This window comes from Peribacillus sp. NPDC058075, assembly GCF_042885195.1.
In the GTDB taxonomy this organism is placed as follows: Bacteria; Bacillota; Bacilli; order Bacillales; family DSM-1321; genus Peribacillus.
Genome location: NZ_JBHVSL010000002.1, coordinates 459,778 through 575,120, shown reverse-complemented (window position 1 = coordinate 575,120; position 115,343 = coordinate 459,778). Strand labels below are relative to the sequence as shown.

The window sequence follows — 115,343 nt, the reverse complement described above, 5'->3', positions numbered from 1 at the left end:
AACAATGAAGAAACGGCACATATGGTCATGTGGCATCTATCTGATCGGGCCATACCGAGAAGTTTCCGGATGATGGAAGGGTTTGGTGTCCACACATTCCGTTTTGTAAATGAGCAGGGTGTGGCCCATTTCGTTAAATTCCATTGGAAGCCTGTACTGGGAGTTAAATCCCTTGTCTGGGATGAGGCACAGAAAATTGCAGGGAAGAATCCTGATTTTCATCGCCAAGATCTGTGGGAAGCGATAGATACAGGAAATTATCCTGAATTTGAATTTGGCGTGCAAATGATCAAAGAAGAAGATGAATTCAATTTCGATTTTGATATCCTCGATCCTACTAAACTATGGCCGGAAGAACAAATCCCGGTAAAAATAATCGGAAAAATGGTTTTGAACCAAAATACGGATAACTTTTTTGCAGAGACGGAACAGATAGCATTCCATCCGGGGCATGTTGTACCGGGAATTGACTTTTCAAATGATCCGCTGCTCCAGGGACGTTTATTCTCATACACCGATACCCAGCTATCCCGGTTGGGAGGACCGAACTTCCATGAGCTTCCGATTAATAGGTCGGTTGCCCCCGTCCATAATAATCAGCGTGATGGCATGCACCGAATGTCAATAAATCCAGGGCCGGTCAGCTACCACAAAAATTCCCTTGCAGGCAACTCTCCTGAACCTGCTTCAGAAGAGGAAGGCGGCTATGCACATTACCAGGAAAAAGTCGATGGCAGGAAGGTTCGGCAGCGCAGTGAAAGCTTCAAGGATCATTACAGCCAGGCTAAACTATTTTGGAATAGCATGACGGAAGTGGAGAAGGAGCATATTATTCAGGCTTTCCATTTTGAAGTGGGAAAAGTGAAAAATAAGGACGTTCAGCAGCAGATCGTCGAGATGTTCAGCAATGTGGATGTCGAACTGGCTAAAACGATCGCTATGGGAGTGGGCGTGAAGCCTCCAGTCAACAAAAGTGAGGTCAAAATGGATTTGGCTTCTCCGGCTTTAAGCCAGGAGCAAATGAAAGTGAACACGGCGGCAACAAGGAAAGTGGCGATCTTGGCTGCAGATGGTTTCAACGGGCTGGAGGTTAATCAAGTCTTGGAATCATTTAAATCAGAAGGGATAACGGCTGAAATCATCAGCATAAATCGTGGAGTGATTACAAGTTCTGAAGGACAGCAGGCCGAGGTGAATCAGACATTCCTGACAGCCGATTCGGTACTTTACGATGCTGTATATGTGGCAGGAGGCCAGGAGAGTGTCGATGCCCTAAAGGCATCCAAGGAACCCATATACTTTGTTGATGAAGCCTACAATCATTTCAAAGCGATTGGTGCGGGAAAAGAGGGAGCCGAGATCTTATCGAAGGCAGGCATCGTTTCCAATGATCCAGACTCAGGCATTGTAGCTGTTACGGATAAAAATAGTGGTTCTGCCTTTATCGAGGCAATTGCCAAGCACAGACACTGGAAACGCGCTTAATATCATATTTAAAAACCCCCAGACTTGAAGTCAGGGGGTTTTTAAGATATTTCGTAACAAGTCACTTTGCTTTTTCTTCGAAAAGTGATGCAATGCCAACGATCACCTTAGTGGCCAGTATCATATTATCAACGGAAATAAATTCATATTTGCCATGAAAGTTCTCCCCGCCCGTAAAGATGTTGGGTGTAGGCAGGCCCATATACGATAATTGGGAGCCGTCCGTACCACCGCGTATTGGTGAGATTTTTGGTTTTATATCGAGTTTCTCCATTGCTTCATGGGCAATATCCACGATTTCCTTCACGGGCTCAATTTTTTCCTTCATGTTGAAGTATTGGTCGTGTAATTCAAGCTCGATCCGGTTTTGCCCATACTTTTCTTTTAAATCCTCGATTACTTTTGTTATATATTCCTTGCGGTCATTAAACTTTTGGCGGTCGAAATCCCTGATGATGTAAGAAAGCTTGGTCTCTTCCACATCACCGTGAAATGAAAGCAGATGATAAAATCCTTCGTAACCCTCCGTATATTCCGGTGCTTCTGCCACTGGGAGCAAATGATGCAATTCCATTGCGATTTTGGCTGAGTTGACCATTTTTCCTTTAGCCGTACCAGGGTGAATATTCGTCCCTTTAATCAGGATTTTGGCCGATGCTGCATTGAAGCTCTCATATTCAAGTTCTCCAAGTGGGCCGCCGTCCACGGTGTAGGCAAATTGGGCACCAAAAGCATCTACATCAAACTTATGGGGTCCCCTTCCGATTTCCTCATCGGGAGTAAAAGCAACACGGATTTTTCCATGCTTGATTTCCGGATGCTGGATCAAATAATCCATGGCAGTCATGATTTCGGCAATTCCAGCCTTATTATCTGCTCCCAACAGGGTTGTCCCATCCGTTGTAATCAAGGTATGCCCTTTATAGTTCCTAAGCGAAGGAAAATCATCAGGTGAAAGAATGACATCCAAATTTTCATGTAAAGTAAGATCTTTCCCATCATAGTTGTCAACGATTTGCGGTTTTACATCTTTTCCAGTGAAATCCGTGGCTGTATCGACATGGGCCAAGAAACCGATTGTCGGGATATCCTTGTTTGAATTGGCTGGCAAGGTTGCCATGACATAGCCGTTCCCATCCATTGTTACATCCTTCATCCCAATGGATTGAAGTTCCTTGACCAATGCATTTGCCAAGGTCAACTGTCCGGGTGTAGAGGGGCATGAGGGATTTTCTTCATTCGATTGGGTATCCACTTTCACATAAGAAGTGAATCTTTCAATGATTTCATTTTTCACTATTCCTTCAACTCCTTTTTCCCTTATCTTACCATGATTGGCTGGAAGGGAAAAATTATCTTTTTCCAAATCTTTTAGGTTGGCGTCATCAGCAAAGAACGGCATATCTGCAAAAGACATGCCGTTCCTTGCGATCTCTTTTTAGAGTGGATTATTCAAGGCCCATACGGATACGCTTTTCCCATGAACGGGGAATGTCGCGAATCCATCTTCTTCAATGGTAATGTGGTCATCTCTATGGCAAGTTAAATCACTCCAGATTTCACCAGCCCGATGTTCACCGACGAACATCCTTTTTTCACTGTTGTGATCTCCATTAGAGATAATGACCGCACACCCGGAGCCTTCGAGCTCTTCGACTCCGTGCCGGACCCAGCCTATCGTATTTGGATCATCAAAGTAGTCGGTCTGTTCTCCGTAAGCTTTTTCATACCTAGCATATAATAGTCGATCCAGGATATCCTTTTTCCCAGGAACCGGAGAAGGTCCGCCGATTCCATAATAGTCCCCGTAAAAGACACATGGATAACCGCAAAGTCTAAGCAAGGTAAGTGCATATGCCGATGGCTTGAACCAGTCCTTTACCCAAGACTCCAGTGATTCATGAGGCTGGGAGTCATGGTTATCGACAAAAGTGACAGCCTCTGCTGGATTGGTTTGGACGAGGGTATCATCAAAGATGGTTGAGAGGTCAAAGTCTGTTCCTGCGTTTGAAGCCTCATGAAATTTATAATGCAGGGAAACATCGAACAAGTTGAGGTCATGATTGGTTTGCTCTAAGTAAGTTTGACAGGATTCAACATCTGCCTTCCAGAATTCTCCGACCATGAAAAAATGTTCCTTTGTATAAGGGATGAGTTCTTGGAGAAATTCATTGATGAATTCATAATCGATATGTTTAACGGCGTCCAAACGAAAACCATCACACTTTAACGTATCAACCATCCATTTTCCCCAGCTAATCATTTCCTGACGAACTTCCGGCAGGCTGTAATCGATGTTGGCAAACATTAAATAATCATAGTTTCCGAATTCATCGATGACATGCTTATTCCAGTGCTTATTTTCGCCTGTGATTCGATATACTCCCATTTTGTCGTTTTCGGCATCATAGTCTGTACCATTGAAATGAGTATGGTTCCACTTAAAGTCAGAGTATTTATTTTTACGTCCCGGAAAATCGAATTTTGTCCAGCCTTCCATTTCGAATGGTTCTGAGATATCTTCCATACGGTTGTCTGGATTGACTTCAATCACCTCGAATTTTTCGGTTCCGTCAGCTCCTGCCTTATGGTTCATGACTAAATCGATATAAACGCAAAGTCCATAGTTATGACAGGTGGCTATTGCTTGCAGCAATTCATCTTTGGTCCCGTATTTGGTACGAACGGTTCCTTTTTGGTCAAATTCCCCCAAATCGTAACCGTCATATATTCCATATCCATTATCCCCAACGGATTGCCCTTTGGTGACTGGCGGAAGCCAAACGCAGTCAATTCCTATGTCCTTCAACTTGGATGCCGCAAATTTCAATCTTTCCCAATGAGAACCATCTGCCTCTAGATGCCACTCAAAAAATTGCATCATCGTATGATTTCTTTTCATCCGTTCCCCCCCTGACACCGACCTGTTTTTAACGAAAGTGAAACTAATGAGATCGGATAAAGTAATAATGAAAATCTTTACCCACTAAAATCAAATGATAAACAAGTGAACAATCCTCAGGATAGAGGTTCATCTACCTCTCTATTTTACTATTTTATACCAAATAAGGGTATTTTATATTGATTAGCAGTTAAAAATAATTCAAATGTGTAGGAATAGCCCGGAAAAGGAGTAGGCTACATCAATAAAAAAGGCATCCCGATTAAATGGGGATACCTCAGATTGTAGATAAACTCGATGAAAATCAAGTTTGCCCACAGTTTTTTTATCGCTTTTACAATTTGACCGTTGATTTCCCCCTCCAGGTACTCGCTTTTTGCGAATTCTATATCCCCAGAACGAATCCGTTCGTATTCTCTAGCAGAAAGCCTGCACTTCTGTTTATAGGTAAGGTTATTCCGCTTACTCTTTTTTTCTAGATTGATAAAATCGGTATTATGATCATAAAGTCTGGCCCTGAACTTATCCCTATGATAGAATCCCTCTGTTTTTTGCCGCAGGATTTTATTGTCAAAGTTATCGAAATAGACACTTCGAATTAAATATTTCCCATCCAGCCCATGCGGATCAAGCCTCATGATGTTTTGCAGATTTTTTCTTAATAAATGACAATCCGCTTTGGTAATTGCATGTTTGAGTTCCCGCCTTCCCTTTAAACCATTCATAGTTGTTCCTCCTTTTCCTTGATTTTTGATTGCATTCAGCTTATTAACAGAATCTTAATAAAACCTTAACAATATTTTTATATTCAATTGACAAATAGAGAACAGGACCCAGTTTAAACCTTTTCTTAATTTTATTGGAATTTACTAGAAGAAAAATGAGTGAATTTACTCATTGAGAATAATTATCATTATCATTAGAATAAGTTATATGATAATGATAATTATTCTCAATTAATTCAATACATGGAGGTTCACTATGGTAACGAATACACTTACAAAAAATGATCAACTACTGGAACAACAAAATACAAGAGAATCAAATGCACGATCTTATCCTAGAAGATTACCCATGGCAATCGATCAAGCGGAGGGAATTTACCTAACAGACATGGATGGAAAACGATATATTGATTTTCTTGCCGGGGCTGGAACATTAGCGCTTGGACACAATCATCCTGCTGTGCTTGAAGCAATGGAACAAGTTCTTAAGGATAAACGTCCTTTACATACATTGGACTTTACGACACCGATCAAAGAGCAGTTCGTCGATGAAATTTTTGAATGCCTGCCTGAAGAATTCAGGAAAAATGCAAAAATTCAATTCTGTGGTCCTACTGGCGGAGACGCCATTGAGGCAGCACTTAAACTGGTAAAAACAGCGACAGGTAACAGAAGCATTTTATCCTTCCAAGGAGCTTACCACGGGGCAACGCATGCAACGATGTCAATCAGCGGCAATACAAAACCAAAGGAAAAAATACAAGGGCTAATGCCGGATGTACAATTCCTGCCGTATCCCTACCAATATCGCTGTCCCTTTGGAATAGGCGGAGAAGAAAGCCATAAAATCAGCAGCCAGTATATCGAAAATCTATTGAACGATCCCGAATCAGGATTATTAGCACCTGCAGGCATGATTTTGGAGGCCGTGCAAGGCGAGGGAGGTTCCATTCCAGCTCCAATACCATGGCTTAAGGAAATCAGGAGAATAACGAAAGAGCAGGGCATTCCGCTAATTATCGACGAAGTTCAATCAGGTATCGGCCGTACAGGGAAAATGTTTGCATTTGAACATGCAGGAATCGTTCCGGATGTTCTTGTACTATCCAAAGCAATAGGCGGAAGTCTTCCATTATCGGTGGTGATTTATAACAAAGAGCTGGACCTATGGTCACCAGGTGCACATATCGGTACGTTCCGCGGAAATCAAATGGCGATGGCTGCAGGATCGGCTACTTTAAAATACATGAAAGAGACGAACCTTGTGGAGCATGCCGCTAAAATGGGAGAAATCTTAAAGGATATTCTTAAAGATTTGCAAAAAGATATTAAGCAGATCGGTGATGTCAGGGGCCGGGGATTAATGGTCGGAGTGGAAATGATCAATCATGAAGAACCGCAAAATGCGAATGGAAGCCATCCTGCTAATTCGCAGCTTGCCAGTGCCATTCAACAGGAGTGCTTTCAAAGAGGGTTGATATTGGAAGTAGGCGGCAGACATGGAAGTGTAGTGAGGTTCTTGCCTCCATTGATCGTAACGGAATCCCAGCTTCGCGAAGCCACTGCAATTTTTGAACAAGCTGTTCGTGCAGCTGTTGCAAGAGGGTGAATGATCAATGATCGAAATGATGAATAAAACGGATTTTGCTTATTCTCCATTGTTCTTGAATAACGAAGAGGGCTTCAATAACTACAGCCAGTCATTAAAAATCATTGAAAAAAAGCTGACTGACTTTTTAAAAGGCAACGATTCACCATACTCTGGGAAAAAACCGTATGAAATCGAGGCAAGATTAAACGAACTGTCCCTTGCTTCTCTAAAAGGGAAGACAATGGAAGCGGTAGCGGATGAGCTGGCAGAGTTTGTTATTAACGACAGCATCAATGTACACAGCCCCGCTTGTATCGGACATTTGCATTGCCCGACATTAATACCTGCCGTGGCTGCCGAAATGATTATAGGTACGTTGAATCAATCCATGGATTCATGGGACCAAAGCTCGGCGGCCACCTTCGTTGAAGAGCGTTTAATAGATTGGCTGTGCAGCCAGGTGGGGTTACCTGAACAAGCGGATGGGATTTTCACAAGCGGCGGAACCCAATCTAATTATATGGGACTGCTATTGGCGAGGGATGCTTATTGTAAGCGTGTCTGGGGTGTGGATGTTCAGCAGCAAGGTTTGCCGGTCGAGGCGAAAAAATTGCGGATCTTATGCTCCGAGGCTGCCCACTTTACAGTCCGTAAATCAGCGGCACAGCTGGGGCTTGGTGAACAGGCTGTAGTCACGATTAAAACGGATTCAAATCACCGTCTGTCCATAGCTGAATTAAATCATCAAATGTCAATTTTAGAGGAACAGGGTTTATTGCCATTTGCGATTGTTGCCACTTGTGGAACAACGGATTTTGGTTCAATCGATCCATTACACGAGTTGTCGGAAGCTGCAAGGGAAAATGGGATATGGCTGCATGTGGACGCCGCATATGGAGGCGCGATGATTTTAAGTAAGGATTACAAAGAGTTAATCAGCGGAATTGAACGGGCCGACTCGATTACGGTTGATTTTCACAAATTATTCTATCAACCCATCAGTTGTGGTGCTTTTCTTGTCTCTGACAGCAACTCATTTCAATATATCCAGCATCACGCCGATTACTTGAATCCCCAGGAAGATGAAGCCGAGGGCATGGTTCATTTAGTCAATAAATCGGTTCAAACGACGAGAAGGTTCGACGCATTGAAACTCTGGATGTCATTGAAGGTCGTTGGACTGGATACCTTTGCTGAAATGATCGACTATACTTGTCATCTTGCACGTGAAGTGGCAGCGAAGATCGACAAGGAGGAAGGGTTCACAGTATTAAATAAAGAACCTGAATTGAATGCGGTTGTATTCCGTTATAGTCCCGAGGGAGAAAGTGATCAGTTAGTAAATCTATTAAATAAGCAGATTCAGCAAGAATTATTGAAAAGCGGGCGGGCATTTTTAGCAAAAACGCGTTTTGACGGACAGGTATATTTAAAAATGACTCTATTGAATCCAATGACAAGCCTTGAACACATAGAGGGAATTTTAGACGAAATCCGAGTATTAGGTGAAATGTTCAAGATAATGGAGGAATGAATATGAATGGTAAGCAAATAGCTGAAAGGGCGACAATGCAAAGCTTTCTGAATTGTTATTTCCGGGAAACCGGAAATTGCAGTTTAGAAGAAACGAAAAACTGGCCGAAATTAGAAGGATCCATTTCGGATTCATTAATTGTCAGTAAGCTCATGTCCCAAGATATTGCATTGCTTGTTCCGCTTACATATTGGTCGGAAACGGGGCGTCATATTTTCAACTTCCCGATTTACTATCAAACGGCATCCAAGCAAGTACATGAATTAGATTACGTGACAATGGTCTCGATCATTTCTAAAGAATTATTGAATGAACAGGGACGGACGGATAGTGAAGATGAATTGATGCTGCGTGTCATCCTAAGCAGCCAAAATATTCAACGGTATGTGGAAGCCAGAACGGAAGATGTTGATGCACTTCAAAGTCCTGATTTCACCTACATCGAAGCAGAGCAGTCACTTTTATTCGGACACCTGTTCCACCCGACGCCGAAAAGCAAGCAGGGCATTTCCGAAAAAGAAGAATGGATCTATTCACCCGAATTAAAAGGGGAGTTTCAGCTGCACTACTTCCTGGCAGAGCCTTCGATTGTCATCCAGGATTCCAGTGATGACCAATCGGCAAGTGAGATCATTAAACAGGAATTAGCCGGTGACTTGGAGATTTCCAGTGAATTCCGTCGAACGTATTGCCAAAAGGGAAGCAAATTTATCATCATCCCGGCACACCCGCTCCAGGCAAAAGTGCTTATCGAAAAAGAAGAGGTCAAGAGGCTGATCGAGCAAGGATCACTAGTTTATGCTGGACCGCTTGGGAAAAAATTCACGGCCACCTCTTCATTTAGAACGGTATATAGTGCCACATCAAGATATATGTACAAATTTTCGGTTCCGGTTAAAATCACGAATTCTTTACGTGCAAATCTGCAAAAAGAATTAGATCGTGGTGTGGAAATTGCTAAATTAATAGATTCTAAAGTGGGCGACGTTTTAAAAGAACGGCACCCCTCCTTCCGTATCATCAAGGACCCTGCTTACCTAACGATCAAAACAACCGAGCAAGAATCGGGATTCGATGTCGATATCCGGGAAAACCCTTTTTATGAAAACGATAAACAAGCAAGCCTGATTGCCGGATTATGTCAGGATAATGCCTATGGTGCACCATCAAGGCTTGGAGCAATCATCCGCAAATTATCAGCTGAAGAAAACCGCAGTACCGAAGAAGTTAGTAAGGATTGGTTCAAAACCTATCTGTCAATGACATTAAAACCGATGCTTTGGCTTTTTGAAGAGTATGGAATTGTTTTGGAAGCCCATCAACAAAATTCCATCATCCAACTTCAAGATGGTTATCCAGCCACTTTTTATTATCGTGATAATCAAGGGTATTACTATTGTGAATCCAAAGTGGATAGGCTGCTGAAGATCTTGCCTGAACTAAGTGAAAAAAGCTTCACGATTTGTTCTGATGAAGTCGCTGAAGAAAGACTGCAATACTATTTCTTCTTTAATCACTTATTAGGCTTAATCAATAATTTTGGTACGGAAGGATTAGTATCGGAGAATAAACTGTTACAGCTCGTTCAGGAACAGCTGGATACATGCAGCACGGAAAGCGAAGATGAAGGGGTGAATCGAGTTGTTTCAAAGTTGCTTCATGCCCGGGAATTATCGTGTAAGGCTAATTTACTGACACGATTCCATGATATGGATGAGCTTGTCGGTTCACTTGAGACACAATCCGTTTATACCACGATTGATAATCCGTTCGCGCAGGGGGTTATGGCCGTCCATGAAAAATAGTTATGAAGAAATGCTGAAGGACCGTAATCAACAGCTTTCGTTTGTCAAAGTTGAATTTGAGAGGGACTTGGATACATTGCATAAATGGATGCATGAAGATCATGTGATTCCCTACTGGAATTTGAATTTCACAAAAGAAAAGTTCGCCGTTCATTTAAAAAAGGCATTGGCTGACACACACCAAACACTCTATTTAGGCTGTCTGGACTCCATTCCCATGAGTTATTGGGAATCGTATTGGGTAAAAGGCGATATCATCGATGATTATTATGAATCCGAAGACGGAGATCAAGGCATTCATTTACTCATTGGTGACCCGGATTATCTAGGAAAAGGACTGGCTTTGCCGTTTTTACGTGCAATGGTGAAATTCCAACTGCTGACTTCAACAACAAATAAAGTGATGGCTGAACCGGATATTCGAAATGCAAAGATGATTCATTTATTTGAAAAGTGCGGGTTTACCCCAATTAAAGAGATTAAGCTCCCAGACAAAACAGCATGGCTAATGTCATGTACACGGGAGAATTTCGAGAGGAAGTGGAACTATGGAGAAGCAACAATCTATCTTTGACCTGATAGGGATAGGGATAGGTCCCTTTAATCTTGGACTTGCGGCCCTTTTGGAGAAAACCCCGGAGTTGAATGCCGTCTTTTTTGAGAAAAAGCGGGAATTTAATTGGCATGAAGGGATGCTGTTGGAAGGGACAACTTTGCAGGTACCTTTCTTTGCCGATCTGGTTAGCATGGCAGATGTGACAAGCCCATATAGTTACCTGAATTATTTACAGCAGCATGATCGGCTTTATCATTTCTACTTCCTTGAAAAATTCTTGATTCCACGAAAAGAATATAACGATTATTGCCGCTGGGCTGCCCGCCAACTTGATAGCTGCCGTTTTGGAAAAGCGGTGGAGGCGGTTGAATATATAGGGGATCAAGATGAACCCTGCTATCAAATCAGTGTAAGGGACGCACAATCACAAAAGATCGAAGTCTATTATAGCCGTCATGTAGTCATGGGAATTGGCAGCGCCCCGACTATTCCATCGGCCTTTCAGCCATATTTGGGGGAGAGCATCCTGCATTCGGCCGATTATTTACGGAATAAAGAAAATGTCTTAAAGAAAAATTCCGTAACGGTTGTCGGTTCTGGACAGAGTGCAGCCGAGGTCTTTCTGGATCTGCTTAATGAGCAGGAGGAAAATGGCTACCAGCTAAACTGGTATACAAGATCCAAGGGATTTTTCCCTATGGAATATTCAAAACTCGGGTTGGAATACTTCACGCCGGATTACCTTGATTTCTTTTATCGGCTGCCGCAGGAAAAGAAGGATGAAATCCTGCCGAAACAGGATTTATTGTATAAAGGCATCAGCGCTACGACAATTGCTGCAATTTTTGACAAGATGTATGAAAAATCGATTGGAAATGCCGAACTGTCCATTGAACTTCGGGCCATGACGGAAGTTGCGGCTGTTACCCCTGCTGAAAATGGCTGGGAATTGAAATGCCGACAGTGGGTAGAAGATAGCGAATTTGCTGTGGATACAGAGGCGATCGTTTTTGGGACGGGCTATAAATCAACCCTTCCGGCATTCCTTGAAACCATGGAGGACCATTTAGTCCGCGATGACTTGGGGCGCCTTGCAATAACGAAAGACTATCGGGTAGGAACGGCCATCTCTACACCGAATCACCTTTTTATTCAAAACGGCGAGATACATACACATGGTGTGGGTGCTCCGGATCTAGGCTTAGGAGCATTCCGAAATTCGGTTATTATCAATCAATTGGCCGGTAAAGAAGTTTATCCATCCGAGCCAAAGGGTGCATTTCAATCATTCCGTGTAAAAACACCCGTCATGGCTTACTAAGAGAAGGGAAGGGGAGAAGTATATGCAGTTCATAAATGAAGTGGAACAGGCAGTTTCAGAAAAAAATTGGTCGATTGTAAACCAAAACCTGCTGGCCAAGATGATTTCTGAGTATATGTATGAAGATATGATCCATCCAGCTGTTCTGAATGAAAATTCAGCAGGAAACTTATATGAGTTAAAGATAAATGAGGGGAAATCTTATCGATTTTTAGCGTCGCCCCGTCTATTTGATAGCTATGAAGTACAGGCCGAATCGATCCAGGTATGTGAAACGGAAGGCTTTACACAGGCCAAGGATGCCATTCAATTCATTTTGGACATCCAGCCGTTAATTGGGATGACGGCAGAAACAACAGGACATTTAATCAAAGAATTCCATCATACGCTGCTTGCGGATCTCCAATTGCTATCCAAACCTGAACAAGATGCGGATGATTTAGTCGAACTGGATTACGCATTACTTGAAGGAGAAATGAGCGGGCACCCTTGGATTGCTTATAACAAGGGAAGAATCGGTTTCGGTTATGATGATTATTTGCAGTTCGCTCCAGAAAACCAGGAGGAAGTTCAGTTATCCTGGATTGCCATCCATAAAACGAGGGGGGAATTCAACTCAGTCGAAACGTTATCCTATAAGCAATTGATGGAGACTGAACTGGATGGGGAAACCCAAAAATCTTTTGCAAAGTTATTGACGGAAAAAGGGCTGAACGCAGAAAACTATTACTACCTCCCAGTCCATGAATGGCAGTGGAAGAATGTAATCATCCAGAACTTTACCGATGACTTGGCTAAAGGGCTGATCGTAGCTTTGGGAAATGGTCCTGATAAGTATCTGCCGCAACAATCCATCCGGACATTCGTTAATGTATCGAATAAGGATAAACACCACGTCAAGCTGCCGATGAGCATTTTAAATACGCTAGTCTACCGGGGATTGCCAGCTGAACGGACAGTCATCGCCCCAAAAATCACAACGTATATAAAGGACATTTATGAAAATGATTCATTCTTGAAAGAAAAATGCAAAGTAGTGCTTCCTGGTGAAGTGGCCAGTTTAAATGTTGATCACCCGTATTATTCCAAGCTAGAGAACGTACCGTATCAATATTTAGAGATGCTGGGGGGGATTTGGAGAGAAAGCATATACAGGTATATGGAAGAAGGCGAAAAGCCCATTACGCTTGCATCCCTTTTACATGTGGACAGCAAAGGGAAACCATATGTGGAAAGCCTTATTGAAAAATCGGGATTGACTGCAGAAGCCTGGATAGCTCAATTATTCGACGTCATCCTATCACCATTATTACATTTTATCTATCAATATGGATTGGTCTTCTCGCCGCATGGTCAAAATACCATTTTAGTTTTGAAGGATTACAAGCCTCACCGCTTGGCCATCAAGGATTTTGTAGATGATGTGAACGTCAGTGATCAGCCGCTTCCTGAGTTAAGCAGCCTTCCTGATGATTTAAGGAAAGTACTGCGAAGCGAGACTCCCGAGGGGCTGGTTCAATTCATTTTCACGGGACTGTTCATCTGTCATTTCCGATACTTGTCAACACTTTTGATGAAGAGGTCCCTTTTGGATGAGAATGCTTTCTGGGAAGGTGTCGCACAAACGATCCTGACACATCAGAAAAAATTCCCTATGTTACAGGACCGTTTCGATACATTCAATTTCTTTGCGCCAAAATTAACAAAACTCTGCCTGAATAGAAATCGGATGCTTCAATATGGATATAGCGATGGTGAAGACCGTCCGCATGCATCTGAGTTTGGGCACGTGAATAATGCCCTTTATGAAAAGGTATCTGCAAAAACGCTATAAAGTTAAACTGGCTCAGACTTTGGGCCAGTTTTCTTATGGCTTTTACAGTTTGACCGTTGATTTCCGCTCCAGGCACTCGCTTTCCGCGGGCGGTCTGCCCTCGGCTGAGCCTGCGGGGTCTCCCCTAGACACACTTTTCTAAGCAGGAGTCTCGACACCCGCTCCAATCAACATTTATAAAGCGATAATAACTTTATCCATTTTGGTTTAAATTTATCAAAAATTATCTTTGGAATAGGGCTTGCCGTTCATTTAAATTGGTGATAAGCTATGTGTAAACGGTTACACAAAATTATTGAGGGTGATATATTGGCAACTATTCGGGATGTGGCTAAGGAAGCTGGGGTTTCTGTGGCAACGGTTTCCAGAGTTATGAATGGCAGTGGTTATGCACATGAGGACACAAAAAAGGTGGTCATGGCAGCTGTTGAGAAATTAAATTATAAACCGAATGAAGTGGCAAGATCCCTCTACAAACGTAAATCCAAATTGGTTGGTTTGATTTTGCCGGACATTACGAATCCTTTCTTCCCGGAAATGGCAAGAGGTGTGGAGGACTGTCTGCAGCAATTTGGTTATCGGTTAATTTTTGGAAATAGTGATGAAAAGAGAGATAAAGAAATAGAATATATCGACACATTCCTGCAAAATAATGTAGTGGGCATGATTGCTTCAACTAGTGAAGAAGCCAATCAAAATTTCGATAATCTGGATATTCCAGTTGTCCTTCTCGACCGTACAGCTGAGAAATTACCAGCTGTTTATTCCGATCAAAAGACAGGCGGTAAGCTGGCAGCGCGCGTATTAATGGATAGAGGCAGTACGAATATCGTCCTCATTAGGGGGCCAGTCGAAATAAAGCCTGTATATGAACGGTACATGGCAGCATACGAAGAATTGAAACAAGCAAAAGTGAACGTGCAAGTCATGGATTCATCCCTAACTCTTCAGGGCGGGCAAACTTGCGTGAAGCAGCTGTTCGAGCAATATCCGGAAACGGATGGAATCATCGCTTGTAATGATATTGTTGCAGCCGCCGCACTTCAAGAGATTTTAAAACGGGGAATACGGATACCGGAAGACATACAATTGATCGGCTATGATGATATCGCCTTCACAGCGTTATTGCACCCGCCGTTATCGACAATTCGGCAGCCAGCCTATGAGATGGGGGCACAAGCGGCGGAAATGCTAATTAAAAGGATCAATCAAGAAGAAGTGGAAGTAACACATGAAAAGCTCCCTGTTTCTTTTGTGGAGAGACAAACAACGAGAAGGAAGGCGGAGAAGACATGATTAGAATTGCAGTAGTGGGAAGTTCTTCAATGGACTTGGTGGTGACATCAGCCAAGCGGCCAATGGCTGGTGAAACGGTTTTAGGGGAGTCCTTTATCACGGTTCCCGGCGGAAAGGGAGCTAACCAGGCTGTTGCAGCGGCACGTCTTGGTGCAGAAGTGTCGATGGTTGGATGTGTAGGAGATGATGTGTATGGAGAGATCATCTTAGATAACCTGAAAAAAAATCATGTAAACACGAAGTATGTGGAACCGGTTACAGGTTCCGCTTCCGGGACAGCACACATTACCCTTTCGGAAGGTGATAATAGCATTATTGTTGTAAAAGGTGCGAATGATTTCATTACTCCTGAATATGTAAAAAAGGCGAAAAAGGTAATAGAGGAATCGGATATCGTGTTGGTTCAGCAGGAAATACCTGAGGAAACGGTGGAATATCTGGCTGAGTTGTGCAGCACGCTTCAAAAGAGATTACTTTTGAACCCAGCTCCCGCCCGCAAACTAAGCGAGGCTGTCATTCAACAGGCATCATACCTTACTCCGAATGAACATGAATTCGAAATACTATTCAATGGGAGAGATAGAACGGAAGTTTTGACTGAGTATCCCAATAAATTATTCATTACTGAAGGAAAAAATGGCGTCCGTTATTTTGACGGAAATGAAGAAAGGGCAGTTCCAAGCTTTGAAGTGGAAGCGGTGGATACGACAGGCGCAGGGGATACTTTCAATGCTGCCTTTGCCGTGGCTGTTGCAGAAGGAAAAAGTTTTGACGAATGTTTGTTATTCGCAAACCGGGCAGCATCCATTTCCGTGACGAAGTTAGGAGCCCAAGGCGGCATGCCGCAAAGGATAGAGGTCGAGAGGGGCTTTGAAGCATGAAACGTCAAGGAATCATCAATAGTTCAATAGCCAAGGTCCTGGTTGACCTTGGTCATACCGATTATATTGTCGTAGGTGATGCCGGGCTGCCGGTGCCGCCTGGAGTTTGCAAGATAGATTTAGCATTGACGCCTGGAACACCATCATTTCAAGATGTCGTCCGGGCGATTCACGAAGATATGGTTGTTGAAAAAGTTATCGCTGCCACAGAAGTGAAGGTTAAAAATCCGGAACAGCATCAATATATGGAGCAGCAATTCGGAGCAGCGATTGAATATGTTTCCCATGAGGATTTTAAAAGGCTGACAAGTAATGCGAAAGCAGTAATCCGGACCGGTGAGACGACGCCATATTCAAATTGCATATTGCAGTCTGGGGTATTCTTTTAAAGAAATGAGATGATGAGCATGCAAATCGAAATGCACAATATTTATAAAGCATTTGGTCAAAACAAGGTATTGGAAGGTGTTCATTTTTCTTTAGAGGCTGGGGAAGTACATGCGCTAATGGGGGAAAATGGTGCGGGGAAATCAACCTTGATGAACATTTTGACCGGGCTGCATAAGCAAGATCAAGGGACGATTGAGATTAACGGTAAAGAAACCTCATTCAAGGATTCAAAGGAAGCGGAAGAGGCAGGAATGGCCTTTATTCGTCAGGAATTGAATATTTGGCCAGAAATGACCGTGCTGGAGAATCTATTTATCGGCAGGGAAATGGTGAATGCCTTCGGTGTCCTCAAGACGAAACAAATGAAAGCGCGTGCAAACGAGATTTTTAAAACACTTAATATTTCCCTTCCTTTTGATAAGGAAGCCGGATTTTGTTCTGTCGGGGAACAGCAAATGATTGAAATTGCTAAGGCGCTCATGACGGATGCCGAAGTCATCATCATGGACGAGCCCACAGCAGCTTTAACTGATAGGGAAATAGAGAAGCTTTTTGAAGTGATGAAGGGACTTACCAAAAAGGGTGTATCGCTTGTTTATATTTCTCATCGGATGGAAGAGATATTCGCCATTTGTGACAGGATCACCGTAATGCGTGACGGAAAAACCGTCGATACGAAAAGAATTGCAGATACAAATTTCGATGAAGTCGTTCAAAAAATGGTAGGGCGGGAGCTGGAGGATCGTTTTCCTCATCGTGAAGCGAATCCTGGCGACATAGTCCTTGATGTAAAAGGTTTAACTAAAAAGGGGCTTTTTGAAGATATCCATTTCGCGGTTCGCCAAGGTGAGATTGTCGGTGTCGCCGGATTGATGGGAGCAGGAAGAACAGAAATAATGCGCGCCCTTTTTGGTGTCGACCAAATAGACAGCGGTGAAATCACCATTGAAGGCAAGAAGGTTTCCATACGAAAACCAACGGATGCAGTTCGACACGGCCTGGCTTTCATTACGGAAAACCGTAAAGAAGAGGGGTTGATCCTGGACTTTTCTGTAAGGGAAAATATCGGCTTGCCGAATCTCAAAAGTTTTGCTCCTAACGGAATCGTAAAAACGGAAGATGAGATGAACTTTGCCGAAATGATGATTAAGAGACTTCATGTAAAGACATCTTCTGCTGAAACGGTCATCGGCAATCTATCCGGAGGAAATCAACAGAAGGTGGTAATAGCTAAATGGATCGGCACTTCCCCTAAAGTTTTAATTATGGATGAACCGACCAGGGGCATAGATGTTGGCGCAAAACGTGAAATTTACGAGTTGATGAATGAATTGACGGAGCGGGGCATCGCCATCATCATGGTTTCGTCAGAGCTTCCGGAAATCATTGGTATGAGTGATAGAATCCTTGTCGTTCACGAAGGTGGGATTGCTGGGGAATTGTTAAAGCAGGAAGCGACGCAAGAAAAAATTATGGCATTGGCGACAGGAGGGAACTAGGATGAAACTTGAGGCTACAGGGAAAAGCGGGATTTGGCAGAAATTCGGTCCGTTACTCGCCCTGGTACTTTTATTTATCGTAATAACCGTTTTAAATCCATCATTCATGGAACCGAATAATATTTTGAATTTATTGCGTCAAACCTCCATCAATGCACTTATTGCATTTGGAATGACCTTTATCATATTGACAGGCGGCATCGACTTGTCCGTCGGTTCCATTTTAGCTCTATCCAGCGCACTTATGGCTGGTATGATGGTCTCGGGATTAGATCCGATTTTAGCAATATTAATAGGCATTCTACTAGGCGCAATAATGGGTGTAATCAATGGGATACTCGTTTCAAAGGGAAAAATGGCCCCTTTCATCGTGACACTGGCCACCATGACGATTTTCCGGGGATTAACGCTTGTGTATACGGATGGAAAGCCGATTACCGGAATTGGCGATTCCGTTATGTTCCAGATGCTTGGGAGAGGTTACTTCCTTGGAGTGCCAGTACCGGCCGTTGTAATGGTTATCGCTTTCTTCATCCTATGGTTCCTGCTTCATAAAACATCCTTTGGCCGTAAAACTTATGCCATTGGAGGAAATGAAAGGGCTTCCCGCATTTCGGGGATTAAAGTTGACCGGGTCAAGGTGGCCATCTATGGTCTGGCCGGTACGATGGCGGCCATTGCCGGTGCCATTTTGACATCCCGTCTGAATTCGGCACAGCCGACGGCAGGCCAATCCTATGAAATGGATGCCATCGCTGCAGTGGTGCTGGGGGGAACGAGCCTTTCAGGCGGTAAAGGACGCTTGTTCGGTACGCTGGTCGGTGTCCTGATCATCGGTACCTTGAATAACGGCATGAATTTACTTGGTGTATCTTCTTTTTACCAACAAGTGGTAAAAGGTGCAGTTATATTAATCGCGGTCTTACTTGACCGTAAAAAATCATAAGAAGAGGTGTAATCAATGAAAAAAATAGTATCGATCATCATGGTTCTTTCATTAATGGTCTTGGCTGCCTGTTCAATGGATTCTGGTCTAACAGATGATAAAAAAGAAAAGAAAGACTCCTCCATGAAAGACGTGAAAGTCGGAGTCAGCATCTCTACTTTAAACAATCCATTCTTCGTTTCCTTAAAAGATGGTATTGAAAAAGAAGCAAAAGAAAAAGGCATGAAAGTCACAGTTGTTGACGCCCAAGATGATACGGCAAAACAAATCAGCGGAATTGAAGATCTAATCCTTCAAAAGGTGGATGTCCTTCTTGTGAATCCTACTGACTCTGCGGCAATATCTTCAGCCATTCAATCAGCTAATGAAGCGGGCATTCCCGTTATCACGATTGACCGCTCTTCAGACGAAGGCGACATTGAAACGTTCATCGCTTCCGACAATGTGGCTGGCGGTGAAATGGCTGCAGAATATCTAGTTAAGGAGCTTGGCGAAAAAGCGAAAGTAGTGGAACTTGAAGGGGTATCTGGTGCATCTGCAACTCGTGAACGCGGGAAAGGTTTCCACAATATTGCGGACAAGCAGTTAGATGTCCTGACAAGCCAAACGGCGGAATTCGACCGGACAAAAGGGCTTAACGTCATGGAAAATATCCTGCAAGGCAATAAAGATATCCAAGCGGTATTCGCCCATAATGATGAAATGGCACTAGGAGCCATTGAAGCAATCAAGGCAGCAGGAAAAGACATCATCGTGGTTGGTTTTGACGGAAATGATGATGCATTGAAAGCAGTTGAAAACGGTGAACTAAAAGCTACGATTGCCCAACAACCGTCACTTATCGGTGAAGAAGCGGTTAATGCGGCTGAAAAGATCTTAAAAGGCGACAAAGTGGATGACACAATATCCGTTCCATTGAAATTGGTCACCAAAAAATGATTGTCATACAAACAATGAGGAGTGCCGGAACTTTTCCGGCACTCCTTTTTTTAATTCCATTGATGTTATCTGATTGTGGACAATCCAGCTTGAATTGATATGAATGAGAGAGTATAAGAAAGTGAGAGCATTCTTTTACAAAAGTAAGGCGGCCCTTGTCGGACCGCCTCCTAAATCAACTGATTGCTAGAGTATACCTTGAGTCAGCATCGCATCCGCCACTTTAAGGAATCCGGCAATATTGGCCCCTACAACTAAGTTGCCAGGCTCACCATATGCTTCTGCAGCCTCTACACTGTTTTTATAGATGTTCTTCATGATTTCATGCAGCTTGGCATCGACTTCTTCGAAAGTCCAAGGCATTCTGGCACTGTTTTGGGCCATTTCGAGTGCAGACACGGCTACGCCGCCTGCATTGGCCGCTTTTGCTGGTCCAAAAAGGATTCCGTTATTAAGGAAAACATCAATGGCCTCAAGGGTTGAAGGCATATTAGCACCCTCGCCGACTGCCTTCACATTATTTTTGACCAGTAATTTTGCTGCTTCTTCATCGATTTCATTTTGTGTGGCACAAGGCAATGCGATGTCACATGGTACAGACCAAATGCCGTAGCTTCCTTCATGGTATACAGCTTCCGGGTGCGCATCGACATACTCGCTCAAGCGTTTTCGTTCCACTTCTTTTAGGCGTCGTACTGTATCCAGGTTCAGACCATTTTCATCATATATGTAGCCATTGGAGTCGCTGCATGCAACCACTTTTGCGCCTAGCTGTGTAGCTTTTTCAATGGCATAAATGGATACATTGCCAGATCCGGAGATAACGACGGTGCTGCCATGGAATTGTAACCCTTTGTCTTTTAGCATTTCTTCAACAAAGTAAACCGTTCCATATCCAGTCGCTTCTTTACGGGCCAAGCTTCCGCCATAACTTATGCCTTTACCAGTTAGAACACCGGCATGGTAGCTGCCCTGCATCTTTTTATACTGGCCGAATAGATAACCGATCTCCCTTGCACCGACTCCGATGTCACCAGCTGGTACGTCTGTATCAGGGCCGATATAGCGGGATAGTTCCGACATGAAGCTTTGGCAAAAACGCATGATTTCTGCGTCCGATTTTCCTTTTGGATCGAAGTCCGACCCGCCTTTTCCCCCACCGATCGGCTGGCCAGTAAGAGAGTTTTTAAAGATTTGCTCGAAACCAAGAAACTTTATAATGCTGGTATTGACAGTGGGATGGAATCGGAGACCGCCTTTGAATGGTCCGATTGCACTGTTGAATTGCACACGAAACCCACGGTTTACTTGAACATTGCCCAGGTCATCAACCCAAGAAACACGGAAGGTGATCATTCTTTCAGGTTCAACCAGCCTCTCCAATATCCCGCTTTTCATATATTCAGGATGTTTTGCAAAAACGGGGATCAGTGAAAGGAATATCTCCTTTACAGCTTGATGGAACTCATTTTCGTGAGGATTACGCTCCTTTACCTGTGCGTATACTTGACTTACGAACTCTTTGGCGACTTGTAATTCCTCATGCTCGACTTCTTGTGAAGTGGTCATTCTTCTCTCTCCCTTAAGGCAATATAGTCGTTTTAAAGTATTAATTGAATAAGATATCGGTTTTTAGATGATACTTTCATGATATAATTTAAAAATAAAACAAACAATCTGAATATTAGATAAGTAGCATGCTGTTTTGATATGGAAGAGGGAGCTTAGAGTGGAATTAAGGCAAATCGAATATTTCATTGAAGTGGCAAAGCGTGAACATATGACGGAAGCAGCAGTGAACTTGCATGTTGCCCAGTCAGCTGTCAGTCGTCAAATCTACAATCTAGAAGAAGAATTGGGCGTACCACTATTTATCAGGGATGGCCGAAAGATTAGATTGACGCCTATCGGACATACCTTTTTAGCGAATATGGAGCAAGCTATGGATATAATCGATCGTGCCAAGCGTGAGATGGCTGAAAGCCTGCACCCAGAAAAAGGGACAATCCGGATTGGCTTTCCCAGCAGTTTAGCTTCTTATGTATTGCCAAGGGTCATTTCCGACTTCAGGGAAGGTTATCCGCAGGCAAAATTCACATTGAAACAAGGTTCATATCGATACCTGATAGATTCGGTAATAAAAGGTAACATTAACATGGCCTTGATCGGTCCTCTGCCGATGAATGAAAAGAAAATCAAAGGTGAAACGCTATTTATTGAGAAGTTAGTTGCCCTTTTACCGGAAAGTCATCCTTTGGCCTTGAAGAAATCACTATTCTTGAATGAGCTTCAAGGAAACCCGTTCATCCTATCTCCAAAGGGTTATGTATTAAGGGATCTCGTTATGAAAGCTTGCAAACTGCATGGCTTTGAACCGGAAGTGGCATTTGAAGGAAAAGATACTGATGCCATAAAAGGCCTGGTGGCAGCAGGTCTGGGTATAACCTTGATACCTGAGATTTGTTTGATCGATAGCTTGCCGCGTCTTACGGTTAAATTGCCGCTGGAGGAACCTTCTGTTACCAGGGCTGTAGGTGTCATCGTTCCAACTGATAGGGAACTTATGCCAACGGAGAAATTGTTTTACCAATATTTGAAGGACACTTTTGTAAAATTGGAAGGTTTTCAAAAATAGGATGGGTATCTATTAGAAAAGTCATAAATCCAGCTAATGAAGGAATCCCTAACCGGGTTCTTTTTTTGTCGCAAATGTACCGAAATATCCTCAAATAGACATCTTACAATGGGGTAAATTATTTTTAAATAATAAATTATGGGTTTTTATTGAATGGTAATGTGTTAAATCTTTATCTTTGAAAGCGCTTTTATTTTATTAGAATAAAAATATCATTTACATTATCAGAAAATTCATGTTATTATACGGGAAGACATTAGCAGACATTTAGGTAGCGGTACGATATACTTAATAGGCATTTTTTAATGAAGACCTTTATTTTTTTTGATTTTTCTAAATTGAATATTCTGATAATTAATAAGGAGTGGAGATAAAGTGAGCAGGAAAGAATACATCAGCGATCGAATGTACAAGGCATCAACAGGGATAGCCAACGCTGTCTTGGTTACATTAGGGATCGGGTTATTGTTTGAATCCATAGGGGGCTATTTAGGCTGGGAGGTCTTCATGGCAATAGGCGGGGCCGCAAAGGTCTTGCTAGCGCCAGCTTTAGGAGCAGGTATCGCATATCAGCTTGGAGGAAATTCATTAATTATCTTTAGCGCCATGGCTTCAAGTGCCGTTGGAGGTGCTGCCATTCACAGAACTGCTGAGGGTGCCTTCACGATTGTTACGGGTCAGCCGCTAAGTGCTGTCTTGGCAGCAGTGATTGCAACATATATAGGTAAGCGCCTAGTCGGCAAAACGAAGTTGGACATCATGGCCATCCCAATGGGAGCAGTTCTTGTCGGTGGAGTTTCGGGATATGGCCTGGCTCTTGTCACCACTCCGCTCCTAACATGGATAAGCAGTCAAACCACGGCTGCGGTCCAGGGTTCTCCCTTAATCGGTTCCATGGTCATAGCCTTGGTATGGAGCATTTTATTGATGACACCGGCGTCTTCCGCTGCACTGGCGATCGCCCTGCAATTAGATCCCGTTTCCAGTGCTGCAGCTCTAATTGGATGTACCGTTCAGTTTGTCGGGTTCACTGTCATGTCTTATAAAGATAATGATATGGGCGGATTCCTGGCACAGATGGTCGTTACGCCAAAAGTCCAATTTCCTAACCTGATCAAAAAGCCTTTATATGTCATTCCTCCTTTTGTGGCGGCAATCATCTGTGCACCTATCGCAACCTTGGCATTCGATTTTCAAGTGCCGTATGAGCTTGGAGGAATGGGGTTAAGTTCAATGATTGCACCGATTGCCATCATAACGGGTCAGGGGTTGTACACGTTCTTGGTTTATGTGGCAGTGGGCATGGTATTGCCAGCTGTGATCACACTTGCCTTACATCGGGTATTGAAGATGATGGGTAAAGTTAAGCCAGGCGATCTTCATTTAGAAGTTTCATAATCAAAGTTTTCTTGGAAACCAGCCTGGTTAAGGAACCGGGCTGGTTTTTATTTATAAAGGGATTAGGGTAAAATGGGGAGGAAAGCATTTGCATAGATAGGATGATATAGATGGGAAAAGAAATAGATATAAAAGTGAAAGCTAAGTTCGTGAGTAAAATCAGCAAGGGTTTTCCCTTGATTGTTAAAGAGTCGATAGCCAACCTTAATGACCTTCAGGAAGAGGGGGCCTTGGTGCGTTTGGTGGATGAAAACAACCGCTTTCTGGCAAAAGGTTATTATGGTAAACAGAATAAGGGCTATGGCTGGGTATTGACCCGAAGAGAAAATGAAAAAATCGATCAATCCTTCTTTAACGGCAAAATCCAGGCAGCATATGAATTCCGGAAGTCTTTTTTTGAAGATGGTGAGACTACAGCTTTCCGCTTGTTTAATGGGGAAGGTGATGGAATTGGCGGTTTAATCATTGATCATTATGATGGTCACTATGTCATTAGCTGGTATAGCAAAGGGATATATTCCTTTAAAGACTACATCATTAAGGCATTGCAGGAAACGGTCGAGGTCAAATCGATTTATCAAAAGAAACGCTTTGATACAAAGGGGCAGTACGTGGATGAAGACGATTTTGTCATGGGCGAACAGCCGGCATTTCCGCTTCTTGTAAAGGAGAATGGAGTCCATTTCGCTGTCTATCTGAATGATGGGGCAATGGTCGGTGTCTTCCTTGATCAACGCGATGTCAGAAGGAAAATCCGGGATGAATACGCCAAAGGGAAAACCGTGTTGAATATGTTCTCCTATACTGGGGCATTCTCCGTATTTGCCGCTTTAGGCGGTGCTGTTAAAACAACTAGTGTCGACCTGGCGAATCGCAGTTTACCAAAGACGATCGAGCAGTTCAGTGTGAATGAAATAGATCCTGAAGCCCACAATATCGTGGTGATGGATGTTTTTAAATATTTTAAATATGCAGTGAAGAAAGCTCTGAAGTTTGAAATGGTCATCCTCGATCCGCCCAGCTTTGCCAAATCGAAGAAGTTTACTTTCAGTGCCGGAAAAGACTACACAAATCTATTGAAAGATACCATTTCCATTACGGAAGACAATGGGGTCATTATCGCCTCAACTAATTGCAGTACGTTTGACATGAAAAAATTCAAGAGCTTCATTGATGTTGCTTTCAAGGAAATGGATGGTAAATATGAGATCATGGAAGAATTCTCATTACCGGCTGATTTTAAAACAATAAGGGAATATAAGGAAGGGAACTATTTAAAAGTAGTCTTCATTAAGAAAATTAAAGGTTAAAAAAGGGCGTCCACAGTTCCATTAGAGCTGAGGATGCCTTTTTTAATGAAAAATTGTTTCATGTGAAACGAACGGATATTCGGAATTCAAAGGTTTGGCCGTTCACTTTTCAAACCTTTCGATAAATGAAAAGAAGGTTTCATGCGAATGCTGTTAGCGATGCAAAACTGGGCTGCATAGTAGGTAAGCATGATCAGTGGACCAGAATAGGCAACATCATCGATGAATTTGTTCCAAGATAAAATGGAGTCTGAAATCACGAACAGGACCCCGCCGATGATTGCAGCCGTATTTCCGGTCATGAATGCCGCCCAGCCCATGAGGGAGATGACCGTTACATAACAGATTACAGGGATGATGAGGGTATGTTCCCCTTTTTCCATTAAAGAATGTATAATTTCACGGCCAATCCAAGTGGAGTAAATGTAAATCGGAACAATCGTCGCAAATCGAAGCCATGAAAAGCTCCAAAGTCTAAAGAATGCTGAAATATAGAAAAGGTGGCCGATCAAAAAGGCGGAAAGCCCGATGACGAACCAGATTAACAAACCATCTCCAAGCATGCAAAAGAATAAACCAAGAAGTATCAAGGTTTGGTAATGATTCCGTCTTCCCACAGTTGTGCAGGCATAGAGCAAAATCAATAACATGGGGATGACCTTGAACATGATTTTGATCATTAAAGGCTCTTCCGGTATAAAAAAAATATATAATAGCCCCGTAATAGTGATTGCGGCAGGTAAGCATTTCATTAACATTCATTTCCCTCCTTTACCTTTAATTCTATGCAAGGATATGGAAACCCTGTCAATTAAAGAGCTGTTTACAAGAAAGTCGTTAAAATGAAAAAAACTGACTCCCGATTAACCAGGAGTCAGTTCAGTTATAGAATCATACAGCTTCTTTAACGAATGCTTGCTTTAACCAGTTCTTTCCCTCAACAAGCCGTGTGACAAGCATGGCACAAACCGTGTTTCCCGTTGAGTTGAGCAGTGTAGCGGGAGCATCGATGATCGTGGATATAACGGCAATGATCGGCAGGACTTCAACAGGGAAGCCGAATACACTAAGAATCAACATTTCCCCAATCATGCCGCCCCCAGGAATGGCACCCATAACAGCTCCTACCAAAAAGGCAACAGCAAGTATACTTAATATGCTAGAAATGCTTGTCATATCTTTTCCAAATAAGCTGAATAGGAAAACGATTTTCAATACACCGCCGAATACCGAACCATCTTTATGGGTGTTGGCTCCGAGTGGGATGACAGTCTCCGCTATATCCTTAGGCACGCCCATTTTCTTGACTGATTCAAGATTGACTGGAATGGATGCGGCACTAGAACAAGTCGCGATGGCTGTAATGGATGGTGTCAGGGCATTTTTCCAAAATAGTTTAACTCCATCTTTCCCGCCTGCAATAAAGGCATACAAAGTGAAGAAGCCGAAATAATAAATCAAGGCCAAGACTAGATAAAGAATGAAAGTGCGAGCATAGCCTTCTAAAATCTGCGGTCCAAGCTGCCCGATAATCGCCGCAAAATAAGCACCAAGTCCAATTGGAGCATAGTACATGACGATTTTGACAACCTTCATCATGACAGCTGTACCCGCTGTCAAAAACTCAGTAATCGGTCTTGCTTTCTCACCGACGAGTGCAGTGGAAAGTCCGATTAGTACTGAGAAAACGATAAGCTGAAGCATATTGCTTCTGGAGAACAGTTCTGGGAAATCGGAAACGGTTACCGTGTTGACCAGTTGACTGAAGAAAGATACTTCTTCGATGGTCTCTTCAGGGGAACTGTTTTCCATCAGTTCTTTAATGGCTGTCGTATCTGTGCCTTCCAACGGATTGACAATGGTTGTCCCAATAAACCCAATGACGGCGGCCAAAGCGGCTGTTGTCAGGAATACGAGAACGATACTTCCCATGATTTTTCCGAGACGCTTCATTCCGCTCATATTGGCAATCGCTGAAGCAATGCTGAAAAATACCAATGGCACGATGATCGTGAACATCAGATTTAAGAATAAGTCCCCTAGAGGCTGTATGATCGAGGTTTTATCCCCGAAAACGACACCCGCTATCCCGCCGACAATAATGGCGGTGAGCAGTATTAAAGAGGATCGATAGTTTTTGATAAAACTCTTCATTAAAATTCCGTCCTTTCAGGATGAAGATATCAATAAAAATATACTTCATTATCAACTCTAAAATCAGGTTTGACAATATATTTTTAAAGGAAGGAATGTTAAAAGAAGAAATGCAATAAATAATAATGGGGAATGGATGGTGAAATATCAAGAAGGAGGGATAGAATGGCATTTATTGAGGTGGAAGAAGGCGTTCGGTTGTTTTATGAAGAAAAGGGCCAGGGGAAACCGATTATTTTTATCCATGGTGTGTGGATGAGCAGCCGGTTCTTTAAAAGGCAGCTTCCGTACTTTTCAGAAAAATATAGAACGATCTTACTTGATTTAAGAAGCCATGGCCAGTCAAATCATGTACATTACGGAAATACGGTCTCCGTTTATGCAAAAGATCTTCATGCGTTCATAGGTGAACTGGGATTAAGAGATGTCATACTTGTAGGCTGGTCGATGGGGGCATTTGTAGTCTGGGAGTATCTTAAGCAGTTCGGTGAGGAAAATATTCATTCAACTGTGATTGTGGATGAATTGGCATCTGATTTCAAGTGGCCAGATTTTAATATCGGCGCATTTGATATGGACACGTTGATTGCCTTCATGACTGAAATTCAAACGAATCGTTCCCCATTTTTGCAAAGCTTCCTTGCTTCCATGTTCAACAATGAATTATCTGCAGAGGATGCAAGCTGGATGCTTGGGGAAGTGACCAAAATGCCGGAATCCATCGCCAGCAGCATTCTGTTTGACCAATCGATTGTGGACTATCGTGAATTTTTGCCAGAAATCAAGATTCCGACACTTCTCTGTTTTGGAAGGCATGAAAAGGTCATTCCTGTAGCTGCAGGGGAGCATTTGCATAAAAACATTCCGAATTCCAAACTAGTAATCTTTGAAGATAGCTGTCATTGTCCATTTATGGAAGAAAGCGATTTGTTTAATGAAACAGTGGATTGCTTCATTCAAAAAGGAGTATAGTCGTACAGGATAGGAAAAAAGGGGATGCAGTGACCGTGTCTGCACTCCTTTTCATTATGGATATAATTGAATTTTCTTTCAACTGAACGGTTTCTGCAGGAAATAAAGGGAATACTGGTACTAAGGAAGATAGTAGGGAAGGTTAATGAAATTGATAAATTAAATAGGTAATATTTTTATATCCTTTTCACAGGAATTGGGCTATTATGAGGTGGATTTAAATTGGTGTGATCGTTATCTGTTATTGAGAGAAACTCATGCAGGAAGTGATGGAGAGGATAAAATGGATGATCGTTTACCATACAATGAAATTATAGATGTATGTTTACTTGCGGGAAAAATCATGCTTCAGAACGGAGCAGAAACATCAAGGGTGGAAGATACGATGGTTAGGATCGCTGCAGCGTTTGGGTGCGGTGAATCACACAGTTTTTCGACCCCTACTGGAATTATTTTTTCGCTGGATGGTATGCACCCAGCTTCAAAATTGATCCGAGTTTCCCAACGATCTACAGATTTACATAAGGTGACGCTGGTTAACAGTATATCCCGAAGCATTTCCAGCAAGGAAATGACACCGGAGGAAGCATATTTACGGTTAAAGCAAATCGAAAAGGCCGGGATGGGGTATCCCATGTGGGTACAGGTCTTTGCTGCATTCATCGCGAGCGGCTGCTTTTTAATCATGTTCCAAGGACAGTGGAATGATTTCATCTGGTCCTGTATAGCTGGAGGAATGGGATTCTCATGCCTGCTTTATTTGCACTGGTTACTGGAAGTTCGTTTTTTTGCTGAATTCATCGCCTCTTTAGTCGTAGGATTAGTAGCTATGTTTTTTGTCCAGATTGGAGTGGGGAGTCATTTGGACACGATAATCATCGGAGCGGTGATGCCGCTTGTGCCAGGACTGTTAATTACGAATGCAGCCAGGGATTTAATTGCAGGGCATTTGGTTTCGGGTCTATCCAAGGGTGCTGACGCAGGTTTGACTGCTTTAGCCATTGGGGCAGGAATATCGGCTGCGTTTGTTTTCTTATGATTTTAGGGGAGGAAGAATGATGATTGCACAGCTTATTACAAGTTTCATTGCCTCAGCAGCCTTTGGAGTCATCTTCAATGTACCAAAAAATTCATTGTTTCATTGTGGTTTCGTAGGGATGTTAGGGTGGATAATATATTTTGTTCTGGTTGAAAATGAGATAAACACCATCATTGCAACATTAACGGCTGCATTTATCGTTGCGGTCATCAGCCAGTATTTTGCTAAAAGGTATAAAACGCCGATTACGATTTTCAATGTATCGGGAATCATCCCCCTTGTGCCTGGAGGTTTGTCTTATGATGCGATGAAGCATTTTGTCGGAAATGATTTTTATGTCGCCGTTCAGCTGGCAGCCAAGGTCTTCATGCTGGCTGGTGCCATTGCGATGGGGCTGATCTTTGCAGAAGTCATGAACCAGGTAGTAACGAAGTACAATAGAAGGAAGTTAAGATTGAGAAGCTAGCGGGAATCTTCCTGATGAATATGTTCTAAATAAAGAGAAAGGAGAGCAGGTCGAACACCCTGATCTCCTTTCTCTTTTTGATATTTTAAAATAATAATAAATCTAGCTTATATAGGATCTTTCATGCCGGTGTTAGCCGTGACCAAGATTTCGTCGTATTTTTTGGCATCAGCTTTCTTGCTTGACAGAAGTGTTCCGGCGATGGCTGCTATAAAACCAATCGGGATGGAGATGATGCCTGGATTGGCAAGCGGGAATAATGGCTCCCCTACGAATATTGCCGCTCCCTCTACAGGTGACCAGACATTGGGACTTAGGAACACAAGCAATAAAGAACTGACCAGTCCAACTATCATGCCCGTGACAGCCCCGGCTGTGTTGAATCGTTTCCAGAATACCGTGAAGACAATGATTGGCAGATTGGCACTGGCAGCGACGGCAAAGGCAAGTGAAACAAGGAAAGCGACATTCATGTTTTGGGCAAATAAGGCAAGGATGATGGAAAGGACGGATACTCCGATGGATGCCCAACGAGCAGCAACGACTTGTTCCTTGTCAGTGGCTTGGCCTTTCCGGATAATGTGGCCATAGAAGTCATGGGCAAAAGCAGATGCTGCCGACAGGACGAGACCTGCTACAACCGCTAAAATGGTTGCGAAAGCAACAGCAGAGACGAAGGCGAACAGGAAGTCACCCCCAATGGCTTCGGCAAGCAGCGGAGCAGCCATATTACCGGCTGCATTCGCGGCAATGATTTTGTCGTATCCAACAAAAGCTGCAGCTCCAAAGCCAAGGAAAATGGTCATTATATAAAAGATGCCAATGATCCACGTGGCATATACTACGGACTTACGGGCTGTGATGGCGTCTTTCACCGTAAAGAAACGGATGAGAATGTGAGGCAGTCCAGCTGTACCGAGTACAAGCGCTAAATTAAGGGATAAAGTATCCAAAGGATCCTTGAATTTGTTACCTGGGTTGAGGAAATCCCCGCCCAAAGGGGTGGCTGTTTTCATTTGCTTGAACATCTCGATCACGCTAAAGTCGAATTTCGACAACACGATGATGGAGATGATGAATGTACCAGCCATCAATAATACCGCTTTAACGATTTGGACCCAACTGGTGGCCGTCATACCGCCAAATACGACATATACGGTCATTAAAATACCTACAATGATGACGGAGTAAAGATAATCAATTCCAAGTAAGAGTTTTATAAGGGCACCTGCACCGACTAATTGGGCGATCATATAAAAGGTTGAAATGGAAATGGTGTTAAGGGCAGCAACCCCGCGTACTTTCTTTTCATTGAAACGGGCAGCGATCATGTCAGCCAATGTATACTTGCCAAGGTTACGGAGCGGTTCGGCCACGATATAAAGAACGACCAGATACGCAACGAGAAAACCTATGCTATAGAAGAAACCATCAAATCCAGAGAGTGCGACCATGCCGGCTATCCCCAAAAATGAGGCGGCGGACATATAATCTCCCGCAATGGCCCAGCCATTCTGCCAGCCAGTAAGGCTGCTGTCAGCCGTATAAAAGTCCGCGGTCGTTTTGGTGCGCCTTGAAGCAAAATAGGTAATGACCAATGTTAGCCCTACAATGATTAGAAATAATATAAAAGCAAGTATATTCATTGTGAATTCACCTTTTATCCTTTCGCTTCTTTAACGATTTTTTCTACTAATTGGTCAAATGTTGCAGCTTTTTTGGAATAGAGGATGCATAATGTCCAGGTCATGACAAATTGAGCGAAGGCAAAAATCCAGGCCCAGCTGATTGTTCCGAAAGCAATTGAGTTAAGAACTTTAGAATAGGAAGTTAGTATGGGCAGGGTGAAATAAAATACCATGAAAAAGATGGATAGCGGGACGATAAAATTGCGTTTTTTCCTTAAGAGCTCTTGAAAAGATTGTGATTGGACGATCTTGGTGTAGTCCGTGGAAGCGCTTGCCTCGGTTTCCTTAGCGATTGAATCGTTTGATGCCAAGTTGGTTCCCCCTTCATCATCAATGATTTGGTGTTGATTACCAATTTCCGGTAACAGTATCAGTATATAATTTTCAGAATATATTGTAAATTTAAATGCTGAAAATAAGGCATTTTTCGTTCGACATAGTTTTTATGGTTACGTACAAGCAAAAGCTGCTTGCTGATTGAAATCGGACACGTAGCCATTAAGGAAAAGTTAAGCTTCTTTCACGATACTGGTTTCAACGAAGGAAATCTGAAAGGAGTAAAGTGATGAAAAAGTTGATGATGATAGGTACGGTTTTAGTGCTGGCGATTGGGGGATGCGCTTGGTTTTTCATGAAGGACAATGCTGACAGACATCTTGAAGTGCCTTAACCGTCTCACCGCCTAACTCATACGCTTTTTGAAAATCAAAAAGCGGTGGACCAGAACGTTCTCATCGGCGGCGTTTCCTATCGCGTGATCGGTGTGCTGAAATCGGTAGGCACCTCAATGGGATTGAGCGGGGATGATGTAATCATTGCACCGATCACCACTGCCGAACGGGCTGCAGGCAGCACAAAAATCGGAACCGTATATTTAAAAGCGAAGAATGAGAATATCATAGATAGGGCGATGTACCAGGTACAAGGTACGATGACCACATCATTCCCGGAACAGGGTGATAACTATTCGGTGACCAATCAAGAAGATCTGATGGATACGTTCACTCTCATGCTTGGCGGCATTGCCAGTATTTCGTTATTGGTAGGCGGAATTGGAATCATGAATATCATGTTGGTTTCCGTCTCGGAGAGGACAAAGGAAATCGGAATTAGAAATGCAATTGGGGCAAATCGGAAATCGATTCTTCTACAGTTTTTAATAGAAGCGATGGTCTTGAGCTGCTTAGGGGGATTGTTGGGAGTAGGAATTGGATTGGGAATCGCAAAATTGATTTCATTCAAGCACTGCGTCACGAATGAACATACAAATTGAGAGAAAGCAGGCGATTAAAAGCCAGCTTTCTTTTGCATATGAAAAAGGATAAAATCAACATATATATCACAATTGAAGCGGCTGGGAGGTACCCTGAATGAAGGTTTTGGTGGTAGAAGATAATGTTTCATTATTAGAATCGATCCGACAGATTCTGACGGATGAATATGAAGTCAATACAGCGGATAATGGGGAAGATGGGCTATTTCTGGCTCAGCAAAGTATATACGATATCATCATTTTGGATGTAATGCTTCCAGGAATCGATGGATTTGAAATCGTACGGAAAATCAGGGAAGCAAAAATCGATACAAGTGTCTTGTTTTTGACGGCAAAAGATGCGCTTGAGGATCGTGTCAGAGGATTGGAAATGGGTGGCGATGATTATTTAGTCAAGCCTTTCCAGGCACCGGAACTTAAGGCCAGGATTCGTGCCCTGCTTCGAAGGAGCGGCATTATATCGCTTGCGCAGCATGTGAAATACCGTGGTATTGAACTGTTGGAAAAGGAAAAGGATATTTTGGTAGATGGAAAGGTCATTAAAATGACCTTGAAACAGTTTGAATTACTGGAGTACCTAATTCAAAATAATGGGAAAATATTGACCCGTGAGCAAATTTTCGACCGCATTTGGGGGTTTGATTCAGATACGACGATTGCCATTGTCGAAGTGTTCATCCACCATCTTAGAAAAAAGCTGGAACCTTTCAATTATCATAAAGATATTCAAACCGTACGCGGAATTGGTTATATGCTAAAACAACCATAAGGGGATCATTATGTTCCAAAAAACACGGCTTCAACTAACATTATTGAATTCTATCGTCTTTATTGTCTTAATAGCCATTTTAAGCAGAACAATTTATTTCTATACGGAAAATCAGATCTATAAGGATGTCAATGATTCACTTAAAAAGGATTACAGGGATTTCAATAATGGAGGCATGCCAGGCGGACGTCCACAAGGTGAGTTTCTCTTAGGGCCGGGGCCAAGTGTCATCGTTTGGGGACCGGATGATACGATCATTGAGCCAAGACTGAGTGTAGATAATTTTTTTAAGGTTAATGAATCGGAATTTTACCCTGAAAGATTTGATGAGATTGAAGAGATATCGGTGAATGGATATACGTATCGGGCCCTTTCCACCCAGGTCGATACGGGGTATGGAGAGATGGCCGTACAATTCATCAGGAATGTGGATACAGAAAAGGATATGCTCGATCGCCTGCTGCTCATATTGTTTGTTGGTGGAGGAATTGGAAGTCTAGTGGCGGTGGGCGCAGGCTATCTTCTGGCAGGACGGGCTTTGATACCGGTCAAAAAATCCTGGGATCAGCAGCAGCAGTTTGTCTCGGATGCTTCGCATGAAATTCGAACGCCGCTTGCTGTCATTCAATCGAGGGCTGATTTGCTGTTTCAATCACCTAACGCGACAATCGAGGAAAAAGCCGTTGATATATCCATCATTTCGAAAGAAGTCCGGAGATTGAATAAGCTTGTTAACGGACTTTTGACCTTGACCAGAACGGACTCGAATCAAATAGAGGTTAAGAAATCGAACTTTTTCCTTGATGACTTACTTATGGATATCGTGGAACAGTATACGGATATCGCCTCTTTTCAAGAGAAATCAATCATTAGCCATGCTCCCGAGCAGGTGGTGTTTCATGGTGATAAAGAGAGAATTCATCAGCTATTGGTGATCTTGGTGGATAATGCCATGAAATTTACCGAGGAAGGCGGGGAGATTTCCCTATCCTGCATCAAGAATGCCTCATCCATCATTCTTACTGTAGAGGATAATGGAAAAGGCATTCCACAGGAAGAACTCCCCTTGATTTTTAACCGTTTTTATCAAGTCGAGCAATCCCGTTCAGAAAATGAAGGCTCTGGTTTAGGTTTATCCATAGCCAAATGGATTGTAAACACACATCAAGGGAGCATCAAGGTTACAAGTGAACAGAATGAACGCACCCGTTTTGAAATCACTTTTCCGAGGAATCAAAGGAAAAATTAATCCACCTTTAGATGCCACCCAATACGAAAAGACCCTTACTTTCTTCCTTGTTGCTTAAGGGGAAATTAAGGGTCTTTTTAGATTATCATCTAATAAATCATTTATTTTCGGAGGGGAATCATTGATGAAAAGACTTGGTAGGTTACACTTTTTTGTTGGAATATTGGCTTCGGTCCTTTTAATGGCCCAAGCAGTCATCGGGATCATGATGTATATGGATGGCAGCGGCGCTGAAACCATGAACCGACAAGCGGTGATGGGTATGCCTGCCGACAGCAACACAACAAAAACGGAGGATACGGAAGAAATGGCTAATAGCAGTACGGCGACCGATGATTCATCTACGGAAACGGCATCTAATGATACGCAGGGCACTCCACAAGGCGGGCCAAATGGTTCCGGGACTTCAGGGGAAATGCCAAGCGGTGGCGGTTTCCAAGACAGAGACTCTTTTGCAGGGAAATTCATCGACTTTTATCAAGGGGCAGGCAGTTTGGCCGCAACCATCATCATCTTTGTAATTGGAGGCGTTGGATTAGCGACAACGGTGATATCCAGAAAAACAGCTGCCTAAATAGTCGATACTATTTGAGGATAGAGAAGGTTCCTTTAGGAAGGGGGAGCCTTCTTTTTCAATTCACGAAACCCACTATTGTCACTAATTGTTATTTTAAAAAGGGAAATAATAATTGCACTTAAAAAAATATTAGTTTAATATAGACTTCTGGAGAGGTACGTACATGTATTTTGGATGAAAGAGAAAACGTTTGCATAAGTTTTTTGAGGGTATCCTACTATTAATGCACGAACATTAAATTCACCCTTAGTGGAGGCAGAATAAATGAAATTTCTGATTGCAATTTTAGGACTGCTTATTGTTTTTGGACTAGCTATCTTAGCCAGCAGTGACCGGAAGAAAGTTAAAATTAAACCGATCATCCTCATGGTGGTCATTCAGCTTGTTTTAACTTATTTATTATTGAACACGAAGTTTGGTTTAGTGATCATCAATTCGATTGCCGATGGTTTCGGAAAACTTTTAGAATGGGCAAATGAAGGAATCACCTTTGTATTTGGCGGGATTGTAAACGAAGGAGCATCTCCCTTCTTTTTAAATGTCCTTCTTCCTATCGTATTCATCTCAGCTTTAATCGGGATTTTACAGCACTTCAAAATCCTTCCGTTCATCATGAAGTGGATTGGATTCCTTCTAAGTAAGGTGAATGGAATGGGTAAATTGGAATCTTACAATGCGGTTGCATCGGCCATAGTGGGCCAATCCGAGGTTTTCATAACCTTGAAAAAACAACTCGGTGCCATTCCGCCATCTCGCATGTATACGCTTTGTGCATCAGCCATGTCAACTGTATCGATGTCGATTGTCGGTGCATATATGACGATGATTGAACCAAAGTACGTTGTGACGGCCATTGTTATTAACATGTTTGGTGGATTTATCATCGCATCCATTATCAATCCTTATACCGTAACGGATGAAGAGGATATTCTACCTGTTGAAGAAGGGGCAGAGAAGCAGTCTTTCTTCGAAATGCTTGGGGAGTATATCATGGATGGATTTAAGGTTGCTATCACTGTAGCAGCGATGTTAATTGGTTTCGTTGCCTTAATCGCAGGGATCAACAGCGTATTTGACATGATCTTCGGCATTAGCTTCCAAGACATCATGGGGTATATCTTTGCACCGTTTGCCTTTATCATGGGTATACCGATTTCAGAAACCGTGACTGCTGGCGGAATCATGGCGACGAAGCTGGTAACCAATGAATTCGTTGCCATGCTGAGCTTAGGCGACGCATCAGCAGCCTTGAGCGAAAGAACGATAGGGATCGTTTCTGTATTCTTGGTTTCATTCGCTAATTTCTCATCAATTGGAATCATTGCCGGTGCAGTTAAAGGACTTCATGAAAAACAGGGAAATGTTGTAGCCCGTTTCGGCTTGAAGCTGCTTTACGGTGCGACTCTTGTCAGCATCCTATCGGCGATCATTGTAAGTGTGATACTTTAAATAACAGATCGAACATAAAAGGGCACTTGGGTTTACTCCTAAGTGCCTCTTTTATATATGTAAAGCAGATAGAAACAATTTTGAATTTGAAGGTGTTTGGCTTGCTGGTATATAATACATAAAATGACAGGCGTGAAAGGGGGGTTTTAAGATGACGATGGATGGAAAAGAAACAGCTATCTTCGCAGGAGGCTGCTTTTGGTGCATGGTTGCTCCCTTTGATGAAATGGATGGTATTATTTCAGTGACATCAGGTTATACAGGCGGCAAAATTGCCGCACCTAGTTATAAACAAGTGATTGCCGGTTCGACCGATCATGTTGAAGCGGTTCAAGTGGTATTCGATCCATCAATCATTTCCTATAAAACTTTATTGGAGATATTTTGGCGCCAAATTGATCCTACGGATGACGATGGACAGTTCTCGGATAGGGGAAAGCAATACAAGGCAGCCATTTTCTATCTTAATGAACGTCAGAAACAGGAGGCAGAACAATCGAAGGAAGATTTAATGATGAGCGGGCGGTTTATGAAACCTATTGTTACGGGTATTCTACCCTCGGGGGAATTTTACGCCGCTGAGGAATATCATCAAGAGTTCTATCGGAAAAATCAATTTCGCTATGCATTGTATCGTAAAGGCTCAGGGCGGGATGCCTTCAGTAAAGAAAATTGGCCTAAGGATAATGCACACCTTAGAAAGACCTTAACGGAGAGTCAGTTTCATGTCACCCAGGAAAATGGCACGGAGCCGCCTTTCGATAATGCCTATTGGGATCATTTTGAAGAAGGCATCTATGTGGATGTCGTTTCTGGGGAGCCCCTATTCAGTTCGCGGGAGAAGTATGATAGCGACTGTGGGTGGCCTAGCTTTAAGAAGCCCATCATGTCGGCAAGTGTCAATGAAAAAATCGATCTCAGCCACCGAATGACCCGGACCGAGGTACGCAGCAGGGAAGCCGATTCCCACCTTGGACATGTTTTTCCTGATGGCCCAAGTCCTAAAGGCACGAGATATTGCATAAACTCTGCTGCCCTTCGATTCATTCCTAGAAATGAAATGGAGAAAGAGGGATATGGAGACTTATTATTACTTTTTAAAATGAAATAACTAGGGAGATAGGGGAACACAAATGGATAAAATAGATGAACATTTATATCGATATATCCTTGGTAACTCATCCAAGATTACGGAAAACTGGCTGGCTTTAAGGGAAAAGCAGTCTGGATCCATCTATTCAATAGATTCTAATGAGGAAATCGAAAAGCTGCTTAGGGAACAGAATACATTGACGATCAAGACAGTGACCAGTGCTTTACTTGAAGATAAAACTGCTTTTAATGAAACGATGGAGCAGTGGGCCACACTTGTTGCGAAGAGCAGGGTTGAATCGGACACCCCTATTTACGAAGTGTTGGAAGCGCTTAATAAGGTTCGCGAAACATATTGGGCCTTCATCACTGATTATATGCTGATGGATACAAAGATAACGAAGGATACAATCATCCGGTGGAGCCGGCTTATTAATCGTGCCTTCGATCAATTGAACCGTGAGTTCACTGAGCAGTATTACCTTTTGACAAAAGAACGACTCCTTGCTCAACAGGAGCTGATTAATGAACTGGGCGCACCTGTCATTCCCATTGTTGATGCCATTGCGGTATTGCCGTTAATAGGGGAAATCGATACCTATCGGGCAAGGGAAATTTTGAATGGGACTCCAAGCAAATGCATTAGCAAAAATATCACACACTTATTCATCGATTTATCGGGGGTATCCCTTTTAGATACGATGGTTGCCCAACAGATCTATCAATTGATAAGTACCCTGAACCTGTTAGGCATTCAATCGACCATTTCCGGGATTCGTCCTGAAGTGGCCCAGACATCGATTCAGTTAGGTCTTGATTTTAGTCAGGTTTCGACACATAGTACTCTTAAACAGGCCCTTTCCAAGCAAGGGATCAAACTTTACGAGAAAAAATGATATAAGGGTGCAGCAAACGAAAAGAACCAGATCCCAATAGGAATCTGGTTCTTTTCCGTGATTCTATAACTTGAATGAACTTTTCAACCCAACGATTTGGTTGAAGACCAAGTGATTGGCAGCAGTGAGTTTTGAATCAACATTATAATAGCCATGCCTGAAGAATTGGAATTTATCCTGAGGCTTAACATCTTTCATGTTAGGCTCGACAAATCCTTGTAAAATTTCTATAGAATCAGGGTTTACCCGGTCCAGGAATGATTTTTCTTCCTCTTCATCATTTTCCTTGTCCAAGATTAAAGGCTGATAGTTGCGGAATTCCGCTGAAACGGCTTGTGAAGCTTCGACCCAGTGCAATGTACCTTTCACTTTACGGCCAGTGAAGCCAGATCCGCTTTTCGTTTCAATATCGTATGTGCAGCGAAGTTCAATGACGTTACCGGCATCGTCTTTTATCACTTCTTCACATTTAATGAAATAAGCATGTTTCAAACGAACTTCATTGCCCGGGAAAAGTCGGAAATACTTTTTCGGCGGGTTTTCCATGAAATCGTCCTGTTCGATATAAATTTCACGTGAAAACGGGATTTGGCGTGTGCCCATTTCCGGAACTTCCGGATTGACCTCGGCATCCAGCCATTCTATCTCGCCTTCCGGATAGTTGGTGATGACCACTTTAAGCGGGTTCAGGATGGCCATAGTCCGTGGAGCCTTCAGCTTTAAGTCTTCCCGTACGAAATGATCAAGCATCTGAGAGTCCACGACACCGCTTGTTTTGGCGACACCTATCTCTTGGCAGAATGCACGAATCGCTTCGGGTGTATACCCGCGTCTCCGCAAGCCTGAAACAGTAGGCATCCGCGGGTCGTCCCAGCCGTCCACGAAGCCCTCATCGACAAGCTGCTTCAGTTTTCGCTTGCTCATTACTGTATTGGTCAGGTTAAGACGGCCAAATTCATATTGTTTTGGTTTGCTTTCCATTTCACAATTCTCAACGATCCAGTCATAAAGAGGGCGTTGATCTTCGAACTCAAGCGTACAAATGGAGTGTGTGACTCCCTCGATGGCATCTTCAATTGGGTGGGCAAAGGCATACATTGGGTAGATGCACCATTTGTTGCCGGTATTATGGTGTTCAGTATGGGAGATACGGTATATGACGGGATCACGCAAATTAATGTTAGGTGAGCCCATATCGATTTTTGCACGCAATACTTTTGCGCCGTTTTCGAATTCGCCGCTGCGCATCTTTTCAAATAGTTCAAGATTTTCCTCGACGGTTCTATTGCGGTAGGGGCTGTCTTTCCCCGGCTCTGTCAGCGTTCCGCGATATTCACGGATTTGGTCGGCATTAAGATCGTCCACATATGCCAGTCCCTTATTGATGAGCAGCACAGCCCTTTTATACATTTCATCAAAATAGTCGGAAGCGAAGAAAAGGTTATCCCAGTCGTAACCGAGCCATTTTACATCTTCCTTGATGGAGTTGACAAACTCAATATCCTCTTTCAATGGATTCGTATCATCGAAACGAAGGTTAGTTTTCCCATTGAAATCATCAGCCACCCCAAAATTCAAAATGATTGATTTGGCATGCCCGATATGTAAATATCCGTTCGGCTCAGGAGGGAAGCGGGTGATGACATGATCATGTTTTCCGGACTCTAGGTCATCTTTTATAATATTTTTAATAAAATTCGAAGAGTTATTTTCCAACTGAATTCGACCTCTTTCATTTATATACTTCTTTTAATTTTACCTGTATATATACCATAAATACAGATATTTTTCCATGTTCGAGCCGGAATCAGGGTTTATCTGAAACAATTCATCAAGTATTTAGTTTGTACAATCATAGCCGAAATATCCCTGAAACTGTAATCATGTAATAGGGAACTGCCTAACTGGATAGTAAAAAAACCAATAAATCCTTTTCCATTCAAAAAAGCAATACAGGAATTCACGCCTGTATTGCTTATAATCTCGCTAACAGACAGATTTAAGAATTAAAATCAAAAGACTGTCGTTTGCAAAAATTCTTTTGTACGCTCTTCCTTTGGATTGGTGAAGAATTCTTTTGGCGGTCCGCTTTCGACAACCCTCCCATTATGCATGAAGACAATCCAATCCCCGACTTCACGGGCAAAGCTCATTTCATGTGTAACGACTACCATTGTCATCCCTTCCAAGGCAAGTTCCTTCATCGTGGCAAGAACCTCCCCGACAAGTTCGGGATCCAGAGCTGAGGTGGGCTCATCAAAGAGCAGGATATCAGGCTTCATGGCTAGGGCGCGGGCTATGGCAACACGCTGTTTCTGGCCGCCTGAGAGCTTGCTTGGATAGACATCCGCTTTATCCGATAAGCCGACTTTTGCAAGCAATGCTTTTGCTTCTTCAATTGCTTGGGTCTTAGGGACCTTTTTGACGTGTGTCGGTGCTTCGATGACATTTTCCAGTACGGTCATATGAGGAAAGAGGTAGAAATGCTGAAATACCATTCCGACCTTCTCGCGGATTTTATTAATATCATGGGTACCCGGATTGATTTCCGTTCCTTCAATGAGGATTTGGCCGCTGTCTTTCTTCTCTAAATAGTTCAAACAGCGGAGCAGGGTGCTTTTTCCGGAACCGCTTGGTCCGATCAGGCAGACAACATCGCTATCAAGTACCTTCATATCAATATCTTTAAGTACATGCAGGTTTCCATACGATTTATTTAAATTCCTTATCCGAATCATTTCTTTTTGTTCCATTTCAATTCCCCCTATCGATCACTAATGGACAGTTTCTTTTCGAATAAATTGACGATGATGGTCAGGAAAGCCACTAGAATCAAGTAGTAGACCGCTACAATCAATAAATAAGTCATTTCATCGAAATTATTCGAGCCTAACGTAGTCGCCACATTAAACAGCTCATTCATGGATATGAAAGCTGCCAGTGAAGAATCCTTGAGCCCGATGATGAATTGGTTGCCAAGCGGCGGCAATGCGCGGCGGAAGGCTTGAGGCAAGATGATTCTCCTTAAGGTGAGCGAATTGCTCATGCCAAGGGAGCGTCCGGCCTCCATTTGACCTTTGTCGATGGATTGAATCGTACCACGTAGAATCTCTGAGATATAAGCTCCATTATGGAAGGCCAGGGCAAGTGACGCCGCCCAGAAGTCCGGCAGTAAGAAGAGATTGCTGATACCGAAATAGAGTATGAATATCTGTACGATTAAAGGTGTTCCACGTACCAGGAATACATATGTATCTGAAATCCATGCAAGAATTTTTATATTGGATATTTTTAAAAGTGCAAAAAGCAACCCGATGACGATACCAACCAATATGGAGACTACCGTCAGTTCCAATGTGAGGAGCATGGCTCGGATGAACACGTCCGAGGAGCTAAATAATGTATCAAAAAAATGTGAAAAACTTGGCAATGTAATGACTCCCTTTCTATCAATCTTTATTCAGGCTTAGTTGTGATGTCCTCACCAAAGTATTTTTTGCTGATTTCCGCAAGAGTTCCATCTTCCCGGAGGTTTTCAAGTGCTTCGTTGATGCGTGCAAGCAGCTGAGGGTTGTCGTTAGGCAGTACGATGGCCTGCTCGCTTCGTTCGATCAATTGCCTTCCTTCGATGTCGAAACCTTCCTTGGTCGCTTCCTTGCCGGTTACGAAGTCGGTGATGACGGCATCATGACGTCCTCCGCTCAATGCTTTCAGGGCGGTGATATCACTGTCATAGGTTTTTACATTGGTTGTATACTTTTCTGCTGTGGTTGCGTACGTGGAGCCTTTAGAAGCCGCAACTTCCTTCCCCTTTAAATCTTCAACCGTTTTAATATCACTATCCGAGCGGACAAAAATTTGAGGACCTGAGTAGTAATAAGGGGTCGAGAAGGCAACATGTTTACTTCGTTGTTCATTGATTGTATGACTCGCGACCGCGGCATCTGCCCGACCGGTTTTAACACCTTCCACGATACCTTTGAACTTTATCCGTTTAGGTACTGGCTCCAGGTCGAGTTCCTTTGCAATTGCATTGCCGACTTCAATATCGAACCCGGTTACGGTCATGTCATCATTAACATAACTGAATGGCTTGAATTCGCCTGAGGCAGCGAAAACAAACTGGTCCTCATTGATCAGCTTACTCCCGTCCTCCAGCTGGTCCTTTTCAGCACAGCCGGACAGAAGGCCAAGAACAGCCAGAATGGATACAATGAATGTAACGGATGATTTCATGATAATTTCATTTCCCCCTTTGAAAAAAACTAATAGAATGGTCTATACCCTTATGAGGCAGTGAATAACCTTATTAACTAGGGAAAATAAAACTGAAATAAAAAAGGTAGTCCAGATCATACCGACATTTCATTCAAGAATCCCCCTTCACTATGCATTTCATAAAGGTTCTCGTCCTTTGCCTTCATTTCCTTTAAATTCCCCAGTTATTTATTGGAAGAATGATAGTGCCTAGTAATAGTGGATGAGAACTACTGGTATCTTTTCATCCTCATACTAGGTCATTTCCATATAAAAAAGTCGACCGTGATCTGGCCGACTTTTCCGCGAGTAAAACCTATGAAATATGAATAGAGGATAGCTTTATTCAAAGGAAACTCCATTTGATTTTGCAAGTGTTACTAAATTAGAAATAGTGACTCTTGAAATAAAAAACCCTCATTTCATATCATCACTTTCACTTTATTTACTCAAAAATGAAACCCATTGTTCCAAAGTAGGAATGTATAACAAGTTCCTTTTATATAAGATTAAATGATTACCATTCAATCTTCATTAATGAAAGATATGTGGGCTGAATTAAAAGCTGATGCTTCATTTAAATCCCATGTATCAAGTTCAAAAGAAGGAAGAATTAAAGATCAATTCATTTGTCATGCTGTAAATCCATTAACCATTTACAAGTCACCTTGGAACTTAGAACCTTGGCGTCCTGATGTATCGCTATCACCAACTTATTACAATAGATGCAATGCTGCAACGTAATGGTGTTTACAACAAGTATAAATTTTAAGTAAGAGGAGGAATTCATATGTTTGATAGTACCAATCAAGCAATATATGAGCCAGATTATATTTCTCTACTGTTACTGCTTTTAGGAATTGTTTATGTGATCTACCTCGTATTAACTATCGCTAAAATCAAATTAGATACACTAGCTATAAGTACCCTTGCTATTTCCTTTCTAACTTATTTACTAGTTGGCTTTTATATGGCAGGCTTTGGCTTTTATATTGATGAGGAAACCCCGAACAACCTAGTATTTCAGAAATACGGATTCCCGGATTTAATTTTATTGGCGTTCCCTTATATCTTTTTATCTCTAGCGGCAAGTCTAGGTGAAAAAAAACGAAATAAATAATAAAAAAAAGCATTTGCCGTAGCCAGGAAACAAATGAGTAGGTGATTTAAGCGTTTTCTAGATTTCTAGTCTATTTACAGTTATTCCAGTACTATATTCTTTAGGGGGTAAACTATGAATTAAGGGATAGATCTTAGATGAGTTCGACTTATAAAAACCATGGGATGAGTTTGATTTACATAAACGTTTACCCTATTTGACTTCTAAATAAGTAATCCAGAAAAGTCCAGGTTGTGGAAACAAGTGAACAAAAAAGGAAAAGTAACTGCAAAAACGCCTCTTCCTTTTTTCTCTTTATTTTTTTGATATTTTACGTAATAAATACAAAGCGTATATGATGGCTGGTATAGATACAACCATTAAAATCATGTTTATTAAACCAAATATAAAGTAAGAAGACGATACATCCATTTTAACTTCACCTACCCTATTAAAGTTTTTAATCTCTATATGTGTATTTTTGATAAACACGAGCAACTTTACTTTTTACCAATTAAAACCTCAACTTGTATCAAAAGTAACATATGCAATGTCTTTTTGGGTTTCGATATGAAAACAATTAATTCCACTTTTGGGACTATCCTGATTATTAAATATGGTATATATATCGGAGAGAAAAAAGCTGAAAGGAAGTCGCCTTCTGCCATACTAATAGGTCCTTTTGGTGAGCCTATTTGATGCAATTTTTGTTTTTTTCTTCGATCTCAACGCTTAAATTATCGCAATTAAAAATAAATCCCGATGCTCATTTTATTGTAGTAATTAACCTTAATTTTTTGAGAAAAACAAACTGATTTTTTTAAAAAACACCTACTGATGGGTGCTTTTTTTCATCCTTCATTTTATTAAACCTTAAGCCTAAGGTTGATTTATATCCAATTTTCGGAAACTTGGTAGTGGTATTGAAAACTCGGTGGCTTTTGCATAACTGGGCAAGGGGGCGGAGTCTCAGGTTCAGCGACTAATACAATAGCAAATGTTATTTATGGTTTGAACTTATGGCTTGGAACGATGACAAAAACAAAGGCGAAAGTAGAAAATGAAAAGTATTTCTTGCTTAAATTACTCGGACTTATGGTTTTGTTAGTTCCTATACTATTTAAATCTTTGAATATAATAGTGAGTATAAATGTTACTATAATTGTAATTACTATTTTACTAGGCATAGCTTTACTTGTAATGGGAGATTATTTGCAAAAAAAAGAATAAGCAGCTAATTTTAGCTGCTTATCCCAATTTGTCACATATAAAACTTAGTCTTATCTTTTGAATTTTCTTGCAATTTTAATAAGAAGAAATCCTATTAAAGTTATTATAACTATTGCTATTAAAGCTCCTATTGGACTAAAGGTTTTCATATTTTTTTACTCCTTAGAATGCATATAAGTTGAAGGACCCGCTCGTTGTTTTAACTTCTACATAAGCATCAGTGTATGTGTATACTACAGCAATTGCACTATATTTTACAGTCTTATCCATTGCCCATGATGTTTTTTTTGTGGTTGTGCTACTTTGTGCGGAACCACTATAAACTATGCCTACGTAAGTTCCGCTTTTTCCTAGTACGCCATAAGCAACATTTGTTACAGCAGTTTTAATTCCTTTAACTTTTGAACTTCCGGCAGGAATCGTAGCTTTAAGGTTTCCTCGATAACTATGATTTAATACATTTATATTTGTATAAACTTTTCCAGTGAATTTAACAGTTACACCATATTTTGATTTTGATTTACTAAAAGATTGGCTATTTGTATTACCAAATTTCAGTGAAATTGGTTGAATTAAGTTAGTTGGTTGGGCGGCAATGTCCGCTGTTTCGTTTGTACTTGAAGCATAAGCTCTTATAAACTCTGTATCTTCCAATGAAAAGGGCTCATTTATATTATATTTTGAATTAATTTCTTCAAACCTATCAATGATTTGTTCGTCTGATAAATTTTTATTAATTTTAAATGTAATTTCCTTAATTTCAATCGGGTCTAATGATGGTGGTTGTCTTTCAACTGGCTTTGCCCCTGTTACAGGTGAGTTACCTTCAGCTGCAAATACATGAGATGGAAGTAAAGCGGCTCCTAAAACTAGAATCAAGGATAAAAATAGTAAAGATTTCATTTTTTGTATCAATGTTATTTCTCCCTCCATTTAGTTTGTGTATTCTATGTTAAATGAAAAGAGAGACGTGCATTTCTCAAAATTGAAATCAAATGTTTTAACACTGAAACAACCAAAAGATTACGTGATTTTGAATCTCTTACGAATACAGCCATTTAGTTTTTAATTTTAAGGTAACCATTTTATTTTTCCCCACTCCATCATTGTTTTGTTTTAACGTCAAATACGAATCAGTTTAAATTGGAAAGAATAATATCGACTGTGCTTCCGGAATATGTATAGCTCAGAATAGAGATGTTGTATTAATGCTGCCAGCAAGTGGTTGGATAGTTTTTTATTATGTCTAAAATCATCCCAAACGTAACATAAGAAATGATTTTTAGAGTTTCAATATATAAATAATTTATTTCATTATTGGAACTTTATTAATTTCTATTAAGTATAAACACCAATTTTTTTACAGGATAAAGATGTTATAGATAGGATATTAAGGTAAAAATTCTTGTAAGCAAAAATTATTAAATGTGTTGTACTTATTTCTACTGTGTAATCTGTGTATGTTGGAATAATAGTGGAATTTTTCGGATCGTCTTGGCTACCAACAAAATCCCGAATTGATTGACTGACTTTAATTTTGGCCATGAATTGAAGTATAATATAGCAAAATAGAAGAAGGGCAGTTGGGAAAATGGTGAGCAACTTTGTGCAAGAGCAGTTACAGGAATTTCGCGAAAGAAATCAAGATAGAGGCCGTTTGATTATAAAATGTCCGGACCAGCCGGGAATTGTTTCAACCGTTACGGCTTTTCTTAAGGAATATGATGCAAATATTGTTGAATTGAGTCAGTATTCGATGAATCCTGAGGGCGGAACCTTTTTCACTAGGATCGAATTCGATTGTCCGGGATTGAAGGATAAGGCAGAGGATATGCAACGGGCATTCCAGGAGGTTTCGACAGCATTCTCGATGCAATGGACATTTAACCATGTCAGTGATCTGAAGAGGACGGCCATTTTCGTTTCGAAGGAACCTCATTGCCTTCTGGAATTGCTATGGGAGTGGCAAAGCGGGGATTTATTGGCTGATATTGCGCTGGTCATCAGCAATCATGAGGATACGAGGGAAATTGTCGAATCGATGGGCATCCCGTTTTATTACATTCCTGCCAATAAGGATATACGTAAGGAAGTGGAGACTAAACAGCTTGGACTTCTGGAAGAATTCAAAGTGGACCTTATTGTATTGGCGAGGTATATGCAGATATTGACGCCGGACTTCGTAGCGGCCCATCCGAACAGGATCATCAATATCCATCATTCATTTTTACCTGCCTTCATTGGAGCCCGGCCTTATGAACGAGCTTATGACAGAGGTGTTAAGCTGATAGGGGCAACTTCCCATTATGTGACGAATGATTTGGATGAAGGTCCAATCATCGAGCAGGATATTGAACGTGTGGACCATCGTGATTCTGCCGGGGATATGAAGAAAATCGGTCGTTCAGCTGAACGCAGGGTGCTGGCACGTGCCGTTAAATGGCATTTGGAGGACCGCGTGATTGTTCATGAAAATAAAACGGTAGTCTTTTAAAGCGGCAAAACCCCCCTATGGGCTAACAAGGGGGGTTTTTAGGATGGAATGTAGTGAGTGCTAGTATGTGTATTCCACCCTTACTGAGGCAGTGATGTTCAATTCACCAGGCAAAATCGGGGTAGTCGCCATTTTTGAAAAGGTACTTGTTTGATAAAGCATTGGGGTTGCCGTTTCGGATATCTCTTCAACCTTATTAGGGGCTGGGTTCAATGAGATTCCCAGTGTTCGAGCCATGGAGAGTGCTTTTTCATATGCATTTTTTAAAGCGAGAGAAAGTGCTTGGTTATAGTATGCTTCTGGATTGGATAAAGAGAAGCGGATGCTGGTGATTGAATTGGCGCCGCTTCTGACGGCCGTGTCGATTATGCTGCCTATTTTTTCGATGTCGGTCGTTTGGGCTTGTATGATGTGCTGGACTTTGTAGTTCTTGAATAATTCTTTTCCGTCAATATAATCATATTGCGGATCGATTCTGTAATCACTCGTTTTCAATTGCTCTTCGGGGATGCCTGCGGATTTAAGTGATGCGATGACATTTGCGATTGCTTGGGAATTGGCTTGCTGGGCCTTTTGCGGGTCCTTATCCTCTGTTATGACTCCTAAGGTGATTGTGGCTTGATCCGGAGCGGCAGATAGCGTCTCTGAGCCGGAAACCTTCAATGTATGTTCATCGTTGCGGTAATAATCCCTTTCGGGGGCATTGTATTCTTGATTCATCTTGACACCAGCCTTTTTAAAGAGATAATCTCACCCCTATTGTACGAATTATGAACGTGAAACATGATTGAAATATCCCCTTTGTCGTTAATTCATCGAGCAATTACAAAAAAACACTCGGCCTGGACCGAGTGCACATTACTTATGAATGACTTGAACCCTGCCCACCTGGCCATCCGTCAATCTTACTTTAATACCATGAGGGTGGGTGCTGGAGTTGGTTAAAATATCCTTTACAGTGCCGCTTGTCAGTTTTCCGGTGCGTTGATCTGCTTTAAGTACAATGTCCACAGAGGCACCTGGGGTGATATCTTTCCGGTTTTTACCGTTCATGTTCAATTCAATCCTTTTCAGAGTTATTTGCAGCCTTTCAACCATGCAGTAACTTCAGTATAAGGAAAACTGCGGGCCCAGTCGACTATTAGATAAAATCACAAATTGGCAGTTAGCGAATTTTTTTCAATGGTTCGACAGCAGGGCCATTTAACACTTCACCTGCGATGGAGTAGCGGGAGCCATGGCATGGGCAATCCCAAGTACGGTCGCCGCTATTCCAGGCAACTTCACACCCCATGTGTGTACATGTGGAATCAACGATATGAAGCTGGCCATCATGATCACGGTAACACCCAGCTTTGTCTCCATTCACCTTCACGATTGCTCCTTCATCAATTCCTATGTCTTCCGGCGTTTTATGATTGACAGCCAATTTGCCTTTGATCAGATGCTTGGCCACATCAGCATTATCTTGAATAATATTCTTCACGCCTTTTAAACGGGCAGGATCATACAATTCCGCATACCGGTTATCTCTTTGTAAAATCCGGTCAGTTAAGATCTTGGCGGCAATCGATCCGTTCGTCATTCCCCATTTCGCATAGCCGGTAGCTATCAGGACGTTCTGCTGATTGGATGTCACTGGACCGACGAAGGGGATATTATCCGGTGTCATAATATCCTGTGCCGACCAGCGGTAGGGAATATCTTTCACATCGAAATACTGGGCACTGAATTCCTTCAGTGCTTCATAATGCTCGATCGTCGAGATTCCCTGGCCTGTTTTATGGCCATCTCCGCCAACAAGTATAAGTTTTTCCCCATTGTCCAATTCGGTATAGCGAAGGGAGCGGCTAGGGCTGTCGGCACTGTAATACATCCCGCCTGGATACTCCTGTTCAGTCTTGATGCCAAGCACATAGGACCTACTTACATGAACACGGGCAAAGTATAAGCCCTTTTCATCATTAAAGGGAAAGTGGGAGGCAACGATGACCTGATTGCTTTTGATTGTATGTCCAGTATCGGTCTGAACGGTCGGTGGATCGCCGTCTTCGATCTTCATGGCCGTTGTCCGTTCATAAATGGTGCCACCGCTCTCGAGAATGGTCGAAATGAGGGCAGTTAAGTATTTTAACGGATGAAACTGTGCTTGATCTTTCATTATTACAGCAGCTTTACAAGGAATGGAGAAAGGGATATTCTCCGCATAATCCCCGCGAATGCCGAGTTTTTGATAGGCTTTCAATTCATTTTGAATTTTGCTTTTATATTCCTCAGTATTTGCGTACACATAGGCATCCTGTTCAGTCAAATTACAATCAATGGAATGTTCTTCTACCAAGTCTTTGATCAGCTTCATTCCATCAGCGTTGGCTTCATAATAAAGTTTGGCCTTCTCGACACCATGGTCAGTGATCAACTGGTCATAAATCAAGCCATGCTGAGCCGTGATTTTTGCCGTAGTGTGTCCTGTCGTTCCAGTAAGGATTTCGCCTGCTTCAATCAGTGTGACTTTAACCCCTTGTTTAGCTAGTAGATAAGCAGATGTGATTCCGGTAATTCCGCCGCCCACTATTAAGACATCGGTGGTTATGTCTGTATCTAGTTTAGAAAAAGAAGGGAAAGTTAACTCACTGCGCCAATACGGTTCCGGAAATCGGGGAAGGTCTGTATTTTTTTCAGTCATTTGAATACCTCCATACAGTTCATTAGTTGAATTGTCCATTTATTACCATACCCAAATCCGCTATTTATACGCTTATTTTTGTAAGAAGAAAGATTAAAAAAATACATTATTTGGTTTGTTTACAATTATGTATACATGTAAACAAAAATAGATGTATTGTAAACAAATATGTATACATGTTTACAAACGCGTACACATGGCTATATATAAGGTGTGTACATACTTGTTCCTAATGTAAACAAAAATGAATACAATTCGACAAATGAAAATAAAGCTACAGCTAATGAAGCATTGACTAAAATAGAAATCTCTTCTATCTAGAGTGCTCCACCTAATTTTTTCTATGAAAAGGGGATGTTTTTAGATGAGTTCTAGAATCGTAGCAGTAGACGTAGGAAATGATGCAATTAAAACTATATTCGGAAAGCTAGAGCCTAAAACTATATATGCCAAATGTCATTGCAAAAGACATGAAGATCGGCCAGTCATAGGAATCGAAGAACTGGATGTAAAAAAAACTTGGAAGGGATACATATTAGAGTCCATTCACCGGCCTTGCAAGACAATAATGCCATTTATCGTGTCGGAAATTTAGCGACAAAAAGTGATAACCCAACAGAACTAGATTTGGGGAGCAGTAAATCAGAGGAGGACCAAACATTAGTATTTGCGTATATATAAGCATTTTGTACATTCAATAGAATGTTCTTCTATCAATCCTTTGATAGCTCCGTTCCTTCAGTGTTGGCTCATATAGTATAGTCTGGCCTATTCCTCACTGTAATCAGTAATAAATTGGTCGTAAATCAAGCCGTGCTGCACCGTGATTTTTGCGGTTGTGTGCCCTGTTGTTCTATTAAGGGTCTCATCCGACTCAATGAATGTGGCTTTCACAACTTGCTTGGCTAGTAGATAAGCAGATGTGATTCCGGTAATTCCGCCGCCCACTATTAAGACATCAGTGGTTATGTCTGTATCTAGTTTGGAAAAAGAAGTTAACTCACTGCGCCAATTCGGTTCCGGAAATCGGGGAGGGCTGAATTTTTTCAGTCATTTGAATACCTCCATACAGTTCACTGATTGAATTGGAATTTATTACCATGCGCAAATTCGCTTTTTATACGCTTGTTTTTATAAGAAGAAAGAGTAAAAAAATATATCATTTGGATTGTTTGCAAAAATGCATACATGTAAACAAAAATAGATGTATTGTGCACAAATATGTATACAAGATTACAAACATGTATACATGGCTACATATATGGTGTATACATATTTGTTCCTATTGTAAACAATTTGAAAACAATTCGACAAATATAGCTACAACTTATGAAGGATTGACTATCGAGGCAACTTTTTCTATTCTTAAGGGGAAAGCTTCACTTAAAATTTTTTTCTATAAAAAAGGGGATGTTTTTAGATGAGTTCTAGAATCGCAGCAGTAGACGTAGGAAATGATGCTATCAAGGCTATTTTTGGAAAGCTAGAGTCTGAACTATATATACCAAATGTCATTGCAAAAGACATAGAGGACCGTCCGGTCATTGGGATTGAGGAACTTGATGAAAAAAACCCATTGGAAGGGATTCATATCAGGGTCCATTCACCAGCACTTCAAGATAATAATGCGATTTATCGCGTTGGGAACTTGGCGACAAAAAGTGATAATCCTACCGAATTGGATTTAGGAAGCAGTAAATCGGAAGAAGATCAAACATTAGTCATGCTTTTTGCGGCTCTTGCATTAGACGCTGCCAAGTTGGGGGACAACGATACATTCAAAAAAGTGAATAACGTTGTGGAAGCCAATTATACGCTTGGAACAGGCTTGCCTCTTCGTGAGGTTAAAGAAGGAAAAGACGTCGGGTACCGCTCGAAATTACTCGGATCCGTCCACCAGGTGGAATTTTTAATTACCCCTAAATACCAAGGCATGAAGGTTAATATCAAATTCGATGAAGTGAAAGTCTATCCAGAGGGATTTGCTGCATACATAAATTTGGTCATGGATAAAGATTTGAATATCATTAACCGTGAATTGATCGATAGAAGGATCCTCATCCAGGATATCGGTGGATTATCGACGGATATCGCGGTCATTAAAAATCGTAAAGTTGACGATGACAAGGCACAAGGATTCAATTTGGGAGTAGCTGAAGCCCTTGAATCGATTCGTGAAGAAATCAGGAAGAAGCATGGTGTCGAGCTGGATAGCAGGCGCGACGTCGTCGAAATCATCACGAAGAAAAATGATCGCAACCATATTATGGTTCGCGGAAGCCGGACAAGCGTCCATGATATCGTCGACCGCATTTTAGGTGAACTGGCCAAAAAGCAATATCGTCACCTGCGCAACGTATGGCAAAAAAATTCCCAAACGGAAATCTGCTATTTTGTAGGCGGGGGATCGATTGTCCTGAAAGATTACTTGAAAACATTGAATCAAAATTTCGATGGCTACAATATAGACTTTTTCGAAGATGAACGGGAAAGCGTTTGGATGATGGCAAACGCCTATTATAAATTGATTTCGGACTTTAATCGCCGCCGGAATGCAAAGGAACAGAATCAGTCTCAGCAAAAGAAGAAAGAACAAAGAACGGGCTCCATTAAATAGGTGAGAGAATGAAAAAAACAGCTTCTTCTGAAATTAAAAGAGGACAAGCCATCACTTTTCGTATCCCTTCGGATGTATCAGACTATACGTTAAGACAGCTGCAGAAATTGAAGGAAACGGAAAGAAGGAATTTTTCCAGTAAAATTGCCGAGTATGTTCTCGATGGAGTCGGGCAATCTTCCCATCAGGATCGGGAAATGATTGTCCTGCCCATGCCGAACAAACTAAGCAAATCTCAGCGTGATTGGCTCAAGCATTCCCACTCAGAAGCTATGCTTGGAACGATTATGTACCACCTTTTATCCGATCCTTTACGCGCTACTGCCTTGCTTGCCTCTTTGAACAATAATGTCCTGAATGAGGAATTGTATGTGCAGGCCGAGCCTGAAGAAAAGGAAGTTGAGGAGATTCAGGAAGATCTGCCTAAGAAAGATTTGGATGACTTCGATTGGAATGATTTGGGTGAATCGGAACAACAAGTTGAAGAACCCGAACCTGTGGAGGAAAATCTTGACGATCTTCTGGGTGATTTTCTTGATCAAATGAATCAATGAACTATAGGAGGATATTTGACGCAAGTTGGATATCCTCCTTTTTTGGCGGAAGAAATAAAAAAACACATACCCCTTTCAATTAGGCATAAAAAGAGTATATCAAGCTTCAGCCTTTTCCCGGCCAACATCGGGGAAAGGCTTTTTCTTTTGAATGACGAGTCCCCCTTGTAATCGCCGGACACATTCCTTCTTGGAATAAAGCACGCTCCAAACGGCCATCACTTTTCCATAGTGCCCCAAACACAATCCAGTTTATCCCTTTTATAATTGAAGTTTTTTGTATGGGAAAATTGTCGAATGAACTATACGTTTAAGCGACTGTTCCAAGATTAGCACATCTTATGTGGGTATTGAGAAATGCACATCTCATACCCCTTGTAACATTAGATATGCCCCCCTCTTTTTTTGTCAACTAGTGTGTCCTGGTTTCTGCTCTGGAATATGCATAACAACTGTAAAAAAATGAATAAAAGATATGGGAGTATTCAGATGAAACGATTATATGAAATAACAGGAATATCAGTCCTATGACTATGCCATCACTGACCGAAGTTGGGCCTGAAATCCATGTACAGGACAAAACGGTTTATAACCGCCTGGATGACTGGATTTCCATCTCGGCCTTCCTTGACTGGAACAAACCTAATGTGATGAAAAAGCAGGAGGAAGGATGGCTGTACAAGATGCTAGTGGGTTTCAAAGTTAAAACGCCCCATTCTAAAATAGGGACATGCCTTACCTATATTAAGTGTTACATTTGCTTTCTGGGGTGAATGCAATAGGGAGAGCATTACTCTGTAAGTCAAATTGAATCAAATTGGGTAAAAGAGGAAGTGGAAAAGTGAAGATTCTTTATTTGCATCAATATTTCAATATCGATAAAGGCAGTACCCGATCTTATGAAATAGCTAAATTTTTAGTCTCTAAAAATAATAAAGTCACCATCATCACCGGTAATTCCGTAGATTCACGTGAGGGAATAAAGATCATCTCAACCAAAACTAAATATAAACAAGAATATAGTTACCTGAAAAGATTATTATCGTTTGTTCATTATATGTATAAAAGTTTTTTCATTGGGGTGAAGGAGAAAGGGGTAGACATTGTTTATGCTTCCTCGACCCCTTTGACAATTGGATTGATAGGTATGCTTCTTGCTAAGGTGAAGCGCAGCGAATTTGTGTTTGAGGTAAGGGATTTATGGCCAGATATACCTATTGAGTTGGGAATCATCAGACATGGATGGTTAAAGAGAATTTTATTGAAGCTAGAAAGCATGATTTATTCTTCAGCTGATAAAATCATCGTGCTTTCGCCTGGAATGAAAGAAGATTTATTGAGAAAAGGAGTTAAACGGGAAAAAATTGCTACGGTTACTAACTTTGCGGATATAGACTATTTTTCCCGGATTTGTTCCGGAGATAAAGAAGAAGCATTGGATAAATTAGGTTTAAAAGCGAAGTTTATCTGTTTATATGCAGGCACATTAGGATTTATCAATAATATCGATTAAATTTTACAGCTTGCTGAAAAGACGGATGACCCCGATATTGTCTATCTAATTGTAGGAGATGGAAAGGAAAAAGAACGCTTAATTCAAGTGAAAGAGAGCAAAAAATTAAACAACGTCATTTTCTTGGATCAGGTATCTAAAAAAGAAGCGTACTTATTAATGGCCGTATCTCATATAGGTCTGTGTTTTGTACGTGATAATGAAATATTGGATAGGAATAGTCAAAATAAACTTTTTGATTTTTGGGCAGCCGGAAAACCAACATTAATAAACTATAAAGGCTGGCAGCATGAGGTCATGACAAAATATGATGCAGGTCACGGTTTTGAATATAGTGAACGATCAAAGATGATAGAGTATGTAAAATCAATGAAAAGTGACAAACGAATGTATCTGAAAATACAAAAAAATATAGAGCGTTTAACCCTGAATTATGAGAAAACCAAATTGATTTCAAAACTGGAGAGAACACTGACGGAATTGGTTGATAATGATCATTGAATATTCATGAACAATGGGTCATTCAGAATTTGATATATTTGTCTGCATCTCACTTAACGTCTATTGAAAGATCTAATTTTGGAAAAGGATGGAGTTCCATGGAGACTATCGTAAATACAAAGCCAGTGATAACAGGTTGGGTAAAACGGGAATACCTTAAGAACATTGAGCGGATTTTGGATTCTGGAAGGTTAATCTTAGGTGAGTATACTCGGAAATTTGAAGAAAGCGTCAGACAATACAATGATTCTAAGTATGCTGTCGCCCTTTCCAGTGCAACGGCCGCCATTGAAATTATTTTAAAGTATCTAGATGTCGAAGGCAAAGAAGTGATCATGCCAAGCAATACGTTCATTTCTCCAGTATATGCGGTGAAAAATGCGAAAGGAAGGGTCGTTCTTTGTGACATTAATTTAGAGGATTTCAATTTGGATTTAAATAGCCTGAAGAACGCCGTGACTCCTAAAACGAAAGTTGTCCTAATTACGTATATTGCTGGAAGGATCCCTGATAACATCTTTGAGATTAAAGAGTTTTGTGATGAGAATGATCTTTATCTAATCGAAGATGCTTCACATGCTTTTGGTGCCAGTATAAATGGATATAAAGCAGGCACAATTGGATTTGCTGGGGTTTTTTCCATGTACCCCACTAAAATTATTACAAGTGCCACAGGCGGTGTCATTACATCGGATGATATAGATTTAATCAAATACTGTGAATTGTTAAGGCACCATGGGAATGAAAATGGTGCAGTCAATCAAGTATTATCCGGTGACATGCTTCTTAGTGAATTTAATGCATTGCTTGGTTATCTGCAAGTTCAGGAAGCTTATGGGATGATCCAGGTCAGGCAGGAAATCTTCAGTTTCTATAAAGAAAATTTGAAAGAGGTTTTTCATGAGCACGGTCTTCACTTCCAAGCTTCATCTGACCACAATATATCTTCATTTTATAAAATTATCGTCATGTGTAAAAGCAAAGAGCAATGCGAAACATTTAAAAAGCATTTAAACGATTGTCATATAAGCACCGGGCATTGTTATGGGGTCCCATTACATTTACAGCCCACATTGCTAGAGGAATATCCCCTTGCATCTCTCCCGAATGCCGATAGATTTCGGGAATCTCATTTCACGTTGCCATGTCACTTGGATCTGCCAGATGAGGATCTGAAATACATAGTGGCGAAATGTAAACAGGCAGTGGAACATGGCGATTAAAAATAGGATTGGAGTGGTGGGGTCAGGTCCAATAAGCTGTGCCATGATTGATGCCATTAATGAAAGTTCAAATGGAGAGGTGATGGGAATTTGGGGGAGAAGATCTCATATTGCCAAGGAGCTTGCAAAAGAAAAAGGAGTTTCTAAAGTTTATGGATCCCTGAATGAAGTGTTTGAAGATGTTGAGCTGGATACTGTTTATATAGCCACTCCTAATGCCTCTCATTATGATCAAGCGATGGCAGCCATTGAGCATGGAAAGAACGTTATTGTGGAGAAAACGGCATTCATGACAGCAGATCAGGCCAATCGGGTTTTCGATGCGGCAGAAAAACAAAATGTTTTTGTGTTTGAGGCAGTAAGATCCATCTATGAACCCAACTTTCAAATTTTAAAGAATGCTATGAAAAAGGTAGGGAAAATCCATGGGGCAACCCTAAAGTACCAAAACTATTCCATGCAGTATTCGGCCTTATTAAAAGGGGAGAAAGCTCCAATTTTCGATGAAAATCATGGTGGAGGGGCCTTAAGAACGATTGGAATTTATCCTATTTATGCGGCCATTCAATTATTTGGTGTTCCCGTTAAAAGTTATTATTTTAAACAACTGATCGTAAAAAATATTGATTTAGGCGGTACGTGCATTTTTGAATATGAAGGTTTTAAAATAACGATGTTGATTTCAAAAATTAACTTAACGAATGATTCGATATCGGAAATTTACGGAGAGAACGGAACATTAAGTTTTCACTCGTTATACGATATCCGCACAATAAGTTACCGCAGTATCATTAACGACATTGAAGAAACGATAAGTGAACCTATCAGTGATAATAGTTTGCTTTATGAAATCACTGAATTTTCAAAATGCATTTTAATGAAAGATGTAACGGTCTACATGGAACAAAAGAACATGACGCTTAAAGCGATATCTATCATTGAACAAGCTTTAAATGGAGGAACATGATGAAAAAAATATTGCTAGTAACAGCACACCCGGATGATGCGGAAATTAGTATGGGCGGTACCATTCGTAAGCTATTGAACCAAGGACATTACATTATCAACATCATATTTTCCATCCCTTCGAATATCGAGGTCAGGAAACAAGAGGCAATAGAGTCATCAAAGAATTTCGGATATGAGGTACAGTTTTCTAAGTACTGTGAGGGTAATAACGTTGAGGATATCCCTCTTCATAAATTAATAAACGAGCTGGACGATATCATTGAAAAGATGGATCCAGACGAAGTCTACACACATTGGATGAATGACAGTCATCAAGATCATCAAAAGTTATCAAAGGTGGTAAGAAGCTGTTTCAGGAAAAAACAGTTCACCATATATGAATTCGAACAAATCAATCAAAATAATAACATCGCTGCCAATCAATTTCACCCAAATATTTATAGTGATATTACAGAGTTCATGGAAGATAAAAAACGTATGATTACCGTGTTCCAATCACAGCTAACCGGTTATATGGGGCATTATTTAGTGAATGCGGAGCATATCGGCAGTTGGAGGGGTTCCCAAGTGAATTGCAAATACGCGGAGACATTCCTATTAATTTTTTCAAAAGAGGTTTTGTAGGTGGAAAAAAAGAAGATAGTCACAGTTCACCAGCCCAATTTCCTGCCATGGATTGGTTTGATTCATAAGGTTTTCAAATCGGACGTTTTTATATATTTGGCCGATGTGAAATACTCTTCAAGTAATTTTCAAAATAAAACATATATTCTAGGTGCTGATGGAAAAGAGTCAAGGCTAACTGTACCGCTTCAAAAAAAGCCTGAAATGTTACATGAAAAATTAATCAGTTATCATTCCCCCAATCAAAAATGGAAAAGGAATCATTTGAAGCAAATATCGGAAGTTTATAAAAAAACTCGGCACTTTCAAGATTTTTTCCCGCTGTTGGAAGAAGCATATCAAAAAGAACACGCTTTGTTAGTCGATTTGAATATTCATTTATTTGAATTGATTTTAAAGTATTTAAACTATGAAGGGGAAACACACCTTTCCAATGATTTTAACACTTCCTTTGGAAAAACAAAGAGATTAGTCAGCTTGGTTAAGCAAACCGGAGGTACATGCTATTTAAGCGGGAGAAGCGGAAAGGATTACTTGGAAGAAGAATTGTTTCATAAAGAAGGTATTGAAGTCGTTTATCAAAAGTTCATACATCCCGTTTATTATGTGAAAAATGAAAAAGAATGTGTAAAAAATTTATCGATTCTAGACTGGATCATGCACTATCCGGCGGATCAAATAAAAGAAACGTTAACGAAAGATAAATTAGTCAAATCAGAACAATGTAAATGAGTATATAAAATAGAGATGTGGCGTGGTCGAAAATATGAAAATAAAAAATGAATTTATAAATAAAATCCTTTTATTATTAACAGGGAATTCACTTGCACAGCTTATTCTATTCGCCAGTTCTCCCATACTGACAAGAATATATACTCCAGAAGATTTTGGTGTATTTTCAACCTATACGTCACTTTTGGCCATTCTCATGTCATTCTCATCTCTTTGTTTAGAAAAGGCGATTCCTTTAGAAAAAAAACATAGTAATACGGTTCACTTGATGTACATTAGCATGTTTACGATTGCCGTCGTTTGTATCCTGAATATAGGTTTAGGCTTCCTTAATCTATCATTATTTCGATTATACGGTATAGAAGCTTCGATTATGAATGACCTTTTCCTTTCAATTGGCCTGTTTTTTGCTGGAATCTATCAAGTGATGAGTTACTGGATGTTAAAAGAAGATAAGTTTAAAGGGCTAACTCATTCTAAACTGCTTCAATCGACTAGCAATGTAATAAGTCAGTTCTCACTTATTTCCATTAATCATGTGACTCCAGGAATAGGTTTAATAGCGGGAGATATGATTGGACGGGGAATAACCCTTGTGTACATTTGGCGATATTTCTTAAAGCGAATGCATTGGCCGAAAGTGAACGATAGGAGAATAGGTTATTTGCTTAAAAAATATGAGAAATTCGCCAAGTACTCCACATGGTCAACTCTCTTAAGTTCCTTATCTATACAAATCATTTTTTTGTTATTGATGCGTCTATACGGACCAGACGTGACAGGGCATTTTTCCATGGCTACAAAAACGATCGGTTTACCCATTAGTTTGTTGGGAGCGAGTATTTCGACAGTATTCTATGCCGAAGTGGCAAAAAGCATTTCAAATGAACCGGGAAGGGTTTTACATTTGTATAAGAGCATTATTACTAAAACGGCCATGTTAGGTGTGCCGATAATAGTAATTTTGGCATGGATAGCACCCGGTCTCTTCAGCTTTTTTTTTGGAGAAGAGTGGCGTGTTTCCGGCGAATATGTGACATTGATGTCATTTATGTTTTTAAGTCAAGTGATTGTCATGCCAGTTTCCCAAATATTGTTCTTAATCAAAAAACAAAGGACTCAGCTCTTATGGGATGTTTCAAGGCTGTTACTGTCATCTATTGGAGTACTGGCCATTTTCATTTCAGGGGGTTCAGCTGAAACAGCCATCTTATACTTTAGCATTTGTATGGGGGCCAGTTACTACTTTTTTGCTCTCCTTGGCTATAGGGCGATACATTCCATAGATCGAGAGGATAATCTGAAAAAATGAAGCAGATTCAACTGGGCCTGGTAGGAGTGTACGTCTGGTTACTGGATATATCCTACGTTTACTTTATTTCCCCTGAATTTGCTTATATGGGGTATATATATCGGCAACATCCAAGTGCTGTCATGATAGTCATTTCCATGTTTTTTATTATATTGCCAGCCATATTCATAAAAAAGGAACTGGATAAGCCGTCGGAACTCGTTTTCTGGATTTTGTATTTTATTGTCTATATACCGGTAGTATGGGTTCCGAACTATTTATTTACGCTGCAGCCTGATTTTATATATACGAATGTTCTTTTGTTTTTTTGTTTACTTACCATTGGAAATGTAAATAGATTGCCAGCCATGAAGATTTCACCTCCTAATGTTAATCCCGGTCTATTAAAAATCATTTTTGTTATAACATTATTGATTTTTTTTCTTTACATCTTCAAAGTTTCGGGGGGAATTAGTTTAAAGCCTCCTATAAATTCTGAGGATATCTATGATAAGCGAATGACTTTTCGAACAAAACTAACCCCTCTTGCAGGCTATATTATACAGTGGCTTGCAAAAGTGTGTAATCCATTAATCGTGACTATTGGCTTATGCAAAAAAAAATATACCTATGTGGTTATTGGACTAGGGCTGCAATACCTTTTGTACACCGTCAATGGCTTGAAATCCACTCTTTTATCGACTGGATTATTAATCATTGTATTTATTGCTTTTCGGAAGAAGGGAAGGGATTTTTCCATCCTTTTTTGTATCAGTCTTTGCTCGTTGTTAGGCATCAGCATTTTTCTGGATTTTATCCTTGATCAGGCTTATTTTTCTAATTTGTTTGCCAGAAGGATGATCATCACACCGGGCTTGCTGACAAGCTATTATGTAGACTTCTTTTCAACTCATCCAAAAGCCTTGCTGTCGTATAGCATTTTAGAAAAATTCATAGATCCTGTTTATGACAAGAGTCCGCCATACATTATCGGTACAGAGTACTTTGGCCGACCTGAAATGGCAGCCAATGCCAATATGTTCGCTGATGCTTTTGCTAATTTCGGTTATATTGGATTCTTGGTTTATACAGTGATCTTGGCAGCGATATTATGGTTTTATGATAGCCTGACGCAAAATGAAAAGTGGAAAGGTGTCGGCATAATCCTGTTTGTTGTTCCTGCATGGTGTTTAGCGGATACTGCGCTTACCACAACGTTTGTGACAGGCGGGATGTTTTTTACTTTCGTTATCATGTATTTATTGTTAGGGTCAGATTTACAAAAGGGAGATAACAGATGAAGTTATTTTATAATATTAGTTCTGTGCACCCATGGAATGATACGAGGATTTATTTTCGGCAAGCCTTTTCTTTTGGAGAAACGGGAATGTACAAGGTGAGGCATATAGCGATTGAAAGTAACCTAATTCCTGATCATATACCGGCCAATATAGAAGTTGAACTGTTGCCTAAGAGATCCAGGAAGGGACGTATGTTAAATTGGACTGCTCTCTTCCTCAAGATTAAGAAGGATAAACCTGATGTGATTCAGTTTCATGATCCGGAGCTGCTGATTTTAATGAGTATCATTAGGAGGATTCCCGGTTATCATCCAGTCATTGTTTATGACATGCATGAAAATGTACCAAAGGTCCTTATGAGAAAAAAAATCCCCGGAATTGCATTGAGAATGTATCGTCATTTGGAGAAACGATTGCTAAGTGCATGCAGCGGGGTCGTGTTTGCAGAAATGACGTATAAAGAGGATTATCAGTTCTTAACTTGTCCAACAACAGATGTTTACAATTACCCGAAAATTACTGAAATGAAAGAAAACAGAAGAAAAGAAGATGTTTTCACCTTTATCTACCTAGGAAGCATCTCTGATATACGTGGCGGGGAAACCATGCTGCTTCTTGCAAAAAGATTAGTAGAATTAAAGAAAGTGTTTCATATGAAGATCATTGGAACGGGCAGTGAAGGATACATCGAAAAATTGAAAACATTCATCCTGGACAATGGCTTGGAAGATTATATCAGACTAGAGGGTGTAATGGCCTTTGATAAAGCATTCGAATCCATCCAGAAGGCACATGCAGGCATGGCATTTTTAGTTCCTGATCCTAATTTCATGGGTGGTAAAACAACAAAGTGTTTTGAATATATGGCCGCTGGCATTCCATTTATGGTTTCTGATTTTCTTATTCAAGATGTACTGGATAAATGGAGCTGTGGAGTGTCGGCCGATGTAGCGAACATGGATGATATGGTTCAAAAAGCGGTTTATTTACTGGAATCCCCAGCCAGGGCCGCGAACATGGGGGAACGGGGAAAAGCTGCATATAGACAAGAATATAATTGGGAGAATGAAGAGGAAAAACTACTATCTCTGTTTGATGAATTAAATTCATGCTCCTAGGAGGTTTGCTATGGGATTATTTAAATGGATAAATAAATTGGCGTTTATCAGTAACTGGGGGAGACTGGGCGGAATCCACGGAATAATCGTCATGTTTGTTTACCGGATAGGCAATATCATTTACTATAAAGTGAACGTTCCAATCTTAAAACAAGTATTATGGATTTTGTACCGCATGATTGATTTGTTAATTATAAGACTCTTCATGAACTGTGAATTTCCTGCGCAAGCTCAAATAGGAAAAAAATTGCATCTCCCGCATGGAGCTAAAGGCATTATCATCAATCCGTTTACAAAAATAGGGGATCACGTTACAATATTGCACCAAGTAACGTTCGGGCAAAGTAAAGAAAGCAGAAAAGCTCCTGAGGTTTGCGATTATGCATATATTGGAGTGGGCGCTAAAATATTGGGCGGCATCCGAATTGGCAATAATTCGAAAGTGGGAGCCAATGCAGTTGTTTTGACATCCGTTCCCGATCATTGCACGGCAGTTGGAGTGCCAAGTGTGATTAAAGGTAAGCAGAAAGAAAACGTTATAAAATAATTGAGCGTTAACAAATAAAGGAGTGTTCAATTAGCTTAATTGAACACTCCTTTTTATTATCCCCATGGTGCCCTTCATGAGATGATCAAGCCAGGAAAATCAGTTGATAAAGAAATAGAGCAGCAAACATGTACACGAACGGATGCACTTCACGGAATTTGCCTCTTGCCATTTTTAAAATGGGGTAGGCGATGAATCCGAGTGCGATCCCGTTGGCGATGCTTGATGTCAACGGCATGGCGACAATGACCAAAAAGGCTGGGAATGATTCATCAAAGTGTGTCCAGTCAATTTCATTAATGCTCTTAATCATCATACTTCCCACGATGATCAAGCTAGGTGCCGTGATGGCCGCTACATTTGAGACAGCTCCTATCAGCGGGCTGAAGAAGGCGGTTATTAAGAAAAGGATGGCCACCACCAACGCGGTTAAACCTGTCTTGCCGCCCGCTCCAACACCAGCTGATGATTCAACCGAGGCAGCGGTCGGGCTTGTACCGAACATGGCGCCAACAGTAGTGCCGACTGAATCTGCAAAGAAGGCACTGCCGGATTTTTCAAGCTTATTATCCTTCAGCAATCCAGCTTGACGGACAATGCCCAATAAAGCACCGGTCGTATCGAATAGCATGACAAGCAAGATGGAGAAGACGACGCCATAAAGCCCGTAGTTAATAACATCGGCGATAGATGTGATGGGATTGGCGACTATGATCCCTTCAGGTAATGAAGGGGTGGAAACCAGACCGTTAATTTCCAATTGGCCTGTAAAGAAAGCGATTATGGCAGTCACGATCATTCCGATGAATATCGCTCCCTGCACATTGCGAACGATCAGTACGGTCGTTATGACCAAACCAACCAATGTAAGCGCCACACTGGGGTCCCTGAAGCTTCCGAGGGTAACCAGGTTGGATTCATGCTGTGTGACGACACCTGACAAACGCAGTCCGATGAAGGTGATGAAAAGCCCGATTCCGGCACTGATAGCGTGTTTCAAGTTATTTGGTATGGCCTCGATCAATTTTGAGCGGAAAGAGGTTAGGGATAAAAGGATAAAGATGATGCCCGTAACAAAGACTGCAGAGAAAGCAACTGTGTATGAGATATCATGGGTTCCCAATACCGAGTATGCAAAATAAGCATTCAATCCCATTGCCGGTGCTATGACAATTGGGTAATTGGCTAAAAGGGCCATGCATAGGGTACCGACTATTATTGCGATTATGGTTGCTGTAAATGCCTGGTCGAATGGAACACCGGCATCAGAAAGGATCATGGGGTTTACAACGATGATATAAGCCAGTGTTAAAAAGGTTGTAAGCCCCGCAAGTACTTCCGTCTTAATATTTGAATTCCGTTCTTTTAATTTAAACATGCGGTCACTCCTTTTTTCTATACAAAAAATCCTTGCAAAAATCTACAAGGAGGAGATGCTTACCCTTTTTCAAGTAAGTAGCTCGAAGATAATAAATCTTATAAATTATATTAGAAAAATAACTAAAGTACAATAGCATGAAAAATTTTAAGGTACAGGTTTTCTCTAAAATAGATAATGATATACTAACAAATAGCTTAAACTAAGGATAATGACATAAAGTGAACGAAGCTGATACCATTAAAGTGGATTTATCAGTCAATTAAATGAAGAAATTCAGAAAGTAGGCCCATACATGACAGAATTCATCGACCTTGGCGTCAGCCCGGCGATTAATAACATATTAAAGCAAATAGGAATATCCGCCCCTACCCCGATTCAGGAGAAATCGATACCAGATATCCTTGCTGGAAGGGATGTCATCGCGAAGGCGCAGACGGGAACGGGGAAGACTTTGGCATTTTTGCTGCCAATCCTGGAAAAAGTCGATCCCGCCGCATCCCACATACAATCACTGATCGTCACGCCAACCAGGGAATTGGCTTTGCAAATCACTGCTGAATTGAAAAAATTCGCTGATGAAATCGAAGGACTTCAAGTGCTTGCAGTTTATGGCGGACAGGATGTCGAGCAGCAAATGAAGAAGCTGACAAGAAACATCTCCGTGGTGGTCGCCACGCCAGGCAGGTTATTAGATCATTTACGAAGAGGCACCATCGATCTCTCACAAACTGGAACACTTGTACTTGATGAAGCTGATCAAATGCTTCATATTGGCTTTTTACCAGAAGTGGAAGAGATCATGGGACAGCTTCCAGAGGAGCGCCAGACGCTGCTCTTTTCAGCGACGATGCCGGAACAGGTGCATCAATTGGCAAAACGCTACATGACCAAACCATTAACTGCCGCTGTGAAGGCTGAGCAAGTAACGGTCGAGAAAATCAGGCAGCTTGTCATCGAGACGACCGATCGTGCCAAACAGTCTTCATTAATCAACATGATCAGAGAAGAACAGCCATACCTTGCGATTATATTTTGCCGTACAAAACGGCGTGTTTCGGTTTTGAATGATGCCCTGAAGGCTTCTGGATTCAATTCTGAAGAGCTTCATGGTGACCTTTCACAGGCCAAGCGGGAACGTGTGATGAAAAACTTCAGAGACGCAAAGCTTCAATATTTAGTGGCAACGGACGTTGCTGCACGGGGGCTTGATGTAGAAGGCGTGACACATGTGTTTAATTATGATGTTCCCGAGGATGCAGAAAGTTACATTCACCGAATTGGCCGGACGGGCCGTGCTGGTGAGAATGGCTTGGCTGTAACCTTCATAGCAACGAAGGATCTTCAGCTTTTAAGCGATATAGAAAAAGGGATCTCCATGAAAATCGAAAGAAGGACGATTGAGGGAGTGAAAATGTTCCAACCTGATGAGTTGAGGCAAAAAAGGAAGCGTCATGAAGACTCTTCTGATGAAGGTACCCGCCGACCGCGTTCGGGAGGGGGAAGGAAACATCGTGAACGGATAGATACGAGAGGACCGAATCGGGGGAGTCACCGTTCTGTAAACCAAGCGGACAATCGTGAAATCGAGAGGGAGAAACCACGGGGAGGCCGGATGGAAAACAGCCGCGGACCCAAACGTGACGATTCACGGGAAAGCCGTTTGGGAAACGGTCGTGGACCTATTCGTGATGATTCACGGGGAGGGCGTTCGGAAAACGGCCGCGGACCAAGGCGAGAGAATCCGCGGGGTGGCCGCTCGGAAGAAAGCCGTGGGCCAAAGCGTGACAATCCGCGAGGAGATCAAAGAGACAGCCGTAGATCTCCTAGTACACAAGGGGCAAGTAGTCGTAGAGGTGGATCTGGAAGCTTTTCTAATAGAGGGAGAAATCGGTAAAAGGGGGAGACGGGAGTGGAGAAGCCTTGGTTGGCAGAATATCCAGTTTCGCTGGAGCTGGCAGGGAAATTGCTCATGCTGCAGTTTCCGGAAATTGAGTTGAAAGAGATCAAGCAACTTGGGGAGGGGTTCGATAACACGGTGATACAAATCAATGGGCAATTTGTATTCCGTTTCCCCCGCCGCCCTATTGCAGTTACGTTGATTCAGGTGGAAAATCGGCTTTTGCCATCCATTGCAGGCACTTTTCCGCTAGCTATCCCTGAACCGATCTTTTTTGGGAAACCAAGTACCCTGTATCCTTATCCTTTTACCGGTTATAAAATGGTAAAAGGACATTTGCCCGTAGAAGAACCAGAGGCAAATAAGGTCGAATCGGCAAAAAGGTTTGCCCGTTTTTTGAAGGTTCTTCACAGTTTCCCTGCGGAAAGGGCTATGCGTTTAGGTGTGCAGCCTGATGGGATGATGAGGCTTGATGTATCCTATCGAAAGAAATCACTTATGGAAAATGTCTCAAATCTATTAAAGCTAGGATACTTTGAACAGGCACGGGCGGTTAAGGATTTTGTTGAAGCCTTAGGCAAATTGGATGTTCAGCATCCGATTTCACTCGTTCACGGAGACATTCATATCCGGAATGTTTTGCTTGATGACGAAGGCGTTCTCTCAGGTATCATTGATTGGGGAGATGTTCATATCGGGAATCCAGCCATTGATTTCTCCTTTTTATACAGTTATTTCCCAAAAGAAGCGCGCAGAGCTTTTTTCGAAATCTATGGTGAAATCGAAAAGGAAACAGAGAGCTTAGCCCGGTTCAGAGCCATATATATGCTTGTTACATTACTCGTTTATGGCATAGACCGCCACGATGAAGAGCTGATTGCCATTACGAGTACCGGTTTGAAATTTGCTATAGAAGAATAATTGTCATGCTCTTTTGATGTTTAGGAGGTACATATGAACGCAAGTTATTATCAAACAATCACCTTACTGGCGAACATGTTGGATCAAGCTAATATTCCCTACCAATATACAGGTCGATCTGCTCTTTTCGTACAAGGAGTGGATATCGATGAATATAAGAAAATCAGCCTGGATGTACAATGGGATGTCTTCAATGAGGCTTTGGATCTTTTTTCCGAATACTCCCCAACAAAGCCTGAAAGAAGTCCTGAGACTGCATTCTTTCTAATGGATGTCGAGGGGGTTTCTGTCACTGTTCGCTGCCGGTTTAACACGACCATTAAAACGGACCCTTATCGTTTGTCCATAAAGATGGGGAATACGGAAGTTTGGTGCAGGTCGTTATACAGTTATTTATACGAAGAAGAAATGAGAAAGTACAGTGCCGGGATTCATGCTTACTTATCAGCCGAGCAGAAGGGTTTCACAGCGGAAAATGAACAGGCGTGGAACCAGAATAATTATTTAGCGCTTGTCAATCGTTATGGAGATCCCGTGGAATTGGCATCAAAAATCAAGCAAAACCCAAAATGGAGACTGCACCCTTTTTATAAGTATATGGGGGATTTATCCGGTAAAAAAATCACTCATTTGATGGGATCGAACGGTGTCAAAGCAGTTGCCCTTGCCATATTGGGAGCTGAAGTGAAAGTTGTTGATTTTTCCCAGGAAAATGCTATGTTTGCAAATGAGCTGGCAAGCGGTGCCAATGCGTCCATCGAGTATATCGTTTCTGATGTCCTTTCACTGTCATCCGAGCATGTATCAGGGAATCAGGATTTGGTTTTAATGGAGCTCGGTGTGCTTCACTACTTAATAGATCTGCAACCGTTATTTGAAAAAATTAAAATGATGCTGAAACCTGGAGGCCGATTCGTCCTGCATGAATTTCACCCGATTTCAACAAAGCTCATTACTTCAAATGGCAAAAAACATAAAATCTCAGGCAACTATTTCGCTCCGGCAATCGAAAACAATGAGGTCGCATTTTCGAAGCATATGCCTGATGAGGAAAAAGGGAGCCTTTCAAGAGTTGTACAGCGTAAATGGACAATTGGGGAACTTATAACGTCAATAGGTCAATCAGGGCTGGTTATTAAAGTACTCGAGGAAGAACCGAATCATAAAATCCATGATATTGGGCTTCCGAAAACATATACCTTGGTGGCGGAACGAGTTTAAGCTGCATGATGAGGAAATGAAAGCTGACTGAAGGAGCCTTTTTAGTCAGCTTTTTATTTATTCCATAATAAAGAGGATGCCGCGTTCCGCGACATCCCCGAAAAAATTAATTTTGTGCTGACCATTCCTCTACATCCCATACTTTGGTTACCCAATCTTCATAGAAATCAGGTTCATGGCATACAAGGACAATCGTTCCTTTATACTCTTTCAATGCACGTTTCAGTTCTTCTTTTGCAACGACATCCAAATGGTTTGTCGGTTCATCGAATAACAGCCAATTGCTTTCGGTAAGCATGAGTTTGCATAGACGGACTTTTGCTTGTTCTCCACCGCTTAAATGGCTCATCGGACGTGTAATGTGCTCGTTTTTCAAACCGACACGGGCAAGAATCGCACGTACCTGCGGTTGGTCCAGATGCGGAAATGCATTCCATACTTCATCGATCGGCGTCGTATCTCCTGCTTTCACTTCTTGTTCAAAATAAGAAGAAAAAAGGAAATCTCCAAGCGATCTTTTACCGCCTAGAGGATCGATTTTACCCAAAATCGTTTTTAATAGAGTGGATTTACCAACTCCGTTACAGCCGACCACGGCAATTTTTTCTCCCCGCTCGATGGTCATGGACAACTTCGGAAGCAATGGGCGGTCATATCCGATTTCCAGATCTTCACCTTCAAATACATAACGGCTGCTCGCACGTGACTCTTTAAAGTCAAAGGTAGGTTTCATTGCAGTTTCCGGACGATCGATGCGTTCCATGCGGTTCAATTGCTTTTGACGGCTCTTTGCCCGGCCGGTCGTTGAATAGCGGGCTTTATTCTTTGCAATGAAATCTTCCTGCTTTTTAATGAATTCGCGCTGTTTTTCATAGGCGTTAATATGTTGGTTTTTATTCAATTCAGCCAGCTCAAGGAATTTTTCATAAGTTGCCGTGTAACGGGTCAATTTAGAAAATTCAAGATGGAAGATGACGTCGACGACGCCGTTCATGAACTCGGTATCATGCGAAATCAATAAGAATGCATTAGGATATTCCTTTAAGTAGCTGCTCAGCCAGCGGATATGCTCCACATCCAAGTAGTTCGTCGGTTCATCAAGAAGCAGTACTTCAGGCTGTTCCAAAAGTAGCTTGGCCAGTAAAACCTTTGTCCGTTGTCCGCCGCTTAGGGCAGAGACATCACGGTCCAAACCGATTGCATCCAACCCTAAACCGCGGGCCGCTTCTTCAATTTTAATATCCAGATTGTAAAAACCGCCGGCTTCCAGCTTGTCCTGGATTTCACCCATTTGTTCCAAGAGTTCTTCAAGTTCCTCCGGAGTGGCCGTACCCATTTTCTCCGTAACTACATTCAGTTCTTTTTCCTGCTCGAATAAAGGCAAGTAGGCATCCCGTAAGACGTCGCGAATCGATTTACCTTTAGAAAGTATCGTATGTTGATCAAGATAGCCATATTCGACACCAGGTGTCCATTCGACCCGGCCATCATCATGGATGAGTTGTCCTGTAATGATATTCATCATCGTTGATTTCCCGACACCATTTGCCCCGACCAGACCAACATGTTCACCGGCCATCAGGCGGAAGGAAACATCCTTGAATAAGGTACGGTCGCCAAAGCTGTGTGCTAATTTATCTATAGAAAGTAAGCTCATTTTATATTGAACCTCCCAATTAATTTGAAAAAATCCCTACGTTTCATCATACTAAAATCTGCACGGGAATGCTATCTAAACTATTAATTTACATATATGTGGGTACTGAGAAGAGCAGCCCATCGATTACAGTGTTATGGAACTCCCGCCTTCTCCGCGAGTGGTCGATACTCTCTACTGCGAATCATAAAAAGGACTCAATTAAATGTCAAAAAAGACACAAGTTGTTTCAAATTTGAAACTCCTTGTGTCTTTAATTTTTATAAAATGAGGATATCCCATGCTTAATTTATGAAGATTTATTCGGGAAATCGGAGCAACCTTCAAAAATCAGGAAAAGCTCATTCGAAATTCCAATATAATGGCCTTTTTTTTAAAACACAAAATAATTAAATTGAACAAGCTAGTATGTGAGTTTAGTGGTTCTAGCGGTTCTTCATGTGTCTACATTCGTTGTATTTCTTAAAGAGTAGTGTCTTTAAATTGGCCTCGTTAGAGAACTATTATTTAGGAGAATATAGATTATTGCAATTAACGGAATGTTAAAAAATTTCGTTGATTATAAAATAATAATTTAAGGAGAAAAATATGACTATTTCAAGGAAATCAAATTTTTTAATGTTTGTATTGATTATCGCATCAATTTTTAGTATTGGTACAAGTGTCTTTGCTGCTAACAATACGGGTGATGATAAAAGTTTTCGTTTTACTGTTCCTGCTTCTAGCAATCCAGGTAAGGGCACTACTTACGATAATGGTTACTCACAGACGCAATCTAGATCAACCGCAGAAAAGAATGCTCCATGGTATTTGAATTTGGCCTATTCTTCGGAAGGTGCAGGAACAATTTCGATAATGTGGCTTGATAAGGGCAGTACTTCCCACTCACATCCAAGCAAATATTACCAAGGAAAGAAATATTCAATAAAAGTTAAAAGTGCTGTCAGTGGTTCAGTACGTATTGGCGCTGAAAATAATAATCTTACTTCAAAATCACACACCGTATCAGGATATTGGGATCCAGCAGTACGTTAATAGGAAGATAGCATATCCATATTCATGTATGTGTATGTTAGAGGCCGCCCCCTTTTTACTATCATGAAAGATTTGTAAGAAGGGGGCTTATATGATATTTAAAATGCATAACAAGGAGAAAAAATGAAAAGTCAATTTAGTAGAGTGTTAAGAAATAAATTAAGCCGTATTGTAATTTTAGCTATCATCCTGATTCCTTGTATGGAGATCATTCAGTTATTATCGGCTGTTATTTATGAAGATTCCTATCTGGCGGAGGCCTTTTTTCTTTCAGGGTCGACGATTGGACATGTAACACAAATTATTTTACTGTGGTTTCTCCCACTTTACTTACTGGTGATTTGCTCAGATGATCCTATACAAGATAAGAAGACAGGCGTTAGAGACATTTGGATTTCTAAATTAGGAAAAAAGAAATACTTCTTTGTTAAGCTTAAAACTGCTTTTATTATGTCTTTTTCTGTGATCTTTTTAGCCTTAACAATAAATTTTTTAATCAATTCTCTTTTTTTTGATATGGCTGGATTTAGTTCAGCGAACAATTATGACGGAGTGGCAGGGGAAGCTTTTTTAAAGAAGCAAGTGGTAAGTCCTTATCTTAGTATCTTTTTATTTTCCTTAACAACCTCTTTTTTTGCGGGTTTGATAGGGGCTGCTGGTACTTGCTTTAGTATGCTGACTTACGATAAAAAAATAACGTATCCAGTAACGTTTGCATTTTGGTATATCCTTATTTCAAATAAGGAGTCGGTAATGTATCTATTTCAACCGTTTGCCGAGTACGGGTTAGAGACTTTAGTACCCATTTTTATTACGTCAACTCTTGCTTTTCTTATTCTGTATATATTGACGTACCTCCATGAGGTGAAGATAAATGAAATATAAACGGTTGCTTTCAACTCTCTCTTTATTCCTTTTTATGGTGGTGCTTTGGTATAAACAAACAAGTGACTTTGTTCATCTTCAACCACTTTATAACAGGTTTCTCTCAATGAACTCTAATATATATTCGCCGAATTCAATCGAAGCACATGTGCTATTTTTCACTTATCCTTTTTTGATGTTCGTAAAAAGCACTGCAACTCCAAGTCATGCAGCAGCAACAGTTAGATATTTAATGCGTGGTGCAAAATATCGGAAGGATGTTCTAAATGCTTTCTATGCAGTTCTTATTTTCGTTACAATCCATCTTTTCATTTTAAGTTGCTATAACTTTTTCTATTTGGGGAGTGTTTTTTTAAAAGATGTAAGTTTTGTTCAGATCCTATTATGTGAGTTTCTTGGTCTTGTTTTTTATTATTTCTCGCTAGCTCTTCTTTATATAGCGATTAAAACGATCCTAAATTCAGATATATTATCTTACTCTTTTGTGTTTTTTATTGTGACATTGACTTTCTTTTTCAATAAGTTAGGCATGCAAGAGTTGTATACACCGATCCGAGATTTAGCAAATATCGTTTTATTATTAGTAGCTTCTGGTGATATGTACAGTATAGTAACGATTTATTTGCGCCAAATAACGATTGTCGTAGTCCTGCTTGTTTTTGGGTGGAACATGTTTCAAAGGAAGGATTACCTGAAAAATGACTCAATTTAGAAATGAAGCGATCATCTTGTTTATTGTTGCACTCATCCAATATGTATATTTCATGAATGATAGTTTAGCTCATTCTTCCTTTCCTTTTTTGGATGGCGTACCGACACCAGTTAGTTATCCTCACTTAGTTACCTATTTAACGGGCTGGTATATATCGATAGGGGCAAGTAGCTTCATTTTACTAGGGCACATCTCGGATTCATTATTTGATTACGGAAAATATATCATTTTAAGGGGGAAAAGTAGGACTTCATGGCTAATGTCTAAAGCCATCCATATGTGGAGGGTTGTACTGGTTTTAGTTTTTTCTCAATTAATCGCTACAACTTTTTTTCAAACAATGTTGGATTCGGATCCTGTACTTGAATTGACACACCTGTTTGAAGGTATATTGTTTTATGTGTTAACAATCATGGCTATTTTATCCATGCAAATGATATTGGAACTGTATATGAAATCTCAATTGGCGTTTATATTAACCAATTGTTATGTGCTTCTATCAATAACGATTGTTGAAGGTTTCACTCAAAAAAAAGTGCTGTTTCATGTGTTTTTCCCGAACCTTTCAATGAGTTTTCGCAATGGCATTATTGCTAATCCTAACTTGCAGGAAACGATAGGCCAATTAAATGAGCCGGGGCTTTTTTTAGTTGTTATTATTTTGTTTCTGCTTTGTCTTTCCGTAATAAGAATAAAAAAAATAGAATTAATGTGAGGAATTATAATGATTGAAGTCCATGACTTATCAAAGAAGTTAAAAAAAAATAATGTTTTACAAAACATCACTTACACCTTCGAAAAAGGGAGAATCTATGGTTTGATTGGAAAAAACGGATCTGGTAAGACCATGTTGCTTCGGGCGATAGCTGGACTTATTATTCCAACTGAAGGCAGTGTAACCATTAATGAAAAAGTATTGCATAAAGATATTTCGTTTCCGCCAAGTATCGGCATTATTATTGAAAATCTCGAATTGCTTCCCCAATGATGCTGAGACTAATTTGAAAATTTTGGCTGCGATTAAGAAAGCAGCGTCGCTCGAAGATATACAACACGCCATAAAGAGACTTGAGCTGGATCGCTTCGGTACATTGAAAGTAAGAAAATATTCTCTAGGTATGAAGCAGCGACTGAATATAGCACAAGCCATTTTTGAAAAACCTGAAATTATTTTATTGGATGAACCAACTAATGCAATTGATGAAAAAGGTGTGGAACGAGTACTTGATATATTGCAAGAAGAACGGGAGAGAGGAGCAACCATCATTATTGCCACTCATAATAAAGATGATGTTTTCCCGATTTGTGATGAAGTTATAGAAATTAGTAATGGACGGTTAAAATGATGAGAAAATCTCAAATGATTTTTTTGGTTATCACATTTGTATGTTTACTCACAATCATATCCATACCGGAATTCATAAAATCTCTTACGCCAAATGAACACCTTGAAACAAAAAAAATCAAGGGCGGAGGTATCGAATACAGACTCACACAAGGCAACTTCCATGTAGGAAACGATATTCCAGAGGGGTATTATGACGTGACAAGCGATGGTGATAATTATTTTAATGGTACTCAACTTTCGGATGGTGATCATTTTTTAGGTTTGAAACTTTATGATGAAAATAAAGCCCAAGTTAGTGGAAAAGGAACAATTAAGTTAAAAAAATCAGCTTTTTCACCAGTTAGTAAAGATGGTGATGTCTATAAAATACATCATTCTGGTTTCTATACAATTGGTAAACAAATAAAATCTGGAAAGTATACCATTACTTATGAAGCTAGGAATAATGAATCATTAAAGGAAGATCCATGGTTCCAAATCATATCTGATGATTTGCAAAAAATTATAGGAGGTGATTCCTTTGGAGATGCCAATCAGTTTGAAATTGACCTGAAGGAGAATACATGGTTGGAACTTAACCAAAGTGGATTTTCGACTAATAAAAATGTTTCTTTCTTCTTAACACCTGTAAAATAGGCGTAAATTGACACGTAATAACGATATATCTTCATCTTTTGTTCTGCTCCACACCGTACGTGCAGCTTTCACCTCATATAGCTTTCAAATCACTAATTTTACGAAGATTATGTACGTTCTTTATCTAAAATGGACATAGACAGGGCATTTAAAAGATTTGGTTATTGTCTCGTTTTGGGTTGCGGAAATTAATTCGAATGTTTTGCCCTCCACTCCCTAAATCCACATTTTCGGGAGTGGAGGGCAAAAATTTATTATTTATCTAAATTAAACCCTTTTAATAAGTCGGCAAATGGATTATTAATCGGTTCGGCTTCTTTTTCCTGCTCTTTTAAATACTTCTGAACGGAACGTTTATCCACTTTTCCACCAGACTCTTTTTTTCGTCTTGCTTCAAAAGCAGATAGTTTCTCGCGGTATCCGCATTTACATGTGAAGATTTGACCATCGCCTTCACCACGTAGTTCCATTTTCTTTTTACATTGAGGGCAGCGTGCGTTGGTTACGCGTGCCACGTTCTTTTTATGACCGCATTCACGATCTTGGCAGACGAGCATTTTGCCTTTTTTGCTATTCACTTCAAGCATAGGCTTCCCACAGTCTGGACAAGATTTCGTAGAGATATTGTCATGTTTATATTTTTTGTCACTCGTTTTGATTGCACTGACAATCTCTTTTGTGTAATCTTTCATTTCATTGATGAACACGTCTTTTTTCAGTTTCCCTTTTGCGATTAGCTCGAGCTTTTGTTCCCACTCAGCTGTTGTCGCAGGAGATTTTAATTTTTCTGGGACTAAATCTAAAAGCTGACGCCCCTTAGATGTGATATAGATTTCTTTACCGCCACGTTTTTCAAATAAGAACGAATTAAATAATTTATCGATGATATCAGCACGAGTAGCTACTGTACCAAGTCCTCCAGTCGATCTTAACGTGTCTACAAGCTTCTTATCGTTTGTTTTCATAAATTTCGCAGGGTTTTCCATTGCTGATAGTAAAGTCGCCTCAGTAAAGCGTGCTGGGGGCTTTGTTTGACCTGACGTTTGAGTGATTAATTTTGTCTTTAATACATCGTCTTTTTCAATACGAGGTAATAACTGCTCTTTTACATCATCTGTTGATTCTTCATCATCAAAATGGTTCGCATAAACTTCTTTCCAGCCAGAATGAATCACTGTTTTTCCTTTAGCGATAAACTTTTGATCCCCGATTTTCGTTTGCACTGTTAATTGCTCATATTCAAATGCAGGGAATAAAACAGCTAAGAAACGTTTCACAACAAGGTCGTAGATTTTGCGTTCTTTGTCAGTGAAGGATGAAATATTTACATAACCTTCAGTTGGAATGATGGCATGGTGATCACTCACTTTACTATCATCTACAAACCCTTTTGAAACTTTAATAGGCTTATTTAACACTTTGTTTGCAAGTGAACGATATTCACCTACAGCACAAGCTTTTAAACGCTCTGGAAGCGTACTAACGATATCAGAAGATAAATAACGGGAATCTGTACGGGGATAAGTTAAGACTTTGTGTTGCTCGTACAATTTTTGCATAATGTTCAATGTTTCTTTGGCAGAATAGCCAAAAAGTTTATTCCCATCACGTTGCAACTCTGTTAAATCATATAGACCAGGTGCGAATGTTTTCTTTGCCTTACGGTCAATGGAAACAACAGTCGCATCTTTACTTCCAAGTGATTTCACGATTGCGTCGGTCTTTTCTTTATTAAAGCTACGACTATTTCCGCTTGCATCTTGCCACGTTAAATTAAGTCCATCTGTTTGGGCTTCAATTCCATAATAGGTTTGAGGTTTGAAATTCGCAATTTCCTCTTCACGTGCTGCAACCATTGCAACTGTTGGTGTTTGAACACGTCCACAGTTTAATTGTGCATTAAATTTTGTTGTTAAAGCACGAGTTGCATTTAAACCGATATACCAGTCTGCTTCCGAACGTGCTACTGCAGAAATATACAAGTCTTCATAAGCTTTACCAGGCTTTAAGTTATTGAATCCATCTTTAATAGCTTTATCTGTTACAGAAGAAATCCAGAGTCGTTTGATAGGCTTATGAACTTTTGCTTTATCAATAATCCAACGTGCAACTAATTCTCCTTCTCTCCCGGCATCAGTAGCCACAATTACTTCATTTACATCACTGCGATTTAATTGTGTTTTAACAGTATTAAATTGCTTTCCTGTTTGTTTCATGACAACTAACTTCATGTGTTCAGGAAGCATAGGAAGGTCTTCCAGTTTCCATGTTTTATATTTAATATCGTATGCCTCTGGATCTGCTAGTGTAACTAAATGTCCTAATGCCCACGTAACGATATATTTATCGCCTTCTAAAAATCCATTGCCTTTTATATTACACTTCAATACATTTGCGATATCACGTGCAACTGAAGGCTTCTCAGCAATTACCACACTTTTTGACATTTGTTCAAACTCCCTTACTAACTATTTACCGTCTAATATAACATAATTTCAAGGAGGAAATTGCCCCATACACTCCTGTTTAGTGGGAATAATAGACATTGCTTGTTTGAGAAGTCCAACTGCTTTTTTTAGCGTGTATTTTCTCTGGGAATTTCATTTACTTTTTTAGGAGAAATTGTAGTTTCTATATTGAATAAATCTTAAAGTAGGAGATATTCCATATTCGTCCCTGTCAGGAACGAAATGCCCTGATTGCGGCAAGGTGATGCTTGAAGTGAATAGTAAAAAGGGTAAAATGCTTGTCTGCCAAGATCGTGAATGCGGCCACAAAAAAAGTGTTTCACGTGTAACAAATGCCAGATGCCCACAATGTCATAAAAAGATAGAAATGCGCGGTCAAGGAGAAGCAGAGACATTCACCTGTAAATGCGGTTTTTACGAAAAAATTTCTTCTTACAATAAACGAAGAGGGCAAAATAAGAATCAAAAAGTATCCAAAAATGAAGTATCCAATTATATGAAAAAGCATAATAAAGAAGAGCCGATCAATACTGATTGGCGGATGCCTTGGCCAAACTGAAATTCGATAAATAAAAGAAAAGAGCCCTTCACCTTTAGCTCCATGGTGAAAGGGCTCTTTTTTATGGGTTATATGCATGGAACAGGTCTGGGCAAAGTTCCTTGGGCAGGCCCATCTTTCCGACAACAAGGTGAAGTGGCAAAATGGGTATAAAAGAAAAAGGCAGAAAGGGATGGAGCGCTCGCTCCATCCCTTTCCATATATCGCTGCATCTGTTAAATTTCATTCAGTACGGTGCCATGTAATTCATATTCAAGTGTTTTGTCAGTGTGTGTGTTTATCCGTATCTACTCGTATGAGCGTACTGAATGGCTTCTGATCACCTGGACTGAAAATTGCTTCATCATTCTCTGGATTCCATAGGCTGTAAATACTCATGATCGTATCCTCCTCCTTTGGATGAGAAGACTAGTAATTCCCATGCTTGATTATCATCCAACTCTTCAATTGACTCTAACGCTGATCACCGGGACTAAACACCGCTGCGTCATTCTCTTTGTTCCATTGGCTTCTGATTGTACTCATCGTGCACTATCATCTCCTTTGGTGAGAATGTCTTACAGTATTTATATACCCGGATAGGACAGGTTAAAACATATATTTTAAAAAAAATATGATTATGTTTCTGAAATAGCAAGTTGTAACATGCCGAGTTTGCGTCTGCTTTCAAATATCCATAGTGCACCATGGTGGACTGACTTTTTTTTATAAAGCAACCTTCTGTTGTAAGCTTCGTGCCCATGCAACGACATTTTCTGTAAGGGGCCTTGGTTGAAAAGTTGGAAAAAAATCCGTACTTGTGAATATTAAAGAACCTTATCTACTATGTTGACAAATCATTATTGTAAAGTGATATAATTTTAAATTGTATGCATGACAAAAGGTAGGAGATAGAATCAAATGAATCAAAAATTAATAAATACTGAGAGTAAGTTCAGACCCGAAATCGAAGGGTTACGCGTTGTTGCCGCACTGCTGGTGGCGGTTTATCATATATGGCTTAATCGTGTTTCTGGCGGGGTTGATGTATTCTTTGTAATTTCAGGTTTTCTTATTACTACTTCAATTGTTTCAACAATCAATCGAACAGGGGAATTTCGTTTTCTTCCATATGTCACAAAATTAATGAAAAGATTACTTCCTTCTGTATTTTTTATTCTTGCCATTGTTCTCGTTTTAAGTTGGTTTTTATTACCTAAATCAATTTTGGATAAAACTATACATGAAGTATTTGCCTCCATGTTTTTCTATCAAAACTGGCAACTGGCTTTTTCGAGCACGGATTATTTAGATTCCAGTCAAATGAAAACACCTGTTGAGCACTTTTGGGCTTTGTCTATACAAGGACAATTTTATATAATTTGGTTTTTATTATTCACTTTGATTTTATTTTTAATAAAAAAATATAAATTAACTAAAGTTAAAACATTAATTAATGCGATTTTAGGAATATTATTTATTTCCTCTTTTATATATTCCATATATTTAACCTCTGTCAATCAGCCATGGGCATATTTCATAACGATGACACGTGTGTGGGAATTTGCTTTAGGCAGTTTGCTCTGTATCAATTTATCATTGATTAAGGTAAATAAATATATAGCAACAGTGATAGGGTGGCTTGGATTAATCGGTTTAATTTTAACGGGAATAGTTTTCAATGTATCTGAAATGTTTCCGGGGTATATTGCCTTATGGCCAATGACCTGCGCATTATTCATTGTTTTGTCTGGTACACGCGATACAAAATATGGTGTAAAACGCTTTTTAGGTTCACCCGTAATGGTGAAGCTAGGTGGAATCGCTTTTGGAATCTACTTGTGGCATTGGGTATTATTGGAGTTCTATCGTTATAATGTCCAGGAAACTCCAGGATTCATCGTCGGAACGCTTATTATCCTTTCATCAATTGCCCTTTCATTTTTAATGACTCGATATATAGAAGAGCCAATTCGAAGCTCAAAGGATAATAAATTCTCATTCAAGAGAATCGGGATAATGGGCAGTGTGAATGTACTCTTGATTGCATCTCTTTTAATTGGGGTATATATCGATCAAAATAAGCTGGAAAATAATATAAACGATAAAAATTATCCAGGAGCGTTAGCTGTGAAAAACCCTGACGATATACCTGATCAAGAACCAATTCCATCATATTCTGAAGTCTTTGATGATTTACCAAAAGCGCATTTGGACGGCAGTAACCAAGGGTTAAAGGAAAGTGACTTGAAAATTGGGGAATATGGCGAAACTGAAAATTACGATGCTACAATTGCCCTGATCGGCAGTTCCCATTCAGAGCATTGGTTAGGTGCCATTTTAGAAGCAACAAAAGATGACAATTATCGTGTATTGAATATGACTCGTTCAGGTACACGTTTTTCAACAGGTTATGCGGATGATGATTTGAAAGGTATCTGGGTCAATAATGTTCTCGATTATCTAAAGGATTCAGATGTAGATCTTGTTATTTCTCACGCCACAGCTTCTGATTCACCTAATAATAAAATACAACAACAAATGGTTGGTCAGCTGCAGTATGTTAAAGATGAATATGGTATTGAAGTGTTAGCGGTTCGTGATGATCCAAGATATAGTTTTAATGTACTGGAATCATTAGAAACACATGGAATAGAAGAAACAACAAAAAAAATGAATTCAGTAGATAATCAGAAAGACGAAAGCTTTTGGAGACAATTTGAAAAAGAGAATAAATCATTGCATAAAATTGACTTAACAGAGTACTTTAAAGTGAACGGTAAATTTCAGCCCATTATTGGTAATGTTATAATTTACCGGGACAATAGACATTTAACGAATACTTATTCTGAAAGTTTCGGACCTATTTTTGATGAAAAAATCAACGAGATAGGCTTAGATGGAAAGTAAGTATAGCTAACGGGAATTTTGTTTGGAACTGCTGGTTATCTTTAAAATAAAAAATCCGGGTTCTGTGTTTTACAGGGCTCGGATTTTTTTATATGAACTTGTGATTAACTTTGTCTAATCGCACCATAAATCACAGAAAAAACCCTGTTACTATGCGGAAGAACCGCATTGTAACAGGGTTTTTAATTAGCGTCCCAGATAGGAATCGAACCTACGACCTACAGCTTAGGAGGTACTGCTTATTACAGTTTCCTTAACAAGTAGGCTTGGACTGTTTATAAATCGTATTATAACGGCAATTTCCATGCTTTTACGGTATACCATCCGTAAATATTAAATAAAAGTGTCTGACGTTTCCGAAACAATGTTTCCGACTTTTATTATATAATGGTTAATCATTTCTAATCAAGGAATTATTTAAAAGTTCATGGACAGGGCAGAAGGATATTTGCTTAGGTGTGAAGAGAAATATGTTAATATTGTCTATGAAAGTGTTGTTGGTAAAATTTGTTGATTTGAATTTACATAAAGGTTGTTTCCTATAAATATAATAAATGGGTTTGAAATTGTACGAATGAATTTTCATAAAGGAGAAAGTATTATGGAACCAATGTTACCACCCAGAACCAGAACACCAAACCTGCTAAAAAAGGAATTAAAAAAATTCACTAACAAAACAAAATATATGAAAATAATGGATACTCTTTTCTTTGTCGCTTTAATCCCTATAAGTACAGTAATAGTCATTTTTTTGATTCAAGGGTTTAATTGGTTCTATATTAAAACCGAAGGCATAATTCCAACTACTATAGTAATCTCACTTTTCATAATCATCATATTTATTGTTGGATTTATATTTATGCTTAAACATAAAACAAAACTAAAAGAAGTTAAAAAAGAATTTGATGCAACCACAATACTATGGTCTTGCCTGACTGGTTTATTAACTACGTATATTGGTTTCAGTGTATCTTTATATACCTCTGAGTTGGTAAAAAAAGAAGAAGATAAGGAAAAAGTTGCTGCCCTTCTGGATTTATATGTAGCCAAATATGAACAAGAGAAACGTGAGGTTAACAACGCTAATGCTATGTCTAGGTCGATAAGATTGTAAATGAGATAGAAGAAAAGGGAACTTCTAATAATCAAGAAGAACAACCGAGTGAAACAGACAAGAATAGCCCTGACAACAAAAAGATAATTAAAATAAAAGAACCTTTCTTATCTTTTATTTCACAAAATATTGATCTATATTCAAAGCTTTCTCCTAGTTTACAAAAATGCATCCAAAATTGGGAATTGATAAATGATGAATATAATATTGATTTAATAAATGATGGGTATCCGAGGAAAAGTGAAAATCCAGATATTAAATCATTGGATCAAAAGCGTGCTGAATATCTTATTACTTTGGAAGAAGTAAGTAATGAAATTAGTAAACGATCTAATATTTTAGAGTTAGAACAACAATACTTAAGGGGCGAAATATCAGAAGAGGTACACGATAATACCATAGAACTTAATCTTGCATTTTATACTAAAGCTAATAGTGATCTTGATAGCATCAAAACTGTTAAAGCTTTCGATCAATATAAGGAAAATTATGATAAAAATGCATCTGAAATTGAGGAAGAGATTATCAAAAAAATAGAAAACGGAGAAGGGATTTTTTATACATATTAGAAGTAATAAAAAGAGGTGCTACTGCAATTAACACCTTTTTCTATTCTGAAATAACAACTATAAACTTTCCATTCATCGGGATTATAACGATAGGGCGGTAGCTTAGGAGAATATATTGAATGGAGAATCACAATGACAGAAAGAAAGATGTGCGAATTTTGTGCTGTTTGGGATAATCTTAGCGATCTAACCCCACTGTTCGAACAGGGGAAAAATAATGTTTCTTATTACTGTGACAGGTGTATGCCGAACGTTAAAATCAATCTGTTGAAGCTACCGTACAGTTCACTATTTAGGTGGGGAAAGAAAGGCAGCCATAACGTAAAATAACTTCTGGGAGATTACTAAAATGTGGTTAAAAGTGAGTTTAGGGATATTTGCAATACTGGGGTATTTTCTTATGGGGTATGCTGTTTTTGGAAATAAAAATAAGATCGATGATATGTATACAGGTACTTCTTCAAGCCTGATTGAAGTGATACTTGACCTTACGTATGAATTTTCCCCAACGGTAGTAAGGAGAATTTTGCTATTTCTTTTAGGATTAGTTACCGCATTTATTTTTACAATGGGAGTCATTCTGTCATAAAAAAATCCCCCAATTCAATTAAGGAAAGGGGGACGAGAGATTTAATTATTATGTACTGCTGCTATAGAATTATCCATTAAAGATTAAGATCAAGAACATTGCTTGCTTACTTCGTAACCTTCGCCATATTTCAAAGACTATTTATTACTATGATAGCTATTGTAAGTGAATTATTATTTATTAGTTAGTTAGTGCGTTCTTTGCACCAGCGAAGCTGTAATGTTTTTATCTTAGTACTGTTATTAGTTTAATTAAGGTTAGTCATCTTTAAGGTTCTTCTCTTTATAGTTCGTCAATAGCACTCATAAAACAGGTGATTTATAATCACAAATTTAGGGATTAACAAAAGTAGTTGATATGATTGGGTTTCTGAAAGTCACAAATTAAGGGATTAACCCTAAATGAACCTGTACGATTTTTGACGCCTGCACTGAATTGAGTTAATCCCTGAAATGAGTACTTGTTAATCACTCCATATAGGGATTATTAAAAATGGGATTATTAAAGTTCGTGAAGTACTGGTATTACTGACTTTCCATCCTTTTAAAGCCACAAGGATTAACAACCGAAATGAGGGCTTACTGTCTATGAATAAATTTAAAGATCCAGCTATCACCATACTAATTTTAACAGTAGTTAGTTATGGCTTGGTTTATGTTTATCAAAGGGGTTACAAAAGCTATTACAAGTTGCCAGAAACCTTTATCGAAATAGACACAAATACAATGACCTCATATCTATTTAGTGCTTTTGTACTTTTTATACTATTAGCAGCAACTTGGGAATGGACGAAAGTAGCTTATTTCCTATTGGTTAGGTTAAGACCGATTGAAAGATTTGTTCAGTCAGAATATATTAACGCTTTTAGAAGAGTCAGTACGCCTTTTGCTGTATTTATTACCGTTATAATACTTATGATCGCAGCTTCATCTGTATTAGGTCAATATACTGCATCAAATACCGAAGAGTATATGGTTATAAAAGAGAAAGAACATCTATTTGTCGTAATCACCTCATATAAAGATTCGCTAATCATTGCACCTTTAGATTTGGAAAAGGAATCGATAACACCAACGTTTAAAGCTATTGAGACGAAAGAATTAAAGGATGCAGAAACGATCCATTTCGAAAATGGCTTGAAGGTGAAAGATATGAGAAATAGTAAGGATTTAACTGAATAAAACTATCCTTGTAGAAATTATAAATTTTCTTACTGTTATAAAGGTGACACTATTTGTACTTATTAACTAGAGATATCCATTGGGGATGCTAGTTAGTAACCTGAGGGATTATTATATTAATTTGACTGTGCATGTCCCAAAACTGTTTTCAATTGCAAGTACTTTCATATACGGGCGAACGAAGTCCAAAAAAAACTTTGGAGGTACGACAATGAAAACTAATTTTGAATGCTTTATCAATAATGAGGAACGACTTATTCTGGATGTGGTCTATGCCAAGACGGATGAAAAACGCTTAATAGCTTTGTCACGTTTAATGGAGTCAAAAAACTGGTATGAAGACTGTGATGTGGAACTTTCAGAGGCAGAGGAAGAACTGTTACGAAAAATTGAGTTACTGGATGAAGACTGACTTGTTTACACAGTACATCCGTAACGCCCTCACATGCCTATTCTAAGGTGTTTAAATTTAAAAAAAGTAGTTAATAGGGCGAAATGCTAACGCCCTCCTATCGGCTTTATAGACACGTTATTTTGTGTGAATCCCTGTGAACCCTTTTGATTTTTCAGCCATTATTTCAAGGTACATTGTCACCAATAAGCAGCAATCGTTCATGACAGAACGGTATATGAAATTGTAGAAACAGCGGTTAGGCAATATTTGAAGGAATTGAAAAAGCAATAAATTTTCATCTATGACCTGTTTATGAGGGGGGTCTAACAGACAAGTATATTAGGAAAGTCATTTATGGTTTTCTACGGACGGTAGACATTGGTATTCTTCCTTTGATTAAAGTGTTGGGCTTAGTGCTTGACGCTTTTTTTATGCCGTCAAGTGCAATTTATTTGTATCCAACTATAAGAGAGGTGAAACAGCATGCAAGATTATCACTTGGACTATCGTTATTTGAAGCAAGTGAGATTACTACGTTCTTTGACATTGAAGGACATGGAGAAATACATGGGCGTGGATTATTCAGTTCTTAGCCGAATTGAAAACGGACAGCTGCCATTCACAGAAATTAATTCAAATCGGTTTCTATTAGCTTGTCAGAAACTACTTTTGAATGATTCAGAGGTTACCGCAATACGAAAGACTATTGAATTACGTGAAGAATATCAAACACAAAGGGGAAATGGAAAATGATTATCAAAACAGACCGCAAGGAAATCGACAAAAGTATCAAAGAATTGAAATTGTTCAACGAAGCACCAAAAGCCCTCCAAGCTTACAAGGAAGAGGTTGCTAATATCGAAGCAGAGGAAGCGTTCATTCGTGAAGAGTTAGCGAAGTTGGAAAAGGAACTTGCTGATAACCTTGCTTCACAGGAAGTTGCCGGTGTAGGTCAAAAAGTGTACTTGAAAATGCAGGAAATTGATGTGGCTAAGAAAATCGAATTAACGAAAGGTGTCCTTGCTGAAACAACTGCCAGTAAACTAACTTCCAAGATTAAACATGCACCTTTAATTCGTACTGCAATTGGAGAAGATCGTGGGGCAAATAGTGAGTTCTTCGATATTAACGCCATGGTTGAGACATATAAATACGACCTTTTAAAAGCACTCTCTGATATGGGTCAGGAAGTTACCAAGCAATACAATGAGATTAGGGACGATGTATGGGACGTTATCCAAGACGATGCAGTGGTAGAGGCGATGGGCCATGGCACACAAATCAGATACGCATTCGATAGAAATGTGTTTTACCCGTCATTGTCTAGCGAAGATATTGTACTTCACCGTTCTCATATACAACAAGCTGGACAAGGAACTGAACCTACGATGACTCAAAAAGTCAAAGAAGCTAAGGGGATTGATGACAAATGACATTACTTGATAATGCAGTGAAGTGGAATCCAAACGTATTAGAAGAGTTGAAGAATGGCAATAAGGAAGTACTTCAAGAGTTACCTCCTGTATTGGCTTTGCAGTACGGTGTAGCAATGCAGAATGAACTTCTAGGGTCTGACTATGTAGACACCGCATCTCCTATTGATAACAAGGCGGTCGAACAAGCACTGATTGAACGCCTGAAGACAAGCGAAGTTAAGGAAGAATTGGTTAAACGTATTGAAGCTGAGAACGCTGAATTTGAGAACAAAGTAGAAGCGGCCAAGTTAATTACGGATTTAATCAATAACTAAAGATACCAACAAACCGACCCTGCCAGTTAATCTGGTGGGTTCTTCTATTTTAAGGGGAAAGGAAGTGGCACAAATGGAACGAGGTCATAAAAACACTGTTATCGCATGTTCTAAGCTTGCCGAAAAGAACTGTACTAATTTCTTCAACGGCAAATGTTTAGGTGAACAAAGGTGTCCTGTAGTTAACGGTTCAATTAGTAAAGGATTGCGGTGTCCATACTTCGAAGCAGCCGTTTTGCCAAGTGACGAACAGCTACAAGAAGAGTATCAAGTACAGATCTTAAAACAGAGTACCAGTTATTCATCTAAGAAGTGCAAAGGATGCAACAGAATCTTTAAAACTGACAATTACCGTGTGCAGTATTGCGGTGATACTTGCAAGTCAATATCCAATAGGAATAACAAGCGTTTATATGCTACTAAAAGTAGAAAATCAGCTATTAAAGAATAGCGTCATATCAACGTTTCTAAGGGCTTAAAACTAGAGGTAGCTACCTAGGTATTCAAATCCCGAAAAAAGGGGGCTGATCTTCGATATAAGGGGGAATTAACATGGCAAATAGTAAGAAGAAACGTAAACGCATGAAGCGACAACTTAAACAGAGATTCAAACAAACGTCAGGTACAGTCCTTGTCTCCATTGAACCAGAGAAAGAGTATAAGGCCCATCTGCTATACCTTGGAAAATATGAGGTCGAGAATCGTGCGTACCAAAAGGATTTAGATAAAAGATATTTTGGCAAGGTGCAACCCATAGAACGGTTTGTAAATCAGAAGGCCATCATTCTCCATGAGTGTAGCGAATGTTTCAAGAGATTCTATTCCAGACCAAAATGGTTACTGACAAAAGAAGATCAGCGTCATGTTTGTTATTCCTCTTCAATTCCAACAGGAGATACCAAGCGATATAACCGGATTGTAACCGCCCAGGATATAGCTAAAATGATTTTACTTGCAGAACAAGGGATTAGTAGGTCAAAGATTGCTATTGAAGTTGGTGTGAGTCGACCAACATCGATAAAGTACCTGAAACAAGCAGGGGTTAAGTGAATTTACTTAATTTCTGCTTTTTTTCTTTTGTCTTAATAAGTCCTCAAAAAACTGGTGAAATTTTTTAAAAGGGTAGTCAATGTATTTTACTAGCCCAAACCATAAGTACCTCTTCACCATTTCAAACCAACAATACAATCACCCATCAAGTTTAGGATAAGTTGCGTAGAACCTCCCTCAGCAACATCCTTAACTAGACTCACTTAATGTTAGTCTCGTTGTGATTTCAGTAACCACCCTTAAGTTTACCAGTAACTTCCATCTAATACTTTCAAAACTGATAGCTATATTTTTCAGACAGCAGACGGCAGGTATGGGAAGGGTCGCCCCACCCATGTACCCCTTCCAAGCCTCATTGGAGTAACTGTGATGTGATCTACTATTGTTAGTTCTTTCTATATATCATTGTTCTTTATTCGTTTCTTATCGCTTTTGTTGTCGCTGTTGTATTATCTGTCCTTCCTTGCATTCACTGTTGGGCTGTATCGGGCTTATGTTAGGTGGTTAACAGTGCTTTTACTTGTGACTGTCAGGCGTGATTTACAAGACCCCCACCACTTGGGGTTTGTTTTTGCCGTGTCACTTTTTGATCTTTTAATATCTCTGCCACTGTATCATGGTCTATTATGTCATCCCCAATGTTAATCCGTGAATCAGGTAAGTATTCTGCTGTATCTTCTTTAAGGTAGGGTATTCTTTTCAAACTCACTAGGTTTAGTTCTTAGTTTCCTTGTTAAATCAATTCCACATTAAATGCGTACTCTTCCCAAGCTTTTTCAACTTGTAGAATATAAGTTACCTTTTAAGGTCTGTTTTCCCTAATCTCTTCTAATTGACCCACAAAATGTTATAATTGTAGTGGGTTGAATATACTATTGTTAATATAATTGGAGGGTACTAATGTTGGATTTTTTTAAACAATATTCTGTTACTATATTTGGTATTTTGCTATCGGCATTCCTTTCTACTTTATTCTTTTTCAAAAACAAAAAGAAAAAGTTGTTGGCGTATGAGGTGGAGTTTGCAAAACCAGTTGTTGAAAAGTTAAATCATGATATTAAAATTTATTATAAGAATAATACAGAAATAACAGATACTTTAACTATGGTTTCAGTTAAGTTTATAAATAGTGGTAACGAACCTATTAAAAGGGATGATTTCGAGAAGGATATTATCCTAAAATTTAATAATGAAAATAATACTAAATTGCCAATGGTATATGAGATTAATGTTAACAAAACAAAACCAGTAGATTTAGACATTGAGGTTTTTAACGAAGATTTTGGGAAAAATACTGGGTTTAAACCGTTATTACTTAATCCTAAGGATGAATTTACTATTAATTTACTTATGACGAATTTCCAAAACCTAGCAATATCTGGACGTCTAGTAGGTGGTAACGTTGATATATATAAAAGATCCCAAAAAGAATTATTTAACAATTTAAATCCACACTTTGTACTTGTTTTATTAATGGTAGTTACGTTTTTTACTGGCTTCATTGATATGACCAACTTGGGTCAAAGTATTTTAGACTATTTCAAATAAATCTACTTCGCCGTATATCTCCACTAATTCTAATATTATTAAGATTTTTTATTTTTTAGGTAATATTGTATACATGGGTTGTCACCCCTGATATTGTTTGAACGCTTCCTTTTTCAACCTCGTTTGTACTAAAGTTGATTAGCAGCGAGTGAATGTTCAAAAAAAATATTAAAAAAATCTGCTATAAATAGTCGATAAAGGTACACCATAATAGACGGTAAAGAAACAACTTAGATAGCGTCTATTAAGTGGTTGAAATAAACCTTTATAAACGTCTATAAACTAATTGACCTTTATGTACGGTTGGTGTATATTAAGACTTATCAAATAGACAAAGGGCGGTTTTCATGGGAATCAATTTCGGCTATGTACGGGTATCATCAAAGGAACAGAATTTAGATAGACAGCTAGAAGCTTTAAAGTCCTATGTAACGGACGAAAAATACATATACAGTGATAAGGCAAGCGGTAAGGATATGGAACGTGAGGGATTTCAGAACATGCTTAAAGCTATGAGGGCTGGCGATACACTTTTCATTAAGTCTATTGACCGTCTAGGACGTAATAAAGACCTGATTAAGAGTTACTTAGAACACTTCAAAAAAGAAGGAATCAGGGTTAAAATTATCGACCTTCCTACCACTATGCAGGACGTACCAGCAGGAAACGAATGGGTTATCGACATGATTAACAACATCATCATAGAGGTTTATACGTCAATGGCTGAACAGGAAAGAGTTAATATTAAACAGCGTCAATCTGAGGGAATAGCGGTTGCTAAAGCTAAAGGTAAGCATTTAGGTAGACCGGTGATGGAACTTCCTAAAGAGTGGGACAAGTTGTACAAGGAATGGAAAGCTGGGAAGATCACAGCTGTTAAGTTCATGGAAGAAGTGGACATGAAGAAAGCTACATTTTATAAGAAGGTGAAAGAATACGAGGCGACACTCTGACCAGTGTTAGCCTTTTTTTGCTTGCAGGGAGGACATTGTGCGTAAAAAGGTTTTCAGATTGGCTGTGTAAATAGGGCGTGGAAGAGATGCAGGTTGGTAATTAACCCGTACTGGATTCGCACACATTTACACAAGTGATAAATCGTAACTATTCTTATTTACCAAAGCTTCAGCCCCTCTTAGCTGGTTGTGCAGAGGTAAAATAAAAACACCCTGAAGATGGGTGCTTCGTTACTTCTCACTGTACCTGTAATTTAATCTTACTAATTATATGCTTATTGTAACGAATCTTTATTCTAAGGTTCTCTTCTAATTCGTATTGCGTTTGACCTTCTAATTTTTCTAAGCTACTGACGATCTCATTATAACCACTATGAACTTTAAACTTTTCAATCTCCTTATTGCTACTAGATTGAAAAAATATTTCTGACAGAATGCCCCTCTTTGCGAGTAGCATTTCTCTTTCATTTAGGAATTTATCCAAACTACGTTGATGTTCTACATTCTCTCTCTCTAATTCCTCTTGCCATGTTCTTAAGTATTGTGATTCTTCCATTTTCATCACTCCTCCATTTCACCTACTTTAATTCGGCAGGGAGGGCGTAAATTCCTATAAAATCACAAGAATATTTTTCCACACTAGTCAATTCTAGGTAAAATATAGTATGATAGAAATCAGTTCTCTTGAAGGAATTTCTTAAGAGGAAGAGGTTCTGCTTCGGCAGTAATCAGGCCCTTTCTAAAGGGTGAAGGCAAATGAACATCAAAATGGAATTTAAGATGTCTCTACGAATCCCAACTCCAAGTAAGATTAACTTAGGGCTAGCGATAGCAATAATCGATCTTGCGGTAAATCTGCTTAGCCTGTAATGGGCTAGGCTTTTTACTTATTATTTATATTTGAGGATATGAATCTAATAAAAAATACACCTGGAGTTTTTTATGAATTTTTTTTACTTTTTAGTATATTAATTATTTTATTTGCTTGAGTATGATACTCTGGTTCTAATTGGGATGCAAACCTGTTAAATTCTGATAACTCAGAACCATAGATATCATCGAGGTTTTCGGCACTCTCTTGTAACTTCGATAAGATGCTATCAATACCTCCTGTATCTGCTTCTACAAAAATATTTCCAGCCTCTAAATAACTGGTAAATGCATTAAAGTAAATTTCTGTTTCAAAATCCAGGTCTCCTTCTAACTGATACAGTAACCCTCTCATTTCTAAAATATCCCTTTTAATAGTAATTTGATTTTCACCTATATGATCTACCTTAAATTTTAATTCCATCTTCTGCTTTTCAAGTGATAATGTAAGGCTTTTATTTAACTCCTCTTTTAATTCAGAAAGTGAGTTAGTTTTAATATCCAGGATTACTGCTGTTTTAATTTTTTCAATTTCATCTTCTCTAAACTTTCTCATAGTAAAAAAGTTTGCAGTCAGGAATATAACCAATATAGTTATGATACTTGTTAACGCCCAAAACAGCATTTCTTTATAACTCTTATTTTGTTCGACAAAAACATTAATTAAATCATTTACTTCCATTAACAATCCCTCTTTTCACCTACCCTTAATTCGACAGGGAGGGGGTAATTACCTGCTATTCCCATAGTAAAAAAGCACCCGTAATGAATGCTTAAGATGATTGTTTAGCTTTTTCTTCAGTTTCCTCAAAGTGACTATACGATAACTCTTTGTATATGACCCTATTTAATAATTTTATTTTTTTCTTTATATTTTTATTTTTCTCCTTAAAGAAAGAAGGAGTGAATATATTTTTTTTAAATTGAGATTCAAATTCTGATTTTACCATCTTTATTTCATCCAATATATTCAGACAAGATGCTGAAACCTCTTCTGATAAATATATTTGATTTATTGTAAAATACTCATTTATTTCATTTTTTCTAAGGGAAACTTTAAAGGCTTGTTCATCCCTCTGGGTTATTTCTACTTCATCTAATCCATCAAAATTGTATACTTTATCAAGTTGATTTTCATCTACCCTAACAAGTTTACTTACTTTATTGGTAAGTAAAAACAATTCACCAAAAGTGTTATACAATTGATGAAATATCTCTGGATAAATAGTATGTTTCTTTATTGCATACGCTTCAAAATCGAATAATTTTCTAGTTAAGTCATACTTGGCTTTTTCGGTCATAACAGCCAATTCTTTCTTGTGATCTTCTAATTTCTTATTGAGTTCTTGTTTATGGTTTTCTAATTCTGCATTGAAATAGGAATCTATTTTCTTCTGGATATGGTACTTAATTAAAAATCCTAATCCTGCAATAACGGCAGTATAGCTAAAGTATTTATAAATCCACTCCATATGTCAGTCCCCTTTACTTACTTTTCCATTTAATTCGACTAAAAGGGACTATATTCCTGCTAACTGCTACCCTTTAGTGAAAAAGCAACCGTAATAGGTGCTACTTATAATAGGTTAAAGTAAATGAATCTTCAAAGAATGACTTTGTACTTATTTATAGTTACTATCAACAATTTCACAGGAGGGATTTTGCCTATTTCTCTCGAATATTTAATGTGAGGTGGGGAAATAGTGAATTCTGAATTTCAAGTTATCCGCTGGGGTATACCAGGATGGATATTTTTTATGACAGTTTTGATATTTAAGTTATCAGTTGTAGGTTACGATTTAATGTCAATAGTAAATAAATTTACTAATCCAGCAGCAGTAGCTGGTTTAGCTGCCTTTACTGTAGGTTTAGGTGTACCCTTGGGTTATATTCTGTATCAAGTATATTACGGATTTAAATGGCGGATTATGAAAACAAAAACAGTCCTTATAGCTACTCAAGACATTCCTGAACTACCCATGCTTCTTTCTAATAAAAATGGTCTTGAATTGTGGCATTCCATTGAAGGACACTTTGATACTCTAATGACAATACATACTTATGGAAAAAAAATATCTTATAAAGATTTAACAAGAAGATATAACTCTTTTAGTAATAGAACATCTAGAATACATGGTTTAGGTGCTTCTGTGGTTGCTATGGTAACTGGCTTTATACTTTTTTTTATAACTACAGAAAATCGTGCTTCCTTTCTAGATAATAACTTATTTCTATTAACCTTTGCTTCTTACTTAATATGTTTATTTGCTGTTATTATAAATTACCGAAAGCAAAATAAATTTACCTTTGTACAACTCAATCAGATTATGAGGGATATAATCAATGCTGAAGATAAAAAGAATAAAAATAACAAGGCTGAAAAAAATGATAATGAAGACGAGGGTGAAGAAGAAGAAGAGGAAGAAGGGGAAAAAAGTAGTTAATAAATACATAACTCAGCTAAAGCCTCGTGTTCGGGTATACACCCTCATCAGTATAGATTCTATTACTTTAATAATCCTAGAATAAATGCCAAAGTAACATGGAAAGGGGTAGCCGTTTTTTTGGCTATCCCTTGGAGTGTTATTTAGGGTGTTTTCAACTAGGATTATAATTATATTTATATTTATCTTTCTTATAAGGAAATACTCGAAAAACCCAGTGATACCAAGGGTTTCAGCGTTTGTTTGCTAGGTAGTGTCTAGCAATGATTTATGACTAAATCTCGTTGTTTAAGTATTGTTCTAACAGTGTTCTCATTCGTATAGAAGGAATATATACATGTATGGTCTGGTCAGTACGAATACGGCTGCGAAACAACCATTGAAGTAGTTCTGATAATGCGAATAAATCAACATTTATTTCTACATCATGTTTGCTAAAGAAGTTTTTTATCACAGGACTGGTATACCTGTTAGCTATATAGATACAAGTGCTTTTATGCTGATAATCATTAGTAGCACGTGCATTTACACTGACAAAGTGATCTTTTAATCCTGATGGAGTAACCTTATCTCTAAACTCTTGAAAGGTAGTCCACATAACTTCTTCAGTGGGGACATTGCATTTATGTCGGTAAAAATTGTAGGCACAGTTTCGGATAACCTTTTTTGTTTCAGTATTCATAGTCTTTTTCTTTAAATCAGAGACACTAAGTGAAGACTGTTTCTTTCCAATCTTATTTATATCTATCTTATCTCTAGGTGATGAGTAATAAATGTTGATTAGGTTCTTTAAATGTGAACGATTCTCCTCTTGATAGGGGATGTATGAAGAAAGTTTATATTCCTCGTTTGTGCTTATTACAGATTTATAATTGTAATTGAGACCAAATAGATCAAAGTAAGCCCGTTGAATTTGTCCATTAAACATGTAAGTTAGGATAAAAACTTCCTCAAAGCATTTAAAGGTTTCAACTGGAAACGTCCAGTAAATAGCTATAGGTTCACTAGCATCATCCTCATACATCATGAGGTTGCCTGAATTAGCTAGATTACGGATCTTTTCGAAGTAACCCTGTTGATAGTCCACTTGTTCCCATGACACAATCCCTTTTATGTCCACTTTAATAACCTTATTCTGTATAAGCATTTTTAAATCATCCTTGGAAAGCTTAACTTGTTCAATAACATCCATAACTTCATCCAAAATCAAAATGTAATTTTCCATCTCTAAAAGATCAATAACTTCACTATCGACACGTTTGAATAATGAGTGAGTAGATACAATGTTTTCCCCGTCAGCGATAAGGCGTTTAATATCCTCTAGCTTTGTTTCACCAGCACTATCACCATCTGGCTGCTTGAAATCACGGTTAACAGAAGAGAGTACCCGTTCCACTTCAGTTTTAAAAGGTGTGATGTAAATAAATTTTTGGAAAATTGGTGCTTCATTCATATACTGAATTGCCCAGCTAGTCTTTCCACTGCCCATAATGGAATCGGCAATGTTAATGTTTTTTTGCGTTGGTATTTTCAACAACATATATAATCTTCCTCTTCATGTGTGTTTTTGTAAGAGTTAACTTACCTATATATTTACTTGCAAATTTCACATGAATTGGGACAACGTATGCTTAAGCTAGTTCATAAATTCAACAATTAAACATAATATGTTTTTGTTGTTTTAGATTTTTCTTGACTTTAGGTTTTGGTTTACTCTGAATTAACAAGATTGTCTAGGAAACATTGGACAAAAGAATGATTACCTTTACAGCACTCAAAAAAATAAAGTGCTGAAAAAGCAGGCATTCTTAGAAACTGAATTGAACTGAGTTGTTGAGGGTTCCACCGTATCACCTTGTTTGAATGCTAGAATATCTTCATCAACAGACTTTTTACACATTATGCTTGTCCAACGTGCCGAATGTTATCGTTTGTCTGTTGCTACCTGTGCCTTAACACACCAAGCAACCAACCGAACCGTTAATGGTCGTTCTCACCTAGTAACCACCAGCAAACAAGGAAAGCTGTAAATGTGATTACGACTGTATTTTCTGCATTGGCTACAACCAGTACCTTTCAAGGTTTGATTTACTTGCTATTAGTAGGCATTCCAGCAAGAGGACAACTAACAGGATGCCTTAAAAAAGACAATACTTAATACGCCTTGCATTAACGAAATTTTTTCGATAAGATGAAGGTAATTAACAGACTGATAGCTGTTCAGTTATTCAGTTTTGTAGGTTATTTTTCTCGGCACAGTGCTGGTGACACTGTGTCTTTTTCTGTTTTTAACGATTGCTACGCTTCATATACTTTCTCACTGGTGAAAACTTAGAGTGCTGATCCTTGATGTGTACGTCATCCAATTGAACATATTTTCTTGTGGTTGTGATATTTGAGTGGTCAACAATCTTCTGTAAGGTGAATAAGTCACCACCATTCAATATGTAATTACGGATAAAAGTATGTCGAAATCTGTGTGGATGTACCTTTGGTATTCCTAATGCTGTTCCAACTTTGTGCAATCTTCTTCGGATTGTGTCACCAGTCAATGGTTCACCGTAAGCGTTCATAAATAGTGTTTCATGGTCTCCAAAATACCCGATACATTCATCGTGTAGCTTTCTAAGTTCTCGCATTACTTCACGGCTTACAGGGATGTGACGACCTTTTCTGTTTTTATTTATTTCTGGTGGTATAAAGATTGATGATTCTTTAAAATCCATATTAGAAATCTTGGTTGAAATAGCTTCGTTAATTCGCATCCCAGTATCAAGCAAAAGCAAAACTAAAAGCTTATCTCGCCATTCACCATAATTACGTTCATTAAAGTAATTCAAAATCATAGTTACTTCTTCATCCGAAAAACCCTTTACTTCTTCTTCAGCATCCAGTTTAAGATTCTTGATATTCTTCATTGGATTATCAGGCGTTATTCCTTCTTCAAACCAGAATTTACACATTGTTCGTAACGTACGTAACCTTATATTTATTGTGTTTACTGATAAAGTAGTGGTTTTCTCACGCTGTTCATCGCCTGCATAAGCCTTCTTATTTTTTGAAAAAGTGATATATTCTCTTATTAAGGAAGGGGATAGATCGCTAACGTAATTAAAAGACGGATGATAAACAGATAAGTATTCCGTTAAATACCTAATGTGCCGTACATATTCGCCTAATGTTCGCTGTCGGACACCTTCAGCAACTTTTGCACGGAGAAAAATATCTAAGGCTTCTTGCAGTGTGTATTCAATCGTGAAACTTTCCGTAGCCTTACTGTCCAATTTCCGTTCCTTTAACGCAGTTCCACGCTGTTTAATAACTTGTTTCTTCATGAAAAAAAGCACCTCCAGACATAGAAAAATAATAGTGAAATGGAATATCACTGTTTCCTACGTACAGAAATGCTTTTATCCTACATGCAATTTACGGCTTTTACGGTCATACCAACAGAAAAAACCCTGTTATAACACGGAGAAACCGCTTTATAACAGGGCTTATAAACTTTAGCGTCCCAGATAGGAATCGAACCTACGACCTACAGCTTAGGAGGCTGTCGCTCTATCCTGCTGAGCTACTGGGACATATACAAAAGTCGACGACTTATTTATTATATTTCTTATAGGCAAACTTTTCAAGCTAATCGCACATACTTATGAAAAAAAAATCCTCATAAATGCTTAACAGGTCACTAAACTCTCGTCTTTCCCTTTTTTTCATTTAATGGAATACTTTATTAATCTCTCGTTTTCTGGTACTATTTCACTATAAAAAAATAGGAGAATGATAGTGGGGAAAAATAGAGTTTTAATGATGGCGGCATTGCTGGGAATTTTGATTTTACCTGGATGCTCACAAGGGATTTTAGAGGGGATAGGCACAAAGACGGCTGTACCGATTGCGGAAGATGAAATTGAAGTGGCCGAGGCCGCCGAGAATGGGACCGGGCAGGATCTGGAGGGACAAATCGATACGGGAGACTGGATAACGGCCGAGTCCCCGGTCCAGCTTCCGATATTGATGTATCACAGCATTTCTGAAGGCAATGGCCTTCGGGTTCCAAGGGAGGAATTCCGTTCACAGATGGTTTGGCTTCGGGAGAATGGTTACTATACATTATCCCCTGAAGAAGCATTCCTCGTTTTAACCGAGAATCGGATGCCAAGTGAGAAGTGCGTCTGGCTTACTTTTGATGATGGCTATACAGATAACTACACGGAGGCTTTCCCGATATTAAAAGAAAATGATATGAAAGCAACTGTCTTCATGATCGGGAAGTCCATTGATAAAGGTCATCACCTGACTGAAAATCAAATGGTGGAGATGAGCAGGAATGGGATTTCGATCGAAAGCCATACTATCAAACATTTGGAGCTGAACCGCATGACGGCAGAGCAGCAAGAGGCTGAAATGGTCCAGTCGAAGGAGCTAATCGACCGTATTCTCGACCAGGACACGACAGTGCTTTCTTATCCGGTTGGCCGATATAACGAAGAGACTCTCGGGCTGTCAGAAGAAGCTGGATACAAGATGGCAGTCACGACCGAACCTGGGGGAGCTTCAAGGGAGCAAGGGATGCAAGCCCTGCATCGGGTTCGGATTTCACCCGGGTTATCAGTCGATGGGTTTGCGTCACTGGTTGAAAATGCCTCTAATCATTGAAGGTGGATGGCACATTTCGAACTTGTTCAGAAAAATCATATAATAATCGATTCTTACATGGTGTATAATGAAGGCAGTGAAAATTATATACATACGAACGATTTGGTGTCGTAATGACTTAAAAGGGAAGCTGGTGAAATGCCAGCGCGGTCCCGCCACTGTATATGGGAGCTGACGGCTGTGTACCACTGTATGAGATATGGGAAGGTGCCGTTGACGATGACCATGAGCCAGGAGACCTGCCAAAATTCGTACACCTGTAACCTACGCGGATGGGAAGGTGTGTGGCAGACCCTAAAGAAGTCCGTAATGAAATTGTTGCCATACAAGCACCTTCCGTTTAACGGGAGGTGCTTTTTGTTTTGGGGCATCTTCCGGGATTATTAGGTGGAAAGAAATTAAATAAAAAGATTGTGGGGAATGAAAATGAAGAAAATTTTTGGTCTGATACTGTTGATGTTGCTTGTTGCAGGCATGATGGTCGGCTGCAGTGACACTACTGATGAAGGAAAAGAAAAGCAGCAAACGAATCATGCTCAACACGAAGCTTTCCCGATTACGATTAAAGATGCAACTGGGGAGAAAGTAACGATAGAACAAAAACCGAAGAAAATCGTTTCATTGATACCAAGTAATACGGAAGTGGTCTTTGCTCTTGGTTTGGGTAAAAAGGTCATTGGTGTTTCCGACAATGATAATTACCCGGAAGAAACGAAAGATATAGAAAAAGTCGGCGGAATGGAAATGAACACGGAGCTGATTGTCTCCATGAAGCCTGACCTTGTTCTTGCCCATGCATCAAGTGCCCATAATTCGAATGAGGGTTTACAGCAGCTTAAGGATGCTGGAATAGATGTCCTCGTAGTCAATGATGCACAAAGCTTTGATCAAGTCTATGAGTCTATTGAAATGATTGGAAAGGCAACGGGCGAACATGATAAGGCAAACGAAATCGTTGCGGATATGAAAACGAAGCTCAAGGATATCGAGGAAAAGGCCAAATCCGTAAAGGAAGAGGATAGGAAGACCGTTTTAGTGGAAGTTTCGCCGTCACCTGAAATATACACACCGGGAAAAAATACTTTCATGAATGAGATGCTTCAAATTATTTCAGCTGATAATGCTGCTGCTGAATTGGACGGTTGGGCAAAAATTGATGAAGAGTCGATGATTGCTGCAAATCCGGATGTCATCATTACAACATATGGTTATTATACGAAAGACGCAGTAAGTGAAGTGAAGGGCCGAAAAGGATGGCAAGATGTAAATGCCATTAAGAATGGCCAAGTCTTTGATGTCCATTCTGACTTGGTGACCCGTTCCGGTCCACGCTTGATAGAGGGAGTAGAGGAACTTGCCAAATCAGTCTATCCGAACCAATTTAACAACTAAATGGACGTTTGCTTATTTAATTGCGTTGTTTATTTTGTTATTCGCAATGACGATAGGCATTTCCTTTGGTTCGGTGTCAGTACCGATTCCCGTACTTTTACAAATAATCGGCAAGGAGATCTTTCATTTGCCGATTTCTGCTGATCCGGATGTGATGCTGACGAATATCGTGATGAACATCCGCTTGCCGCGTGTATTGCTTGCGGGTTTGGTCGGGGCATCGCTTGCGATTGCGGGCGCGGCATTTCAAGGGCTGCTCCGGAACCCGCTCGCTGATCCTTACACATTAGGCATTTCATCAGGAGCATCGGTCGGCGCCGTATTGACAATATTCTTGAATATATCATTGCCGCTCATCGGATTTTACACTCTTCCGGCATTGAGCATCTTATGCTCAGTGCTCACGATGCTCTGCGTATTGACCTTTGCAAAAAAAATGGATCGATCGATGAAAGTGGAAACGATCATTTTAACGGGAATCATTTTCAGCTCGTTTTTAAGTGCCTTCATTTCATTGATGATTGCGCTGACGGGTGATGAATTAAGACAAATCATCGGCTGGCTGATGGGAAGCGTTTCAATGCGCGGATGGAATTATATTGCAATCATTTTGCCGTTTTTTATTCTTGGTTCGTTGATCTTGATCATGAATACAAGCGAATTGAATGCGATGACTTTCGGGGAAGACCGGGCAAAACACTTAGGAGTGAATGTTAAGCGACGGAAAATGTGGATCTTGATAGCCGGTTCGACATTGACGGGGGCAGCGGTTGCTGTTTCAGGGGCGATTGGCTTTGTGGGATTGGTCATTCCCCATTTTGTCCGAAAGATATGGGGACCTGACCATAAACATTTGCTTCCGCTGTCATTGCTGATAGGAAGCGGATTTCTAATTTTGGCTGACTTTGTAGCACGGACGGTCATTGCCCCATCGGAACTGCCGATCGGGGTGATCACCTCACTTATCGGGGCACCTGCATTTGCGCTGATTTTATTAAAGAGACGGAGAGAAGGGTAAAAACGAATGCTTGAAGTTAAAGGGTTAACAGGTGGATATGACAACAAAGCTGTTTTGGACTCTGTCTCTTTTGATGTACATAAAGGAGAATTATTCGGGATTCTTGGTCCTAATGGCAGCGGTAAAACGACGCTTTTAGGTATGCTTAGCGGGGTGCTCGATTATAAGGGCGGAAGCGTACGGATAAGAGGTAGGGATTTGCAGGATTATTCGTCAAAACAACTTGCACAGGTCATTGCTGTGCTCCCTCAGCATTCCTCATTAGCTTTCTCCTATACAGTAAAAGAGACGGTCTCACTTGGGCGATATGCTCATCAATCAGGTTGGTTCCATAGTTGGTCCGCAGAAGATGAAGCGATTGTCCAACGGGTTATGGAACAAACGGGCGTAGCCGATTTTCAGGATCTGCATTTTGAACGATTATCAGGAGGGGAGAGGCAGCGGGTCCTGCTGGCACAGGCACTTGCTCAAGAGCCTGAAATCCTTTTTTTGGATGAGCCTACGAATCACTTGGATCTTTCCTATCAAAAAGACCTTCTTGATTTAATGAGGAAAATGGCAAAAGAGCAGAATTTGACCGTTATTTCAATTTTCCATGACCTGAATTTGGCTGGGTTATATTGTGATCGGCTGATGTTGCTTGAGAAAGGGAAAATTCAGGTTGTTGATGTGCCGAATGAAGTGCTCCAGCAGGAACGGATTCAGGGTGTATATCATACGACGATCGAGAAACATCCACATCCCGCCCTTCCGAAACCGCAGATGTTCATCGTTCCGGAAAAGCATGTCCATGATACTATCTCATTGGAAATCGATGAATCTTATCTGACAGTCGGACCAGAGATGATTCAATTGGATTCTCCGATCCCGCTTAGAACGATGTCTTCCGGAGTGACTGGTTCGGGGACGGGCTGGCATAAATATTTTGTGAATAGGCACGTACATCATGGCTATGATTGCGAGGATCATCATGTTGAAATGGCCGAATATTTAAAAGCTCATGGTTTTGAACCTCAGGAGACGGTAGGGATGATGACAGCTGTCTTTCTCGACACGGTTGCTTTCAAGCTTTTAAGAGTTGAAGATTTCTCTGTTTTCATTATCGTGACGGCTGGTGTAGGAAATGCCATCGACGCTTCTTTAGCTGACCGGCATTCTTGGAGTTCCGCTCCGGGAACGATCAATACATGGATATTCGTAAATGGACATTTGGCAGAAGAGGCTTTCATCCACAGCATAGTTACTGCAACCGAGGCAAAAGTAAAAGCGCTTCATGATTTGCATGTACTGGATAAGGTGACAAATACATGTGCAACAGGAACATCGACCGACAGCATCTTGATTGCGGCTGCTCAACGAGGGGCAAAGCTTCAATATGCAGGCACCATCACTCCGTTAGGGAAGCTGATCAGTCGCGGTGTATATGATTGTACAGTGGAAGCATTAAAGAATAATCGGAAACGGATTGAGGATTTATGATCTATCATCATCTTTTTGCGGTTACGCTGGCATTTTTCCTTGATCTATTAATCGGTGATCCGCCAAATTGGCCGCATCCAGTCAAATGGATAGGAACGTCGATAAGCAAGCTCGATCTGGCATTCAATAGAGGGGCATATAAGAAACGGAATGGACTCTTCATGTTGATCATCGTCTTATCGGCGGTGTTATTGATTACGGGTCTTACCGTCTATTTGGCTTATCTTATCCATCCTCTTGCAGGTATCCTTTGGGAAGCTGCTGTCATTTCTACTACGATTGCTCAAAAGGGCTTGAAGCAAGCCGGGATGGATGTTTGCCTTCCGCTTAATGAACGAGATTTTCCTGAAGCGAGGCTAAAGCTTTCCTATATCGTGGGCCGTGATACGGCTGATCTTGATGAATCCGAAATTGTCAGGGGCACCGTGGAAACTGTAGCGGAAAATACCAGCGATGGGATTACGGCCCCCATGTTTTGGGCAGCTATTGGCGGTGCGCCGCTCGCTATGGTGTACAGGGCAATTAATACCTGCGATTCCATGGTAGGGTACAAAAATGACAAATATGGGCAATTCGGCTGGGCTTCAGCCAAGCTCGATGATATCGTGAACTGGATTCCCAGCCGCCTCACCGGTTACCTGATGTTACTGAGCTCAAAATCCCGCTATCATGGATTTGGTGCCAGATGGAAAATATTATTCAATGACGCAAAAAAACATCCAAGCCCGAATAGCGGGTGGTGTGAAGCAGGCGTTGCTGCGATTTTGGGAATACAGCTTGGAGGCCGTAATATGTACAAAGGAATTGTTTCCGACCGTGCGAGGATGGGAGTTCCGCTTGTTCGATTGGAAGCAAAACATATACCAAAAACGATTACCATCATGCATCGGTCATCTTTTCTATTTCTGCTGATGCTATGGCTAGGGGGGCTTATTCTTGATATTACCTTCTCATGGCTCTAATCCTCATTATCTTTATGAAGCGCTGAAAATCAAGATGCCTGAAGCGGTTCTCGACTTCAGTGCTAACATCAACCCATTGGGTCCGCCTTTACGCATAAAGGAACAGTGGTCTGGGTTTTTCGAAGGAATCCTTCAGTACCCGGATCCGCATGCCATTGAACTGACAAAATCCATTGCAAAAAAAGAAGCTCTTCCTGAGCAATCCGTTTTGGTGGGGAACGGTGGTGCTGAAATAATTATGCTGGTAGCGAACGGATTAGCCAATCAAAGGGTGCTGATCATTCAGCCGTCATTTGCGGAATATGCTGAAGCTTGTTTGGCATCAGGATGTAAGGTTGATTTTCACCAGCTTGATGCTCCTGAGTGGCAATTGGACTTGGAGCGATTGATTCCGCGATTACCCGAATATGATGCAATTTTCTTATGTACGCCTAATAATCCTACGGGTGTTTCATTTAATCGGGATGCAGTCAGGGAATTGATCATGGAATGCCAAAAAGCGGATTGCCTGGTAGTCTTGGATGAGGCTTTTTATGATTTTACGGAAGATGCCTTTAGTTATGCTGCTTTAATCAATGTATTTCCACATTTACTTATTCTTAGATCAATGACTAAAATTTTTGCAATTCCGGGTTTGAGACTAGGCTACTTGCTTGCGACACCTGACATCATAAAACGGGTAAGAAACTATAAGCCGCATTGGAGCGTCAACCACGTGGCGCTTGAAGTGGGGAAAATCTGTCTTGCAGAAGAAGCCTATATGAGAAAAACAAGAGACTATATTGCATGGCAAAAGCAAAAACTATTCCGGTTTTATGAGGAGCAAGGGTTGAATGTCTCCGCTAGCACAGTTAATTTCTATTTGGTGAAGGATGAATCTCTATCCCTTTTCGCCTTTTTGCTGAAAAAAGGAATCGTACCGCGCCATACCTATAATTTTCCGGGTTTGGACGGAGTGTGGCTTCGGTTTGCAGTGAAGGGTGAACATGATAACGAAGCACTGATGGAGGGGGTAAGACAGTGGAGAAAGCAAGGCTCTGTTTTATAACCGGGGGTGTCCGTTCAGGAAAAAGCAGCTTCGCAGAAAGAAAAGCATTGGAGTTCGCGCTCCAAACGAATGGGAACTTGCATTACCTCGCTTGCGGCCGTGTCAGTGATGTTGAAATGGGTGAACGCATCCTTAGGCATCGTAAAGATAGAGAAAGCAGCCCGATTGCTTGGAAGACCTCTGAATACGCAACGGATATTACAAGAATAGGGGCTGACATTGATCATGAATCCATCATTCTGCTCGATTGTCTGACAACCCTGCTTGATAACGAGCTATTTGGCCCTGGCATTCCGCTTGAAGAAGAATTCTTAAATAGTGTTTTTTCAAAAATCATAACCGGGATCAATGAGATAAGAAAACAATCCAGCTGTTTAATAGTCGTGAGCAATGAATTGGTGCAGGAACCGATTTTTCAGGACGATTTCCTCCATATATACGGAAAAACACTGGGCCTGCTTCATCAAACGATCGTCGGGCAGGCCGATGAAGCCTATCTAGTGGAAGCGGGAATTCCATTGCGGAAGAAAGGGTGCATGCAGGAATGAGCGGAGTGATCGGATTTTTAATTAACCTGCAGTTCTTTACGGTCTTTCCAATAAAGAAGCAGCTTCCGATGGAGAAGAAATATATTCACCGTGCCATTCAAACCTTTCCATTAGTAGGTCTTTTGCTAGGCTTGATATTGGGCGGCGTTTTATATGCACTAGTGGAATGGACCCCATTGTCATCGCTTGCGATTGCCTTTTTCCTTTGGTTTTTAACGATGGCGTTAACGGGTGGTTTGCATCTTGATGGCTGGATTGATGCAAGTGATGCTTTTTTTTCCTATCAGGATAAGAATAGGCGTTTGGAAATCATGAAGGATTCCAGGACAGGTGCATTCGGTGTCATCTCTGTCATAGTCCTATTGGCCGCCCGGTTTCTATTTATCTATGAAATTGTCCAAAGGGTAAATGAATGGACATACTTCTTGATCATAGCCCTTCCGCTCTTAAGCAAATGTGTGATGGGTTATTTACTCATCCGGATGCCGCTGGCTAAAAAAGAGGGGCTCGGTGCTTTTTTTCAAAGTGCAGTAACGAAAAGCAGTTTGCCCATTTATTGGCTGTACATCCTTGTAAGTCTGGCGTTTGCCTGGGTCATCGATTTTAAGCTTGTCACCTTATTTTTCATCATGTGCCTGGCTGCAATGGTTTTCCTGGTTTATATAAAACGTAAAATCGTCAGTTGGTTCGGTGGGATAACGGGGGATGTACTGGGGGCATCCGTGGAAGGGGTTGAGCTTTGGTTATGGCTGATATTGTGGCTATTACACTACTTCGCCATGGGCTGACAGTAGCAAATGAACGAAAGGCCTATTTAGGCTGGACGGATTCTCCATTAAGTATCGAAGGAGAAAAGGAAATATGGGACTTAAGGGGTTCTTACCCACAGTATGAAAAAATACACAGCAGTGATTTGCCCCGCTGTGTGGAAACTGTACGACTTCTGTTTCCGAATGCAGTTCCGGTCAAAAACGCTTCGTTCCGTGAGATGAACTTCGGCAATTGGGAAGGGCGGACGTATCATGAGTTGAAGACAGATGGAGATTATCTTAATTGGCTGGAACGTCCCATGGAGGCACTGGTGCCTGGGGGTGAAAGTTATCCGGCATTTTCCGAACGTGTGAATAATGGCTGGAAACAATTGATTGCCTGTAAGGAGAACCGATTTGCCCTAATGACGCATGGAGGGGTAATTCGTGATTTATTGGTCCGCTATGCCCCGCAGGAAAAGTCTTTTTTTGATTGGGGAATTTCCCATGGCAGGGGATATGAGCTGATATGGGAAGACCGGAACAGCTTAAGGAGGGGAGAACGCTGCACTTTGTTACAGGAGGCGCCTATAATGGCAAAACCAAATGGGTAAAGCAATTGTATGATATGGAAAATGATGTCCTTTGGCTTTCCGGTTATCGAAAAGAACGGCCGGAATTGATTGATTTCCAAGGCAGGACCGTTGTATTGCAAGGGTTGGATGCATGGATTCAACAAGATGCAGAAAAGATGGATTCAGATTCGATTCGAAAAAGATGGAAGGAAATCATGGCTGATTGGCGAATATGGGAGAAAGAAAGAGATGAACACAATTGCATTGTGATCGGTTCTGATATTTCCAAAGGCATTGTCCCGATCGAAGCAAAAGATCGCAGATGGCGCGATGCCTGCGGATGGGTCTTTCAAGATGTAGCATCCATATCAAAGCGCGTTGATATCATCTGGTATGGAATTAACCAGCGAATAAAGTAGAGGAGGCAATTGGGATGAAAATCTATACACGTACAGGGGATAAGGGACAAACAAGCGTAATCGGAGGTCGGCTTGATAAGGATGACATCCGAGTTGAATCATATGGAACGGTGGATGAGGTGAATAGCTATATCGGTCTTGCGGTGACTGAATTGGATCCTGCGATATTTACGGATATACTGGCCGATCTAGAGAAAATCCAGCATGAGTTATTTGACTGCGGCGGAGATTTGGCAACCGTTTCCGAGAAAGCCCCACAAAAGCTGACGGATGAGGCCATTACCTATTTGGAAGAACGAATAGATGCCTTCATACTTGAAGCGCCGGAATTGGAAAAGTTCATCCTGCCTGGCGGCTCAAAAGCGGCTGCAACCATTCATATTGCCAGAACTGTTACAAGAAGGGCAGAACGATTGGTCGTTTCATTGATCAAGTCGGGTGCGGCTGTTTCACCATTATCACTTCAATACTTAAATCGTTTGTCGGATTACTTCTTTGCTGTTGCACGTGTGATCAATTTCCGTCTTGGTGTGAAAGATGTGGAGTATATCCGCAGCGCAAATGTGTTCCGTGGAGGGAAAAGAAAGGAAAAAGAGTAAACATGGACGTAAGAAAAATTAGTGCAATCGCTATATTCATTGCCTTATCGGCGGTAGGGGCAATGATTAAAATCCCTTCCCCGATCGGGAGCATCGCTTTAGATAGCTTTCCGGCCCTTTTGGCGGCTGTCATACTTGGCCCGGTATCGGGGGCTATTGTAGCTGGGCTTGGTCATATCATTTCAGCGTTCATCGGCGGCATGCCGCTTGGGCCATTCCACTTTTTGATCATGGTCGAAATGGCAGTCTTGGCATGGATGTTTGGCATTTTATATATACACGGAAAAAAAGTAGGCGCATTTTTCCTCTTCTTTATCGGTAATGCCTTCGTTTTAGCCCTGCCTTTCGCATTTCTGATCAGCCCTGGTTTTTACACGTTATTGGTGCCGGGATTAACGGCAGCGACGGCGGTAAATGTAGTATTGGCTGCCCTTTTACTGCCACGCTTGGAGCCTGTTTTGAAAAAAATGATTTTTAAAGATGGACTCGTAGAATGAGTGATTCGTTGATTTTGCCATTTTCCGAATCAGATTCATTGATTGTTTCTAGTGATAATAGCGGCGGTATCGGGCTGAAAGAGATGGACCTTGTCCATGTCCCTTATGAGGTCATTGGCTATTATTCCTTTCGGGTTGCCGTCATGGAGTGTTTAAGCATTGGCGGAAGACCCGTATCCGTCGTTCTAAATAATTTCTGCGGTGATGAAGCCTGGGAGGACTTGACCAGGGGTGTCAAAAAGGGGCTGGGTGAATTGGGAATGGAGGACCTTCCCATTACTGGAAGCACAGAAAGTAACATGCCGCTTCTTCAATCAGCACTTGGTCTTATGGTGATTGGTAAGCGATTGAATGAACGAATTAAAAAGCAGCATCCTTCACGGAAAATCGCTTTGATCGGCAGGCCGCTCGTTGGAGAAGAAGTAATGGAACAGCAAGATTGGGTCGCGCCATTATCTTTATATAAAAGCCTATGTGAAATGGAAGGCGTTCAGGCACTTCCAGTCGGCTCAAAAGGGATAGCATATGAATGGAAGCACCTCGATCAAAGTGGTGAAGGTGTTTCTGTGCATATAAGTGATAAAGTCGATATCGAAAAATCATCAGGACCATCCACCTGCTTCCTCATTGCCTATCCTGATCATCTGGAGAAAGAAATCAAGCATATATCCGGTCCTCTTTTCATTGGAGAATGATGTTCTCATGACTGAATCAGGTATCGAGTTGGATTCACAAAGAACTGATTCGATGCTTTTTTCATTGATTCTTACTTTTATTGTTTGTTGGCCATAACAATGGTTCGCTCTTGATCGTTATCATAGCCAAAGCAAAATCTCCCCATTTATTGCGTTACTTCTTGCTTCCGTCATTTTAGGGATTATCGCAGGTATGGATATTCCGGATGTTGCAGATGCTGTTCAGATAAGGGGAGGTAATACTCTTGGTTAGATGGCACTCATTTTCGGTTTAGATAACATGCGTGGGAAGATGATGGCAATACCGGTCTTATTATTGTTGATCGAGGCTTTCGGTGCTTTGTTTGCTGAAGATTAAACAGGTAATGATTGGAAAACCAATCATCGCCCTAATGATTTCTGTGGTCGTTTCATTCTTTACATTGGGATGCGCTAGAGGTTTTAATAAAGAAGAAATAAACCAATTCATGCCCGCTGCCCCGTCGCAACTGCGTCCATCATCTTCATTACCGAGGGGTGCGGTGCATTTAAAATGGTAGTGATCACGAGCGGGGTGGATGAAGCCGTTGCTTATAATCCATGTCGCTAAAGATTTAATTTAACAGTCTCACAAACGTTAAAAGTCTTGGACGGTTATGGATACGATTATATTATACGTTTCACTTATCCTAATCTTACTATTGAATTCAATTGTTTAAGAGAAAGGAGCATGTTGTAAATATGGGACATTCAGGTTATATGATGGGGATCGATATTGGTACGACGAGTACGAAGGTTGTTCTTTTTTCAAAAGGGGGAGAGGTTGTCCAATCTTGTTCGAGGGGATATCCTCTACACAGTCCAACTCCTTCCGTGGCGGAACAAGATCCCGAAGAAATCTATAAAGCGGTCATCATTGCTATAGGCGAGGTTATGATTGCAAGCGGAATAGAAAAGCAAGAACTGGGCTTCATATCGTTCAGTTCGGCGATGCATAGCTTGATCGCCATGGGTAAAGACGGCAGCCCGCTGACAAATAGCATTACATGGGCGGATAATCGAAGTGTTGCCTATGCGAAGAAACTGAAGGCTTCGGAACAGGGGATGCAATTGTATCACAGGACCGGAACACCCATTCACCCGATGTCCCCAATCACGAAAGTAATGTGGTTAAAAAATGAGCATCCCGGGATTTTTAACGAAACGGACAAATTTATAGGAATTAAAGAATACATCATCTATAAATTTTTCAATGAGTATGTGATGGATTATTCACTCGCTTCTGCAACGGGCATGTTCAACATGAATGACCTGAAGTGGGATGAAGAGGCACTCACCATTGCTGGAATTGGGGCTGATAAGCTGCCGATGCTTGTCCCTACAACGCATATCCTCTCAGGCTTAAGTGAGGAATTAGCTGCAAAAATGAACATTCTGGCTTGTACCCCGTTTGTGATTGGCGCGAGTGATGGTGTGCTTGCCAACTTAGGGCAAAACGCAATCAAGCCAGGCGTTCTGGCAGTGACAATCGGAACGAGCGGTGCCGTAAGAACCGTCAGTGACCGGCCGCTTACCGATCCGAAAGGCAGGACATTCTGCTATGCCCTTACTGAGAATCACTGGGTAATCGGCGGACCGGTCAACAATGGGGGAATCACCTTCCGATGGGCACGCGATCAGTTGGGCCGTGTGGAAATCGAAAAAGCGAAGGCTTCGGGACAGGACTCCTATGAGATCCTGACGGAAATGGCTTCAAATATTGCACCTGGTTCTGATGGTTTGATATTCCACCCGTATATGGCAGGGGAACGGGCACCATTATGGAGTGCCGATGCAAGGGGCTCCTTCTTCGGGCTGGCGCTTCATCACACTCGTGACCATATGGTCCGGGCAGTGCTGGAGGGTGTGATGTTTAACTTGTACAGTGTCCTTCTTGCTGTTAAGGAATTGACGGGTGCTCCCGAGAAGATCCATGCAAGCGGCGGATTTGTCCGCTCAAAGCTCTGGCGCCAGATCATGGCTGATATATTCAATCAAAACGTGACAATTCCTGAAAGCTTCGAGAGTTCAAGCTTAGGTGCGGCCGTTCTTGGATTATACGCTTTAGGCGAAATCCAAAGCCTTGATGAGGTTGAAGGTATGGTTGGTGAAACGAATGAACTTATCCCGATCGAAGAGAACGTTAAAGTATATGAAGAATTAATGTCGATTTATTTATCCGTGAGCAGGCAATTGGAAGGCGACTACAAGAGAATTGCTGATTTCCAAAGACGTCATTTAGAATGATTTTCAGGGAAAGCACAGATGCACTTGGCACTGTGCTTTTCTTTTTGCCTGGTAATTAAAATGGTAAGATGGTAGAAAACGATAAGGGGAATTTTCTATGGGAGCCAGTAAAACGAATGCAATGCGAATTCTTGATAACAAACGTATAGAGTATGGCATGATGAGTTATGATGCCCGCGACGGAAAAATCGATGGGATCACTGTTGCGGACAAAATTGGAAAAGCGCCAGAAACCGTTTTTAAAACGCTTGTTACCCATAACGGACCGCAGCAGCTTTACGTATTTGTCATTCCTGTAGCCACCGAACTGGACTTGAAAAAAGCAGCGAAGGCCGCAGGTGCAAAAAAAATTGAAATGCTTGCGGTTAAAGATCTGCAAAAATACACAGGGTATATTCGGGGAGGATGTTCCCCGATCGGGATGAAAAAGCAATACCCGACCTTTATTGACGAAAGTGCAGCAAACCTGCCTGAAATCATCGTAAGCGGAGGAAAGATCGGTACACAGATCGTGTTAAAACCGTCAGAATTCCTGGAGGTCACACAAGCGGAATCTGCAGCCTTAATAAAATAGACTGTTAACCTGTAGGCATTCACCTATTAGTTCTTTTCTGCATACGCTGTCTTGAAGATCACATCTGTATTGTGAGGGAGAGTGTGAAAGTGACAGGAAAAGTGATGCATTATTTCGCAGGAGGCAATACGGCTAAAGGTTTTTATAGTTTATATGATTCTAATTTGGCAGGTCTGGAAAGATTATTCATATTAAAAGGCGGACCAGGTTCCGGTAAATCGACCATTATGAAAAAAATCGGCCAAGAATGGCTGGATAAAGACTATGACATCGAGTATTTACATTGTTCGTCCGATAATGATTCCATCGATGGAGTGATCATTCCTGCTTTGAAAATCGGACTCGTGGATGGGACCGCGCCGCATGTGATTGAGCCGAAGGCACCTGGGGCCATTGAGGAATATGTCAATCTAGGGGCTGCCTGGAATTCCCAGCAACTGGCTTCTGAAAGAGCGGCCATCATAAGATTGACGAATGCGAGAAGCAAGAGTTTCGAGAAGGCATATGCCCTATTCGCTGAAGCATTGAAGATACATGATGAATGGGAAGACATTTATAAAGCAAATATTGATTTCGCTAAATTGAATGGGTTGACCAATAAATTGATAGAAGGCTTTTATAGAGATATAACCCTGAATAAGAAGTCAGATGTTCGTCACCGATTCTTAGGGGCAGCAACACCAAAAGGTGCAGTTGATTTCATCCCAAATATTACTGAACGAATACAAAAACGGTACTTTTTAAAGGGGCGTCCAGGTTCCGGCAAATCAACGATGCTGAAGAAGATTGCAAAAGCTGCGGAGCAAAGAGGCTTTGATGTGGAAGTATATCATTGCGGATTCGATCCTTATAGCTTGGACATGGTAATCGTCCGGGAGGTAGGGATCGCCATATTTGACAGCACATCACCGCATGAATACTTCCCGAGTTGTGAAGGTGATGAAATCATAGATATATATAAAACGGCGATCCTGCCTGGAACAGATGAAATTTATGCCGATCAGATAAAGGATGTTTCCACCAGGTACCGGAAAAAAATGGATGAAGCGACAGCAAATCTGGCTAAGGCGAAAGAGCTGCATGACGAACTTGAAAAGATTTATGTAAAAGCAATGGACTTTACAGCCATCGATGACATTCAAAGAGACATCCAAGAACAGATCATTGAGCGGGCACAAGATGTCGATAGCCAAACGATTTTGCATTAAGAAAACAAACTGCACCTATTTAATTAGGTGCAGTTTATTTATGTACATAAGACGATTTTTTAATGACGGAAGTCACACAAGAATAGATACGGGTTTGTTAAACGTGTTTATCCACGTCCTTTCGGTTAAAATAGGGATTATATTGAAAAAAAGGAGCCGGTTGAATTGATAAAGACGATTGCGATTGATATGGACGGAACATTGTTAAACAAAATGCAAAAGGTCAGTGAGGAAAATAAACACGCTATCCAAAAGGCGCAAAGCGAGGGAGTGGAAGTGATCATCGCTACTGGAAGATCTTATGTGGAAGCAAGGTTCGCTTTAGATGAAGCAGGCATCGTTTGCCCTGTCATCTGTGTAAATGGTGCTGCCCTCTTCACGGAGGACGGAAATATTGCCGCTTCCAATCCAATGCCTGCTGCCACTGCTAAAATGGTTGCTGAATTCCTCGAAGAACAAGGGATTTATTTCGAAATATATACGAGTCAGGGAATTTATTCTAAAGACTATGAAAACGCAATATCCGTTTTGGTTGATGTATTCGTTACAGCCAATCCGGACATTGACCCTGAGAATATGCGGAAATTTGCGGAGCAGCGTTTACAGCTTGGACAGGTAACTTCCATTTCCGATTATTCCGAGTTATTCAGCCGTTCGAATGAGGAATATTATAAAATTCTCAGCTTCTCAAAGGATTTAAATTTATTAAATGAAATTGCTTCAAAATTGAAAGGACACGGAGTTACAGTCACTTCATCGGGACGTGAAAATGTGGAAATCATGAGTGAAACAGCTCAAAAAGGTACAACACTTGAAACATATGTGAATGGAAAATCCGGCTCGATGCAGGAAACGATGGCTATTGGGGATAATTATAATGATGTATCCATGTTTGAACGGGTAGGTTTGTCTGTCGCAATGGGAAATGCCCCGCTCGAAATTAAAAAACTGTGTGATGAAGTAACAGGCAGAAATGATGAATCCGGTGTCGCGGAGGCCATTTTAAAGGTACTTAAACAGTCAGCCTATTAAACTCATGAATCGAAGGGGGAAAGGCTTTTGAAAAAATTGCTCTTATTTTTCCTTATGACTGCATTGATTTTAACTGGTTGTAACATGAATGATGATGACAGGAAAACCGAGCCGAATCCTGACAAGGAAGCGACGGGCACTTTAGGCGAAGATCCGGATGTGCTGGTAACGAACTTGCATGCCCCATGGTCGATTCAGAAGAATGGGGACACAATGTATGTTTCGGAGCGGACAGGAACCATCGTCGAATCGGACAAGGATAAGATGGCACGGCAAAAGGTCAATCTAAAAAAGACATTGTCATCTAAAGCGGAAGCGGGGTTGCTTGGATTTTTATTAGCTCCCGATTTTTCTAACAGTGGGCAAGCTTTCGCCTATTATACGTATGAAGAGGGAGGGAATTCCATCAATCGAATCGTCATTTTAGAGAAAAATGATGATGAGTGGCAGGAGATGGAGACCTTAATCGACGGAATACCAAGTGGGGACTTCCACCATGGCGGCAGGATCAAGATTGGTCCGGATGATAAGCTATATGCAACGACAGGTGATGCAAGAAGGGCTGAGATCGCACAGGACACAGATTCGTTAGGCGGGAAAATTCTGCGCATGAACCTGGATGGCACCATTCCGAACGATAATCCTTTCGCGAATTCATACATCTATTCATACGGTCACCGCAATCCACAAGGCCTTGCTTGGGATGAAGCAGGACAGTTGTATGAAAGTGAGCACGGAGATTCGGCTCACGATGAAATAAATAAAATGGATCTGGGTAAGAACTATGGATGGCCAGAGATACAGGGCGATGAGCAGAAAGCTGATATGGTAAAACCATTGATTCATTCCGGTGAAAACACATGGGCTCCTTCTGGCATGGCCTATTTTGATGGAAAGCTCTATTTTGCCGCCTTAAGGGGCGAAGCGCTTAAGAGTTATGATGTAAAAAGGGGAAAACTGACTAATATCTTTACGGGCTCAGGAAGGATACGCGATGTATTCGTTGATGAAGAATTTCTTTATTTCATAAGCAACAATACGGACGGCCGAGGAAATCCTGATGAAAAGGATGATAAGCTTTATCGTTTGCCGCTATCTCGGTTAAATTTGCCTTGATGTTATCAATGAGAAGAAAAGAAGCATATAATCGGAAACCTCGCCAATAGCGGGGTTTCCTTTTTGGTTTATGCCCATAAACTCACGAGTAAATGTCCCAAATTCACGAGTAAAAGCGGGAAACTCACGAGTAAATGCCCGGAATTCACGAGTAAAAGCGAGAAACTCACGAGTAAATGCCCAAATTCACGAGTAAAAGCGGGAAACTCACGAGTAAATGCCCGGAATTCACGAGTAAAAGCGGGAAACTCACGAGTAAATGCCCGGAATTCACGAGTAAAAGCGAGAAACTCACGAGTAAATGCCCAAATTCACGAGTAAAAGCGGGAAACTCACGAGTAAATGCCCGGAATTCACGAGTAAAAGTGTGAAACACACGAGTAAATGCCCCGAATTCACGAGTAAAGCGAGAAACTCATGAGTAAATGCCCGGAATTCACGAGTAAAAGTGTGAAACTCATGAGTAAATGCCCCGAATTCACGAGTAAAAGTGTGAAACCCACGAGTATTCGCCCGGAATTCACGAGTAAAAGTGTGAAACACACGAGTAAATGTCCCAAATTCACGAGTAAAAGCGTGAAACTCACGAGTAAATGTCCCAAATTCACGAGTAAAAGTGTGAAACTCACGAGTAAATGTCCCAAATTCACGAGTAAAAGCGAGAAACTCACGAGTAAATGTCCCAAATTCATGAGTAAATGCCCGGAATTCACGAGTAAAAGTGGGTGAAACTCACGAGTATTTGCTCCAAACCACAGTATTTCTTTCGAAACCTCCAATTATAAGCATGAACCTCCTGAATTTTGTCCCGGAAGCGATGGAGAAGCATAGGACAGTGTGTCTACGAATATTTTCGTTCGTCCGAAGGCTAGACATTTTTATTGAATAGGTGTATAGTTACCTAGGTAACTAATTTTCAGGAGGAATACCTTTGTCCTTTCAAAATGGTTTTTTTCATCATAACTTACAATTTTCAAGGTCATTTACCAAAAAGTTAAATGAACAAT

113 protein-coding genes, 1 tRNA gene, 4 pseudogenes and 1 riboswitch (2 of these 119 only partly in view) are annotated in these 115,343 nt (G+C 40.4%); of the genes and pseudogenes, 89 read left to right on the top strand and 29 right to left on the bottom strand.

All coding sequences use genetic code 11. From position 1 onward, the window contains the following. Nucleotides 1-1,485, top strand: partial view of a catalase gene (locus ACFVS1_RS20530; RefSeq protein ID WP_387550082.1) — the 3' portion only. It extends 585 nt beyond the left edge of the window; 1,485 of the gene's 2,070 nt are visible here — the last part of the coding sequence; the start codon falls outside the window, past its left edge; the stop codon is at nucleotides 1,483-1,485. Nucleotides 1,486-1,546: 61 nt separating this feature from the next. Here the strand turns inward: ACFVS1_RS20530 and pepT are convergent, their stop codons facing one another. The 3 genes from pepT to ACFVS1_RS20515 all read right to left on the bottom strand — a co-directional run bounded on the left by pepT (nucleotide 1,547) and on the right by ACFVS1_RS20515 (nucleotide 5,112). Continuing rightward, on the bottom strand, nucleotides 1,547-2,782 hold the full coding sequence (gene pepT / locus ACFVS1_RS20525) for a peptidase T (RefSeq protein WP_387550147.1): 1,236 nt from the start codon (nucleotides 2,780-2,782) through the stop codon (nucleotides 1,547-1,549). A gap of 141 nt (nucleotides 2,783-2,923) precedes the next feature. Further along, nucleotides 2,924-4,387, bottom strand: coding sequence for an alpha-amylase (locus tag ACFVS1_RS20520; protein WP_352924310.1), 1,464 nt, complete (start codon nucleotides 4,385-4,387; stop codon nucleotides 2,924-2,926). Nucleotides 4,388-4,623: 236 nt separating this feature from the next. Continuing rightward, entirely contained in the window at nucleotides 4,624-5,112 is a 489-nt protein-coding gene (locus ACFVS1_RS20515; RefSeq protein WP_387550080.1) for a VTC domain-containing protein, read from the bottom strand. A 256-nt stretch (nucleotides 5,113-5,368) separates the two neighbouring features. Between ACFVS1_RS20515 and ACFVS1_RS20510 the strand changes: the two genes are divergently transcribed. The 12 genes from ACFVS1_RS20510 to rbsB all read left to right on the top strand — a co-directional run bounded on the left by ACFVS1_RS20510 (nucleotide 5,369) and on the right by rbsB (nucleotide 19,704). Then, on the top strand, nucleotides 5,369-6,721 hold the full coding sequence (locus ACFVS1_RS20510; protein WP_387550078.1) for an aspartate aminotransferase family protein: 1,353 nt from the start codon (nucleotides 5,369-5,371) through the stop codon (nucleotides 6,719-6,721). A gap of 7 nt (nucleotides 6,722-6,728) precedes the next feature. After that, on the top strand, nucleotides 6,729-8,237 hold the full coding sequence (locus ACFVS1_RS20505; protein WP_387550076.1) for a pyridoxal phosphate-dependent decarboxylase family protein: 1,509 nt from the start codon (nucleotides 6,729-6,731) through the stop codon (nucleotides 8,235-8,237). A gap of 2 nt (nucleotides 8,238-8,239) precedes the next feature. After that, nucleotides 8,240-10,042 (top strand): IucA/IucC family protein, encoded by a 1,803-nt coding sequence (locus tag ACFVS1_RS20500; RefSeq protein ID WP_387550074.1) that lies wholly within the window; start codon nucleotides 8,240-8,242, stop codon nucleotides 10,040-10,042. Then, on the top strand, nucleotides 10,032-10,616 hold the full coding sequence (locus ACFVS1_RS20495) for a GNAT family N-acetyltransferase (protein ID WP_387550072.1): 585 nt from the start codon (nucleotides 10,032-10,034) through the stop codon (nucleotides 10,614-10,616). Before ACFVS1_RS20500 ends, ACFVS1_RS20495 begins: the two co-directional genes overlap by 11 nt. Beyond that, a complete protein-coding gene (locus ACFVS1_RS20490; RefSeq protein ID WP_387550070.1) occupies nucleotides 10,591-11,919 on the top strand; it encodes a lysine N(6)-hydroxylase/L-ornithine N(5)-oxygenase family protein in 1,329 nt (442 codons plus the stop codon). Before ACFVS1_RS20495 ends, ACFVS1_RS20490 begins: the two co-directional genes overlap by 26 nt. Nucleotides 11,920-11,941: 22 nt before the next feature. Continuing rightward, on the top strand, nucleotides 11,942-13,753 hold the full coding sequence (locus tag ACFVS1_RS20485) for an IucA/IucC family protein (protein ID WP_387550068.1): 1,812 nt from the start codon (nucleotides 11,942-11,944) through the stop codon (nucleotides 13,751-13,753). A 309-nt stretch (nucleotides 13,754-14,062) separates the two neighbouring features. Then, nucleotides 14,063-15,049 carry a LacI family DNA-binding transcriptional regulator gene (locus ACFVS1_RS20480; RefSeq protein WP_387550066.1) on the top strand — a complete coding sequence of 329 codons (987 nt, stop codon included), beginning with the start codon at nucleotides 14,063-14,065 and terminating at the stop codon, nucleotides 15,047-15,049. Continuing rightward, entirely contained in the window at nucleotides 15,046-15,930 is an 885-nt protein-coding gene (gene rbsK, locus ACFVS1_RS20475) for a ribokinase (protein ID WP_387550064.1), read from the top strand. Before ACFVS1_RS20480 ends, rbsK begins: the two co-directional genes overlap by 4 nt. Then, nucleotides 15,927-16,319 carry a D-ribose pyranase gene (rbsD, locus tag ACFVS1_RS20470; RefSeq protein WP_387550062.1) on the top strand — a complete coding sequence of 131 codons (393 nt, stop codon included), beginning with the start codon at nucleotides 15,927-15,929 and terminating at the stop codon, nucleotides 16,317-16,319. Before rbsK ends, rbsD begins: the two co-directional genes overlap by 4 nt. Nucleotides 16,320-16,337: 18 nt before the next feature. After that, a complete protein-coding gene (locus ACFVS1_RS20465) occupies nucleotides 16,338-17,819 on the top strand; it encodes a sugar ABC transporter ATP-binding protein (RefSeq protein WP_352924293.1) in 1,482 nt (493 codons plus the stop codon). 1 nt (nucleotide 17,820) lies between these two features. Beyond that, nucleotides 17,821-18,765: an ABC transporter permease gene (locus tag ACFVS1_RS20460; protein ID WP_352924291.1), complete on the top strand. Its 945-nt coding sequence runs from the start codon at nucleotides 17,821-17,823 to the stop codon at nucleotides 18,763-18,765. A 15-nt stretch (nucleotides 18,766-18,780) separates the two neighbouring features. Then, complete coding sequence (gene rbsB / locus ACFVS1_RS20455; protein WP_352924290.1) at nucleotides 18,781-19,704, top strand: ribose ABC transporter substrate-binding protein RbsB; 924 nt, start codon at nucleotides 18,781-18,783, stop codon at nucleotides 19,702-19,704. A 186-nt stretch (nucleotides 19,705-19,890) separates the two neighbouring features. Here the strand turns inward: rbsB and gdhA are convergent, their stop codons facing one another. Continuing rightward, nucleotides 19,891-21,273: an NADP-specific glutamate dehydrogenase gene (gene gdhA, locus ACFVS1_RS20450; protein ID WP_387550059.1), complete on the bottom strand. Its 1,383-nt coding sequence runs from the start codon at nucleotides 21,271-21,273 to the stop codon at nucleotides 19,891-19,893. Between the two features lie 160 nt (nucleotides 21,274-21,433). Between gdhA and gltC the strand changes: the two genes are divergently transcribed. The 3 genes from gltC (at nucleotide 21,434) to ACFVS1_RS20435 (ending at nucleotide 25,047) form a co-directional block, all read left to right on the top strand. Then, nucleotides 21,434-22,339 (top strand): glutamate biosynthesis transcriptional regulator GltC, encoded by a 906-nt coding sequence (gltC, locus tag ACFVS1_RS20445; RefSeq protein WP_387550057.1) that lies wholly within the window; start codon nucleotides 21,434-21,436, stop codon nucleotides 22,337-22,339. A 405-nt stretch (nucleotides 22,340-22,744) separates the two neighbouring features. Further along, a complete protein-coding gene (locus tag ACFVS1_RS20440) occupies nucleotides 22,745-23,737 on the top strand; it encodes a PTS sugar transporter subunit IIC (protein WP_387550145.1) in 993 nt (330 codons plus the stop codon). A gap of 110 nt (nucleotides 23,738-23,847) precedes the next feature. Then, nucleotides 23,848-25,047, top strand: coding sequence for a class I SAM-dependent rRNA methyltransferase (locus ACFVS1_RS20435; RefSeq protein ID WP_241589469.1), 1,200 nt, complete (start codon nucleotides 23,848-23,850; stop codon nucleotides 25,045-25,047). 86 nt (nucleotides 25,048-25,133) lie between these two features. On the opposite strand, the gene ACFVS1_RS20430 is transcribed toward ACFVS1_RS20435, so the two are convergent. Both ACFVS1_RS20430 and ACFVS1_RS20425 read right to left on the bottom strand, forming a co-directional pair. Next, nucleotides 25,134-25,805, bottom strand: coding sequence for a lysoplasmalogenase (locus ACFVS1_RS20430; protein WP_387550054.1), 672 nt, complete (start codon nucleotides 25,803-25,805; stop codon nucleotides 25,134-25,136). A gap of 133 nt (nucleotides 25,806-25,938) precedes the next feature. After that, entirely contained in the window at nucleotides 25,939-27,201 is a 1,263-nt protein-coding gene (locus tag ACFVS1_RS20425) for a dicarboxylate/amino acid:cation symporter (RefSeq protein WP_352924279.1), read from the bottom strand. A 165-nt stretch (nucleotides 27,202-27,366) separates the two neighbouring features. Here ACFVS1_RS20425 and ACFVS1_RS20420 point away from each other — a divergent pair, with 165 nt between their 5' ends. The 3 genes from ACFVS1_RS20420 to ACFVS1_RS20410 all read left to right on the top strand — a co-directional run bounded on the left by ACFVS1_RS20420 (nucleotide 27,367) and on the right by ACFVS1_RS20410 (nucleotide 29,678). Beyond that, on the top strand, nucleotides 27,367-28,173 hold the full coding sequence (locus ACFVS1_RS20420) for an alpha/beta fold hydrolase (protein ID WP_387550052.1): 807 nt from the start codon (nucleotides 27,367-27,369) through the stop codon (nucleotides 28,171-28,173). Between the two features lie 283 nt (nucleotides 28,174-28,456). Next, nucleotides 28,457-29,212: a threonine/serine exporter family protein gene (locus ACFVS1_RS20415; protein ID WP_207438687.1), complete on the top strand. Its 756-nt coding sequence runs from the start codon at nucleotides 28,457-28,459 to the stop codon at nucleotides 29,210-29,212. Between the two features lie 16 nt (nucleotides 29,213-29,228). Beyond that, a complete protein-coding gene (locus ACFVS1_RS20410; protein ID WP_241589471.1) occupies nucleotides 29,229-29,678 on the top strand; it encodes a threonine/serine exporter family protein in 450 nt (149 codons plus the stop codon). A gap of 107 nt (nucleotides 29,679-29,785) precedes the next feature. Here ACFVS1_RS20410 and ACFVS1_RS20405 read toward each other — a convergent pair whose 3' ends face one another. After that, the gene (locus ACFVS1_RS20405; RefSeq protein ID WP_387550049.1) at nucleotides 29,786-31,324 is read right to left on the bottom strand and encodes a solute symporter family protein; all 1,539 of its coding nucleotides are present in this window, start codon (nucleotides 31,322-31,324) and stop codon (nucleotides 29,786-29,788) included. A gap of 14 nt (nucleotides 31,325-31,338) precedes the next feature. Next, entirely contained in the window at nucleotides 31,339-31,677 is a 339-nt protein-coding gene (locus ACFVS1_RS20400) for a DUF485 domain-containing protein (protein ID WP_241589473.1), read from the bottom strand. A 380-nt stretch (nucleotides 31,678-32,057) separates the two neighbouring features. Between ACFVS1_RS20400 and ACFVS1_RS20395 the strand changes: the two are divergent. From ACFVS1_RS20395 to ACFVS1_RS20360, 8 genes and pseudogenes are all read left to right on the top strand, one after another. Then, nucleotides 32,058-32,276, top strand: a pseudogene (locus ACFVS1_RS20395) (ABC transporter permease); the annotation flags it as partial. After that, nucleotides 32,277-32,639 (top strand): ABC transporter permease, encoded by a 363-nt coding sequence (locus ACFVS1_RS20390; RefSeq protein WP_387550143.1) that lies wholly within the window; start codon nucleotides 32,277-32,279, stop codon nucleotides 32,637-32,639. A 97-nt stretch (nucleotides 32,640-32,736) separates the two neighbouring features. Continuing rightward, nucleotides 32,737-33,408: a response regulator transcription factor gene (locus tag ACFVS1_RS20385; protein WP_387550046.1), complete on the top strand. Its 672-nt coding sequence runs from the start codon at nucleotides 32,737-32,739 to the stop codon at nucleotides 33,406-33,408. Between the two features lie 10 nt (nucleotides 33,409-33,418). Continuing rightward, complete coding sequence (locus tag ACFVS1_RS20380; protein ID WP_352924270.1) at nucleotides 33,419-34,657, top strand: sensor histidine kinase; 1,239 nt, start codon at nucleotides 33,419-33,421, stop codon at nucleotides 34,655-34,657. Between the two features lie 124 nt (nucleotides 34,658-34,781). Further along, on the top strand, nucleotides 34,782-35,231 hold the full coding sequence (locus ACFVS1_RS20375) for a hypothetical protein (RefSeq protein ID WP_352924269.1): 450 nt from the start codon (nucleotides 34,782-34,784) through the stop codon (nucleotides 35,229-35,231). 267 nt (nucleotides 35,232-35,498) lie between these two features. Next, a complete protein-coding gene (locus ACFVS1_RS20370; protein WP_352924267.1) occupies nucleotides 35,499-36,683 on the top strand; it encodes a NupC/NupG family nucleoside CNT transporter in 1,185 nt (394 codons plus the stop codon). A 151-nt stretch (nucleotides 36,684-36,834) separates the two neighbouring features. Continuing rightward, nucleotides 36,835-37,794 carry a peptide-methionine (R)-S-oxide reductase MsrB gene (gene msrB / locus ACFVS1_RS20365; RefSeq protein ID WP_387550043.1) on the top strand — a complete coding sequence of 320 codons (960 nt, stop codon included), beginning with the start codon at nucleotides 36,835-36,837 and terminating at the stop codon, nucleotides 37,792-37,794. A gap of 22 nt (nucleotides 37,795-37,816) precedes the next feature. Continuing rightward, a complete protein-coding gene (locus ACFVS1_RS20360; RefSeq protein ID WP_387550041.1) occupies nucleotides 37,817-38,671 on the top strand; it encodes an STAS domain-containing protein in 855 nt (284 codons plus the stop codon). A 63-nt stretch (nucleotides 38,672-38,734) separates the two neighbouring features. On the opposite strand, the gene ACFVS1_RS20355 is transcribed toward ACFVS1_RS20360, so the two are convergent. The 4 genes from ACFVS1_RS20355 to ACFVS1_RS20340 all read right to left on the bottom strand — a co-directional run bounded on the left by ACFVS1_RS20355 (nucleotide 38,735) and on the right by ACFVS1_RS20340 (nucleotide 42,907). Next, nucleotides 38,735-40,387 (bottom strand): glutamine--tRNA ligase/YqeY domain fusion protein, encoded by a 1,653-nt coding sequence (locus ACFVS1_RS20355; protein WP_387550039.1) that lies wholly within the window; start codon nucleotides 40,385-40,387, stop codon nucleotides 38,735-38,737. Between the two features lie 296 nt (nucleotides 40,388-40,683). Next, complete coding sequence (locus ACFVS1_RS20350; protein WP_286184721.1) at nucleotides 40,684-41,424, bottom strand: amino acid ABC transporter ATP-binding protein; 741 nt, start codon at nucleotides 41,422-41,424, stop codon at nucleotides 40,684-40,686. Nucleotides 41,425-41,435: 11 nt separating this feature from the next. After that, nucleotides 41,436-42,101 carry an amino acid ABC transporter permease gene (locus ACFVS1_RS20345; protein WP_048685680.1) on the bottom strand — a complete coding sequence of 222 codons (666 nt, stop codon included), beginning with the start codon at nucleotides 42,099-42,101 and terminating at the stop codon, nucleotides 41,436-41,438. A gap of 26 nt (nucleotides 42,102-42,127) precedes the next feature. Next, nucleotides 42,128-42,907 (bottom strand): transporter substrate-binding domain-containing protein, encoded by a 780-nt coding sequence (locus tag ACFVS1_RS20340; protein ID WP_352924260.1) that lies wholly within the window; start codon nucleotides 42,905-42,907, stop codon nucleotides 42,128-42,130. A 534-nt stretch (nucleotides 42,908-43,441) separates the two neighbouring features. On the opposite strand from ACFVS1_RS20340, the gene ACFVS1_RS20335 reads away from it, so the two are divergent. Together ACFVS1_RS20335 and ACFVS1_RS20330 are read left to right on the top strand one after the other, a co-directional pair. Beyond that, entirely contained in the window at nucleotides 43,442-43,672 is a 231-nt protein-coding gene (locus tag ACFVS1_RS20335; protein WP_387550036.1) for a DUF2599 domain-containing protein, read from the top strand. Nucleotides 43,673-43,718: 46 nt separating this feature from the next. Further along, nucleotides 43,719-44,048, top strand: coding sequence for a hypothetical protein (locus ACFVS1_RS20330; protein ID WP_387550034.1), 330 nt, complete (start codon nucleotides 43,719-43,721; stop codon nucleotides 44,046-44,048). 1,371 nt (nucleotides 44,049-45,419) lie between these two features. Here the strand turns inward: ACFVS1_RS20330 and ACFVS1_RS20325 are convergent. After that, nucleotides 45,420-46,172 (bottom strand): hypothetical protein, encoded by a 753-nt coding sequence (locus ACFVS1_RS20325; RefSeq protein ID WP_352924256.1) that lies wholly within the window; start codon nucleotides 46,170-46,172, stop codon nucleotides 45,420-45,422. A gap of 679 nt (nucleotides 46,173-46,851) precedes the next feature. Between ACFVS1_RS20325 and purU the strand changes: the two genes are divergently transcribed. After that, complete coding sequence (purU, locus tag ACFVS1_RS20320; RefSeq protein ID WP_241589672.1) at nucleotides 46,852-47,751, top strand: formyltetrahydrofolate deformylase; 900 nt, start codon at nucleotides 46,852-46,854, stop codon at nucleotides 47,749-47,751. A 60-nt stretch (nucleotides 47,752-47,811) separates the two neighbouring features. Here the strand turns inward: purU and ACFVS1_RS20315 are convergent, their stop codons facing one another. The 3 genes from ACFVS1_RS20315 to ACFVS1_RS20305 all read right to left on the bottom strand — a co-directional run bounded on the left by ACFVS1_RS20315 (nucleotide 47,812) and on the right by ACFVS1_RS20305 (nucleotide 50,437). Then, nucleotides 47,812-48,471 (bottom strand): SIMPL domain-containing protein, encoded by a 660-nt coding sequence (locus tag ACFVS1_RS20315; protein ID WP_387550032.1) that lies wholly within the window; start codon nucleotides 48,469-48,471, stop codon nucleotides 47,812-47,814. Between the two features lie 138 nt (nucleotides 48,472-48,609). Then, nucleotides 48,610-48,804 carry a YwbE family protein gene (locus ACFVS1_RS20310; protein ID WP_034316239.1) on the bottom strand — a complete coding sequence of 65 codons (195 nt, stop codon included), beginning with the start codon at nucleotides 48,802-48,804 and terminating at the stop codon, nucleotides 48,610-48,612. 112 nt (nucleotides 48,805-48,916) lie between these two features. Continuing rightward, entirely contained in the window at nucleotides 48,917-50,437 is a 1,521-nt protein-coding gene (locus ACFVS1_RS20305; protein WP_352924250.1) for an FAD-dependent oxidoreductase, read from the bottom strand. A gap of 364 nt (nucleotides 50,438-50,801) precedes the next feature. On the opposite strand from ACFVS1_RS20305, the pseudogene ACFVS1_RS20300 reads away from it, so the two are divergent. Continuing rightward, nucleotides 50,802-51,112 (top strand): annotated as a pseudogene (locus tag ACFVS1_RS20300) (ParM/StbA family protein); the annotation flags it as partial. A gap of 93 nt (nucleotides 51,113-51,205) precedes the next feature. Here the strand turns inward: ACFVS1_RS20300 and ACFVS1_RS20295 are convergent. Beyond that, nucleotides 51,206-51,388 (bottom strand): FAD-dependent oxidoreductase, encoded by a 183-nt coding sequence (locus tag ACFVS1_RS20295; protein ID WP_387550140.1) that lies wholly within the window; start codon nucleotides 51,386-51,388, stop codon nucleotides 51,206-51,208. A 469-nt stretch (nucleotides 51,389-51,857) separates the two neighbouring features. Between ACFVS1_RS20295 and ACFVS1_RS20290 the strand changes: the two genes are divergently transcribed. From ACFVS1_RS20290 to ACFVS1_RS20230, 13 genes are all read left to right on the top strand, one after another. Beyond that, on the top strand, nucleotides 51,858-53,054 hold the full coding sequence (locus tag ACFVS1_RS20290; RefSeq protein ID WP_057278235.1) for a ParM/StbA family protein: 1,197 nt from the start codon (nucleotides 51,858-51,860) through the stop codon (nucleotides 53,052-53,054). Between the two features lie 8 nt (nucleotides 53,055-53,062). After that, entirely contained in the window at nucleotides 53,063-53,608 is a 546-nt protein-coding gene (locus ACFVS1_RS20285) for a hypothetical protein (protein WP_352924248.1), read from the top strand. Between the two features lie 527 nt (nucleotides 53,609-54,135). Next, nucleotides 54,136-54,381: a hypothetical protein gene (locus tag ACFVS1_RS20280; RefSeq protein ID WP_387550029.1), complete on the top strand. Its 246-nt coding sequence runs from the start codon at nucleotides 54,136-54,138 to the stop codon at nucleotides 54,379-54,381. 68 nt (nucleotides 54,382-54,449) lie between these two features. Continuing rightward, nucleotides 54,450-55,121 (top strand): glycosyltransferase family 4 protein, encoded by a 672-nt coding sequence (locus ACFVS1_RS20275; protein WP_387550027.1) that lies wholly within the window; start codon nucleotides 54,450-54,452, stop codon nucleotides 55,119-55,121. A gap of 87 nt (nucleotides 55,122-55,208) precedes the next feature. Further along, complete coding sequence (locus ACFVS1_RS20270; protein WP_387550025.1) at nucleotides 55,209-55,622, top strand: glycosyltransferase family protein; 414 nt, start codon at nucleotides 55,209-55,211, stop codon at nucleotides 55,620-55,622. Between the two features lie 98 nt (nucleotides 55,623-55,720). After that, nucleotides 55,721-56,845, top strand: coding sequence for a DegT/DnrJ/EryC1/StrS family aminotransferase (locus tag ACFVS1_RS20265; RefSeq protein ID WP_387550023.1), 1,125 nt, complete (start codon nucleotides 55,721-55,723; stop codon nucleotides 56,843-56,845). Further along, on the top strand, nucleotides 56,835-57,812 hold the full coding sequence (locus tag ACFVS1_RS20260) for a Gfo/Idh/MocA family protein (RefSeq protein WP_387550021.1): 978 nt from the start codon (nucleotides 56,835-56,837) through the stop codon (nucleotides 57,810-57,812). Before ACFVS1_RS20265 ends, ACFVS1_RS20260 begins: the two co-directional genes overlap by 11 nt. Then, on the top strand, nucleotides 57,812-58,438 hold the full coding sequence (locus ACFVS1_RS20255) for a PIG-L deacetylase family protein (protein ID WP_352924241.1): 627 nt from the start codon (nucleotides 57,812-57,814) through the stop codon (nucleotides 58,436-58,438). Before ACFVS1_RS20260 ends, ACFVS1_RS20255 begins: the two co-directional genes overlap by 1 nt. After that, nucleotides 58,439-59,170: a WbqC family protein gene (locus ACFVS1_RS20250; RefSeq protein WP_387550019.1), complete on the top strand. Its 732-nt coding sequence runs from the start codon at nucleotides 58,439-58,441 to the stop codon at nucleotides 59,168-59,170. It begins immediately after the preceding gene. A 34-nt stretch (nucleotides 59,171-59,204) separates the two neighbouring features. Next, nucleotides 59,205-60,482 carry an oligosaccharide flippase family protein gene (locus tag ACFVS1_RS20245; protein ID WP_387550017.1) on the top strand — a complete coding sequence of 426 codons (1,278 nt, stop codon included), beginning with the start codon at nucleotides 59,205-59,207 and terminating at the stop codon, nucleotides 60,480-60,482. Beyond that, a complete protein-coding gene (locus ACFVS1_RS20240) occupies nucleotides 60,479-61,762 on the top strand; it encodes a hypothetical protein (RefSeq protein ID WP_387550015.1) in 1,284 nt (427 codons plus the stop codon). The genes ACFVS1_RS20245 and ACFVS1_RS20240 overlap by 4 nt, the downstream gene beginning before the upstream one ends. Further along, on the top strand, nucleotides 61,759-62,880 hold the full coding sequence (locus tag ACFVS1_RS20235) for a glycosyltransferase (RefSeq protein WP_387550013.1): 1,122 nt from the start codon (nucleotides 61,759-61,761) through the stop codon (nucleotides 62,878-62,880). Before ACFVS1_RS20240 ends, ACFVS1_RS20235 begins: the two co-directional genes overlap by 4 nt. 10 nt (nucleotides 62,881-62,890) lie before the next feature. Then, nucleotides 62,891-63,427 (top strand): serine O-acetyltransferase, encoded by a 537-nt coding sequence (locus ACFVS1_RS20230; protein WP_387550011.1) that lies wholly within the window; start codon nucleotides 62,891-62,893, stop codon nucleotides 63,425-63,427. An 85-nt stretch (nucleotides 63,428-63,512) separates the two neighbouring features. On the opposite strand, the gene ACFVS1_RS20225 is transcribed toward ACFVS1_RS20230, so the two are convergent. Continuing rightward, nucleotides 63,513-64,805, bottom strand: coding sequence for an NCS2 family permease (locus ACFVS1_RS20225; RefSeq protein ID WP_387550009.1), 1,293 nt, complete (start codon nucleotides 64,803-64,805; stop codon nucleotides 63,513-63,515). Nucleotides 64,806-65,100: 295 nt separating this feature from the next. Between ACFVS1_RS20225 and ACFVS1_RS20220 the strand changes: the two genes are divergently transcribed. The 3 genes from ACFVS1_RS20220 to ACFVS1_RS20210 are packed head-to-tail and all read left to right on the top strand — an operon-like array spanning nucleotide 65,101 to nucleotide 68,847. Further along, nucleotides 65,101-66,702, top strand: coding sequence for a DEAD/DEAH box helicase (locus ACFVS1_RS20220; RefSeq protein WP_387550007.1), 1,602 nt, complete (start codon nucleotides 65,101-65,103; stop codon nucleotides 66,700-66,702). 15 nt (nucleotides 66,703-66,717) lie between these two features. Next, nucleotides 66,718-67,626 carry a phosphotransferase gene (locus tag ACFVS1_RS20215; protein WP_387550005.1) on the top strand — a complete coding sequence of 303 codons (909 nt, stop codon included), beginning with the start codon at nucleotides 66,718-66,720 and terminating at the stop codon, nucleotides 67,624-67,626. Nucleotides 67,627-67,659: 33 nt separating this feature from the next. Further along, complete coding sequence (locus ACFVS1_RS20210; RefSeq protein ID WP_387550003.1) at nucleotides 67,660-68,847, top strand: class I SAM-dependent methyltransferase; 1,188 nt, start codon at nucleotides 67,660-67,662, stop codon at nucleotides 68,845-68,847. A gap of 106 nt (nucleotides 68,848-68,953) precedes the next feature. On the opposite strand, the gene ACFVS1_RS20205 is transcribed toward ACFVS1_RS20210, so the two are convergent. Continuing rightward, complete coding sequence (locus ACFVS1_RS20205; RefSeq protein WP_352924225.1) at nucleotides 68,954-70,504, bottom strand: ABC-F family ATP-binding cassette domain-containing protein; 1,551 nt, start codon at nucleotides 70,502-70,504, stop codon at nucleotides 68,954-68,956. Nucleotides 70,505-71,092: 588 nt separating this feature from the next. Here ACFVS1_RS20205 and ACFVS1_RS20200 point away from each other — a divergent pair. From ACFVS1_RS20200 to ACFVS1_RS20175, 6 genes and pseudogenes are all read left to right on the top strand, one after another. Further along, nucleotides 71,093-71,539, top strand: a complete 447-nt coding sequence (locus tag ACFVS1_RS20200) for a DUF2712 domain-containing protein (RefSeq protein WP_352924223.1) — start codon at nucleotides 71,093-71,095, stop codon at nucleotides 71,537-71,539. Between the two features lie 123 nt (nucleotides 71,540-71,662). Then, entirely contained in the window at nucleotides 71,663-72,424 is a 762-nt protein-coding gene (locus ACFVS1_RS20195; protein WP_352924221.1) for a hypothetical protein, read from the top strand. Beyond that, nucleotides 72,414-73,136 (top strand): WxPxxD family membrane protein, encoded by a 723-nt coding sequence (locus ACFVS1_RS20190; protein ID WP_352924220.1) that lies wholly within the window; start codon nucleotides 72,414-72,416, stop codon nucleotides 73,134-73,136. Before ACFVS1_RS20195 ends, ACFVS1_RS20190 begins: the two co-directional genes overlap by 11 nt. Continuing rightward, entirely contained in the window at nucleotides 73,123-73,851 is a 729-nt protein-coding gene (locus ACFVS1_RS20185) for a DUF2705 family protein (RefSeq protein WP_387550000.1), read from the top strand. The genes ACFVS1_RS20190 and ACFVS1_RS20185 overlap by 14 nt, the downstream gene beginning before the upstream one ends. A 9-nt stretch (nucleotides 73,852-73,860) precedes the next feature. After that, nucleotides 73,861-74,482: pseudogene (locus ACFVS1_RS20180) on the top strand (ABC transporter ATP-binding protein). Then, the gene (locus ACFVS1_RS20175) at nucleotides 74,479-75,120 is read left to right on the top strand and encodes a hypothetical protein (protein ID WP_352924214.1); all 642 of its coding nucleotides are present in this window, start codon (nucleotides 74,479-74,481) and stop codon (nucleotides 75,118-75,120) included. The pseudogene ACFVS1_RS20180 and the gene ACFVS1_RS20175 overlap by 4 nt, the downstream one beginning before the upstream one ends. 254 nt (nucleotides 75,121-75,374) lie before the next feature. Here the strand turns inward: ACFVS1_RS20175 and ACFVS1_RS20170 are convergent, their stop codons facing one another. Next, nucleotides 75,375-77,567, bottom strand: a complete 2,193-nt coding sequence (locus ACFVS1_RS20170) for a DNA topoisomerase III (protein ID WP_387549998.1) — start codon at nucleotides 77,565-77,567, stop codon at nucleotides 75,375-75,377. Between the two features lie 235 nt (nucleotides 77,568-77,802). On the opposite strand from ACFVS1_RS20170, the pseudogene ACFVS1_RS20165 reads away from it, so the two are divergent. The 12 genes and pseudogenes from ACFVS1_RS20165 to ACFVS1_RS20110 form a co-directional block, all read left to right on the top strand. Next, a pseudogene (locus ACFVS1_RS20165) lies at nucleotides 77,803-78,161 on the top strand (DNA topoisomerase III); the annotation flags it as partial. Between the two features lie 886 nt (nucleotides 78,162-79,047). After that, complete coding sequence (locus tag ACFVS1_RS20160) at nucleotides 79,048-81,036, top strand: acyltransferase family protein (RefSeq protein ID WP_387549996.1); 1,989 nt, start codon at nucleotides 79,048-79,050, stop codon at nucleotides 81,034-81,036. A gap of 601 nt (nucleotides 81,037-81,637) precedes the next feature. After that, on the top strand, nucleotides 81,638-82,150 hold the full coding sequence (locus ACFVS1_RS20155; RefSeq protein ID WP_387549994.1) for a hypothetical protein: 513 nt from the start codon (nucleotides 81,638-81,640) through the stop codon (nucleotides 82,148-82,150). 185 nt (nucleotides 82,151-82,335) lie between these two features. Next, complete coding sequence (locus ACFVS1_RS20150; RefSeq protein WP_387549992.1) at nucleotides 82,336-82,719, top strand: hypothetical protein; 384 nt, start codon at nucleotides 82,336-82,338, stop codon at nucleotides 82,717-82,719. A gap of 349 nt (nucleotides 82,720-83,068) precedes the next feature. Continuing rightward, nucleotides 83,069-83,308 (top strand): hypothetical protein, encoded by a 240-nt coding sequence (locus tag ACFVS1_RS20145; RefSeq protein WP_387549990.1) that lies wholly within the window; start codon nucleotides 83,069-83,071, stop codon nucleotides 83,306-83,308. A gap of 587 nt (nucleotides 83,309-83,895) precedes the next feature. Beyond that, nucleotides 83,896-84,489, top strand: coding sequence for a hypothetical protein (locus tag ACFVS1_RS20140; RefSeq protein WP_387549988.1), 594 nt, complete (start codon nucleotides 83,896-83,898; stop codon nucleotides 84,487-84,489). Nucleotides 84,490-84,700: 211 nt separating this feature from the next. Beyond that, nucleotides 84,701-84,901 carry a hypothetical protein gene (locus ACFVS1_RS20135; protein ID WP_387549986.1) on the top strand — a complete coding sequence of 67 codons (201 nt, stop codon included), beginning with the start codon at nucleotides 84,701-84,703 and terminating at the stop codon, nucleotides 84,899-84,901. A gap of 465 nt (nucleotides 84,902-85,366) precedes the next feature. Further along, on the top strand, nucleotides 85,367-85,636 hold the full coding sequence (locus ACFVS1_RS20130; RefSeq protein WP_387549984.1) for a helix-turn-helix domain-containing protein: 270 nt from the start codon (nucleotides 85,367-85,369) through the stop codon (nucleotides 85,634-85,636). Then, nucleotides 85,633-86,316 carry a hypothetical protein gene (locus ACFVS1_RS20125; protein WP_387549982.1) on the top strand — a complete coding sequence of 228 codons (684 nt, stop codon included), beginning with the start codon at nucleotides 85,633-85,635 and terminating at the stop codon, nucleotides 86,314-86,316. Before ACFVS1_RS20130 ends, ACFVS1_RS20125 begins: the two co-directional genes overlap by 4 nt. Beyond that, on the top strand, nucleotides 86,313-86,633 hold the full coding sequence (locus ACFVS1_RS20120; RefSeq protein WP_387549980.1) for a hypothetical protein: 321 nt from the start codon (nucleotides 86,313-86,315) through the stop codon (nucleotides 86,631-86,633). Before ACFVS1_RS20125 ends, ACFVS1_RS20120 begins: the two co-directional genes overlap by 4 nt. A 64-nt stretch (nucleotides 86,634-86,697) precedes the next feature. Further along, on the top strand, nucleotides 86,698-87,084 hold the full coding sequence (locus ACFVS1_RS20115) for a hypothetical protein (RefSeq protein ID WP_387549978.1): 387 nt from the start codon (nucleotides 86,698-86,700) through the stop codon (nucleotides 87,082-87,084). Between the two features lie 101 nt (nucleotides 87,085-87,185). After that, nucleotides 87,186-87,683: a helix-turn-helix domain-containing protein gene (locus ACFVS1_RS20110; protein WP_387549976.1), complete on the top strand. Its 498-nt coding sequence runs from the start codon at nucleotides 87,186-87,188 to the stop codon at nucleotides 87,681-87,683. A gap of 529 nt (nucleotides 87,684-88,212) precedes the next feature. On the opposite strand, the gene ACFVS1_RS20105 is transcribed toward ACFVS1_RS20110, so the two are convergent. Then, complete coding sequence (locus ACFVS1_RS20105) at nucleotides 88,213-88,392, bottom strand: hypothetical protein (protein WP_387549974.1); 180 nt, start codon at nucleotides 88,390-88,392, stop codon at nucleotides 88,213-88,215. 191 nt (nucleotides 88,393-88,583) lie between these two features. Here ACFVS1_RS20105 and ACFVS1_RS20100 point away from each other — a divergent pair, with 191 nt between their 5' ends. After that, nucleotides 88,584-89,231 (top strand): hypothetical protein, encoded by a 648-nt coding sequence (locus ACFVS1_RS20100; protein ID WP_387549972.1) that lies wholly within the window; start codon nucleotides 88,584-88,586, stop codon nucleotides 89,229-89,231. Between the two features lie 347 nt (nucleotides 89,232-89,578). Then, the gene (locus tag ACFVS1_RS20095; protein ID WP_387549970.1) at nucleotides 89,579-90,184 is read left to right on the top strand and encodes a recombinase family protein; all 606 of its coding nucleotides are present in this window, start codon (nucleotides 89,579-89,581) and stop codon (nucleotides 90,182-90,184) included. Between the two features lie 238 nt (nucleotides 90,185-90,422). Here ACFVS1_RS20095 and ACFVS1_RS20090 read toward each other — a convergent pair whose 3' ends face one another. The 3 genes from ACFVS1_RS20090 to ACFVS1_RS20080 all read right to left on the bottom strand — a co-directional run bounded on the left by ACFVS1_RS20090 (nucleotide 90,423) and on the right by ACFVS1_RS20080 (nucleotide 92,526). After that, nucleotides 90,423-90,740, bottom strand: a complete 318-nt coding sequence (locus tag ACFVS1_RS20090; RefSeq protein ID WP_387549968.1) for a hypothetical protein — start codon at nucleotides 90,738-90,740, stop codon at nucleotides 90,423-90,425. A gap of 384 nt (nucleotides 90,741-91,124) precedes the next feature. After that, nucleotides 91,125-91,736 (bottom strand): hypothetical protein, encoded by a 612-nt coding sequence (locus tag ACFVS1_RS20085; protein ID WP_387549966.1) that lies wholly within the window; start codon nucleotides 91,734-91,736, stop codon nucleotides 91,125-91,127. A 91-nt stretch (nucleotides 91,737-91,827) separates the two neighbouring features. Beyond that, nucleotides 91,828-92,526: a hypothetical protein gene (locus ACFVS1_RS20080; protein ID WP_387549964.1), complete on the bottom strand. Its 699-nt coding sequence runs from the start codon at nucleotides 92,524-92,526 to the stop codon at nucleotides 91,828-91,830. A gap of 231 nt (nucleotides 92,527-92,757) precedes the next feature. On the opposite strand from ACFVS1_RS20080, the gene ACFVS1_RS20075 reads away from it, so the two are divergent. Further along, nucleotides 92,758-93,498, top strand: coding sequence for a BA5345 family protein (locus ACFVS1_RS20075; protein WP_387549962.1), 741 nt, complete (start codon nucleotides 92,758-92,760; stop codon nucleotides 93,496-93,498). 274 nt (nucleotides 93,499-93,772) lie between these two features. Here the strand turns inward: ACFVS1_RS20075 and ACFVS1_RS20070 are convergent, their stop codons facing one another. The 3 genes from ACFVS1_RS20070 to ACFVS1_RS20060 all read right to left on the bottom strand — a co-directional run bounded on the left by ACFVS1_RS20070 (nucleotide 93,773) and on the right by ACFVS1_RS20060 (nucleotide 97,082). Continuing rightward, complete coding sequence (locus tag ACFVS1_RS20070; RefSeq protein ID WP_387549960.1) at nucleotides 93,773-95,038, bottom strand: hypothetical protein; 1,266 nt, start codon at nucleotides 95,036-95,038, stop codon at nucleotides 93,773-93,775. Nucleotides 95,039-95,786: 748 nt separating this feature from the next. Then, on the bottom strand, nucleotides 95,787-96,833 hold the full coding sequence (locus ACFVS1_RS20065) for a tyrosine-type recombinase/integrase (RefSeq protein ID WP_387549959.1): 1,047 nt from the start codon (nucleotides 96,831-96,833) through the stop codon (nucleotides 95,787-95,789). A 175-nt stretch (nucleotides 96,834-97,008) separates the two neighbouring features. After that, nucleotides 97,009-97,082 (bottom strand) — tRNA-Arg (locus ACFVS1_RS20060). 226 nt (nucleotides 97,083-97,308) lie between these two features. Here ACFVS1_RS20060 and ACFVS1_RS20055 point away from each other — a divergent pair. From ACFVS1_RS20055 to ACFVS1_RS19960, 20 genes are all read left to right on the top strand, one after another. Beyond that, nucleotides 97,309-98,160 carry a polysaccharide deacetylase family protein gene (locus ACFVS1_RS20055; protein ID WP_387550138.1) on the top strand — a complete coding sequence of 284 codons (852 nt, stop codon included), beginning with the start codon at nucleotides 97,309-97,311 and terminating at the stop codon, nucleotides 98,158-98,160. Nucleotides 98,161-98,248: 88 nt separating this feature from the next. Then, nucleotides 98,249-98,421: riboswitch (cobalamin riboswitch) on the top strand. Nucleotides 98,422-98,586: 165 nt separating this feature from the next. Further along, nucleotides 98,587-99,552 (top strand): ABC transporter substrate-binding protein, encoded by a 966-nt coding sequence (locus ACFVS1_RS20050; RefSeq protein WP_352924176.1) that lies wholly within the window; start codon nucleotides 98,587-98,589, stop codon nucleotides 99,550-99,552. Further along, the gene (locus ACFVS1_RS20045) at nucleotides 99,515-100,570 is read left to right on the top strand and encodes a FecCD family ABC transporter permease (RefSeq protein ID WP_352924174.1); all 1,056 of its coding nucleotides are present in this window, start codon (nucleotides 99,515-99,517) and stop codon (nucleotides 100,568-100,570) included. The genes ACFVS1_RS20050 and ACFVS1_RS20045 overlap by 38 nt, the downstream gene beginning before the upstream one ends. Before the next feature lie 6 nt (nucleotides 100,571-100,576). Continuing rightward, a complete protein-coding gene (locus ACFVS1_RS20040; protein WP_387549956.1) occupies nucleotides 100,577-102,049 on the top strand; it encodes a heme ABC transporter ATP-binding protein in 1,473 nt (490 codons plus the stop codon). Continuing rightward, nucleotides 102,046-103,011: an adenosylcobinamide-phosphate synthase CbiB gene (gene cbiB, locus ACFVS1_RS20035; protein WP_387549954.1), complete on the top strand. Its 966-nt coding sequence runs from the start codon at nucleotides 102,046-102,048 to the stop codon at nucleotides 103,009-103,011. The genes ACFVS1_RS20040 and cbiB overlap by 4 nt, the downstream gene beginning before the upstream one ends. Further along, nucleotides 102,986-104,059: a threonine-phosphate decarboxylase CobD gene (gene cobD, locus ACFVS1_RS20030; protein ID WP_387549952.1), complete on the top strand. Its 1,074-nt coding sequence runs from the start codon at nucleotides 102,986-102,988 to the stop codon at nucleotides 104,057-104,059. The genes cbiB and cobD overlap by 26 nt, the downstream gene beginning before the upstream one ends. Continuing rightward, nucleotides 104,032-104,607, top strand: a complete 576-nt coding sequence (locus tag ACFVS1_RS20025; protein ID WP_352924167.1) for a bifunctional adenosylcobinamide kinase/adenosylcobinamide-phosphate guanylyltransferase — start codon at nucleotides 104,032-104,034, stop codon at nucleotides 104,605-104,607. Before cobD ends, ACFVS1_RS20025 begins: the two co-directional genes overlap by 28 nt. After that, on the top strand, nucleotides 104,604-105,395 hold the full coding sequence (gene cobS / locus ACFVS1_RS20020; RefSeq protein ID WP_387549949.1) for an adenosylcobinamide-GDP ribazoletransferase: 792 nt from the start codon (nucleotides 104,604-104,606) through the stop codon (nucleotides 105,393-105,395). The genes ACFVS1_RS20025 and cobS overlap by 4 nt, the downstream gene beginning before the upstream one ends. Further along, on the top strand, nucleotides 105,353-105,970 hold the full coding sequence (locus ACFVS1_RS20015) for a histidine phosphatase family protein (RefSeq protein ID WP_387549947.1): 618 nt from the start codon (nucleotides 105,353-105,355) through the stop codon (nucleotides 105,968-105,970). Before cobS ends, ACFVS1_RS20015 begins: the two co-directional genes overlap by 43 nt. Continuing rightward, on the top strand, nucleotides 105,886-106,350 hold the full coding sequence (locus ACFVS1_RS20010; protein ID WP_387549945.1) for a bifunctional adenosylcobinamide kinase/adenosylcobinamide-phosphate guanylyltransferase: 465 nt from the start codon (nucleotides 105,886-105,888) through the stop codon (nucleotides 106,348-106,350). Before ACFVS1_RS20015 ends, ACFVS1_RS20010 begins: the two co-directional genes overlap by 85 nt. Before the next feature lie 14 nt (nucleotides 106,351-106,364). Continuing rightward, nucleotides 106,365-106,949 (top strand): cob(I)yrinic acid a,c-diamide adenosyltransferase, encoded by a 585-nt coding sequence (locus ACFVS1_RS20005; RefSeq protein ID WP_241589569.1) that lies wholly within the window; start codon nucleotides 106,365-106,367, stop codon nucleotides 106,947-106,949. A gap of 2 nt (nucleotides 106,950-106,951) precedes the next feature. Further along, complete coding sequence (locus ACFVS1_RS20000; RefSeq protein ID WP_241589571.1) at nucleotides 106,952-107,446, top strand: ECF transporter S component; 495 nt, start codon at nucleotides 106,952-106,954, stop codon at nucleotides 107,444-107,446. After that, a complete protein-coding gene (locus tag ACFVS1_RS19995; RefSeq protein WP_387549942.1) occupies nucleotides 107,443-108,141 on the top strand; it encodes an ATP-binding protein in 699 nt (232 codons plus the stop codon). Before ACFVS1_RS20000 ends, ACFVS1_RS19995 begins: the two co-directional genes overlap by 4 nt. Nucleotides 108,142-108,277: 136 nt before the next feature. Beyond that, nucleotides 108,278-108,394, top strand: coding sequence for a GntT/GntP/DsdX family permease (locus tag ACFVS1_RS19990; RefSeq protein ID WP_352924386.1), 117 nt, complete (start codon nucleotides 108,278-108,280; stop codon nucleotides 108,392-108,394). 112 nt (nucleotides 108,395-108,506) lie between these two features. Next, the gene (locus ACFVS1_RS19985; RefSeq protein WP_352924384.1) at nucleotides 108,507-108,680 is read left to right on the top strand and encodes a GntT/GntP/DsdX family permease; all 174 of its coding nucleotides are present in this window, start codon (nucleotides 108,507-108,509) and stop codon (nucleotides 108,678-108,680) included. Between the two features lie 181 nt (nucleotides 108,681-108,861). Then, complete coding sequence (gene gntK, locus ACFVS1_RS19980; protein WP_387549940.1) at nucleotides 108,862-110,406, top strand: gluconokinase; 1,545 nt, start codon at nucleotides 108,862-108,864, stop codon at nucleotides 110,404-110,406. Nucleotides 110,407-110,503: 97 nt separating this feature from the next. Next, the gene (gene ybaK / locus ACFVS1_RS19975; RefSeq protein WP_101223884.1) at nucleotides 110,504-110,980 is read left to right on the top strand and encodes a Cys-tRNA(Pro) deacylase; all 477 of its coding nucleotides are present in this window, start codon (nucleotides 110,504-110,506) and stop codon (nucleotides 110,978-110,980) included. An 89-nt stretch (nucleotides 110,981-111,069) separates the two neighbouring features. Beyond that, complete coding sequence (locus ACFVS1_RS19970) at nucleotides 111,070-112,188, top strand: PRK06851 family protein (RefSeq protein ID WP_387549938.1); 1,119 nt, start codon at nucleotides 111,070-111,072, stop codon at nucleotides 112,186-112,188. A 165-nt stretch (nucleotides 112,189-112,353) separates the two neighbouring features. Beyond that, on the top strand, nucleotides 112,354-113,220 hold the full coding sequence (locus ACFVS1_RS19965) for a Cof-type HAD-IIB family hydrolase (RefSeq protein ID WP_387549936.1): 867 nt from the start codon (nucleotides 112,354-112,356) through the stop codon (nucleotides 113,218-113,220). Nucleotides 113,221-113,247: 27 nt separating this feature from the next. Further along, nucleotides 113,248-114,336, top strand: coding sequence for a PQQ-dependent sugar dehydrogenase (locus ACFVS1_RS19960; protein WP_387549934.1), 1,089 nt, complete (start codon nucleotides 113,248-113,250; stop codon nucleotides 114,334-114,336). 166 nt (nucleotides 114,337-114,502) lie between these two features. Here the strand turns inward: ACFVS1_RS19960 and ACFVS1_RS19955 are convergent, their stop codons facing one another. Continuing rightward, a complete protein-coding gene (locus ACFVS1_RS19955; RefSeq protein ID WP_387549932.1) occupies nucleotides 114,503-114,712 on the bottom strand; it encodes a hypothetical protein in 210 nt (69 codons plus the stop codon). Nucleotides 114,713-114,731: 19 nt separating this feature from the next. Continuing rightward, a complete protein-coding gene (locus ACFVS1_RS19950; protein ID WP_387549930.1) occupies nucleotides 114,732-115,115 on the bottom strand; it encodes a hypothetical protein in 384 nt (127 codons plus the stop codon). 152 nt (nucleotides 115,116-115,267) lie between these two features. Here ACFVS1_RS19950 and ACFVS1_RS19945 point away from each other — a divergent pair, with 152 nt between their 5' ends. Beyond that, a protein-coding gene (locus tag ACFVS1_RS19945) for a MarR family winged helix-turn-helix transcriptional regulator (protein WP_352924147.1) crosses the window boundary here: on the top strand, nucleotides 115,268-115,343 show its 5' portion. It continues 344 nt past the right edge of the window; only the first 76 of its 420 coding nucleotides appear in the window; the start codon lies at nucleotides 115,268-115,270; its stop codon lies off the right edge, out of view.

Excerpts from the sequence above, each read along its gene's own strand:
- ACFVS1_RS20415 (WP_207438687.1), top strand. The coding sequence starts at position 28,457 with ATGGATGATCGTTTACCATACAATGAAATTATAGATGTATGTTTACTT.
- ACFVS1_RS20460 (WP_352924291.1), top strand. The coding sequence starts at position 17,821 with ATGAAACTTGAGGCTACAGGGAAAAGCGGGATTTGGCAGAAATTCGGT.
- gdhA (WP_387550059.1), bottom strand. The coding sequence starts at position 21,273 with ATGACCACTTCACAAGAAGTCGAGCATGAGGAATTACAAGTCGCCAAA.
- ACFVS1_RS20080 (WP_387549964.1), bottom strand. The coding sequence starts at position 92,526 with ATGGAGTGGATTTATAAATACTTTAGCTATACTGCCGTTATTGCAGGA.
- ACFVS1_RS20335 (WP_387550036.1), top strand. The coding sequence starts at position 43,442 with ATGATTACCATTCAATCTTCATTAATGAAAGATATGTGGGCTGAATTA.
- ACFVS1_RS20350 (WP_286184721.1), bottom strand. The coding sequence starts at position 41,424 with ATGGAACAAAAAGAAATGATTCGGATAAGGAATTTAAATAAATCGTAT.
- ACFVS1_RS20050 (WP_352924176.1), top strand. The coding sequence starts at position 98,587 with ATGAAGAAAATTTTTGGTCTGATACTGTTGATGTTGCTTGTTGCAGGC.
- ACFVS1_RS20070 (WP_387549960.1), bottom strand. The coding sequence starts at position 95,038 with ATGTTGTTGAAAATACCAACGCAAAAAAACATTAACATTGCCGATTCC.
- ACFVS1_RS20095 (WP_387549970.1), top strand. The coding sequence starts at position 89,579 with ATGGGAATCAATTTCGGCTATGTACGGGTATCATCAAAGGAACAGAAT.
- gntK (WP_387549940.1), top strand. The coding sequence starts at position 108,862 with ATGGGACATTCAGGTTATATGATGGGGATCGATATTGGTACGACGAGT.
- ACFVS1_RS20265 (WP_387550023.1), top strand. The coding sequence starts at position 55,721 with ATGGAGACTATCGTAAATACAAAGCCAGTGATAACAGGTTGGGTAAAA.
- ACFVS1_RS20440 (WP_387550145.1), top strand. The coding sequence starts at position 22,745 with ATGTACAAGGCATCAACAGGGATAGCCAACGCTGTCTTGGTTACATTA.
- ACFVS1_RS20380 (WP_352924270.1), top strand. The coding sequence starts at position 33,419 with ATGTTCCAAAAAACACGGCTTCAACTAACATTATTGAATTCTATCGTC.
- ACFVS1_RS20315 (WP_387550032.1), bottom strand. The coding sequence starts at position 48,471 with ATGAATCAAGAATACAATGCCCCCGAAAGGGATTATTACCGCAACGAT.
- ACFVS1_RS20125 (WP_387549982.1), top strand. The coding sequence starts at position 85,633 with ATGATTATCAAAACAGACCGCAAGGAAATCGACAAAAGTATCAAAGAA.
- ACFVS1_RS20225 (WP_387550009.1), bottom strand. The coding sequence starts at position 64,805 with ATGTTTAAATTAAAAGAACGGAATTCAAATATTAAGACGGAAGTACTT.
- cbiB (WP_387549954.1), top strand. The coding sequence starts at position 102,046 with ATGATCTATCATCATCTTTTTGCGGTTACGCTGGCATTTTTCCTTGAT.
- ACFVS1_RS20375 (WP_352924269.1), top strand. The coding sequence starts at position 34,782 with ATGAAAAGACTTGGTAGGTTACACTTTTTTGTTGGAATATTGGCTTCG.
- ACFVS1_RS20495 (WP_387550072.1), top strand. The coding sequence starts at position 10,032 with ATGAAAAATAGTTATGAAGAAATGCTGAAGGACCGTAATCAACAGCTT.
- ACFVS1_RS20230 (WP_387550011.1), top strand. The coding sequence starts at position 62,891 with ATGGGATTATTTAAATGGATAAATAAATTGGCGTTTATCAGTAACTGG.
- ACFVS1_RS20520 (WP_352924310.1), bottom strand. The coding sequence starts at position 4,387 with ATGAAAAGAAATCATACGATGATGCAATTTTTTGAGTGGCATCTAGAG.
- ACFVS1_RS20420 (WP_387550052.1), top strand. The coding sequence starts at position 27,367 with ATGGCATTTATTGAGGTGGAAGAAGGCGTTCGGTTGTTTTATGAAGAA.
- ACFVS1_RS20425 (WP_352924279.1), bottom strand. The coding sequence starts at position 27,201 with ATGAAGAGTTTTATCAAAAACTATCGATCCTCTTTAATACTGCTCACC.
- ACFVS1_RS20255 (WP_352924241.1), top strand. The coding sequence starts at position 57,812 with ATGAAAAAAATATTGCTAGTAACAGCACACCCGGATGATGCGGAAATT.
- ACFVS1_RS20110 (WP_387549976.1), top strand. The coding sequence starts at position 87,186 with ATGGCAAATAGTAAGAAGAAACGTAAACGCATGAAGCGACAACTTAAA.
- ACFVS1_RS20430 (WP_387550054.1), bottom strand. The coding sequence starts at position 25,805 with ATGTTAATGAAATGCTTACCTGCCGCAATCACTATTACGGGGCTATTA.
- ACFVS1_RS20130 (WP_387549984.1), top strand. The coding sequence starts at position 85,367 with ATGCAAGATTATCACTTGGACTATCGTTATTTGAAGCAAGTGAGATTA.
- cobS (WP_387549949.1), top strand. The coding sequence starts at position 104,604 with ATGAGCGGAGTGATCGGATTTTTAATTAACCTGCAGTTCTTTACGGTC.
- ACFVS1_RS20330 (WP_387550034.1), top strand. The coding sequence starts at position 43,719 with ATGTTTGATAGTACCAATCAAGCAATATATGAGCCAGATTATATTTCT.
- ACFVS1_RS20390 (WP_387550143.1), top strand. The coding sequence starts at position 32,277 with ATGTACCAGGTACAAGGTACGATGACCACATCATTCCCGGAACAGGGT.
- ACFVS1_RS20010 (WP_387549945.1), top strand. The coding sequence starts at position 105,886 with ATGGGAAGACCGGAACAGCTTAAGGAGGGGAGAACGCTGCACTTTGTT.
- ACFVS1_RS20490 (WP_387550070.1), top strand. The coding sequence starts at position 10,591 with ATGGAGAAGCAACAATCTATCTTTGACCTGATAGGGATAGGGATAGGT.
- ACFVS1_RS20305 (WP_352924250.1), bottom strand. The coding sequence starts at position 50,437 with ATGACTGAAAAAAATACAGACCTTCCCCGATTTCCGGAACCGTATTGG.
- ACFVS1_RS20005 (WP_241589569.1), top strand. The coding sequence starts at position 106,365 with ATGAAAATCTATACACGTACAGGGGATAAGGGACAAACAAGCGTAATC.
- ACFVS1_RS20510 (WP_387550078.1), top strand. The coding sequence starts at position 5,369 with ATGGTAACGAATACACTTACAAAAAATGATCAACTACTGGAACAACAA.
- ACFVS1_RS20500 (WP_387550074.1), top strand. The coding sequence starts at position 8,240 with ATGAATGGTAAGCAAATAGCTGAAAGGGCGACAATGCAAAGCTTTCTG.
- rbsB (WP_352924290.1), top strand. The coding sequence starts at position 18,781 with ATGAAAAAAATAGTATCGATCATCATGGTTCTTTCATTAATGGTCTTG.
- ACFVS1_RS19985 (WP_352924384.1), top strand. The coding sequence starts at position 108,507 with ATGATTGGAAAACCAATCATCGCCCTAATGATTTCTGTGGTCGTTTCA.
- ACFVS1_RS20515 (WP_387550080.1), bottom strand. The coding sequence starts at position 5,112 with ATGAATGGTTTAAAGGGAAGGCGGGAACTCAAACATGCAATTACCAAA.
- ACFVS1_RS20235 (WP_387550013.1), top strand. The coding sequence starts at position 61,759 with ATGAAGTTATTTTATAATATTAGTTCTGTGCACCCATGGAATGATACG.
- ACFVS1_RS20170 (WP_387549998.1), bottom strand. The coding sequence starts at position 77,567 with ATGTCAAAAAGTGTGGTAATTGCTGAGAAGCCTTCAGTTGCACGTGAT.
- ACFVS1_RS20290 (WP_057278235.1), top strand. The coding sequence starts at position 51,858 with ATGAGTTCTAGAATCGCAGCAGTAGACGTAGGAAATGATGCTATCAAG.
- ACFVS1_RS19995 (WP_387549942.1), top strand. The coding sequence starts at position 107,443 with ATGAGTGATTCGTTGATTTTGCCATTTTCCGAATCAGATTCATTGATT.
- rbsK (WP_387550064.1), top strand. The coding sequence starts at position 15,046 with ATGATTAGAATTGCAGTAGTGGGAAGTTCTTCAATGGACTTGGTGGTG.
- ACFVS1_RS20090 (WP_387549968.1), bottom strand. The coding sequence starts at position 90,740 with ATGGAAGAATCACAATACTTAAGAACATGGCAAGAGGAATTAGAGAGA.
- ACFVS1_RS20200 (WP_352924223.1), top strand. The coding sequence starts at position 71,093 with ATGACTATTTCAAGGAAATCAAATTTTTTAATGTTTGTATTGATTATC.
- msrB (WP_387550043.1), top strand. The coding sequence starts at position 36,835 with ATGACGATGGATGGAAAAGAAACAGCTATCTTCGCAGGAGGCTGCTTT.
- ACFVS1_RS20160 (WP_387549996.1), top strand. The coding sequence starts at position 79,048 with ATGAATCAAAAATTAATAAATACTGAGAGTAAGTTCAGACCCGAAATC.
- ACFVS1_RS20185 (WP_387550000.1), top strand. The coding sequence starts at position 73,123 with ATGACTCAATTTAGAAATGAAGCGATCATCTTGTTTATTGTTGCACTC.
- ACFVS1_RS20040 (WP_387549956.1), top strand. The coding sequence starts at position 100,577 with ATGCTTGAAGTTAAAGGGTTAACAGGTGGATATGACAACAAAGCTGTT.
- ACFVS1_RS20340 (WP_352924260.1), bottom strand. The coding sequence starts at position 42,907 with ATGAAATCATCCGTTACATTCATTGTATCCATTCTGGCTGTTCTTGGC.
- ACFVS1_RS20055 (WP_387550138.1), top strand. The coding sequence starts at position 97,309 with ATGATGGCGGCATTGCTGGGAATTTTGATTTTACCTGGATGCTCACAA.
- ACFVS1_RS20245 (WP_387550017.1), top strand. The coding sequence starts at position 59,205 with ATGAAAATAAAAAATGAATTTATAAATAAAATCCTTTTATTATTAACA.
- ybaK (WP_101223884.1), top strand. The coding sequence starts at position 110,504 with ATGGGAGCCAGTAAAACGAATGCAATGCGAATTCTTGATAACAAACGT.
- ACFVS1_RS20505 (WP_387550076.1), top strand. The coding sequence starts at position 6,729 with ATGATCGAAATGATGAATAAAACGGATTTTGCTTATTCTCCATTGTTC.
- ACFVS1_RS20280 (WP_387550029.1), top strand. The coding sequence starts at position 54,136 with ATGACTATGCCATCACTGACCGAAGTTGGGCCTGAAATCCATGTACAG.
- ACFVS1_RS20000 (WP_241589571.1), top strand. The coding sequence starts at position 106,952 with ATGGACGTAAGAAAAATTAGTGCAATCGCTATATTCATTGCCTTATCG.
- ACFVS1_RS20465 (WP_352924293.1), top strand. The coding sequence starts at position 16,338 with ATGCAAATCGAAATGCACAATATTTATAAAGCATTTGGTCAAAACAAG.
- ACFVS1_RS20120 (WP_387549980.1), top strand. The coding sequence starts at position 86,313 with ATGACATTACTTGATAATGCAGTGAAGTGGAATCCAAACGTATTAGAA.
- ACFVS1_RS20065 (WP_387549959.1), bottom strand. The coding sequence starts at position 96,833 with ATGAAGAAACAAGTTATTAAACAGCGTGGAACTGCGTTAAAGGAACGG.
- ACFVS1_RS20085 (WP_387549966.1), bottom strand. The coding sequence starts at position 91,736 with ATGGAAGTAAATGATTTAATTAATGTTTTTGTCGAACAAAATAAGAGT.
- ACFVS1_RS20310 (WP_034316239.1), bottom strand. The coding sequence starts at position 48,804 with ATGAACGGTAAAAACCGGAAAGATATCACCCCAGGTGCCTCTGTGGAC.
- ACFVS1_RS20175 (WP_352924214.1), top strand. The coding sequence starts at position 74,479 with ATGATGAGAAAATCTCAAATGATTTTTTTGGTTATCACATTTGTATGT.
- ACFVS1_RS20210 (WP_387550003.1), top strand. The coding sequence starts at position 67,660 with ATGAACGCAAGTTATTATCAAACAATCACCTTACTGGCGAACATGTTG.
- ACFVS1_RS20140 (WP_387549988.1), top strand. The coding sequence starts at position 83,896 with ATGAATAAATTTAAAGATCCAGCTATCACCATACTAATTTTAACAGTA.
- ACFVS1_RS20015 (WP_387549947.1), top strand. The coding sequence starts at position 105,353 with ATGGCTGATATTGTGGCTATTACACTACTTCGCCATGGGCTGACAGTA.
- ACFVS1_RS20385 (WP_387550046.1), top strand. The coding sequence starts at position 32,737 with ATGAAGGTTTTGGTGGTAGAAGATAATGTTTCATTATTAGAATCGATC.
- ACFVS1_RS20405 (WP_387550049.1), bottom strand. The coding sequence starts at position 31,324 with ATGAATATACTTGCTTTTATATTATTTCTAATCATTGTAGGGCTAACA.
- ACFVS1_RS20195 (WP_352924221.1), top strand. The coding sequence starts at position 71,663 with ATGAAAAGTCAATTTAGTAGAGTGTTAAGAAATAAATTAAGCCGTATT.
- ACFVS1_RS20145 (WP_387549990.1), top strand. The coding sequence starts at position 83,069 with ATGTGGTTAAAAGTGAGTTTAGGGATATTTGCAATACTGGGGTATTTT.
- ACFVS1_RS20220 (WP_387550007.1), top strand. The coding sequence starts at position 65,101 with ATGACAGAATTCATCGACCTTGGCGTCAGCCCGGCGATTAATAACATA.
- ACFVS1_RS20155 (WP_387549994.1), top strand. The coding sequence starts at position 81,638 with ATGGAACCAATGTTACCACCCAGAACCAGAACACCAAACCTGCTAAAA.
- ACFVS1_RS20370 (WP_352924267.1), top strand. The coding sequence starts at position 35,499 with ATGAAATTTCTGATTGCAATTTTAGGACTGCTTATTGTTTTTGGACTA.
- rbsD (WP_387550062.1), top strand. The coding sequence starts at position 15,927 with ATGAAACGTCAAGGAATCATCAATAGTTCAATAGCCAAGGTCCTGGTT.
- ACFVS1_RS20285 (WP_352924248.1), top strand. The coding sequence starts at position 53,063 with ATGAAAAAAACAGCTTCTTCTGAAATTAAAAGAGGACAAGCCATCACT.
- ACFVS1_RS20485 (WP_387550068.1), top strand. The coding sequence starts at position 11,942 with ATGCAGTTCATAAATGAAGTGGAACAGGCAGTTTCAGAAAAAAATTGG.
- ACFVS1_RS20260 (WP_387550021.1), top strand. The coding sequence starts at position 56,835 with ATGGCGATTAAAAATAGGATTGGAGTGGTGGGGTCAGGTCCAATAAGC.
- ACFVS1_RS20410 (WP_241589471.1), top strand. The coding sequence starts at position 29,229 with ATGATGATTGCACAGCTTATTACAAGTTTCATTGCCTCAGCAGCCTTT.
- ACFVS1_RS20135 (WP_387549986.1), top strand. The coding sequence starts at position 84,701 with ATGAAAACTAATTTTGAATGCTTTATCAATAATGAGGAACGACTTATT.
- ACFVS1_RS20205 (WP_352924225.1), bottom strand. The coding sequence starts at position 70,504 with ATGAGCTTACTTTCTATAGATAAATTAGCACACAGCTTTGGCGACCGT.
- ACFVS1_RS20100 (WP_387549972.1), top strand. The coding sequence starts at position 88,584 with ATGTTGGATTTTTTTAAACAATATTCTGTTACTATATTTGGTATTTTG.
- ACFVS1_RS20240 (WP_387550015.1), top strand. The coding sequence starts at position 60,479 with ATGAAGCAGATTCAACTGGGCCTGGTAGGAGTGTACGTCTGGTTACTG.
- ACFVS1_RS20435 (WP_241589469.1), top strand. The coding sequence starts at position 23,848 with ATGGGAAAAGAAATAGATATAAAAGTGAAAGCTAAGTTCGTGAGTAAA.
- ACFVS1_RS20190 (WP_352924220.1), top strand. The coding sequence starts at position 72,414 with ATGAAATATAAACGGTTGCTTTCAACTCTCTCTTTATTCCTTTTTATG.
- ACFVS1_RS20360 (WP_387550041.1), top strand. The coding sequence starts at position 37,817 with ATGGATAAAATAGATGAACATTTATATCGATATATCCTTGGTAACTCA.